The organism is Plantactinospora sp. DSM 117369 (assembly GCF_053764795.1).
Map to the genome: position 1 here is coordinate 5890869 of NZ_CM132446.1, position 115343 is coordinate 6006211.

A 115343-nucleotide genomic window follows, 5' to 3' on the forward strand; every position below is an offset into this window, starting at 1 on the left:
GTGCCGAGACACCGGCGAGCAGGGTGGCGTGGTCGTGGCCGACGACGGCGCCGCGCCGGGCGAACCGGGCACGGCCAACCGCCAGCGTGTACCCCACGTCGCGCAGGGACACGGCCGGATTCTCCATCAGGTGGTCGCGCAGCCGCGCCGCCTGTGCGCGCAGGACGCCCTCGTCGCGCCCGGAGACCGCCCAGATCGTCGCCGGCGGGCCCACCGTCGATGCGGCGTACGGCGGGACCGGCGCGGTCCACGGTGACAGGGTGATCGCGAACGGGCCGGTGGCCATTTCGATGTCCGAGCCGGCGCGGAGGGACCGAAGGGCGTCGACCGCCTCGTTCGCGCCACTGGCGGCGCTCGCGCGAGCCGGGTCGGGGTCCGCCGCGTCCGTGGTCGACGTGGCCGCGCGCAGCACACCGTCGATCACATCGTGGTTGGCGACCGCGTGGGCGAGCGGCTTGAGTACGACCACCGCGGCCTCGGCGCCGCGCTCCGGACCGGTCGATCGGTGCGCGGCGCAGGCGTCGGCGAAGTCGACGCCGCAGACCAGGGCGACATCGGCCGCACCCGCGTCCAGGGCGGCGAGTGCGGCGTGCATAGCCGCAAGAAACGGGTACGTCCGGACGTCGAGCGTGGCGGTCGGGCCGCCGAGGCCCAGTACGCCGGCCATCTCCTCGGCCAGCGACCAGGACAGGTCGACGTCGGCCGGAACGGGATCGTGCCCGGCCGGTCCGTTGTCGCCGTCCATCGGCCCGGTCAGGACAAAGAGCCCGATCCGTTCGTGACCGGGTGCGGACGGAACAACCCCGGCCTGCTCCAGGGCCGCCCAACACACCTCCAGGCCCACCTGACCACGTGGATCGGTCGTCACCCGGTCGGCGGCGTCGGTGCCGAGGAAGCCTGGATCGAAGGCGACCGGGCAGCCGCAGGTCGCCTCGCCCGCCGCATCGGCGGGCGGTACGGCGGCGACCAGCCGCCGTACCGACCCGACCACCGCAGCGGCGCCCCGGAGCCCGGGTGAGGTGGCGGATACCGACCCTGTCCCTGTCGTCATATCTCGTCACCGCTCTCTTCATGAACGGACAACCCGACATCGCCGTACGCCCGCGAGACGTGCCAGGCGGTGACCGTCAAGATGGCCGGGAGTTGACATCTGCGGGCCAGGCACTCGTAGGGACCGCCGAGGTGGCGCCGACAGTTGCCGCACGCCGAACGCCATGGACGGCGCCCGCCGAAACACAATGCCCGACCCGAACATTGCGCCCAAGCATGGAGGCATCCGGAGCAGCACCCAACCCCTAGCGGACCCCTGATCCGGCCGGCAATAGCGCGCCGCCCGGCGCCGCCCCGCGTCGTCGTCGGCCATCCGCGCCAACCGGGATCGGAATACCTCGGCTTCCCGTCCGCCACCCCTAGAGACCCCTATAGCCCCTAACAACATACGGCCGGAACGACTTTGACCCTTACATCTACGCCACAATCTTGCCCCGCCGCCGACGGCGCCATAGCCTCGCCAGGCGAAGCTTTCCATGTCAACGCCCGGCGTATTCCAATCTCGAGCCGCAGGAGTCCATGTTCATGAGCAGTGTCGAGTCCACCACGACAGAGCCGGCCGCCGCGCCGACGGAGCTGGTACTAGTCGAGCCACCGGTAGCGGAGCAAATGCGCGGCCTGGATTTCCTGCTGGGTACGTTCCAATGCGAATGGACCATCGTGATGGACACCCCGCCCAGGACCGGCACGGTCGTGTGGAGTGCCGAGCACCTTCTTGACGGTCACTATGTCCGGCAGGTGCAGCACATGGAGGGCCCACCTCGGCTGAACGCCCACTGGGTGTTCGGGTGGAACCAGGTGCTGGGCAACTTCGCCGCCTACTACTACGACGACTGGGGCAACCAGGGATACACCACGTCCCCCGGATGGGAAGAGGACGGAAAACTCAAGTTCACCGGGCAGTACAGCGCATTCGGAAAGCCGCACCTCTGCCGGGAGGAATTCGAGGTGGTCGACGAGAACCACTTCACGAAGCGGGGGTACGTCCACCTGGAGGGCGAATGGGTGCACGCCGACGTCATCGAGTGCCGCCGCGTCTGAATCGTCGGCGCGCCCGAGTCGTCGATGCTCCCACCGGCAGCCGGCCGGCGAGCGGCTCACCCTCCCGACCAGGACCTCGATGCCCAACCGGGGCCGCATGTCGCCCACCGTCCCTAGGAGTACCGCAGTGAACAGCACCGAGCAGCAGGTGCGGGACTACCCGTTCAGCACGCCGACCGCCCTCGACCTCGACCCCATCTACGCCCACCTCACCGAGCACGAGCCGGTGAGCCGGGTACACATGCCCTACGGCGGTGACGCCTGGCTGGCGACCGGTTACCACGAGGTCAAGAGCGTGCTCACCGACCCTCGGTTCAGTCGCCAGGCTGTCATCGGCGCGGACTTTCCGCGGACCATGCCGATCCGCATCGAGGACGCGATGCTCGGCATCATGGATCCCCCCGACCACACTCGAATTCGACGGCTGGTAGCCACGGCGTTCACCGCGCGTCACATCGAACGGGTCCGTCCGTACGTGCAGAACACCGTGGACGAGCTGCTGGACCGGATGGTCAAGGAGGGGCAGCCTGGCGACCTGGTCCGCACCGTCGCCGAGGACCTGCCGATGACGGTGACGTGTGAGCTGCTCGGCATCCCGCCGGAGGATCGCAACGACCAGTTCCGGGTCTGGCGCGACGCCATCCTCAGCATCGACGCGGTGCCGCCGGAGGAGGTCGGCGCGGCGATGCAGTCGCTCATGATGTCGATCATCGGCATGATCGGTTCCCGCCGCGAGCAGCCGACGGACGACCTGGTGAGCGCGTTGGTACGGGCGCACGACGACAACGACCGGCTGTCCGAACCTGAGCTGATCAATATCATCGCGACTCTGCTGATCGGCGGCATGGGCTCCACGTTCAGCCAGATCGCCAACTTCGCGTACACCCTGCTGAGCCGGCCAGAGCTGGTCGATCGGCTCCGGACCCGTCCGGAGATCCTGCCCCGCGCCCTGGAGGAACTCCAGCGGTACACGCCGCTGGGTGCCTCGGTGGGGTTCCCGCACATCGCCAAGGAGGATCTCGAACTGGGCGGCGTGCTGATACGCGCCGGCGAAGGCGTACTCCTGGAGGTCGCCGCCGCCAACCGCGACCCCCGCGTCTTCGACCGCCCGCAGGACCTCGACTTCACCCGCGAGCCCAACCCCCATCTGGCGTTCGGATTCGGCATGCACCACTGCGTGGGCGCGCAACTCGCGCGGATCGAGCTCCAGGTCACCTTCGAGACCCTGCTGCGACGCTTCCCGGGGCTGCGGCTGGCCGTCCCCGCGCAGGACGTCGCCTGGCGGTCCGGCGGCCTGACCCGGTGCCCGCAGAGCCTGCCCGTCGCGTGGTGAGGGCGCCGCGATGAAGGAGCCCGAATGGCACGTCTCGGTTGACCGGGACAGCTGCCGCGGCTCGGGGGTGTGCGTGTACGAGGCGGCGGATCGGTTCCGGCTCGACGACGGTGTCTCCTCGCCCACGTCGGAGCTGATCGGAACGGACCCGAGGGTCCATCGCGCCGCCGACTTCTGCCCCACCTCAGCGATCCTGGTACGGGATGCGAGGACGGGTGCAGTCGTCGCGCCGACCGAAGGCGCCCCGACCGGCACCGTCACCCACTGAACCTTTTCAACCTGAACCACGCGGCGCTCGCGCACCGCGTCTGACCTTGCGGTCCACCGCACCGCAAGGGGAGGTTGAAAAAGGTTCACTGGTAGCGGTTCCTTCGTCTCGAACAGCAGTACCGGCCGTGCCCGGGCTCGCCAGGTGGGCGAGCCCGGGTACGGCATTTCGGCGTCCCGGACTGATCAGTTGACGGTGTGTACGGTCACCGGCCGGTGCCGGGTCGGCCGCCGGGCCAGGAAACGCCAGCGCGGAGGCCAGGAGACGCCGGGCGGAAGGCATGAAACACCGGTGGCCGGGGCAGAGCCAAACAGCTCTGCCCCGGCCACCGGCTCAGGCACCCGCTCTCAGCCCAGCGACCTGATCCACTTGTCGACGGCTCCCGCCGTCGCGTCGCCGTGCTCCTCCATCATGGACCAGTGGTCGCCGACGACGTCCAGCGCCTGGTGCCGCAGGGGCCAGGTCGGCTGCCAGGGCCCCTCCGGTGGCGCGTCCATGCCGGCCGCGGTCAACGGCGCGGACGCCCGTACGAGCAGCGTCTCCGCCGTGGTGTCCTGCGGCGCCCACGCGCCGAAGAGGCTCAGGTACCCGGCCATCGCGGTGAGCCGGACATCGGTGACCCGGTTGAACTCGACGAGTTCGAACGTCGCGTCGGCCAGCGCGGCCATCAGCCGACCGACCTCCTCGGTGCCGGACAGGAAGGAGTCGAGCAGTACGACCCCGCGCGGTCCCGCTCCCACCGCCTCCAAATGGCCGGCGACCGACTGCGCGACCAGACCTCCGGAGGAGCGTCCGGCGAGTACCACCTCCGCGTCGGCGGCACACCGCCGGATCGCGTCAGCGTGGAACTCCGCCAGGGCCGCCACGCTCGCCGCGAGCTTCTCGCCGGCCACGAACCCGGGTGAGGGGATCACCCAGACGTCACGCACGCCCTGGAAAGCCGCCGCGAACCGCGCGTACTCGTGCACACCAGACATAGCCGACAGGGACGGGATACAGATCAGCACCGGCCCGTCCCCACCCCGGCTCAACCTGACCGGATCCGGCCGGGAGTCGAGTTCGGGCAACGTGCCGAATTGGTCCCGCAGCGCGGCGGCGGTGCGCAGCAACTCCCAGCCCTGTGCGAACCGGCCGGTCGAGTGCGCGTGCCGGAACAGATCCGCGATGGCCGTGGACGGGGTCGGGCCGGTAGGGGCAGCCAGCCGCCCGGCCCCCGACGCCGGAGCGGTACCGCCGTGTTGGGCCACGAGCCGGCCGGCTATCTCCGCCGCGAGGGACCGTACGGTGGGATGGTCGAAGACCACTGTCGCGGCGAGGTGGAGTCCGGTCGCGGCGTTGAGCCGGTTCCTCAGCTCCACCGAGGTGAGCGAGTCGAAGCCGAGCTCACTGAACGCGTGTCGCCCCTCCACGTCGTCGGCGTCGGTGTGGCCGAGGACCACGGCGGCCTCGCCGCGGACCAGTGCCAGCACGGCGCGGTCCCGCTCGTCGGCGCCGAGCGTGGCCAGGTGGGAGAGGCGGTCCACCGACTCCGTCGCGGCGGCCGAGCGGGCGGCCCGCCGGACAGGCCGGACCAGCGCCCGCAGCAGAGCCGGTACCTGCTGGTCGGGCAGCGACGAGGAATCACCGAGGGTCCACCGCATCGGCAGCAACACCGGCCGGTCGGTGGCGGTGGCGGTGTCGAAGAGGGTCAACCCCTCGGCGGCGGACAGGGTGCTCGCCCCGCCGCGTGCCATCCGGCCCCGTCCGACGGCGTCGAGTCCACCGGTCATACCGCCGGTCGCCACCCACGGCCCCCACGCCAACGACGTGGCGGGCAGGCCCCGGCTGCGCCGGTGGTGTGCCAACGCGTCGAGGAACGAGTTCGCCGCCGCGTAGTTGCCCTGGCCGGCGGGACCCAGCACGCCCGCCGCCGACGAGAACAGGACGAACGCGCGCAGGTCCAGGCTCTCGGTCGCCTCGTGCAGGTGCCAGGCCGCGTCCACCTTCGGCCGCATCACCCCGTCGATCCGGGCGGCCGTCAACGTGCCGGTCACCCCGTCGTCGATCGTGCCCGCGCAGTGCACGACGCCGCGCAGAGGCCACCGCTCGGGTACGGCCGCGACCAGTGCCCGTGCCGACGCGCGATCGGCCACGTCGCACGCGAGTACGGACACCGCCGCGCCCAGGTCGGTCAGCTCGGCCGCCAGCGCCGCGAGTTCGGGCGCGTCCAGCCCACGCCGGGACGCCAGGACCAGCGACGGCACCCCGTGCGCCACCACCAGGTGCCGGGCCACCAGGCCGCCGAGCATGCCGCTGGCGCCGGTAACCAGCACGGTGCCGGACAGATCCGTCCACGGCAGGGAGGTGTCCTCTCCCGCTGTCGACACCCGCGCCAGCCGTGGCACCAACGCCGTACCGCCACGCAGCGCCACCTGCGCCTCGTCCAGGGCCAGCGCGGCGAGGACTGCGGCGGCGAACGCCGCACCGGACCGGGGGTCGTCGTCGGTGTCCACGAGCAGGAACCGGCCGGGATCCTCGCTCTGCGCCGATCGCACCAGGCCGCTGGCCGCCGCGGCGGGTAGGCCGGGCACGTCCGCACCGGCCGCCGTGGCGACCGCGCCGGCCGTCACGAGTACCAGCCTGGCCCCTGCCAGCCGCTCGTCGGCGCTCCAGTGCCGCACCAGGTCGAGGACGTGACGGGTGAGTTGGTGCGCACGATCGACATGATTCCCGGTGGACGGGCCGGCGACGGGCAGCAGCGACACCACGACGATGTCGGGTACCGCCGCGCCGTGCGCGAGGGCCGTGCTGAGGCGTTCGAGGCTGGAGTGCGTGTGCAGCCCCGGTCCGATCGAGTCCAGACCCCCGATCATCGCGACGTCGTCGCCCATCACCATCGCCCACTCCAGCGCCCGTGGGTCCGGCACCTCCACCGCGGTGATCTCGGACCAGGTCAGTTCGAACAGCGAGTCGTCCGGCCGGGCGCCGACCGGCTGCGTCGGCGCGGCGCGGAAGGTCAGCGAGTCGATGGTGACGACCGGCTGGCCGGCGGTGTCGGTGACCGTCAGGGTGATGGCGTCCGGACCGGCCGGACGCATGCTGACCCGTACCGTCGACGCGCCGGTCGCGTGCAGGGCCACCCCGCGCCAGGCGAACGGGAGACCGGCGACGCTCTGGTCCCGGTCGCCACCGACCCCTAACAGCACGGGGTGCAGGGCGGCGTCCAGCAGCGCGGGATGGATGCCGAACCGGTCGGCGGTGGCGGTCTGCGACTCGGGCAGTGCCACCTCGGCGAGTACCTCGTCACCGCGCCGCCAGGCCGCCCGCAGCCCCTGGAACGCCGGGCCGTACGTGAACCCGCCGTCGGCGTCGCGGCCGTCGTAGAACCCGTCGACCGGCAGTGGCTCGCTGTCGGCCGGCGGCCAGACGGTGGCGACAGCGTGCGGAGGGGGTGGGCCGGCCGGGGCGAGGGTGCCGGTCGCGTGTCGCGACCAGTCGGCCGAGCCCGGGGCATCCTCGTGCCGGGAGAACACATTGAACGGTCGGCGGCCGTCCGCATCCGGGCCTCCGACGACGACGTGCAGCCGCACCGCGCCGCTGTCGGGCAGTACCAGCGGGGCGGCCAGGACGAGTTCCTCGACCAGACCGCAACCGGCCTGGTCACCGGCCCGGACGGCCAGCTCCATGAACCCGGTGCCGGGGAAGATCACGATGCCGGCCAGCGCGTGGTCACCGAGCCAGTCGTGCGAGCCCAGCGACAGACGGCCGGTGAGCAGGAAGCCGCCCGAGTCCGGAACTTCGACGGCGGCCCCGAGCAGGGGGTGCGCCGCCGCCACCAGTCCCGCCGACGCCACGTCGCCGACCACGCCCGGCTGGTAATCCAGCCAGTAGCGGCGCCGTTGGAACGCGTACGTCGGCAGGTCGACGGTGGCCACGTCACGGCCGGCGAAGAACGCGTCCCAGTCGACCGCCACACCACGGCTGTGCAGCCGGGCCAGCGCGTGCACGAGTTCCACACGGCTGTCACGGTGGCTGCTCATCGACGGTAGGAACGCCGCCGGCTCGGCCGACTCCGGCAGGCACTCCGCCCCGAGGCCACTGAGCGTGCCGTCCGGGCCTATCTCCAGGAACGTCGTCACCCCCTGCTCGTGCAGGACCAGCACCGCGTCGGCGAACCGCACCGGGGCGGCGATGTGCTGCACCCAGTACCCGGGCGAGCACAGCTCGGCTTCGGTGGCCAGCCGGCCGGTCACGGTGGACACGATCGGGATCGTCGGCGGGTGGTACGCGACCCCCTCGGCGATTCGCTGGAACTCAGCGAGTACCGGGCGCATCCGGGGTGAGTGGAACGCGTGGCGGACGGGCAGCCGCTTGGTCTGGCGGCCCTGGGCGGCGAGTGTGGCGGCGATCTCACCGACCGCCTCCTCGTCGCCGGAGAGAACCACCGCGCCGGGCGCGTTCACGGCGGCGATGCCGACCGAGTCGGACCGCCCGGCCAGCAGCGGTACGACCTCGGCCTCGCTCGCGCGGACCGCGATCATGGCGCCGCCGTGGGGCAGTTCCGCCATCAGCCGGCCACGCGCCGCCACCAGGGTGCACGCGTCGGCGAGTGAGAGCACCCCGGCGACGTGGGCGGCGGCCAGTTCGCCGACCGAGTGCCCGGCCAGGTACCGGGGGCGCACGCCCCAGTGCGTCAGCAGCCGGAAGAGTGCCAGCTCCACGGCGAACAGCGCCGGCTGCGCGTACCCGGTGTCGGCCAGCAGATTCGCCGCGTCGGTGCCCTCGGCCGCGAACACCACGTCGCGCAACGGGACGTCGAGCTGGGCGTCGAGGTGTGCGCACACCTCGTCGAACGCGTCCGCGAACGTCGGAAAGCTGTCGTACAGTGCCCGACCCATGCCGGGTCGTTGGCTCCCCTGACCGGCGAACAGCATCGCGGTCGCGCCGTCGGCGACGAACCCGCGTACCAGCCCGGGCACGTCCTGTCCGTCAGCCAGCGCGTCCAGCCCCGCGAGTAGGGCGTCCCGGGTACCGGCCACGACGACGGCGCGGTGTTCCATCCCGAGCCGGGTGGTCGCGAGCGAGTAGGCCAGGTCGAGCCGACCCAGCTCGGGTCGGTCGGCGACGTGTTCGTGCAGGCGGCGTGCCTGCCCGGCCAGCGCGGCCTCGGTCCGGCCGGTCACCGGGAACGGCAGGACCGGCAGCTCGGGCACGACCCACGGGTCCGCCTGGTCCGTCACGTCCGGCAACTCGGCCACATCCGGCAACTCGGCCACGTCCGACGGTTCGGGCAGGTCCGTCGGCGCCACCCGGGCGGCGCCGATCGCCGGCGCCGGTGCCTGCTCGACAATGACGTGGGCGTTCGTCCCGCTCACGCCGAACGAGGAGACACCGAAGCGCCGCCGCTCGGTGTCCGGCCAGTCGCGCGCCTCGGTCAGCAGTTCGACCGCACCGGCCGACCAGTCCACCTGCGGCGTCGGCGCGTCCACGTGCAGGGTCCTGGGCAGCACGCCGTGCCGCATCGCCATCACCATCTTGATCAGACCGATGACCCCCGACGCCGACTGGGTGTGTCCGATGTTCGACTTGATCGAGGCCAGCCAGAGCGGGTTGCCCGCCGGTCGGTCCTGCCCGTACGTGGCGAGCAGCGCCTGCGCCTCGATCGGGTCGCCCAGGGTGGTGCCGGTGCCGTGTGCCTCGACCGCGTCGACATCGGCGGCGGTCAGCCCGGCACTCGCCAGCGCCTGACGGATCACGCGCTGCTGCGCCGGGCCGTTCGGCGCGGTCAGCCCGTTCGACGCCCCGTCCTGGTTGATCGCCGAGCCACGCAGCAGCGCCAGTACCGGGTAGCCGTTGCGCTCGGCGTCGGACAGGCGCGCCAGCAGGAGCATCCCGACACCCTCACCCCAGGCCGTTCCGTCGGCGGCGGCAGCGAACGCCTTGCAGCGGCCGTCTGCGGCAAGCCCCCGCTGCCGGCTGAACTCGACGAACACCCCGGGTGTGGCCATCACGGCGACCCCGCCGGCCAGCGCCAGCGTGGCCTCGCCGGCACGCAGCGCCTGCGCGGCGAGGTGGATCGCCACCAGCGACGACGAGCACGCGGTGTCCACCGTGACCGCCGGCCCCTCCAGCCCGAAGGTGTAGGCGACCCGGCCGGAGAGCACGCTCGCCCCACCGCCGGTCACCACGTACCCCTCGGCCGCCGCGCCCTGGCCCAACAGCAGCGCGGCGTAGTCGGACGTGGCCCCGCCGACGAACACGCCGGTACGACTGCCGCGCAACCGGTCGGGGCGGATCTGTGCCCGTTCCAGCGCCTCCCACGAAACTTCCAGCAGCAGCCGCTGTTGCGGGTCCATGCCCTTCGCCTCACGGGGCGAGATGCCGAAGAATCCGGCGTCGAAGTCCGCTACGTCGTAGAGGAAGGCGCCCTCCCGCACGTACGAACTTCCCGGCCGGTCGCCGTCCGGGTCGTACAGCGCCGCGAGGTCCCAACTCCGGTCGGTCGGCATCCCCGAAACCGCGTCCACGCCCTCGCTGACCAACCGCCACAGGCCCTCCGGGTCTCGTACCCCGCCAGACGTCCGGCAACTCATCGCGACGATCGCGACGGGGTCGTCGTCGATGACCACGGCGGGCGGTACGGCGTCCACTTTCACCCCTGCGGCGCCGTTCCCGATCTCGGCCCGCAGGTGGTCCACCACGGCCGACACCGTCGGGTGATCGAAGACCAGCGTGGCCGGCAGCCGCAGCCCGGTGACCGCCGACAGGCGGTTGCGCAGCTCGACCGCAGTCAGCGAATCGAACCCCAGGTCCCGGAACGCCCGGTGGGGCTCCACCGCCTCCGCCGACCGGAAGCCCAGCACCGCGGCGGCCTCGCCCCGCACCAGGTCGAGCACGGCGGCGGCGTGCCGTGTCGGGTCCAGCTCGGCCAGCCGTTCCCGTAGGGCGGTACCCGCCTCGTCGGGAACCGGCGCGGACGCTTCGGCGACCGCCCGGGCCGCCTCGTCGATGTCCTGCAACAACGGACTGCGACGGGCGATGGTGAAGGTCGGAACGAACCGGTCCCAGTCGATGTCGGCGACGATCACCAGCGTCTCGCCGTGCTCGACGGCCTGGTGCAACGCGCCCACGGCCAGCTCGGGCGCCATCTGGCGCACGCCGCGGCGGTTCAGCATGTCCTCGGCGCGGTCGTCGACCATGCCACCCCGGGTCCAGCTTCCCCAGCCGATCGAGACAGCGGTCAGGCCCCGGGACGCGCGAGCCTGCGCCAGCCCGTCCAGGTAGCTGTTGGCCGCCGAGTACGCGGCGGTGCCGGCACTGCCCCAGGACGAGGCGCCGGACGAGAAGAGTACGAAGGCGTCCAGCTCCCGGTCGCCGAGCAGTTCGTCGAGATGCCGGGCGCCGGCCACCTTCGCCTCCATGACGTCGGCGAACTCGTCCATCGTGGCGTCGAGCAGCATCGACGAGCCACTGACGCCTGCGGCGTGGACCACGGCTGTCAACGGGTACCCGGCCGGCACGTCGGCCAGAAGCGCCGCCACGGCGTCCCGGTCAGCCATGTCACACGCTTCGATCGTCACTGCGGCACCCAGGGCGGTCAGTTCCTCGGCCAGCTCGGCGGCGCCCGCCGCGTCCCGCCCGCGCCGGCTCGTCAGCAGCAGGTGCTCGGCCCCGGCACCGGCGAGCCAGCGCGCGACGTGCGCCCCCAGCGTTCCGGTCCCGCCGGTCACCAGGACCGTGCCACGGGGCCGCCACGCCCGTACCGGCGGCTTGTCACCGAGCGGCGCGCGTACCAGCCGCCGACCCAGTACGCCGCTGTCGCGGATGGCCACCTGATCCTCGTCGCCCGCCGTGAGCACGCCGCTGAGCCGTGCCAGGGCCCGTGGCGTCAACATCCCACCGGGTAGGTCGACCAGGCCGCCCCAGCGCTGTGCGAACTCGAGCGCGGCCACCCGGCCCAGGCCCCAGACGGCGGACCCGACGGCCGAGGACACCCGGTCGGACCGACCGACGCCGACGGCGCCCCGGGTCACCGCCCAGAACGGCGCGGTGAGGTTCGCGTCCTCGGACGCCTGCAACGCGACGACCGTGGCGGACAGACCGGCGGGAACGCCGGCCCGGTCGTCCTCGTCCAGTGACAGCAGCGACAGCACGCCGGACGGGGCCTCGGCGTCGAGCACCTCGCGCAGCCGGTCGGCGAGGCCCGCGCGGTCGGCTCCGGCCGCCGCGACGACGACCGGCCGGGCCCCGGCCGAGGCCAGCGCCGTCCGGACCGCGTCGACCTCGGCCCGGTCCCCGGCAGGCGCCAGCACCAGCCAGACACCGGACATCGGCGTGACCGGCGCCGGTATCGGGCGCCACCGCACCCGGTACCGCCACGAGTCGACCGTGGAGGTGTCGCGTCGGCGGCGCCGCCAGGCCGACATCGCGGGCAGCAGTTCGCGCAGCGGCTGCTCGCCCACCTCCAGGGTGCGCGCCAGCGCCTCGACGTCCGCACGTTCGACCGCCTGCCAGAACCCGGCGTCCGCCGGGTCGGCGTGGGCCGAGGTGCCACCGGGACCAAGCATCGCCGGCATTTCGAGCCAGTACCGCTCGCGCTGGAACGAGTAGGTCGGCAGCGCCACCCGACGTGCACCGGATCCGGCGTACACCGCCGGCCAGTTGACGGTCACGCCGTGCGCGTACGCCTCCGACAGCGACAGCAGAAACCGTTCGATGCCGCCCTCGGAGCGACGCAGCGTACCGAGCACCGACGCCGGGCGGCTGCCGGCGTCGATGGTCTCCGCCACGCCGACGGTCAGTACGGGGTGCGGGCTCACCTCGACGAAGGCGTCGTACCCCAGCTCCAGCATCCCGCGCACGGCGCTCTCGAACTCCACCGTCTGGCGGAGGTTCCGGTACCAGTACCCGCCGTCGAGCTGCACCGTGTCCACCAGGCCGCCAGAGACGGTCGAGTAGAACGGTACCGTCGACGACCGCGGCTCGATGATGGCGAGTTCGGTGGCGAGCCGTTGCCGGATCGTCTCCACCTGCGCCGAGTGTGAAGCGTAGTCCACCGCGATCCGCCGCGTCCGCATCCCGTCCGCTTCGCACGCGGCCATCAGCGCGTCCAGCGCCTCCGGGTCCCCGGAGACCACCACCGACGCCGGGCCGTTGACGGCCGCCAGCGACAGCCGGTCGCCCCACCCAGCGAACAGCCGCAGTACCCTGTCCCGGGGTGCGGCCACCGACACCATGCCACCCAGTCCGGCGAGCTCCCTCAGGGCCCGGCTGCGTACGGCGACCGCGCAGGCGGCGTCCGCCAGCGACAGGGCGCCGGCGACGCACGCCGCCGCGAACTCGCCCTGCGAGTGTCCGACCACGGCGGCCGGCTCGACGCCGTACGAGCGCCACAGCTCGGCTAGCGACACCATCACGGCCCACAGCACCGGCTGCACCACGTCGACGCGTTCCCACGACGGGTCGCCCGTCCCGTCGCGCACCACGTCCTCCAGCGACCAGTCGACGTACGGCGCCAGCGCGGCGGCGCACTCCGACATGCGCCGCGCGAACACCGGCGACGTCTCCATCAGCTCGGTCGCCATGCCGGCCCACTGGGAGCCCTGGCCGGGAAACACGAACACCGGTCGGGCCGGACTCTCCGCCACCCCGCGTACCAGGCCGGCGTCGCCCCGTCCGTCGGCCAGCGCCGCCAGACCGGCCAGCAGGCCCTCCCGGTCGCCGGCCACGATCACCGCCCGCCGTTCCATCGGGGCCCGGGTCGTCGCCAGGGAGAAGCCCAGGTCGAGATCTGACATGCCGGTGCCGTTCCGGACGTGGATGTCCAGTTGCCGTGCCTGGTCGCGCAGGGCCGCCTCGGTCCGGCCGGACACCGGCCAGGCCAGGTGCGCGCCGACCAGCCCACTTCCGGTTCCGGGCCGCTCGTCGGAGTCGTCCGGCCCGGTGCCGGACGGTGCCTGCTCCAGGATCGTGTGGACGTTGGTGCCGCTGACCCCGAACGACGAGACCCCGGCCCGTCGGGGCCCGTCGGTCGCCGGCCAGTCCTGTCGCTCGGTCAGCAGGGCGACCGCGCCGGCCGACCAGTCGACCTGCGGAGTCGGTGCGTCCACGTGCAGCGTCTGGGGCAGTACGCCGTGCCGCAACGCCTGCACGGCCTTGATCACGCCGGCCACGCCCGAGGCGGCGGCTGAGTGGCCGATGTTGGACTTGACCGATCCCAGCCACAGCGGCCGGCCGGCCGGCCGGTCCTGTCCGTACGTGGCCAGCAGCGCCTGCGCCTCGATCGGGTCGCCCAGTGTCGTACCGGTGCCGTGCGCCTCGACCAGGTCGACGTCCGTCGCGGAGAGCCGCGCGTTCGCGAGGGCCTGCCGGATCACCCGCTGCTGTGCCAGGCCGTTCGGTGCGGCAAGCCCGTTCGAGGCGCCGTCCTGGTTCATCGCCGAACCGCGGATCACCGCGAGTACCGGGTGTCCGTTGCGCTCGGCGTCGGACAGGCGCTCCAGCAGCAGGATCCCCGACCCCTCGGCCCAACCGATGCCGTCGGCCGCCGCCGCGAACGCCTTGCACCGCCCGTTGGCCGCCAGCCCGCGTTGCCGGGAGAAGACCAGGAAGGGCGCCGGGGTCGCCAGCAGCGCCACTCCCCCGGCCAGCGCCAGGTCCGTCTCGCCGGTACGCAGTGCCTGCGCGGCGAGGTGGATCGCCACCAGGGAGGACGAGCAGGCGGTGTCCACCGTCACCGCGGGTCCCTCCAGCCCGAAGGTGTACGCGATCCGGCCGGACAGGACGCTGGCACTGCTGCCGGTCATCACCATGCCCTCGGACTCCTGCCCCGAGGCCAGCATCAGCAGCGCGGCGTGGTCCTGCGACGCGCCCCCGACGAACACGCCGGTGCGGCTGCCGCGCAGCGTGCCCGGGTCGATCCCGGCCCGCTCGAACACCTCCCACGAGTTCTCCAGCAGGAGCCGCTGCTGCGGGTCCATGCCCTTCGCCTCGCGCGGGGAGATGCCGAAGAAGCCCGGGTCGAAGTCCCCGGCGTCGTAGATGAATCCGCCCTCGCGTACATAGGACTTTCCGGACCGGTCGGGGTCCGGGTCGTACAAGTCGGCGAGGTCCCAGCCGCGGTCCGCGGGGAAGGCGGAGATCGCGTCCGTCCCGTCGTGGACCAGCCGCCACAGGTCCTCCGGCGAGCGCACCCCGCCGGGGTAGCGGCAGCTCATCGCGACGATCGCGACGGGCTCGTCGGCCCCGACCGCCGCCACCGCCGCCGGCGCGTCGGCGGTCCGGTCGGCCCCACCGAGTACGGCCGGCAGCAGGAACGCCGCCACTGCCTGCGCCGTCGGGTAGTCGAATGCCAGCGTGGCCGGCAGCCGCAGCCCGGTCACCGCCGACAGCCGGGTACGCAGCTCGACGGCGGTGACCGAGTCGAACCCGAGGTCCCGGAACGCCTTCTGCGCCCCGACCGCCTCCGCCGACGGGTACCCGAGCACGGCTGCCGCCTCGGCCCGGACGGTTTCCAGGATCACGGCGGACCGCCGGTCGGCGGGGAGCTCCGCGAGCCGCTCCCGCAACGCGGAGCCGGTGACGGCGGGCGCGGCGTCGTCGGCGCGCAAAGCGTCCGCCACCTCCGGGATGTCCTCGATGAGTCGGCTGCGGCGGGCGAGGGTGAAGGACGGCGCGAACCGGGCCCAGTCCAGGTCCGCGACGGTAATCAGAGACTCGCCGTGCTCGACCGCCTGGGCCAGCGCGGTGACGGCGAGCGGCGGCGGCATCTGTCGCAGCCCGCGCTTGGTCAGCATGTCCTCGGCACGGTCGTCGAACAGGCCGCCCTTGGTCCAGCTTCCCCAGGCGATCGAGGTGGCCGGCAGGCCGCGGGCCGTACGGTGCTGCGCCAACCCGTCCAGGTAGCTGTTCGCGGCGGCGTACGGTCCCGCGCTCGCGCTGCCCCACGCCGACGCCCCGGACGAGAACAGCACGAAGGCGTCCAGCTCCCGGTCGCCGAGGAGCTCGTGCAGGTGCCGTGCCCCGGCAACCTTCGCCGCAGCCTGGCTGGCCAGGTCGACGAGGCTCGTGTCGGCCAGCGCCACCGAGGCACCGACACCGGCGGCGTGTACCACGGCGGTCAGCGGACGGTCGGCGGGTACCGCGGCGAGCAGTGCGGACACCTGCTCCCGGTCGGTGACGTCACACTCGACGGCGTCCACGGTCGCGCCCAGCTCACGCAGCTCCGCGATCAGCTCGGAGGCACCGTCGGCAGCCGGCCCCCGGCGGCTGGCCAGCATCAGGTGCTCCGCGCCGTTGGCCGCGAGCCAGCGCGCCACGTGCCCGCCGAGCACGCCCGTACCGCCGGTCAGCAGCACCGTTCCACGGGGCTGCCAGGTGCGCTCCGGCCTGCGGTCCCCGAGTGGCGCCCGGACCAGCCGCCGGGCCAGGACGGCCGTGCCGCGCACGGCCAACTGGTCCTCGTCGTCGCCGGCCACGAGGATGGCCACCATCCGGTCCAGCAGGTGTGCGTCCAGCCGTTCGGGGAGGTCGACGAGACCGCCCCAGCGCTGCGGATACTCCAGCGCGGCCACCCGACCGAGGCCCCAGACCGAGGCCTGTTCCGGACTACCCGCCCGGTCCGCCCGTCCGATGCTGACCGCGCCACGGGTCAGACACCACAGCGGCGCGGCGATGTCGGCGTCGCCCAGGGCTTGGAGCAGCGTCAGGGTCGTCGCGAGGGCGTTCGGCACCCCGTCGAACGCCGACCACCCGCCGTCGAGCGCCACCAGCGACAGGACACCGGCCGGTGCCGGCCCGTCGGCCGGCAGCGCGGCGCGCAGCCGCTCGGCGACGTCGGCACGGTCCGGTGACCGCGTCTCGACCGTCACCACGTCGGCCCCGCGTCCGGCCAGGGCTGTCCCGCACCGCTCTGCCAGCCCGTCCGGTACGGCGTCGGCCGGGGTCACCAGCAGCCAGGTGCCGGACAGCGTCGTCGCGGCCGGTGTGGCGACCGGTTTCCAGGTCACCCGGTAGCGCCACGAGTCGACCGTCGAGCGGTCTCGGCGGCGCCGCCGCCAGGCCGCGAGTAGCGGCAGCACCGGTCGCAGAGCGGCCGGGCCGTCCAGCCCCAGTTCGGTCGCCAGGCCCTCCAGATCCTCGCGCTCCACGCCGTCCCAGAACCGGGCCTCCACCGGGTCCGTCGTCGGCCCGGTGTCGGTGGCGGCCCCAGCGGGCAGGTCCAGCCAGTACCGCTGGCGCTGGAAGGCGTACGTCGGCAGCGCCACGGTGGTCGCGCCGGTGCCGGCGAACACCGCCCGCCAGTCCACCCGGGTTCCGTTCGCCCACGCCTCGGCCACCGACGTGAGCAGCCGCTCCAGGCCGTCCTCACCTCGCCGCAACGTTCCCGACGCTGTCGCCGCCACACCGCAGTCGTCGATCGTCTCCTGTACCGCGGGCGTCAGCACCGGATGCGGGCTGACCTCGATGAACACGCTGTGGTTGTGGGACAGCAGGAGACGGGTCGCGGCCTCCATCTCGACGGTCTGCCGGAGGTTGCCGAACCAGTAGTCGCCGTCGAGTTCCGTCCCGGTCAGCGGCCGGGCGGTCACCGTCGAGTAGATCGGTACCCGCGCCCGTCGCGGGGTGACCGGGCCGATCATGTCCCGCAGGTCGTCGCGGATCGTGTCCACCTGCACCGAGTGCGAGGCGTAGTCCACCGCGATCCGGCGCATCCGTACGCCGTCCGCCTCACCGTCGACCATCAGGGCGTCCAGCGCCTCCGGACGGCCCGAGACCACCACCGACGCCGGGCCGTTGACCGCTGCCACCGACATCTGGTCGCCCCAGCCGGACAGCCGCTCGTCCACCTCCTGCCGGGAGGCCGCCACCGACACCATGCCGCCCTCTCCGGACAGCCGGCGCAGCAACCGGCTGCGCAATGCCACCACCCGGGCGCCGTCCTCCAGCGACAGGGCGCCGGCCACCACCGCCGCCGCGATCTCGCCCTGCGAATGCCCGATCACCGCCGACGGCTCCACGCCGTACGAGCGCCACAGCTCGGCCAGCGACACCATCACCGCCCAGAGCACCGGCTGTACCACGTCGACCAGGCCCAGTGGGGCGGCGCCCGGTTTCCCCCGTACGACGTCGGTCAGCGACCAGTCTACGAACGGCGCGAGCGCGGTCTCGCATTCCGACAGGCGTCGGGCGAATACCGGTGACGAGTCCACCAGTCGCGCGGCCATACCCGCCCACTGCGAGCCCTGCCCCGGGAAGACGAACACGACCCGGCCGTCGGTGCCGGCCGTTCCCCGTACCAGACCCGGCGCCCCCCGTCCCTCCGACAGCGCGGTCAGCCCCTCGACCAGGGCCGACCGGTCGGCGCCGACCAGTACGGCGCGGTGCTCCAGGTGTGCCCGCGAGGTCGCGAGCGAGTACGCCAGGTCCCGGTCGGCGTCGTACGGGTGGTCGGTCAGGTGGGCCAGCAGGCGCGCCGCCTGGTCCCGCAGTGCGCCCTGAGAATGGGCCGACACCGCGAACGGCAGTACCGGCAACGGCGGCGCGTCACTGTCCAGGCCCGCCTCCGCGTCGGGTCCGGAAGCGGGAGCGGGGGGCTGTTCCAGGAGCAGGTGGACGTTGGTTCCGCTCACTCCGAACGAGGAGACGCCGGCCCGTCGGGGCGCCCCGGTCGACGGCCACTCCCGTGCCTCGGTGAGCAGCTGCACCGCGCCCGACGCCCACTCCACCCCGGAGGTCGGCGCGTCGACGTGCAACGTGCGCGGCAGCATGCCGTACCGCATCGCCAGCACCATCTTGATCACGCCGCCGACGCCGGAGGCGGACTGAGTGTGGCCGATGTTGGACTTCAACGCGCCCAGCCACAGCGGACGGTCCGCCGGCCGCTCCGACCCGTACGTGTCCAGCAGGGCCTGCGCCTCGATCGGGTCGCCGAGCCGGGTACCCGTGCCGTGTGCCTCGACCACGTCGATTTCGGCAGCCGACAGCCGGGCGGTGGCCAGCGCCTCCCGGATCACCCGCTGCTGGGACGGGCCGTTGGGGGCGGTGAGCCCGTTCGACGCGCCGTCGGAGTTGACCGCCGAGCCGCGGATCACCGCGAGTACCGGGTGTCCGTTGCGTTCGGCGTCGGGCAGCCGCTCAAGCAGCACCATGCCGACGCCCTCGGACCACCCGGTACCGTCGGCCGCCTCAGCGAACGCCTTGCACCGGCCGTCCGTGGCCAGGCCACCCTGCCGGACGAACTCGACGAACGCTCCCGGGGTGGCCATGACGGTCACCCCGCCGGCCAGGGCCAGCGAGCATTCGCCGTTGCGCAGGGCCTGCGCCGCGAGGTGCAGCGCCACCAGCGACGACGAGCACGCGGTGTCCACCGTGACGGTGGGCCCCTCCAGCCCGAGGGCGTAGGCGACCCGGCCAGACAGTACGGAGCCCGCTCCGCCGGTCATCGAGTATCCGGCCTCCTGGCCGGCATTCATCAGCAGGACGGCGTGGTCCTGCGACGTGCCGCCGACAAACACGCCGGTACGGCTGCCGTGCAGTGCTGTCGGGTCGATCCCGGCCCGCTCGACCGCCTCCCAGGCGGTCTCCAGCAGCAGCCGCTGCTGCGGGTCCATGCCCTTCGCCTCGCGCGGCGAGATGCCGAAGAACTCTGCGTCGAACTCGGCGGCGTCGTAGAGGAAGCCGCCCTCGAAGGCCGACACCGCGTCGGACGTGTCACTGTCCAGCCCGTACGCGGCCAGGTCCCATCCACGGTCGGTCGGGAACCCGCCGACCGCGTCGACCCCGTCCGCCACCAGCCGCCACAGATCCTCCGGCGAGCGCACCCCGCCGGGGTAGCGGCAGCTCATCGCGACGATCGCGACCGGCTCGTGTGCCCCGCTACTCGCCTGGCGCAAGCGCTCCCGGGTCGCCTTCAGGTCGGCGGTGACGCGCTTGAGGTAGTCGCGGAGCTTGTCTTCGGTGTTCACGATCTTCCTCATTTCACGCGGGTCAGCGGAAGGGCGGGCGGCGGTCCGGTCAGTGCACGCCGAGGTCGTTGTCGATGAGGTCGAACATCTCGTCGTCGGTCGCCGACTCCAGCCGCATTCCGAACGCACCGTCGTCGGTGGTGGCACCGGCGACGGCGGTCAGCTTGGCCAGCAGTGTCTCCAGTCGCGCCACCACGCGGCCGTGCTCGTCGTCGCCTGGAGTGAGCGAGGACAACAGCCCGTCGAGGTTGTCGATGTCGCGCAGCGCCGCCCCGGGCCCGGTCGGCAGGTCCGCGACGAGTCGGGACCGCAGGTGTCCGGTGAGGGCGGCCGGCGTGGGGTAGTCGAAGACCAGCGCCGCGGGCAGGGACAGGCCGGTTGCCACGGTCATCCGGTTACGCAGTTCGACCGCCGTCAGCGAGTCGAAACCGAGATCCGTGAACGGGCGAGTTGCGGAGATCTCGGCGGCCGATCCGTGGCCCAGGACGGCCGCCACCTCCCCGTGTACCAGGTCGCGCAGGACGCTCTCCTGTTCCACCTCGGTCAGCTCGGCCAGCCGCTGCCGCAGCGTCGACTGTTCGGGCCGCGCCTCGACCGGGCCCGACCGCTCCAGCACCTGGCGTACCTCGGCCAGGTCGTCGATGAGCGGGCGCCGGCGGGCCAGCGTGTACCCGGGCACGAAACGCTCCCAGTCGATGTCGGCCACGGTGAGGACCGACTCGTCCCGGTCCAGCGCCTGTTGCAGAGCGCCGATCGCCAGCGCCGCCGGCATGAGGCGCATGCCATGCCGGGTCAGCAGCTTGGCGGCCTCGTCGGTGACCATCCCTCCGGTGTCCCAGCTTCCCCACGACACCGAGGTCGCCGCCAGGCCCTCGGCGCGACGCCGATGCGCCAGTCCGTCCAGGTACGCGTTGGCGGCGGCGTACGCGCCGGCGCCGGCACTCCCCCACACCCCGGCGCCCGAGGCGAAGAGCACGAACGCGTCCAGCGGCGTGTCACCGAGCAGTTCGTCGAGGTGGCGGGCGCCGTCCGCCTTGGCGGCCAGCACGTCCGCCACCGAGGCCAGGTCGGAACCGATCAGTTCCCCGTACCCGGGCACTCCGGCGGCGTGCACCACCGCCGTCGGTGCGTCCGCCGCCGGCAGCCCGGCCAGCAGTGCCGCGAGCTGTTCGCGGTCGGACACGTCGCACGCGGCGACCGTGACCCGGGTACCGGCGGACCGCAGTTCCGCCTCCAGATCGGCCACCCCGGGCGCGCGGTCACCCCGGCGGCTGGCGAGAACCAGGTGCTCGGCTCCCCTGGCGGCCAGCCAGCGGGCCACCTGCGCGCCCAACCCGCCGGTACCGCCGGTGACCAGCACCGTGCCGCGCGGCCGCCAGTCGCGTGCCGATCCGGGCTCGGCGGGTACGGCGCGGACCATCCGGCGGGCGAACACACCCGAGTCGCGTACCGCCACCTGGTCCTCGTCGCCGTCGGCGAGCACCCCGGCGAGCAGCGCCCCCGCGGGTCCGGACAGGACCGGCGGCAGGTCGACCAGCCCGCCCCAGGACCGGGGCCGCTCCAGGCCCAGCACCGTGCCGAGCCCCCAGATCTGGTACTGGACCGGGCTGACCGTCGGATCCTGGCGGACGACCTCGACCGCGCCCCGGGTCGCGAGCCACAGCGGCGCGGTCACCCGCTCGTCGGCCAACGCCTGGACCAGCAGGACGGTCAGCGCGAGCCCACGCGCCAGCGCCGGATGGGTGTCCAGCCGCTCCTCGTCGACGGCCAGCAGGGACAGGACGCCGGCCACCTCGACGCCGTCGGCGAGCGCTTGGCGCAGCCGTGCGGCCACGGTGGCCCGATCGACGCGGTCCTCGCCCAGCTTCACCGTCACGACGTCGGCACCGTGCCGCTCGAGGGCGTCCGCGTAGGAGCCCACCGGTGTGTGCGGCGGGGCGACCAGCAGCCAGGTGCCGGACAACGGCGTCTCCGTGGGTCGTACCGCCCGCCAGGTCAGCCGGTAGCGCCAGGAGTCGATCGTGGACCGGTCCCGACGGTCCCGACGCCAGGACGAGATCGCCGGCAGCACGGCGCTCAGCGGCTCGTCACCGACCACGCCGAGGGTGTCCGCGAGGGCCGTGAGGTCACCCTGCTCCACGGCCGCCCAGAACTCGTCGTCGACCGGGTCGGCGTCGGTGCTCGCCACGGGTTCCGCCGTCGCGGCGGCGACCGGCCAGAATCGTTGCCGCTGGAACGCGTACGTGGGCAGGGCGACCTGGCGCGCGCCGGTGCCGGCGAACACCCCGGCCAGGTCGACCGGGACGCCGTTGACGTACAGGTGCGCGACCGTGGTGAGCACGGCTTCGGGCTCCGGCCTGTCGGCGCGCAGGGTCGGTACGAACACCGGGCGGGCGCCGTCGACGCCGTCGAGACACTCCTGGCCCTGGGCGGTGAGACCGCCGTCCGGGCCCAGTTCGACGAAGGTGGTGACGCCTGCGGCGTGCAGGGTACGGATGCCGTCGTGGAAGCGCACCGTGTCCCGGGCGTGCCGGACCCAGTAGTCGGCCGAGCCCAACTGCTCCGGGTCGGCCAGCTCGCCGGTCAGGGTGGACACCACCGTGATCTGTGGCGGGTACGGGGTCAGGCCGGCCGCCACCCGTCGGTACTCGCCCAGCATCGGCTCGATCCGGCGGGAGTGGAAGGCGTGGCTGACGGTCAGCCGCTTGACCTTGCGCCCATGGTCCCGCCACCGTGCGGCGAGCGCCAGCACCTCGTCCTCGTCGCCGGAGAGCACGACCGATCGGGGGCCGTTGACCGCCGCGATGTCCACGCCGCATCCCGGCTCCGCGAGTGCCTCCCGCAGTTCCTCCTCGGCTGCCTGGACGGCGACCATCGCGCCGCCCTCGGGCAGTGCCTGCATCAGCCGGCCACGCGCGGCGACCAGCGCGCACGCGTCCTCCAACGACCACACTCCGGCGACGTGTGCGGCGGCCAGTTCCCCGATCGAGTGCCCGACGAGTACGTCGGGCCGGACGCCCCAGCTCTCCAGCAGCCGGAACAGCGCGACCTCCACGGTGAACAGCCCGGCTTGGGCGAACACCGTCCGGTCCAGATCCGTGGCCCCGGCGGGATCGAGGACGACATCCCGCAGCGGCCGGTCGAGGTGCCGGTCGAACTGCGCGCAGGCGGCGTCGAAGGCGTCGGCGAAGACCGGAAACGCGTCGTACGCGAGCAGGCCCATGCCCGCCCGTTGCGCGCCCTGGCCGGCGAAGACGTACCCGAGACGGCCGGTCGTGACGGTGCCGGTCACCAGACCGGGAGAGGGGCGGCCGTCGCCGAGCGCGGCCAGCCCGTCGAGAAGCGCTTCGCGGTCCGCGCCGAGCACGACGGCACGCTTCTGCATCGCCGCTCGGGCGTTGGCGAGCGAGTACCCGACGTCGACCGGGCGGGCGTCCGGTGTGTTGCCGACGTGCTGATGCAGACGCCGCGCCTGCTCCCGCAGCGCGGTGCCGGTCGCGCCGGAGAGCACCCACGGCACCGGCGGAGGGGCCGCCATGGCGTCACCCGCCAACGGATCCGGCGCGGGCGGCCCCGCCTCGGGGACGACGTGCGCGGGCGGTCCCGCCTCGAGGATGACGTGTGCGTTCGTGCCGCTGATGCCGAACGACGACACACCCGCGCGCAGCGGCTGATCCGCCGGCCACGCGCGCCCCTCGGTCAGCAGCTCGACGGCGCCGGCCGTCCAATCCACGTGCGGCGACGGCTCGGTCACGTGCAGCGTCGGCGGGAGTACCCGGTGGTGCATCGCCAGCACCATCTTGATGATCCCGGCGACACCTGCGGCAGCCCCGGTGTGACCGAGGTTGGACTTGATCGAGCCGAGCCAGAGCGGCGCCGCCGCCGGACGGTCCCGGCCGTACGTCGCCAGCAGGGCCTGCGCCTCGATCGGGTCGCCCAGCGTGGTACCCGTACCGTGTGCCTCCACCACGCTCACCTCGGCCGGACGCACTCCGGCGGCGGCCAGTGCCTGCCGGATCACGCGCTGCTGCGCCCGGCCGTTCGGTGCGGTGAGCCCGTTCGACGCCCCGTCGGAGTTGACCGCCGAACCTCGGACGACCGCCAGCACCGGGTGCCCGTTGCGCCGGGCGTCCGACAGCCGCTCCACCAGCAGCATGCCCACGCCCTCCGACCAGGCCGTACCGTCGGCCGAACCGGAGAACGACTTGCAGCGCCCGTCCGGGGCCAGCCCGCGTTGCCGGGAGAACTCGACGAACGCGCCCGGCGTAGCGATGACCGTGACACCGCCGGCCAGGGCCAGTGCGCACTCGCCGTTACGCAGCGCCTGGACCGCCAGATGCAGGGCGACCAGCGACGACGAGCACGCGGTGTCGACGGTCACGGCCGGGCCCTCCAGCCCGAACGCGTAGGCGACACGTCCGGACAGCACGCTCGCCACGTTGCCGGTCAGCGCGTAGCCCTCGCTCGCGGCCGACGCCAGCATGCCGTAGTCCTGGGCGCCGGCACCGACGAACACCCCGGTCTGGCTGCCGCGCAGGCGGTCCGGGCCGATACCGGCCCGCTCCAGCGCCTCCCACGAGGTTTCCAGCAGCAACCTCTGCTGGGGGTCCATCGCCACGGCCTCACGGGGGGAGATGCCGAACAGGCCGGCGTCGAAGTCACCGACGTCGTACAGGAAGCCGCCGTCGCGTACGTAGGAGGTGCCGGGCCGGTCCGGGTCACTGTCGTACAGCCGGTCCAGGTCCCATCCCCGATCCGTGGGGAACGGTCCGATCGCGTCGACGCCTCCGGCCACCAGGCTCCACAGCGCTTCCGGGTCGCGCACACCACCCGGGTACCGGCAACTCATCGCGACGATCGCAATGGGTTCGGCTGCGGTGGGGACGGGTGACGGTGTGGGCGTACCCGGGTCACTGGCCGTCCCCTCGATCTCGCCGCGCAGGTACCCGGCGAGCTCGACCGGGGTGGGGTGATCGAAGACCAGTGCGGCCGGCAGCCGCAGGCCGGTCGCGGCGCCGATCCGGTTGCGCAGTTCCACGGCGGTCAGTGAGTCGAACCCGAGTTCACGGAACGGCCTGGTCGTCCCGATCGTCTCGGGGGACGGATGTCCGAGTACCACGCCCGCCTCGACGCGGACCAGGTCCAGCAGGGCGGCCGCGCGATCCGCCGGTGGCTGGTCGAGCAGGTTCCGCCGGAAGGTCGACAGTGTGGCCGGCTCGGACACCTGGTCGCCGCTGGTCCGGATCCGTACGACCTCGGAGACGTCACCCAACAGCGGAGCCGTACCCAGGGCCGGGTGGTCGGCCAGCAGCTGTTCCCACTCGACGTCGGCGATGACGAGCGAGGTCTCACCGCGTGCCACCGCCCGCGACACCATGGCCATCACCAGCTCCGTCGGCATCGGCCGCAGGGCTCGCGCGGGCGGCGCGTCCCCGGTCGAGGCGACGTCGGCCAGGTTGCCCAGCCAGAGCCGGGTCGCCGCGAGGCCGCGCGACCGGCGACGTTGTACCAACGCCTCCAGGTAGGCCTCCGCCGGTGGTCGGCCCTCCGGCCGGGCCAGATCGTCCACCGAGCGCCCGGCCCGGGCACCGAACATCCCGGCACCGGTCGAGATCGTCACGACGGTGTCCAACATCTCGCCTGCCAGCAGTTCGTCCAGGTGCCCCGCAGCGGTCGCCGTCGCGGCCCGCCGCTCGGCACCGTGACCGGCGTCGAGGATCTGGACGAGCGCGGTCAGCGGGCGCTCCGCCGGGACGGCCGCGAGCAGTGCCGCAACCCCGTCGCGGTCGGTCAGCTCGGCGGCTCCCACGTTCACCGTCGCGCCGGCGGCGGTGAGCCGGGCCGCCAACGCCGTTGCCGCCTCCTGGTCGCCGTGGCCGGCCAGGACCAGGTCCACACCGGTACCGGCGAGCCACCGCACCACCTCCGCCCCGGCGCCCGTCGCGTCGCCGACGACGAGCACGGTGCCGCGTGGCGTCCACTCGTCACCACCCCGGGTGTCCGCCGGGCGGGCGTCCCCGTCCCGGGTGTCCACCTCTGGCGCTGGAACCAGGCGCCGGACGTGGATCGCCGAGTCGCGCAGCGCGACCTGGTCCTCGCCTCCGGCCAGCACGCCGGCCAGCCGGGTCGCGGCGCGCTCGGTGAGCACCGCGGGGGTGTCCACCAGGCCACCCCACCGCTGCGGCGGCCGCGACGTGGACGTCACCGCCAGCCCCCAGACGGCTGCCTGCTCCACGTCGACCGGCTGGTCGGACCGACCGACGCTCACCGCGTGCCTGGTCGCCACCCACAGTGGCGCCGCCACACCGGCCTCGTCGAGGGCCCCGGCGAGAGCCTCGGTCCGGGCGAACACCGCCGCCGACGGCGTCGGTTCCTTACCCGGTCCGGCCCAGGCCAGCAACGACAGCACCCCGGCCGGCTCCGGTACGTCGGCGAGCAGCGCGCGCAGTCGCTCGACCGTATCGTCCCGGTCCGTGCCCGTCACTTCCAGCCGGATCACCTCCGCTCCGGCGGCCCGCAGCGCCCGTTCACACGTCTGCACGGTCTCCCGGGTCGTGGTTCCGGTACCGGCAGCCGCCGGCTGGCCGTCCCCGGCTGTCTCCGGCGGCGTCACCAGGAGCCAGGTCCCGGACAGCCCGTTGCCGGGCGGCGCGTGCACCGGCTTCCAGGTCATCCGGTACCGCCACGAGTCAGTCGTCGCCCGGGTACGCCGGCGGCGGCGCCACGACGACAGCGCCGGCAGGACCGGCGCCAACTCCGCCGCGTCCGCCAGCTCCAACGTCTGGGCGACCTCTGCCAGGTCGGCGCGCTCGACTGCCGCCCAGAACCCGCCGTCGCCATCGTCCCGCGCGCCGTCCGCACCGGGGCGGGTGGCGCCGGATCCTATTTCCAACCAGTACCGTCGCCGTTGGAACGCGTACGTGGGCAGTTCGACCCGCCGCGCGGCGGTGAACCGGGACGCCCAGTCCACCGCTACCCCGTGGGCCCACGCCTCGGCGAGCGAGGTGAGGAACCGGGTCGTACCGCCCTCGCCACGACGGAGGGTACCGACCGCGACCGCGCCCAGCCCGGTCGCCTCGATCGTGTCCTGCATGACAACTGTCAGCACCGGATGCGGACTGACCTCGATGTACGCGTCGTAGCCGGCGGCCAGCATGCCCCGCACCGCATGGTGAAACTCCACGGTTTGGCGGAGGTTGCGGAACCAGTACTCGGCGTCCAGGGCCGCGGTGTCGACCGGGCCACCGGTCACGGTCGAGTGGAACGGCACCGACGACGACCGGGGGGACAGCCCGGACAGCGCCGCGAACAGATCATCGCGGACCCCGTCCACCTGGGCCGAGTGTGACGCGTAGTCCACCGCGATCCGGCGTGCCCGCACCCCTTCGTTGACGTACCCGGCGAGCAGCGTGTCCAACGCCTCGGGATCGCCCGACACCACCACCGACGACGGGCCGTTCACCGCCGCCAGCGACAGCCGCTCGCCCCATGGTCGGATCCGCTCCGCCACCGCGTCGTGCGGTACCGCCACCGAACCCATGCCGCCGTGCCCCGAGAGGCTGCACAGCAGGCGACTACGTAGCGCCACCACGCGCGCGCCATCCGTCAACGACAACCCGCCGGCCACCACCACCGCCGCGATCTCACCCTGGGAGTGCCCGACGACGGCCGCCGGCTCCACGCCGCAGGACCGCCACAATTCCGCCAGCGACACCATCACCGCCCACAGCGCCGGCTGTACCACGTCGACCCGGTCCAGCGACGCGGCTCCGGGCAGCGCCCGTAGCACGTCCTCCAACGACCAGTCCACCAGCGGCGCCAGGGCGTCCGCGCACTCCCGGAGCCTCGCGGCGAACACCGGCTCGGTGTCGAGCAGCTCGGCGGCCATCCCCACCCACTGCGAACCCTGCCCTGGGAACACGAAGGCGGGGCGTCCCGTTCCCTCGGCGACTCCCCTAACCAGTCCGGTGGCGCTCCGGTCGGCCGCGGCGGCCCCCAGTCCGGCCAGCAGGTCCGCCCGGTCGGCGGCCGTCACGACCGCGCGGTGCTCGAACCGCGCCCGCGAGGCGGCCAGCGAGTACGCCACGTCGTGGTCGGACAGCCCGGGATTGGCCTCCAGGTGCGACAGCAGCCGACGGGCCTGCCCGGCGAGTGCCGCCGGTGACCGGCCGGAGAGGACCCAGGCGATCGGTCCGGACCCCTGGGCGTCATCCTCTGTGAGGACCTCGGGTCGGTCGTCTTCGCCGATCGGCACCTCTTCGAGGATCACGTGGGCGTTCGTCCCGCTGACGCCGAACGACGAGACGCCGGCCCGGCGGGGCCGGTCGGGTACGGTCCACGGTCGCGCCTCGGTCAGCAGCTCGACCGCACCGTCGGACCAATCCACCTGTGCCGTCGGCAGGTCGACGTGCAGGGTGCGAGGCAGGATCCGGTGCCGCATCGCCTGCACCATCTTGATCACGCCGGCCATGCCTGACGCCCCTTGAGTGTGCCCGATGTTCGACTTCACCGAGCCGAGCCACAGCGGCCGGTCGACCGGCCGGTCCTGCCCGTACGCGGCGATCAGGGCCTGTGCCTCGATCGGGTCGCCCAGCGTGGTACCCGTGCCGTGCGCCTCCACCACGTCGACGTCGGCCGGTGCCAGTCGTGCCGACGCCAGCGCCCGACGGATCACCCGCTGCTGCGCGGGGCCGTTCGGCGCGGTCAGCCCGTTCGACGCGCCGTCCTGGTTGACCGCCGATCCACGGATCACCGCCAGCACCGGATGCCCGTTGCGCCGGGCGTCCGACAGCCGCTCGACGAGGAGCACGCCCACGCCCTCGGACAGCCCGATGCCGTCGGCCGACGCCGCGAACGGCTTGCACCGGCCGTCCGGTGCGAGCCCCCGTTGCCGGGCGAAGTCGACGAACATCGTCGGCGTCGCCATCACCGTCACGCCGGAGGCCAACGCGAGTGAGCAGTCCCCGTTGCGCAGTGCCTGTCCCGCCAGGTGCAGCGCCACCAGCGACGAGGAGCAGGCCGTGTCGACCGTCACCGCCGGACCTTCCAGCCCCAGCGTGTACGCGACCCGGCCGGACACGACGCTGCCGGCGACTCCGGTACCGAGGTAGCCGTCGGTCTGGCTCGCCGAACTGGCGAACAACGTGCCGTAGTCCTGGTAGAGCACGCCGGTGAAGACACCCGTATCGGTGCCCCGCAGCGTCGTCGGATCGATCCCGGCGCGCTCGACGACCTCCCACGAGGCCTCCAGCAGCAGCCGCTGCTGCGGATCCGTGGCAACCGCCTCACGCGGCGACAGACCGAAGAACGCCGCGTCGAAGTCACCCACCGTGTCGAGGAACCCACCCTCGCGGGCATAGGTCGTACCCGGGCGGTCGGGGTCCGGGTCGTACAGCGTGTCGACGTCCCAGCCCCGGTCCACCGGCAACCCTGAGATCACGTCGGCCTCGTCGGCCACCAGCCGCCACAGATCCTCGGGCGAGTCGACGCCACCGGGGTACCGGCAGCTCATCGCGATGATCGCGATCGGCTCGTCGGGGTGCCCCGCCGGCCGGGAGGCAACCGGCACCGGGGCGTCCAGCGCCGCCGCCCTGCCCACCAGTTCGTCGCGCAGGAACCGGGCCAGCACCAGCGGGTTCGGGTAGTCGAAGACCAGAGTGGCCGGTAGCCGCAGGCCGGTGGCGTTCTTCAGCGCGTTACGCAACTCCACCGCAGTGAGCGAGTCGAATCCGAGTTCCCTGAACGCCCTGCTGACCACGAGCCCGCCCGGCGACGGGTACCCGAGGACCGCGGCTGCCTCGGCCCGTACCAGTTCCAGCAGCAGGTTGTGCTGGTCCGGCTCAGTCATGCCGGCGAGCCGGCGCAACAGGTCCGACCCGTCGCCGGAGCTGGCGGCGGCGCGCCGCCGCGCCGGGCCCCGGACGAGGCCCCGCAGCAGCACGGGTACCTGGCCCCGGGCCGTGTCGGCGGCGACGGCCGGGTGCCACAGCATGGACAGCAGCAGCGGCTCGTCTGCCACGAGCGCGGCGTCGAACAGGGCCGCGCCGTCACGGGCGGACAGCCCGGTGACACCGTTCTGCGCCATCCGCGCCCGACCCACCTCGTCGAGTTGGGTGAGCGTCCCCGCGGCGCCGGACCAGGGCCCCCACGCCATCGAGGTCGCGGTCAGTCCCCGGCTGCGACGGTGCTGGGCCAGCGCGTCGAGGAAGGCGTTCGCGGCCGCGTAGTTGGCCTGCCCGCCCCGGCCGAGGATGCCCGACGCCGACGAGAACAGTACGAACGCCGACAGTTGCCGGTCACGGGTCAGCTCGTGCAGGTGCCACGCCGCGTCGACCTTCGGTGCCAGTACGGTGTCGATCCGCTCCGGGGTGAGCGCCTCGAGCACACCGTCGTCCAGGACGACCGCGCCGTGGATGATCCCGGTCAGCGGATGCGCGTCGGGAACGGCGTCGAGCAGAGCCGCGAGTGCGTCCCGGTCGCTGACGTCGCAGGCGGCCACCGTCACCTCGGCGCCCAGTTCCACCAGCCGCGCGCGCAGGGCGGCAGCGCCCGCCGTGGCGGCGCCGCGCCGGCTGGCCAGCAGCAGGTGCCGCACCCGGTGCTCGACCACCAGGTGTTCGGCGATCACCGCTCCGACCGTCCCGGTGGCGCCGGTGATCAGCACGGTGCCGTCGGAATTCCAGACCGGTCTGGTGGTGGCCGAATCACCGGTGACCGGCCGACGGGCGAGCCGGGGTACGAGCACCACACCGTCGCGTACGACGAGCTGCGACTCGCCGGCGGCGACGGCGTCGGCGACCGACGACGGGATGGCACCGTCGGTGTCCAGGAGCAGGAATCGGTCCGGATGCTCGTTCTGCGCCGTGCGCACCAATCCCCAGACAGCCGATACCGCCAGGTCGGTGACGTCCCCGCCGTCCCCGGTCGGTACCGCACCCCGCGTGACGACCATCAGTTTCGCCGCCCCGAACCGCTCGTCGGCGATCCACGCCCGCACCAACTCCAGCGCGCGCCCGGTCATGGTCCGCACCCGTGCCGGCAGCTCGCCATCGCCGGCCCCACTGTCGATGACGGGGTCGGCGGTCAGCGGTACCATGATCACGTCCGGCACCGGGGTCCCGGCGTCCCTCGCCGCCAACGCCGCGAGGTCCGCAAACGTCTCGACGGCCGGCACCGGACCGGACAGGTCCGGCGGCCCGGCGAGCCAGCCCCACCGGGCCGGCGGCGGTTCGGCCGGCGGCGCGCTGGTCAGCGGTGTCCAACAGACCCGGAAGAGACTGTTGCCAATCGTGGCCACCGAGCCGGCGGCCCCCTGCGCACCGACCGGCCGGAACGCCAGCGACTCGACCGTGACGACGGGAAGACCGGCCCCGTCCACCGCGACGAGCGACACGGCGTCCGCCCCCGCGGGCCGCAGCGCGACGCGCAACCGGGTGGCCTGCGCGGCGTGGAGCGTCACGCCGCGCCATTCGAACGGCAGCCGAACCGCTCCGGTGTCGGCGAAGAAGGAGCCGAGGCCGGTGGCGTGCAACGCGGCGTCCAGCAGGGCGGGATGGACGCCGAAGGCGGCGCCGGCGGCGCTCTCCGGAAGCGCGACCTCGGCGAACACCTCGTCGCCGCGTCGCCAGGCCGCCCGGAGTCCCTGGAAGGTGGAACCGTAGACCAGGCCGGCGTCGGCCGCACGCGCGTAGAAGTCGTCCAGAGCCACCGGTTCGCTGCCGGCCGGCGGCCACACCTCAAGGTCGACCGGTTCCGATGCCGGGTCGGCGACGAGCGTACCGACCGCGTGTCGGGTCCACGGCAGACCGTCGTCGGCTCCGTCCGGCAGCGAGTACACGCTGACCGGACGGAGACCCGCGTCGTCGGGTACGCCGACCAGCACCTGGATTCGGACCGCCTGCCCGGAAGACAGCAGCAGCGGGGCCTCCAGGACCAGCTCCTCAACGTGCCCGCAACCGACCTCGTCACCGGCCCGCAGCGCCAGCTCCACGAAGCCCGCGCCGGCGAACAGCACCTGGTCGCCGAGGGCGTGGTCGGCGAGCCAGCCGTGTGAAGCCGTCGAGAACCGCCCGGACAGCAGCACGCCGCCGGACCCGGGAAGCTCGACCGCGGCGGCCAGCAGCGGGTGCCCTGCGGCCACCAGCCCCGCCGACGACACGTCGCCGACCCGGCCCGCCGTGTCGAGCCAGTACCGGCGCCGTTGGAAGGCGTACGTCGGCAGGTCCACAGTGACCGCCCGCGAGCCGGCGAAGACGCGGTCCCAGTCCACGTCGACCCCGTGCGTGTACGCCTCTGCGAGCGAGCTGACGAAACGCTGCGGGCCGCCCTCGTCCCGCCGCAGCGTGCCGATGGCCACCGGTGCGGCGCCGGCCTCGTCCGGGTTGTCGTCGAACGTCTCCTGTAACGACGACGCGAGCAGCGGATGCGGGCTGACCTCGACGAAGCACCGGTGGCCGTCGACGAGCAGGGCGCGGGTGGCGGACTCGAACTCCACGGTGTCGCGCATGTTGCGGTACCAGTAGTCCGCGTCCAACGTCGTGGTGTCGATCACCGCACCGGTGACCGTGGAGTAGAACGGGACCGTCGCGGCCCGCGGAGACACCGGTGCGAGGTCGGCCAGCAGCCGGTCCCGCAGCATCTCGACCTGCGGCGAGTGCCCGGCGGTGTCCACGCCCGGGATCTGCCGGGCCCGTAGCCCGTCCGCCGTGCACTCGGCGAGGAACTCGGCGCAGGCCGCCGCCTCTCCGGACACCGCACACGAGCCCGGCCCGTTGACCGCCGCCACGGCCAGCCTGTCACGCCAGGGTTCGAGCTTCTCCCGTACCCGGTCCGCCCGCGTCTGTACGGACACCATCGCGCCGCGGCCGGTCAGCTCGAGCCACGCCTGGCTGCGCCGCGCGATGATCCGGGCGGCGTCGTCCAGGGACAGGGCACCGGCCACGTACCCGGCCGCCACCTCGCCCTGCGAGTGGCCGACCACGGCCGCCGGCTGGACGCCGTGGGCGTGCCACAGCGCCGCCAGCGACACCATCATCGTGAACAGCACCGGCTGCTTCACGTCGACCCGATCCAGATCCGCAGCCCCGGGCAGCCCACGCACGACCGGCTCCACCGCCCAGTCCAGGTACGGCTCCAGGGCCTCCGCGCACGCCCGCACGCTGTCCCGGAACACCGCCGAGGAGTCCATGAGCTCGCGGCCCATCTCCGGCCACTGCGAACCCTGTCCGGGGAACACGAACACGACCTTGCCGTCGGCGCCGCCGACACCTCGGAACAGGCCGGTCGACGGCTGCCCGGCGGCGAGCGCGTCGAGGCTGGCCAGGAGCTCGTCGCGGGTCGTACCCAGTAACGCCGCCCGGTGCGGCCGGGCGGCCCGGGTCGTGGCGAGCGAGAACCCCACGTCGACGGGCGACAGTTCGGGACGGTCGGCAAGGTACCCGCGCAGCCGGGTGGCCTGGGCGCGCAGCGCCTCGTCGGAGTCTGCCGAAACCACCCACGGTGCCGTCCCCGCGACCAGGTCGTCGCCGTCGTCCAGGGCGCGCCTGCGCGGGGCCGGGTCCGGAGGTGCCTGTTCCAGGACGACGTGCGCGTTCGTCCCGCTGATCCCGAAGCCGGACACGCCGGCCCGGCGCGGTCGGGCGAGGTCCGGCCACGGCCGGGGCTCGGTCAGCAGTCGGACGTTCCCACTCGACCACGCCACGTGCGGCGTCGGCTCGTCGACGTGCAGGGTTTGCGGCAGGACACCGTGACGCAGGGCCTGCACGACCTTGATGAAGCCGGAAACCCCCGCCGCGCCCTGGGTGTGTCCGATGTTGGACTTCAGCGAGCCCAGCCACAGCGGCTGGTCGGCCGGTCGCTCCTGACCGTACGTGGCGAGCACGGCCTGCGCCTCGATCGGGTCGCCCAGGGTGGTGGCGGTGCCGTGCGCCTCGACGAGGTCCACGTCGCTCGTCACCAGCCCCGCGTTGGCCAGCGCCTGCCGGATCACCCGCTGCTGGGCCGGGCCGCTCGGGGCGGCCAGCCCGTTTGACGCGCCGTCCTGGTTGATCGCTGAACCACGGATGACGGCGAGCACCGGATGGCCGTTGCGTCGGGCGTCGGAGAGCCGCTCCAGGAGGACCATGCCGACGCCCTCGGCGAAGCCGGTTCCGTCCGCCGCCGACGCGAAGGCCCGGCACCGGCCGCTCGGCGACAGCCCACGCTGCTTCGACGTCTCGATGAACGGTCCGGGCGTCGACATGACGGTGACACCGCCGGCCAGCGCGAGCGAGCAGTTCTGAAGCTTGAGCGCCTGGGCGGCCAGGTGCACCGCGACCAGCGACGACGAGCACGCGGTGTCCAGCGTGACCGCCGGGCCCTCCAGGCCCAGGGTGTAGGCAATCCGGCCGGACAGCACGCTGGCGGAACTGCCGGTGAGCACGAAGCCCTCGGACTCCTCGCCGGCGGCCGCCATCAGCAGTTGGAGGTAGTCCTGGCCGGTGGTGCCGACGTACACGCCGACGCGCCGGCCGCGCAGTGCCGCCGGGTTGATGCTGGCCCGCTCGATGGCCTCCCACGACGTCTCCAGCAGCAGCCGCTGCTGCGGGTCCATCGACAGTGCCTCGCGTGGCGAGATCCCGAAGAACTCCGCGTCGAAGTCGCCCGCGTCCTGCAAAAAACCACCGACCTGTACATAGGAGGTGTTCGGGCGGCTGCGGTCGGGGTCGTAGGTGGCCGCCAGATCCCAGCCGCGCTCGGTCGGGAACGGACCGATCGCGTCGACGCCGTCGGCAACCAGGTGCCACAGGTCCTCCGGCGAGGTGACCCCGCCGGGCAGCCGGCACGCCATTCCGACGACGGCGACCGGCTCGGTGGCCACCTCGGTGAGCCGCTCGTTCTTCTGCCGGAGGCGTTCGTTCTCCAGCAGCGACGCCCGCAGGGCCGTAACAAGCTGTTCCGAAGATGTCTCCACCATCAACTCCCCGACTCGCGTGCCGGCGGCGCGTCGCTGTCGACCATCGCCATCCTGATCAGGTCCTGTACGTCCATCGCCTGGATCGCGCCGCTGCGGTCGGCGACCGGCTGCTCCGGTGCCGTCGGCGTGGCACCGGTCAGCTTCAGCAGCTCGTCCATCAACCCCGACGCGCGCAGCCGTTCGAGTGGGATCGACGCCAGCGCACGCCGGACCGGCTCCTCCTCGGCGTCGTAGGTCATCGCCGGTTCACCAGCGGTCAGCAGTTCGGTCCGCAGGTACGCCGCGACCGCGGCCGGCGTGGGATGGTCGAACGCCAGCGTCGCCGGTAACCGCAGCCCGGTGGCGTCGTTGAGGCGGTTGCGCAGCTCGACCGCCGTCAGCGACTCGAACCCGATGTCCTTGAACGGCTTCACCCGCCCGACTCGGTCCGTGTCGGGATGGCCGAGGACGGCGGCGACGTTCTGGCGTACCAGCTCCAGCAGCATGCTGTCCTGTTCGACGGAGGTCAGGCCAGCCAGCCGCCGCTGGAGCGCGGGCTGTTCCCCGTCGGTGCCGGACCGTTCCGTACCCGGGTCCTGCAGGGCCCGAACGACGGCCGGGATGTCCCCGATCAGCGGGCTGGGCCGGGCGATCGTGAACGCCGGGGCGAACCGCTCCCAGTCCATGTCCGTGACGGTGACCGTGGTCTCGTCGTGCTCCACTGCACAGCGCAGTGCGCGTACGGCGAGCGCGGGGTCCATCAGCCGGACGCCGCCTCGGCGGAACGTCTCCTCGGTGGCCCGGTCGAGCATCCCCCCGCCGCCCCAGTTGCCCCAGGCGACGGAGGTGGCGGTACGACCACGGGCGCGTCGCGCCTCGGCCAACGCGTCGAGGAACGTGTTCGCCACGGCGTAGGGGCCCTGCCGGGCGCTGCCCCAACTGGCGGCACCGGACGAGAACAGCACGAACGCGTCCAGTTCGACGCTGTCGAGCAGGGCGTCGAGGTGTCGGGCGCCCTCGACCTTGGCCTCCATCACGGCGGCGAACTCGTCGAGGCCGGTGTCGGCCAGCTCGGCCTGCCAGCCCAGGCCGGCGGCGTGCACCACCGCGGTCAGCGGGAGGTCCGCCGGTACCGTGGCCAGCAGGTCGGCGAGGGCGCCGCGGTCGGCGACGTCGCACGCGGCGATGGTGACCCTGGCGCCGATCTCGGTCAGCTCGGCGGCCAGTTCGGCGGCCCCGGCAGCCGCGTCGCCACGCCTGCTGGTGAGCACCAGGTGTTCCGCGCCGGCCCGGGCGAGCCAACGTGCCACGTGCCCGCCGACCGCACCGGTGCCACCGGTGACCAGCACCGTGCCGCGTGGTCGCCAGGTGCCCACGGGCCGTGCGCCGGCCAACGGTGCGGGCAGCAGCCGGCGCCCGTACAGGCCGGCGTCGCGTATCGCGACCTGGTCCTCGCCGCCGGTGCCGGCGAGCAGGGCCACGAACCGGGCGATCGCGCGGTCGTCGTGGTCGCGGGGCAGGTCGACGAGCCCGCCCCAGCGTTTCGGGAACTCCAGCGCGGCGACCCGGCCGAGGCCCCAGATCATCGAACCGTTCGGGTCGGCCAGCGGGTCGACCGGGCCGAGGCTGACCGCAGCCCGGGTCGCGACCCAGACCGGTGCCTCCACCGTCGACCCGACCAGCGCCTGTACCAGGGTCACGGTCAGCGCGAGCGCACGGGAGAGGGTCGGCCGGTCGACCGACGGCGATTCGTCGAACCCCAACATGGACAGCACGCCCGCGACCGGAGTCCCGTCCGGTGCCGCGTACCGCAGCCACTCCCGGATCGCCGTGTGGTCGGCGCCGGCCTCGGACAGCTCCAGCACCTCCACCTCGGCACCCCGGCGGCGCAGTCCGTCGAGGTACGGCTCGGCCTCCTGCCGTCCGTTCCCGTCGGGCACCACCACCAGCCAGGTGCCCGGCGACACCGCCGGGGACGGCTCCGGCAGGGGCTTCCACTCCACCCGGTACCGCCAGGAGTCCACCGTGGACATGTCCCGGCGACTCCGCCGCCACGTTGCGAGCATCGGCATCACCGGCTTCAGCAGGTCCGCCGCCGGTACGGCGCCGTCGGGTGCCAACGTCCCCGCCACCTCGACCGGGTCACCGCGCTCGACAGCGGCCCAGAATCGCGCCTCGACCGGGTCCTCAGCAATGGTCGGTTCCCCGGTCGGCCGGTCCAGCCAGTAGCGCTGGCGCTGGAACGCGTACGTCGGCAGGTCGACTCGGCGATCGGTCGGGCCGTACGCCCGCCGCCAGTCCACCGGTACGCCGCGAACCCATGCCTCGGCCAGCGACGTCGTCACGCGCGTCGGGCCGCCCTCGTCGCGGCGCAGGGTGCCCACCGAGGTGCCCCCCGCATCGGTGTCGTCGAAGATCTGCTGAAGGGACGCAGTGAGCACCGGATGCGGGTTGACCTCGATGAACACTCCGGCTGTGGTGGCCAGGACGGCACGGGTCGCCGGCTCGAACGCCACCGTCTCGCGCATGTTCCGGTACCAGTAGTCGGCGTCCAGGCCGGCGGTGTCGAACAGTGCGCCGGTCACCGTCGAGTAGAACGGGACCCGGGACGGGCGTGGCGTCACAGGTGCCAACTCGTCGAGCAGGCGCTCACGGAAGACGTCCACCTGTGGCGTGTGTCCGGCCGTGTCGACACCCGGGATACGCCGGACCTGGACCCCCTCGGCGACGCAGGCCTCGACGAACTCGTCGCAGGCGGCCGGGTCGCCGGCCACCGCGCAGGAGGCGGGTCCGTTGACGGCCGCGACGGAGAGCACGTCACGCCACGGTTCCAACCACTGCCGCACCCGCCCGACCGGCGACTGCACGGCCACCATTGCGCCCCGACCGGCCAGTTCTCTCCAGGCCCGGCTGCGGGTCGCCACGATCCGGGCGGCGTCGTCGAGCGACAGCGCGCCGGCCACGTAGGCGGCGGCGATCTCGCCCTGGCTGTGCCCGATGACCGCGGCCGGCTCCACTCCGTACGACTGCCAGACGGCGGCCAGCGACACCATGGTCGAGAACAGTGCCGGCTGCTTGACGTCCACCCGGTCCAGCGGTGCCGCCCCGGCCGTGCCTCGCACCACGTCCGCCACGGACCAGTCGACGTGGGCGGCGAACGCCTCGTCACAGGCGACGAGCTGGTCGCGGAACGGTGCCGACGTGTGCCACAGCTCATCGCCCATGCCTGGCCACTCGGAGCCCTGACCGGGAAAGACGAACACCGGCCTGGCGGTACCACCGGCCACGCCGCGTACCACGTGCGCGACCGGTGCCGCCGTGGCGATCGCATCCAGCCCGGTCCGGAACGTCTCCCGGTCGGCGGCGACGACGACCGCCCGGTGGTCGAGTGACGCCCTGGTGGTCGCGAGCGAGTACCCGACGTCACCGTCCTGCGCGTCGGGATGCGCGCCCAGGTGCTCCGCCAGCCGGGCGGCCTGTGCGCGTAGGCCGTCCTCACCGCCTGCCGACAGCGCCCAGGCGAGGGTGGGACCGCCAGCTGCCTGCCCGGCGGAACCGGTCGACGACTGAGCTGTCCACTCGGCCGCGCGCGCCGACGGCTCGGGAACCTGTTCGAGAATCAGGTGGGCGTTGGTGCCGCTGATGCCGAACGACGAGACGGCCGCCCGGCGCGGCCGGCCACGGGTCGGCCACGGCACCGCCTCGGTGAGCAGGCGCACGCCTCCGCCGGACCAGTCGACGTGCGGCGACGGCTCGTCCACGTGGAGCGTCGGCGGCAGATCGCTGTGCCGCATCGCCATCACCATCTTGATCACACCGGCGACGCCCGCCGCGGCCTGCGTGTGCCCCAGGTTGGACTTCACCGACCCCAGCCAGAGCGGATTGCCGGCGGGCCGATCCGCCCCGTAGGTGGCCATCAGCGCCTGCGCCTCGATGGGGTCCCCGAGGGCGGTACCGGTGCCGTGCGCCTCGACGGCGTCGACATCGGCCGGCGACAGCCGGGCGTCGGCGAGCGCCTGCCGGATCACCCGCTGCTGCGACGGTCCGTGCGGCGCCGTCAGTCCGTTGCTCGCGCCGTCCTGGTTGACCGCCGACCCGCGGATGAGCGCGAGCACCGTCCGCCCGTTGCGCTCGGCGTCGGACAGCCGTTCCAGCAGTACCACGCCGGCGCCCTCGGCGAAGCCGGTGCCGTCGGCGCCCGCGGCGAACGCCTTGCACCGGCCGTCCGGCGACAGCGCCCGTTGACGGGACAGCGCGACGAATGCCGCCGGGGTCGCCATCACGGTCACCCCACCGGCCAGGGCCAGCCCACAGGTCCCCTCGCGCAGCGCCCGTACGGCGAGGTCGATGGCGACCAGCGACGACGAGCAGGCAGTGTCGAGCGACAGGGCCGGACCCTCCAGGCCCAGCGCGTACGCGACCCGCCCGGAGGCGATGCTGCCCGACGTGCCAGTGGTCAGGTAGCCCTCCAGGTCGCCCGGCAACCCGTCGGCCCAGGACGCGTAGTCGTGGTACATGACGCCGGCGAAGACGCCGGTGCGGGTACCCCGTACCGACAGCGGGTCGATGCCGGCCCGCTCCAGCGCCTCCCAGCTCGTCTCCAGCAACAGCCGCTGCTGGGGGTCCATCGCCAGCGCCTCACGCGGTGAGATGCCGAACAGCGCCGCGTCGAACAGCGCCGCGTCGTGCAGGAAGCCGCCCTGGGCGGTGTAGCTGGCGCCGTGCCTCTCGGGATCCGGGTCGTACAGCGTCCGCAGGTCCCAACCCCGGTCCGTGGGGAACCCGGAGATGGCGTCAATCCCGCTCGTCACGAGCTGCCACAGCCCCTCCGGACTGTCCACCCCGCCCGGGAACCGGCAGCCGATGCCGACGATCGCGATCGGCTCGTGGGAGGCGGACGTCGGTGCGGCCGGTGCGGCCGGTACGTCGGCACGGCCCGCCAACTCCGCGTACAGCAGGTCGGCGAGGGCCTGCGGAGTCGGGTGGTCGAAGGTGACCGTGGCGGCCAAGCGCAGCCCGGTCGCGGCCCGCAGCCGGTTGCGCAACTCGACTCCGGCAAGCGAGTCGAAGCCGAGATCCTTGAACGCCCGGGTCGCGCCGACCGCTGCGGCGGACGGCTGGCCGAGGACCTCGGCCACCTCCTGGCGTACCAGTGCGAGCAGCAGGTCGGCGCCCTCGGGCGCGGAGAGGACGGCCAGTCGCCGGGTGAGGTCTGAGCCGGGCGTGGTGGCGGCGGGCAGGCGGCGCGGGGCGGGTACGAGATTCTGGAGCACCGCCGGCAGGAGGCCGGCACGCGCCTGGGCCCGGAGTACTGCGGTGTCCAGCCGGGCCGCGACCACCAGTGGCTCGGCGGCCGATCGGGCCCGGTCGAACAGCCGCAGTCCCTGTTCCGGACGTATCGGCAGGACACCGGCACGGGCCATGCGGCGCCGGTCGGTGGCGCCGAGACTGCCGGCCATCCCGCCCTCGCCGTCCCACAGGCCCCAGGCCAGCGATTGCGCCGGCCGACCGGTGGCCTGTCGGTGCCGGGCCAGTGCGTCCAGGAACGCGTTGGCCGCTGCGTAGTTGGCCTGCCCGGCTCCGCCGAGCACTCCGACGAAGGAGGAGAACAGTACGAACGTGCGCAGGTCCAGACCTTCGGTCAGCTCGTGCAGGTGCCAGGCGGCGTCCACCTTCGGCCGCAGCACCCGGTCGAGTCGGGCCGGGGTCAACGCGGCGATGAGCCCGTCGTCGAGCACCCCGGCCGTGTGCACCACGCCGGTCAGCGGGTGCTCGGCCGGTACGGACGCCAGCAGCTCCGCCAGTGCGTCGCGGTCGGCGACGTCGCACGCCGCCGTCGCCACGACCGCACCGGCCGCGCGCAACTCCGCCCCGAGTTCGGCAAGACCGGCGGCGGCCTGGCCCCGGCGGCTGACCAGCAGCAGGTGGCGGACGCCACACTCGACCACCAGATGCCTGGCCAGCAGCCCGCCGAGCATCCCGCTCGCGCCGGTCACCAGCACGGTGCCCGTCGGATCGAGGTCGGTGACAACCGGTTGCCCGTCCGGGATCATCCGGGCCAGCCGGGGCACCATGACGACGCCCGCGCGGACCGCCAGTTGTGGCTCGTCGCCGCTGGCCGCCGCACTGATCGCTTCGGGCAGGCCGGGACCGGGTCCGTCCGTGTCCGCCCCGGTACCAGGCCGGTCGAGGTCGAGCAGGACGAACCGGCCCGGGTGCTCGGCCTGCGCCGACCGCACGAGACCCGCCACGGCCGCAGCCGCCAGATCAGTTCCAGCCGCCGGATCGGTCGCGTCGGCGGCGGTGGCACTCGCCGCTCCCCGGCTCGCCAGGACGAGTCGCGCACCGGCGTACCGTTCGTCCGCCAGCCAGTCCTGCACCAGAGTGAGCGCGGCGGCGACGGCTCGCCGCGCCTCGCCGGCCATCCCACCGTCACCCGCGTCGCAAGGCGGGAGGCTCGCCACCACGAGTTCCGGTACCGGGCGGTCCGCCGGGGCACCGAGACCGCCGTACGAGGCGACCTCCACACCGGCCGACCGGAGTGCCGGACCGATGCCGAGGTGGTCGTCGTCGAGCACGGCCACCGCCGGTACCGGCCGACTCGTGAGCGGTTGCGGCGCCGCGACCCAGCGCAGCAGGTACAGCGGATCGCGGTCCGCACCGCCGAAGCGGCCGACCTGCTCGGCGGGGACGGGGCGGAAGTCGAGTGCGCGTACGGCCACGACCGGTCGACCGGCGGCGTCGGCCAGCAGCACCGTCACCGCGTCCGCCGATTCGGCCGGCTTGAGCAGTACCCGGACGTCGGCGCCGCCGGCGGCGTGCAACGCCACACCGTTCCACGCGAACGGCAGGCCACGCCCATCGGCGTCGGAACCGGTCAAGCCGAGCGCGTGCAGCGCCGCGTCCAGCAGCGCCGGGTGTACCCGGTACCGGGCTGCGTCGGCGTGCAACTCGTCGGGGAGCCGGACCTCGGCGAGGATCTCGTCGCCCCGGCGCCACGCCGCCCGCAGTCCCTGGAACGTCGGACCGTAGCCGAGCCCGGCGTCGGCGAGCGTCTCGTAGGCGTCGTTTAGGTCTACGGCGAGCGCCCCGGCCGGAGGCCATTCACCGAGGTCGAAGTCCGACTGGAGCGCGGCCGGAGAGAGCACACCTGTCGCGTGGCGCCGCCACTGCCCGTCCTCGTCGCCGGCGTCCCGGGCGTACACCGTCGCCGACCGCCGGCCGGACCCGTCCGGCGCACCGACGCCGACCTGCACCCGCACCCGACCCTCACCGGACAGCGGAAGCGGCTCGTGCACGGTCAGCTCGTCCACTACCGGGCAGCCGACCTGCTCCCCGGCGGTCAGCGCGAGGTCGACGAACGCCGAGCCGGGCAGCAGCACGACGCCGAGTACGGCGTGGTCGGCCAGCCACGGGTGGGTGTCCAGCGAGATCCGGCCGGTGAACAGGTGGCCGCCCGATTCCGGCAGCTCCGTGACGGCAGCCAGGACCGGGTGGTCGATACCGCCGAGACCGAGGGTTCCGGCGTCACGCCGGTCGGGTGGCGTCTCCGCCCAGTAGCGTTCCCGCTCGAACGCGTACGTGGGCAGCGGCACTCGGCGGGCACCGGAGCCGGCGAAGGTCCCCTCCCAGTCGACCGGTATGCCCCGCACGTGCAGGTTCGCCAGCGCGGTCACGAGGGTGTCGGGCTCGGGGTGGCCCGCCCGTAGCGCCGGGACGAAGACGGTGGCCGGTTCGCTGTCCACCGCGTCGGACAGGCAGTCCTCGCCCATCGTGGTCAGGACGGCGTCGGGGCCGATCTCCAGGAACGTCGTCACGTCGTCGGCCGCCAGCTCGCGGACGCCGTCGCAGAACAGCACCGCCTCCCGTACGTGCCGCACCCAGTACCCGGAACCGCACAGCTCGTCGGCGGTCGCCAGCCGACCGGTCAGGTTGGACACCACCGGAATGCGCGGCGGGTGGTAGGTCACCGAGTCGCAGACCCGGCCGAACTCCTCGGCGATCTCGTCCATCCGGCTCGAGTGGAAGGCGTGGTTGACCGAGAGGCGTTTCGTCTCGCGCCCCCACCCCGCGATCTCGGCGGCGACCGCCAGTACGGCCTCCTCGTCGCCGGAGAGGACGACCGAGTCGGGTCCGTTGACCGCCGCCACGCCCACCACACCGGATGCGACGCCCATCGCACCGGACGCCATGCTCGCCGCACCGGACGTGACGCCCACCGCATCGGACGCGGCGGTGAGCAGCGGCGCGATCTCCGCCTCGGTGGCCCGGACGGCGACCATCGCGCCGCCGGTCGGCAACGCCTGCATCAGTGCGCCGCGTGCCGCCACCAGCCGGCACGCGTCCCCCAGTGACCAGACCCCGGCGACGTACGCTGCGGTCAGTTCGCCGAGCGAGTGGCCCATGACCACGTCCGGCCGTACGCCCCACCGTTCCAGCAGCCGGCACAGCGCTACCTCGAGGGCGAACAGCGCGACCTGGGTGTAGCCGGTGCGGTTCAGCCGTCCGTCCGGGTCGGGCCCGAACACCACGTGCTCCAGCGGTACGTCGAGGTGCGGGGCGAACGCGGCGGCCACCTCGTCGAACGCGTCCGCGAAGACCGGGTAGCGCTCGTACAGCTCGTGGCCCATCCTCGGGCGCTGCGATCCCTGACCGGTGAACAGGAACGCGAGCCGGCCGGACGTCACCTCGCCGCGTACCACCGATCGGGCGGGCTCGCCGGCCGTGGTCGCGGCCAGCCCGGCGAGCAGTTCGTCGCGGTCGTGCGCCACGACGACCGCCCGTTGGCGCAGCGCGGCCCGGGTGGTGGCAGCGGAATAGCCGGCGTCCACGGCGCCGACCGCCGGGAGCTGCGACAGGTGGGCACGCAGCCGGTCGGCCTGCGCGCGCAGCGCGGCCCCGGACGCGGCCGAGATCGGCACCGGTACGGGCGCCAGCGGTGACGCGGCCGGCACGGTCGGGGCGAGGTTGTCCGGGGCGACTCCGTTCGGCGCCTCCTCGATGATCATGTGGGCGTTCGTGCCGCTGAACCCGAACGACGAGATCCCGGCCCGCCGGGGCCGCCCGTTCGCGGGCCACGGCCGGGCCTCGGTGAGCAGGCTCACCGCGCCCTGGTCCCAGTCGACGTGCGGCGACGGCGCGTCCAGGTGCAGCGTCCGTGGCAGTTCCCCGTGCCGCAGGGCCAGCACCATCTTGATCACTCCGGCCGCACCGGCCGCCGCCTGGGTGTGACCGATGTTCGACTTGACCGAGCCGAGCCACAGCGGGCGGTCCGCCGGCCGGTCCTGGCCGTACGTCGCGAGGATCGCCTGCGCCTCGATCGGGTCGCCCAGCGTGGTGCCGGTACCGTGCGCCTCGACCACGTCGACGTCGGCCGCGGTCAGTCCCGCGGTGTCCAGCGCCGCCCGGATGACCCGCTGTTGGGCTGGCCCGTTCGGTGCGGTCAGCCCGTTCGACGCTCCGTCGGAATTGACCGCGCTGCCCCGGATGACGGCGAGTACGCTGTGGCCGTTGCGCCGCGCGTCGGACAGCCGCTCCACCAACAGCATGCCCACGCCCTCGGCCCAGCCGGTGCCGTCCGCACCGGCGGCGAAGGACTTGCAGCGGCCGTCGGCGGAGAGTCCGCGCTGGCGGCTGAAGTCGACAAATGTTCCCGGTGTCGACATCACCGTCACGCCGCCGGCCAGCGCCAGGTCGCACTCCCCCTGGCGGAGCGCCTGGGCCGCCCAGTGCAGGGCGACGAGCGACGACGAGCAGGCCGTGTCGACCGTGATCGCCGGCCCCTCCAACCCGAACGTGTAGGCGACCCGGCCGGACATGAGGCTGCCCGCACTGCCGATGCCGAGATGGGCGGCGACGCTCTCGGGCGCGTCCCGCAGCCGGACGGTGTGGTCGTGGTACATCACACCCGTGAACACGCCGCACCGGCTGCCGCGTACCGTGGTCGGGTCGATGCCGGCCAGCTCGAAGGTCTCCCACGACGTCTCCAGCAGCAGCCGTTGCTGCGGGTCCATCGCCTGGGCCTCGCGCGGCGAGATACCGAAGAAGTCCGGGTCGAACCGGGCGGCGTCGTGCAGGAAGCCACCCTCGCGGGTGTAGCTGGTGCCTGGGTTGTCCGGATCCGGGTGGTAGAGCGTTTCGACGTTCCAGCCTCGGTCGGTGGGAAACGGCGAGATGCTGTCGCGACCCTCGGCGAGGGCGCGCCAGAACTCGTCGGGCGAGCTGATCCCACCCGGGTAGCGGCAGGCCACACCGACGATGGCGATCGGGTCGTCGGACCCGGCGAGGATCCGCCGCGCGCCCGTTGCCGGCGCCGTGTCGCCGCTGACCAGCAGGGAGAGCAGGTGGTCCGCGAGCGTGGCCGGCAGCGGGTAGTCGAAGACGAGGGTGGCCGGCAGCCGCAGACCGGTGCTGGCGCCGAGCCGGTTGCGCAGTTCGATGCCGGTCAGCGAGTCGAACCCGAGTTCCCGGAAGGCACGGTCGGCGTCGATCAGGTCCCCGGACGGGTGGCCGAGTGTCCGCGCCGCCTGCTCGCGTACCAACTCGAGCACGGTCCGGCGCTGCTCGGTGTCGGGCAGTCCGACGAGCCGCGCCGCGAGGGAGCCGCGCCCGCCGTCGGTGGCGGCGGTCCGGCGTACGGGGGTGCCGACCAGCCGGCGGAGGATCTCCGGTACACCGATGCTCGCGGCGATCTCGCGCAGCCGCACCAGATCCAGCCGCACCGGCACCGGTACCGGCACAGGAAGCGCCAGTACGGCGTCGAACCGCGCCAGTCCCTGCTCCGTGTCGAACGGGACGAGGCCGGCCCGCCCCATCCTCACCAGGTCGGCCGGGGAAACCTGGCCGAGCATCCCGCCGGTGGCCGTCCACGGTCCCCAGGCCACCGAGGTTCCCGTCAGACCGAGCCGTCGACGGTGCAGCGCCAGGGCGTCCAGGAACGCGTTGGCCGACGCGTAGTTGCCCTGGCCGGGGCTTCCGAGCGTGGCGGCGGCGGAGGAGAACAGCACGAACGCCGCGAGTTCGTGGTCCCGGGTCAGCTCGTGCAGGTGGATCGCGCCGTCCACCTTCGCGCCGAGGACAGCGTCGACGCGTTGGGGGGTGAGCGCCGACAGCACGCCGTCGTCGAGTACGCCGGCGGTGTGCACGACCATGGTCAGCGGGTGCGCCTGAGGAATCCGGTCCAGCAGACCGGCCACCGCGCTGCGATCGGAGACGTCGCAGGCGACCACACTCACGGTCGCGCCCTCGGCGGACAGCGCGGCCACGAGTTCGGCGGCGCCGTCGGCATCGGCTCCGCGTCGACTGGCCAGCAGCAGGTGGCGTACCCCGTGGTGGCTCACCAGTCGGCGGGCGACCAGGCCGCCCAGCATCCCGCTGGCGCCCGTGACCAGCACCGTGCCGTCCGGATCGGCAGTGGCCGGATCGAGAGTGGACGGATCGGGCGACGCGGTCACCCGTCGGAGCCGGGGCGTGTGGACGACACCGGCGCGGATCGCGAGCTGCGGCTCGCCGGTGGCGACCGCGGCCGTGATCGCCCGGTCGGACTCCGGCGTGCCGTCCACGTCAACGAGGATCACCCGGTCGGGGCTCTCCGCCTGGGCGGAGCGGGCCAGTCCCCACACCGCGGCGAGTGCCGGTGACGGCGGCCCGTCGTCCGCACCGGCGTACACCGCCGACCGGGTCACGATTACCAGCCGGGATCCGGCGAAACGCTCGTCGGCCAGCCAGCTCTGGATCAGCTCCAGCGCGTGGTGTGTCGCCGAGCGGACCCCGGCGCGGAGATCCGCGCCAGGGTCCGGCAGGACGGCCAGGACGTGGTCCGGCACGGCCCGCCCGGCATCGACCGCCGCGCCCAGTGCCGGCAGGTCGTGGTACGCCACGACGTCGCCGGACGGCTCCGTGTCCGGGTCCTCGCCCACCGGGCCGAGCGCCGCCCACCCGCCGTGCAGCGCGCCGGAGAGGGTTGCCAGTACCGGCCAGTCGACCTCGTAGATGCTGTCGACGCCGAGCGCCGCCGGCATCTGGTCGGCCGGGATCTCGCGCACGGTGAGGGATTCCACCGTCGCGACCGGTTGCCCGGCCGGGTCGGTCAGCGTCAGGGACAGCCCACCGGTACTGGGCGTGAGCCGTACCCGCAGCGCCGACGGCCCGTTGGCGTGCATCGATACGCCCCGCCACTCGAACGGCAGTCCGGTCGGCGCCGCGTCGCCGAGGAGAGCCGCCCCGTGCAGCGCCGCGTCGAGCAGTGCCGGATGCACGCCGTACCGGCTGGCGTTCTCCACCTGGTCGGCGGTGAGTGCCACCTCGGTGAACACCTCGTCGCCGCGCCGCCAGGCGGCTCGCAGGCACTGGAACGCCGGGCCGTACGCGAGACCGGAGCCGGCCGCCCGCTCGTAGAAGCCGGCGAGGTCGACTGGTCGCGCGTCGGCCGGTGGCCACACGGACGGCTCCGGGGACGTGGCCGTTTCCGGCGGGGCCAGGACGCCGGTGGCGTGGCAGGTCCATGGCTGGTCGGGTTCGGCATCCTCGGTCCGGGAGTGCACCGTCACCGGGCGCCGTCCGGTGTCGTCCGGCGCGTCCAGGGCAAGCTGCACCTGGACCGCCCGATCCTCGGGCAGCAGCAACGGGGCGCGCAGGGTCAGTTCCTCGACCCGGGTACCGCCGACGCGGTCGCCGGCGCGCATGACCAGTTCGACGATCGCCGCACCGGGCAGCACCGGGGTGTCCCGCAGCGCGTGGTCGGCCAGCCACGGGTGGCCGTCCAGGGCGAGGCGGCCGGTGAGCAGGTACCGGTCGGAGTCGGCAAGCGCGATCGCCGCGCCGAGCATCGGGTGGTCGGTCGGCGCCAGACCGGCGGCGGCCAGACCGGCCGGGGACCCGGGGTCGCGCAGCCAGTACCGCTGACGTTGGAAGGCGTACGTGGGCAGGTCCACCGGCACCGGATCGGCGCCGGCCAGGAGCACCTGCCAGTCCACCGCCACACCGCGTGCGTAGGCCCGGGCCAGTGCGTTGGTGAGAGCGCGCGGCTCGTCCTGGTCCGGTCGCATGAGGGGAATGAACCGCAGGTCGTCGGTCTGCGGTTCGCAGCAGTCCGACGCCAGGCCGGTCAACACGGCGTCCGGTCCCACCTCGACGAACGTGGTGACACCGGCATCCCGCAGCGCCCGTACCGCGTCGCGGAAGCGCACCGGCTCGCGGACGTGGCGTACCCAGTGCTCGGCCGAACCCGGCCCGCCCGCATCCGGCTCGGCCGAGTTTGGCGATGCCTCGGTGGCGATCGTGCCGGTCAGGGCGGAGGCGATCGGAATCGCCGGTGGCCGGAGGGTCAGAGCCTCGGCAACCAGGCGGAAGTCGTCGATCATGGGGTCCATCAGCGGCGAGTGGAACGCGTGGCTGACGCGCAGCCGCCGGACCCGGCGCCCCTGCCGCTCGAAGTGCCCGGCCAGGGCGAGCACCGCTTCCTGCGCGCCAGCGACGGTCACCGCGTCGGGTCCGTTGACGGCGGCGATGGACACCGCGCCGCCGTGGTCGGCCAGCTTCGGCTCGACCTCGGCCTCGGTCGCCTGGAGCGCAACCATCGCGCCGCCGGCCGGCAGTGCCTCCATCAGGCGGCCCCGGGCGGCGATCAGGCGCGCCGCGTCCGCCAGCGAGAGGACACCCGCGACGTGCGCGGCGACGATCTCCCCGAGTGAGTGTCCGGCCACCAGGTCCGGCCGCAGGCCGTGCTGCGCCAGTAGCCGGTACAGCGCGATCTCCAAGGCGAACAGCGCCGGCTGCGCGAACTCGGTACGGTCCAGCAGGGCTGCCTCGGCTGATCCCGGCGCGGCGAACACGACGTCCCGCAGCGGCCGGTCGAGATGCTGGTCGAGTTCGGCGCTGGCGGCGTCCCACGCGGCGGCGAATTCCGGGTACGCCCGGTAGAGGTGACCGCCCATGCCGGCCCGTTGGGCGCCCTGGCCGCTGAACAGGAACGCGACTCGGCCCTCGCCGACGTCGTCACGTACCGGCTCGGCGACGGGCTCGCCCGCTGCCAGCGCTTCCAGGCCCCGCAGCAGCTCCGGGCGGTCGGCGGCCACGACGACGGCCCGGCTGTCGAGGGCCGTACGGGTGAGCAGCGAGCCGGCGACATCCGGCCCGCCCAGCTCCGCGTGTTCGGTGAGATGTGTGTGCAGCCGCTCCGCCTGGGCCCGCAGTGCCGCCGGAGTGCGCGCGGACAGCACGTACGGCAGGACGGGCGGCACCATCGTGCCGACCGCGTCCGTCGGGTCGGCGGGGTCGGCGGGGTGGACCGGCGGTGCCTGCTCGATGATCACATGTGCGTTGGTGCCGCTGATGCCGAACGAGGACACCCCGGCCCGCCGGGGCCGGTCGGTCTCCGGCCACCGCCGGGACTCCATCAGCAGCGACACCGCGCCGGCCGACCAGTCGACCTGCGGGGTCGGCGCGTCGACGTGCAGGGTTGCGGGGAGCTCGCCATACCGGATGGCCTGCACCATTTTGATCACACCGGCGACCCCGGCAGCCGCCTGGGTGTGTCCCAGGTTCGACTTGACGGAGCCGAGCCACAGGGGGCGGTCGGCCGGGCGGTCCTGCCCGTACGTCGCGAGCAGCGCCTGGGCCTCGATCGGATCCCCCAGGGTGGTACCGGTGCCGTGGGCCTCGACCGCGTCGACGTCGGCGGCGGAAAGTTGGGCGTCGGTCAGTGCCTGCTGGATGACCCGCTGTTGGGACGGGCCGTTCGGGGCGGTGAGGCCGTTGGACGCGCCGTCGGAGTTGACCGCCGAACCGCGCATCACGGCCAGTACCGGGTGCCCGTTGCGCCGCGCCTCGGACAGCCGCTCGAGCACCAGTACACCCACGCCCTCGGCCCACCCGGTGCCGTCGGCCGCCGCGGCGAACGACTTGCAGCGGCCGTCGCGGGCGAGTCCGTTCAGCCGGGACGACTCGGCGAATGTGGTCGGCGTGGACATCACGGTCACACCGCCGACCAGGGCCAGTACGCATTCGCGCTGCCGCAGCGACCGGGCGGCCAGATGCATCGCGACCAGGGATGACGAGCAGGCGGTATCGATCGTGACCGCCGGTCCTTCGAGTCCCAGTGTGTAGGCGACCCGGCCGGACACCACGCTACCGGCGACGCCGGTGCTCAGGTACCCTTCGGCGACCGGCGGCAACGTGGTCAGACCGGAGCCGTAGTCGTGGTACATCACCCCGGCGAACACCCCGGTACGGCTGCCGCGCAAGGTCACCGGATCGATCCGGGCGCGCTCCAGCGCCTCCCACGACGTCTCCAGGAACAGGCGCTGCTGCGGGTCGGTCGCGAGGGCCTCCCGTGGCGACATGTCGAAGAACTCGGCGTCGAAGTCGCCCGCGTCGTGGATGAAGCCACCCTCGTGCGCGTACGACGTGCCGTAGCGCTGCGGATCGGGACCGCGCAGCGTCGCCAGGTCCCAGCCGCGGTCGGCCGGGAACGGCGACATGGCGTCGCCGCCGTCGGCGACCAGCCGCCAGAGGTCCTCCGGCGACCGTACGCCGCCCGGGTACCGGCAGCCCATGGCCACGATGGCGATCGGCTCGTGGTCCTCGGCCTCGACCTCACGCAGCCGGCGGTGGGCCTTACGCAGATCGGCGGTAAGCCGCTTGAGGTACTCGACGAGCTTCGCGTCCTCGGCCATCCGATGCTCTCTCCGTTGTCCGCGACCAAGCAGATTCGCCCAGCCTGTCCACCCCGACCCGCCCGGTTCATCCGTCCGGTACGGGCCCTGGCCGCCGGTGCGCACAATTCGCCAACAGACGTCCCATCACCCGCGTTCGGGCCGGGTCGCCGCGACGCGGGCAGATCCACGGCCCCCGATCGGGCACGTCGGACGCTACTGACCGCGTCTGACCCGGCCAACCCCTAACGCACCCCTAAGCAAGCCCGGGACCAGGGCCGCGACGAGCCACGACATGCCGCTATCCCGACCCGCCTACCGACGACGGGCGCCGCTATCCCGCCCGCGTACGCAGGATCAGGTCGGCGGCTGCGCTGACCCCGCCCGCGTCACGCAGCCGCCGCTGCCACTGTGCCGCGGATCTGGCGAAGGTGGCGTCGTCGGTCAGCCGGGACAGCTTGTCCACCAGTTCGTCGGCAGTCACCCCGCGCACGTCGTCGACCATCAACGTCGCGCCGCCCTCGACGAGCCGGACCGCGAGGTCCCGGGTCTCCCAGGAATGGGGCAGCACCAGCAGTGGCTTGCCGAAGTACAGGCCGTGGTGCGCCCCGTTGCCACCGTGTGTGAGGAACACCCGCACGTGCGGATGGGCCACGATCTCGGTCTGCGGCACCCACGACTCGATCCGCAGGTTGGGCGGCAATTCGGCCGGCAGCCGGTCCTGCTGGGACAGCGGCATGGTCCACAGCACGTGCCGGTCGGGACCGACCCGGGCGACCGCTTCGACGATTGCGTCGGTCTGCCGCCGCGAGGTACGCATCATCGTGCCGAGCCCGATGTACACGACCGACTCGTGGGCGTCCAGCCAGTCGAACAGGTCCTGGTAGGGCGCAGTGTCCTGACGCATCACCGGCACCATGGTGCCGAGCATGCTCAGGTGTTCCGGAACGTTCGGGAACTCGTACTCGATGCCGAACACCGAGTTGCCGATCACCGCGGCCGCGGCCTCGGCGTACACCGACGGGATGGCCATCGGGTTCTTGATGCCCTGGGCCTGGCGTCGGCGGAAGAACGCGATGTTCCTGGCCGCGTGGGACGGTTGGAGGAGCGCAGCCGCCTGGGCGAGCTTGAACAGCAGGTTGGCGGCGTGCTGACGGGGTGTCATCCGCAGCGGCAGCCCGGAGAGCGCGGCGGGGTAGCGCAGCGGCACCTTGCCCGGGAAAACGTAGCTGACCGGGGTCGCGATGTTCACCACGTACGGCACACCACGGGTCATGGCCGCGTCCAGCCCACCCTGGCTGTGTACGTCCACCACGATCAGCGCCGGCCGTATTTCGTCGATCGCGGCGAGGGTCTGCTCGTACCGCCCCTCGGAGTGGGTGCGTCGGACGGCCTCGTTCAGGAACGCGAGGAAGCTGCCGACACGCGACGGCGAGTTCACCCGTGCGTAGGTCTCGTCGTCCCAACTGGCCGGCGACAGCTCGGGCTCGGCGGGCCCGACGGAGACGAACCGCACTGGGCTCGCGCCAGGAATGGACTCGACGTCCGCCCGGCGGTCGTCGCTGCTGGCGAACCACAGCCCGGGGACCCCGCGACGGGCCAACTCCCCGGCGATCGTGAGCAACGGACTGATGAGCCCGGCGTGCGGCTCGCTCACGAAAAGGATTGGACCTACGCCTGACGCGTTCATCTCCACAGCTTCCCGTCCACGGTCATCCCTGGTAAGGCGTTCGGTGGTGTCGATCCGGTGCCGCGCTTGTCGACATCCGGGTGTCACGGTGACGACCGTCGTTCCCGGTCGCCGATGCGCCGGTCACGGGCGCGGGCCCACCGCATCGCTGGTGTACGGCAGCAGTCCGTCGGAGATCGCACCGATCACCCTCGACGCGACCTCGGTGAGATAGAAATGGCCGCCCGGAAACACCTGGACGGTGAACTCCCCGGTGGTGTGCTGGCGCCACGCGTCCGCCTCGTCCCTGGTGGTACGCGGATCGCTGGCGCCGACCAGCACGTACATCGGGCAGCTCAACTCCGGGCCCGGACGGTGCCGGTACCGCTCGATCGCCCGGTAGTCCGCGCGCACTGCGGGCAGAATCATCTGTCGCAGTTCCTCGTCATCGAGCAGCGCGGCGTTGGTCCCACTGAGCGCACGCAGTTCGGCGATGATGCTCGCTTCACCCCGCAGGTGCAGGGCTTCCTCACGGCTGCGTGAAGGCGCTCGCCGACCGGAGGCGAACAGCGCGGCCAGCGTGACACCGGCCTCGTGCTCGAGGCGCCGGGCGACCTCGTACGCGATCACCGCACCCATGCTGTGCCCGAAGAACGCCACCGGGGTGTCAATCTGCGGCCGCAGGGTACGCAGCACCTGGTCGGCCATGTCCTCGATCTTGTCGACGCACTGTTCCCTGCGCCGGTCCTGGCGGCCCGGGTACTGAATCGACAACACCTCGACGACCGGTGCGAGCGCCTCCGACATGGGGAAGTAGAAACTGGCCGAGCCACCCGCGTGCGGAAAACAAACGAGTTGCACCCGGCTGTCTGGCGCCTGATGGAACCGGCGGATCCACAGGTCACTGTCATCGGATGAGGTCGTCATGATTTCGTGTTGAGCCTTTCGTTCGGTCGTCGGACGAGAGGTCTGCGGTGGGTACGACGACGGGCACAGGGGACCGGCGCAGCGCCGGACCGGACGACGCCGACGCTCGACATGCACATTTGTGATTGCCAGAGACCGTCACACGTGCGCGTCTCCTCCGGCCACCCCTAACTGCCCCTAAGCTGGACCGTTCACGGCCTCGACGTGAGCTCCGGCCGCTGCACAATGGTCGCGCCTGCCCTGCCGAACCGAGCGGCCTGGCCGACCCGACCACCGCGCGGGACCGCCGGGTAAACGCGACTAGGGGTCGCGGTAGGGGTACGGCCACCGCCGTCTCCGGTTCGTGCCGGGCCCGGGATGAACGCGCTCCCTTCGATTAGGGGTAGGCGGCCCGATGAGCCGACAGTAGTGTCCCGATCGTCCACTGGAGAATCGGTCCGTGCACGTCACGCGTTGCGTACACGTCATCTCGCGGGAGGGGTTCATGGATCGCGGCGCACACGTCACCGAGTACACCGATGTCGAGCAGGGGTTCGCGCGTTCCGCGCTCACCTTCGACAGCCCACTGATGCCGATGGACCGGTTCTTTCAATGGTTCGCGCAACGCGCCGAAGCCATTCCGTTCAGCGTCTCGCAGATACCGTTCACCGAACTTTCCGGTTGGCGCTTCGCTACTGACACCGGCAATCTGGTACACGATACCGGACGCTTTTTCTCAATCGAGGGTCTACACGTCCGGACCGACCGGGAGTGGATCCGGAGCTGGACGCAACCGATCATCGTGCAGCCCGAGATCGGCGTGCTGGGCATCCTGGTCAAGGAGTTCGACGGGGTGCTGCACTGCCTGATGCAGGCGAAGATGGAGCCCGGCAACGTCAACACGGTGCAGCTGTCGCCCACGGTGCAGGCGACCCGCAGCAACTACCTGGGCATTCACCTCGGCGCCAGTATCAGGTACCTGGAGCACTTCACCGGCGCGCGCGACGGGCGGGTGATCGTCGATGTGCTCCAGTCCGAGCAGGGCTCCTGGTTCCTGCACAAACGCAACCGCAACATGGTGGTAGTGACCGACGACGACGTCTCCCCGCACGAGGACTACTGCTGGCTGACCGTGGGCCAGCTCCGCCGACTGCTGCGCTACGACCACGTGGTCAACATGGATACCAGGACAGTCATGTCGTGCATACCCATCGCTGTTCCCACGGCCGAGGCACTGCGCGGCGTACCGAGCGATGGGGACGCGTGGTTCGCCCGGTCGGTGCTTGACTCGTTCGACCCCACGGCAGGCTCCCGGCACACGACGAACGAGGTGCTGAGCTGGCTCACCGCGTTGCGTGCCCGTCAGGAGTTCGTGCAGCGGCGCGTTCCGCTGTACACGGTGGCGCAGGACGGCTGGCTGCGCGGCGAGGAAGAGATCTCACACCGGTCCGGCAAGCACTTCCGGGTGATTGCAACCGCCGTGCAGGCGGGCAACCGCGAGGTGACGTCGTGGACGCAGCCACTGGTGGCACCGATCCAACCCGGCCTGCTCGCCATCATCGCCCGGCGGATCGACGGCGTTCTGCACGTGCTCGTACAGGCCCGTGTGGACGCCGGGTCGCTGAACGGCGCCGAGATGGCCCCGACCGTGCACTGTCAGCCGGCCAACTATCACGGGGTCCCGGCCGAGCACCGGCCGCGCTACCTGGACCTGGTCCTGTCGGCCGACCCGTCCCGCATCCGATACGACGTCATGCAGTCCGAGGAGGGCGGCCGTTTCTTCCACGCGATGAACCGGTACATGGTCGTCGAGGTGGACGCGGAGTTCCCGCTCGACACCTCGGACGAGTACCGGTGGATGACGCTCGGGCAGCTGACCGGCCTCCTGGCGCACAGCAACTACCTGAACGTAGAACTGCGCAGCCTTATCGCCTGCATCCAGAGCATCTGGTGACCGCGCTCGCCGGGCCCCGCGCGGCCGGTCCCCTACGGTTCGGTGTGATCGGTTGCGCGGACATCGCATGGCGCCGGATGCTGCCTGCCATGGCCGCCGCGAGCCGGATCCGGGTGACGGCCATCGGCAGCCGCGACGTCACGCGGGCGACCAGGTTCACCCAGCGGTACGGCGGCGTGCCTGTGGCCGGCTACCAGGCCGTACTCGAACGCGACGACGTGGACGCGGTGTACATCCCGCTGCCGAGCATGCTGCACGCGGAGTGGATCGAACGGGCACTGCTGGCCCACAAGCACGTACTGGTCGAGAAGCCGTTGACCGCGCAGCCCGCCCGTACCGACGAGTTGGTGGATCTTGCCCGATCCCGAGAGCTCACGCTCGTGGAGAACTCCTCCTTCCTGCTCCACAGCCAGCACCGGCTGGTACGCCGGATGCTGGACGAGCAGGCGATCGGGACGCTTCGGGAGTTCTCCTGCGCGTTCACCATTCCGCCGCGACCGGACACCGACAACCGCTACCAGTTGGCAGTCGGCGGCGGCGCGCTGGTGGATCTCGGCGGGTACCCGGTCCGCGCCGCGTTGCACTTCCTGGGTCCGGAGCTGGAGGTCTGCGGGGCCGTCCTCCGACAGGAACGCCGACGCGGCGTGATCATCTCCGGTGCGGCCCTGATGACCACACCGGAGGGCGTCACCGCGAGGCTGACCTTCGGAATGGAACACTCGTACCGATCCGGGTACGAACTGGCGGGTTCGCTCGGTCGGCTGTCAGTGGACCGCGTGTTCACCCCGCCTCCGACCTATCAACCGGTGATCCGTATCGAGCGGCAGGACCATCGCGAGGAGTTCCTCCTTCCCGGCGACGACCAGACGGACAACATGTTGACCGCGTTTGCCTCGGCCGTACTCGACGGGACGGACCTCACCGACGCCGCAGAGGGTTCCCGCCGGCAGGCCGAGCTGGTGCAACAGCTACAGGCTCAGGCCAGGCTCGTGACGTTCTGAGCGCTGGTCGCTGCGGCCGGCCACACATCATCGAGGGGGTGGCGAGCGTGGAAATCACGCCGATGACGGTTCCGAACGCTTTCCGGATCAAGCCGGAGCAGCTGTCGGACAACAGGGGGTACTTTTATGAGGCATTCCGACAGAGCCTGTTGTCGGAGGCGATCGGCTATCCGTTCAGGATCCGCCAGGCCAACCACTCCGTTTCGGTCCGCAACACACTTCGCGGTATCCACACCACGGTCCTGCCACCGGGTCAGGCAAAGGTGGTCACCTGCGTACGGGGCGCCGTGCTCGACATCGTGGTCGACCTGCGGATCGGGTCTCCCACCTTCGGCACGTTCGACATCACCCGACAGGACGCCGAGTCCGGCCTCTCGGTCTACCTGGCCGACGGGATCGGGCACGCCTTCCTGGCGCTGACCGACGACGCCTGCATGAACTACCTCTGCTCGGAGGAGTACCTGCCGGGCACGATGGTCGACATCGACGCCCTCGACCCGGATCTGGCGCTGCCCTGGCCGCTCGACGAGCCGCCGATCAGGTCGAGCAAGGACGCGAAGGCGCCGTCCGTCGCCGAGGCGGCGAGGATGGGCCTCTTGTCCACGTACGACGAGTGCCTCGCCCACTACGCGATGCTGGCGGCATCGGTAGCCTGATCTGCTGGCCGTGGGACGTGGGCACCCCGTCAGCGCGGCCGGCCCGGGCCGGGCTGTCCGTCGATGAACGGTGGGCTACTGGATTCGGTACGCGCGTACGAGGGTCTGAATTGTTGTGTTGCCAGCGCTGTCAGTGGTGCTGGCCCGCAGTGAGACGTACCCGGGCCGGGTCGGGTGGATCAGCGTGGCGATCCCATTCCGGATGGTCGCTCTCTGCCAGGTCCGACCGTCGTCGTAGGAGGCATCGACGGTCAGTCGCCGCACGTCGGCGTGCGGGGCGCCGGGCTGGCGTTGGACGGTGACCGGGATGTCGAACGACCGGCCGGCCGGGGCTGAGTTGCCGGCGGCCAGGGTGGGGGCGAACCGGACTGCGGAGACCGGCAGGCGGGCGGGGGTGTCGCCATCGACGTGTCCGGACCGGAACGTCCACTCTGCGGTGACCTGGGTTGTCAGGTCGCCGACCGCCTGGGTGAGGTTGAGTTCCAGCCGGTAGTCGGCGCGTCCGGCCGGCACCTCGAACTGGCTGTAGTCGAAGGTGTCGTTCTCACCCACCAACGCGCCGTTGCGGTACAGCCTGGTACGGATCGGGTCAGGGACCGCGTAACCCGCGTGTCCGGCGCTGTCTCCGTAGAACGGTATGTCGACCAGGATCTGATCCCCCTGCCGGGTGACCCAGTGCGCGGGCCCCACGGGTTCAGGAAACACCAGTCCGTACGGTCCGGTGTTCCACCGGTCGCGGTACTCCCGCCCGGCTTGGTACGTCACGGGTGCCTGGAGGAAGAAGAGCCGCGGGCTAATCAGCCCGGTGTCGTCGGGGACGCCGATGGTGACCTCGGAGCTCCACCGCACCTGGTGGGTGCTGTAGAACTCGACGCGGCGCCCGGAACGGGGCAGCGGCACCTCCTCGGTCAGGGTGCCGGTGTTGTACTCGTACACGGGCGTGATGAGCCGTACGCCGGTGAGCCCCGGCCCCGGCGGGCCGAACTCCTGCTGTACGGTCGCGAACTCTCTGGCCTGGTAGTGGCGGGTGTAGCCGGTCGGGAACCGGCCGGGGAACGGCTCGGCGACTGCATAGAGGTACGGGCTGTCGGCGAACGTTCCGTCCGTGTCGGGGAGCGCCCACTGGCTGGCGACGACACCGACGAAGTCGGGCGCGGCCGGTGCCGGGCCGATCTGTCGGCTGCTCAGGACCTCGAAGCTGGCGGCCAGCAATGCGTCGAAGTGGGAACTGCCCCCGTGGTGCTGTGTGTACGACACCTCGATCAGCACCGGTCGAGCGGTCGGATCGGGCACCGTCGTCCGGATCGGTTCCGCGGTACGGGCGTCCAGCACGACCGTGGTGTCCCGGTCGACGGTTACGGTCGGCCGCACCAGGAAGGCGCTGTCGTGCTCGGGCTCGGTTGGACCGCGGGGGGTCCAGATGACCGCGTTGACGTGGTAGGTGCCCCGGGGGACCCGGATGGTGGCGGTACCGTCATCGTCCCCGGCCCACTCGTACACGCCCTGTTCGAGGTCGAACAGCTTCGGTGCGCTGAGACCGGTGGGGGTACCGGTCTTGTCGATCGTGGTGACGGTGACGTCGTAGCTCTCGACCTCCTTCTCGACCCACAGCGGAGTGATGACCACTGCCGAGCCGGCGGTGGCGAACAGGTAACCGGAATAGCGCCCGTCGGGGCCGTCGACGGTGGTGTCTGCGGTGACGGCGACCTCGGTATCGCCGCCTGCCGGCACGGTTACCGAGCGGCTGGCGGGCGTAAAGAGGCTGGCCGGGGCCGGCGTACCATCCGGGCCGGTGGCCTTGACGGTCAGGTCCAACGTCACTGCGTTGGTGCCCGAGTTGCGGTAGGTGACGGTCCGTACGATCGGCGCGTCGTCCTCGTGCGGCCACGCCGCGCGGCCGTAGCCGAGACTGACCGGGGTGCTGGTCACCGTGTGCGTGATCGCACCGGCCACATCGATGCGGCCGGCACCCTGCTGTTCCGGGGTGAGGTCGGGGTTGGTTCTCGCCGAGCCGGTGAGGGCCGCCTTGAGGCGTTCGGCGGTCCAGTCGGGATGGCGCTGAGCCAGGAGCGCCGCCGAACCAGCGACGTGTGGGGTGGCCATGGAGGTCCCGGACGCGGTGACGTACCGGTCGCCGACGGGGGCACCGAGCTCGGTGTCAGCGGCCCGGGCCGCGACGATGTCGACGCCGGGTGCGGTGAGGTCCGGTTTCACCGCGCCGTCGAGCCGAGGGCCGCGGCTGGAGAAGTCGGCGAGCTGGTCGGCCCGGTCGACGGCGCCGACGGTCAACGCCGCGTCGGCGCTGCCCGGCGAGCCGACCGCCCGGTCCGCGCCGCTGTTGCCCGCCGCGACCACAAAGAGGGTGCCGTACTCGGCGGTGAGCCGGTTGACCGCCTCTTCGAGTGGGTCGATCTCCGGCGTGTCGGGGCCGCCGAGACTGAGGTTTACCACTGCCGCCCGCTTGTCGACCGCGGCCCAGTGCATGCCGGCGAGGATCGCCGAATCGTCGCAGAACTCGTTCGGGCAGACCTTGCCGGACACCAGCGTCGCCTCGGGGGCGACACCCCGGTACCGGCCACCCGAAGCAGCTCCGCTGCCGGCGATGGTGGACGCCACGTGGGTGCCGTGACCGGTCAGGTCACCGCCGTCGGTGGCATCGGTGAAGTTAACCGAGTCCGCCACCCTGCCGGCCAGGTCGGGATGCCCAGCGTCGACACCGCCGTCGAGGACCGCGACGGTCACCCCACGGCCGGTGTATCCGGCCTGCCAGGCGACCGGTGCGCCGATCTGCGGCACGCTGGCGTCAAGCGAGATCCGCCGCGTGCCGTCCAGCCAGATCCGGTCGATGCCGCCGGCGGTCTCGCCGCGCTGTGCCCGGTTTCCAGCGGTCACCGCGTTCCAGAAGGCGGTGGCGTCGGACTTGTCGGCCCTCACCGCCGCACCGGAGATGGCGGGCAGGTCGCGGGTGACCCGGGCCCCCGCCGCGACGAGCGTATCGCCGCCCCTGCGGGCGGCACCGGGACGATAGGCGACGATCAGCGGCAACGTGCCCCGGGCGTCGTCGTGGTAGCCGGCCCGGACCAGTCCGGCGACGTCGAAGAGCCGCCGATCGATCTTGCCCGTCTGGACCAGGCGCTGGGCGTCGCTCGGGACGACGTACACATTGTCACGCTCGCGCCGGACCACGAACTGGATGTGGCTGCGGCCCTCAGCCGGCCGCACCGCGATCCTCTTCGCGTCGGCGGACGGGAGCGAAACCCGGTCCCCGGTCAGGAGGGTGACCGAGAATCGCGTGGCTCCGCGCTGCTCCCCCGTCGTCCGCTTGCCGGTCGCGAGCGGGTCGGGGGCGACCGGCGGCGCCAAGCCGAGCACCACGCCGAGCACCACGCCGACTCCAAGCACCCCGGTCAGGACGCTGCCCAGTCCCGCAGAGCCCTCCCGCGATCGGCACACCGTTGATGGTGCCCACGTCTCAGGCGACACCGGAGGCCTTCGCTCGTGCCGGCCCGAGGGCAGGGGCGAGCGCCCAGCGTCGGGCTAGGACAATCGCCTCGCCGAGTGCGGCGGCCACAATCGCGGCCTCGATGGCAACGGCTGGCAAGGCCGTGCTGTAATCGACCAGCGCGGCGAGGCCCATCACCACCGGCGTGGCCAACGCACCGGCCAACGGCACCAGCAGCGCCATCCGCGACACCGTCCGTCCGATCACCGCTGTTCCGCGCATCCCCCAGCGCACCGCGACCAGCGCACCGACCAAAACGAGCAGGGCGAACGCGAGGTACTGCGAAGTCAGCAGCCACAGATTCGGCTCCAGCGGCAGCGGTCTTTCCCAGAGGAGGATCCAGGCCAGGACCAACCCTGGGAGCGCGCCGGCGAACGCGGTCAAGAACAACCGCCTGAACTCGTACGACACGCGACGCACCCCGGCCCCGGCCGCGAGATCACGGACGAACCCGCGGATGTCGCCGCCCAGCAACTGACGCGGCGTCAGCCCCTCGGCCGCCGCCCCGGTCAACTCGCTCCGCAGGTCGTCGACAAGCCCCGCCCGGTCGGCCTCGATGACCCCCATGGCCCGCCAGTCCCGGTCAGCGAGGGCTATGACCTCCTCGACTGAGATGTCGACGCTGCCTTTGTCTACCTTGCCCATGTTCACCCCTCGGTACTCGACGTCGAAGGCGCCACGCCCGCGAGCGCGGCGTTGATCGTGTCCACGAAACCGGCCCACTGCCCGGCCCAGCCGTCCAACGCCTGGTGGCCCTGCGGCGTCAGCCGGTAGACCTTGCGAGCCGGTCCACTCGGGCTGTCCTGGAGTTCGTCTGCCACCAAGCCGAGCCGACGCATCCGGGTGAGTAGGGGATAGACGGTGCCGTACCCCACTGCCTCCAGGCCCGCGGCGTTGAGACGGCGGACCAGTTCGTAGCCGTGCGTCGGCGCCCCGGCCAGCAACGCGAGCATGCACATGTCGAGCACCCCACGAAGCAACTGGGTACGCCGATCCGCGGCGGTCACGTTCTCGGGAACTACCATGCCTCGCATAATAGTGAGCTATTATGTGTTGTCAAATAGCACCGAGCGCCTCCGGCAACTGGCGCCTCCCGACGCCGGTCAACCGGGCACCGCTGCTAGACCGGCGTGCACCCTGAGGGAACCGCAGGTGCCGGCCGAGGCGTCGTGCACGACAGCGATCTGCTCGGCCAGCTCGGTGTCGACCCGCTGGCCAGGCGACGGGCCGGCGCTGCGGTGCTGGCAGCCAGGGTCATTGCGTTGTCGGGTTGCCGCTGGCTACGGCGTGGATGAGGTCGTGTGGGCGGCGGTTGGCGCGTCGGGTCGCGCGTCAGCCTGAACGCTGCGAAGGTGTGGAGCGCGACGCTGCCGTCCCCGTGGCCAGTCAAGCCCATGCGCATGGCGTGCAGATGGTCTGCCGCGATGTTCGTGGGCTGCGTAACCGCATGACTTCATCTGGTGCGGGTTGGTCCGGCGGTCATCTCAGGCAAGGGCTCCTACTTCACAGCCATCGTCGACGACCCGCCTGGTGGCGCCGCAGCCGCGTGATGCTCTCGCCCGTCCCGGGGTTGCCAAGAGAACCGTTTCCATCGATACTGTTAACTGTTTCGAGCCGGGCACGGTCGGGTGGAGTGGCAGCCCATGACCGCATCGCTGAACGTCGCTGCGACGTCCCGGGCTCTGCGGGGTTGCCGCACGGCCACGAGGCAAGCTGCCATCTCTTGATCAGCCACTGACGGCATCCTGTCGCCGATCGATGGTTAACGCTCATTTTCTCGACCTCATCCCCCACCGAAAGGGTTCGAGATGCGCACTCACGTGTGTCTTCGCACTCGTTCAGCGGCCGTTTCACAGTGGCAGAGCGGGTTCGGCGCGGTCACCGTCAAGAACGCCGCCTACCGCGGCACCATCGCCGGCAACGCGTCCACCACCGTCGGATACACCGCCAGCGGCAACGGCTCGACCGCCCCCGCCGGCCTGCGGCGTACCAGCCCGTGACGACCGGTCGACCGCCGGCAGAACGCGCCCTTCCATCCCCATCTGAAAGGAGAACCTAGTGATCATTAGCTCGGGCCGCCCTAACATCCGTTCGATAATCATCGTGCTGGCGATCGCGGCACTCGCGATCACTGGAGCGGTAACGGTACTGGCGAGAACCACCACCGCGGCGGCCGCCGCGGCCGGTGTCGAAGACGAGGGTGCCGACTGCCCGGTGCCCGGCAACGTCTCGTTGACCTCCAACTCCCGGCTTCCGGATCCGTTCCGGAAGATTGACGGTAGCCGGATCACTACCAAGGCCGACTGGCGGTGCCGGCGGGCCGAGATCAAGGAGCTGGCTGAGCGGTACGTCTACGGCCAGAAGCCCGCGAAGCCGGCGACCGTCACGGGCACGGTCTCGAACTCCAGCATCACGGTGAACGTGTCGGACCAGGGCCGAAGCACCAGCTTCTCGGCGAGCGTTCAACTGCCGACCAACGGTGGCAGCGGCCCGTTCCCGGCCGTCGTCGTGCTGGGCGGGTTCGGCGCGGACACGGCCACCATCCGATCCTCCGGTGCCGCCGTCATCAACTACGACCCCTACGCGGTGGGCCGCGAGGGTACCCCCCGGAACAACAAGCAGGGCGCGTTCTACAGCATCTACGGCGCGACGAGCAGCACCGGCCTGCTGGCCGCATGGTCCTGGGGGGTAAGCCGGATCATCGACGTCATCGAGCAGTCCGGCGGCAACGTCCTGCGCCCGGACATCGGGGTCACGGGATGCTCGCGGTTCGGCAAGGGCGCCTTCACGGTCGGTGTCTTCGACCAGCGCATCGCGTTGACCATGCCGATCGAGTCGGGCAGCGCCGGCGTGCCCATCTTCCGCGGCATCCCCGGGGAGGGCGCGCAGAGCCTGAGCAGCGCCTACGGCGAGCAGCCGTGGCTGGGCGACGCGTTCGGCTCGTTCACCAGCAACCCGAACACGCTGCCGGTCGACCAGCACTCGGCGGTCGCCATGATCGCGCCGCGCGGCCTGTTCATCATGGACAACCCGCACATCACCAACCTGGGTCCCAGGTCGGCGAGCGTGGCCGCCCTGGGCGGCGCGGAGGTCTACAAGGCACTCGGCGCCGGCGCCAACATCACCTACTGGTCCGACGTGGCGGACGGCAGCCACTGTGCCAACCGGGCCGAGTGGCGGACGCCCCTGCAGCAGAACATCCAGAAGTTCCTGCTCAAGACGGGCAACGCCGCTGGCGTGATGCGGATTTCCAGCCGGGCTGCGGGCAACCTGGCTGACTGGCGGGACTGGACCACGCCGACGCTGACCGACGGCCCGAACACTCCGCCACCCACCACCCCGCCGACCACCCCGCCCACGACTCCCCCGACCTCGACTCCGCCGACGACCACCCCGCCGGTCGGTGCCTGCGCCGCGACGTACCGCACGGTCAACGCGTGGTCCGGCGGGCACCAGGGTGAGATCACCGTCCGAGCCGGCAATTCGGCGATCAACAGCTGGCGGGTGTCCTGGACCCTCGCCAGCGGCCAAACCATCACCCAGGTCTGGAACGGCACGTCGAGCACCAGCGGATCCACGGTCACGGTCCGCAACACCTCGTACAACGGTCCGCTCGCCGCGAACGCCTCCACCACGTTCGGCTTCCTCGCCAATGGCGCCCCGACGACGCCGTCGCCGACCTGCGCCAGCCCGTAATCCGCCTGTGCGCCTCGGTGGGCGGCCAGGCAACCCGGCCGCTCACCGAGCGCCGCCCAGCTCGACGGTGCCGCTGAGCAGCCGATGGGTCAATGCGCGCCCGCCGGATACCGCAAAGCCTCACCATATTGATCGATGTTTGCCGATATTCGGGAACCCGGCTGGGCACTGGGCAGCCTCTGCCGGAAGTCGTTCCCGGCCATTCGTCCCTTAGGAGGATTGCCCATGCGTACTCATCGTTACCGGTCCATGGTGGCGGCCATGGTCGCCGCCACCGTGGTTACCGGGGCCGGGACCGTCACCGCGATCACGGCGCAGCCGGCGGCCGCAGCCGCCGGCTGTGGAGTCACCTACACGGTCGCGTCGCAGTGGAACAACGGCTTCACCGCGAACGTGAGCATAACGAACCTCGGTGATCCGCTGACCGCGTGGACGCTCACCTGGAGTTATACCGGTGGGCAGCAGGTCACCCAGGTGTGGAACGCCACCGTATCGCAGAGCGGTAGCCAGGTTACCGTCCGCAACGCCAGCTACAACGGCAATCTCGCCACCAACGGGACCGCGTCGTTCGGCTTCAACGGCTCCTGGAGCGGCAGCAATCCGGCGCCGGCGAGCTTCGCGCTCAATGGCACCACCTGTACCGGCGCCCCGTCCACCGGCACCCCCACCACCACCCCGACCGGCGGCGGCCCCACGACACCGCCGCCCAACAACGCCGGCTGGGGCCGGGCGCTGCCACCGGCCGGCGCGGCGCACAGCATGGCGTACCACATCGTCGCGGCCGCCGACGGCACCGGCTACGTACCGCGGGCGAACGAGTGCTCGCGCGAGGTCCACGCGCGCTACTGGGCGTACGGGCCGGACGGCAAGGTGTACCCGACCTGGCACCCGGCGCGCGATCCGAGCGGTTGCTCGTTCGGGCACGAGCACGGCGACGATCCGCGCACCTCGGACCTGTACAGCACCGTCGGCTGGCCCGCCTTCGGTTACACCAGCGAGGTGATGCTGGACAACATGCCGGAGAACAGCCACCGGCACGAGGACCACGTCGGGCACAAGGTGCTCTCGGTCAACAACACCAACGTGATCCAGGGTGACAACGGCACCAGCTTCTTCCCGCCGCAGGGCACCACGATCGCCGTCTGCGACACCCTGCTCAAGTTCCACCAGGGCACCCACTCGCCGGACGCGTTCAGCAACAACGTCCACGAACTGCTCTTCAACCAGCGCTGCACCGCGAGCAACGGCGGCCAGGTCACCGAGGCCCGGTACAACGCGATGATCCCGCTCGGCCGGGCCGGCGGCTTCAGCCCGAGCGAATGCCCAGGCTTCGGCGGCCAGTTCATCAACGTCAAGCCGGCGGTGCCGGCGGACTCGCCGTCGGACACCCGCTCGCTGGGCCGGCTGATCACCGAGCCGGGCTGCGTGCAGGCGATCCGGGAAGGCCGCACCCACCAGGACCCGCTCTACCCCAACCCGGTGCCGTTCACCGTCTCCGACATGGACGACTTCTGGTTCTCCGACGTCCAGGTGACAGGTTCCGGACTGAACTTCCGGATCGCGCCGCTGTTCTACGTGGTCAACCCGTCGCGCTACTACGACCCGAGCAAGCCGAACAACAACGGCCGGATAGTGGACCTGTGCTACACGGACCTCAGGGGTGGTAGCTACTGCGACCAGGTCAAGCAGATCACCCAGCAGACCGGGCAGCAGGTCGCCTGGGACGACCCGCGCTCGCCGTTCAAGGGCACCCTGCGGGAGTTCCGGCCGGGCACCTTCCAGGTGCAGAACAGCGGCCCGACCGCCGTCTACACCGACGTGTACGGCCGCAACGCCTCCAGCACGCCGTTCGCCGGCTCGATCCGGCAGTACTTCTCCGGCAACAACAGCACCGCACTGTACGTCCGCGGCTCCACCAAGGACTACGGCAGCAACTCGGCGGACGCGATCCACGCACCAAACTGATCAACTGAAGAGCATGGGGTCCGCGGCGGTTGACCTGCCGCGGGCCCCCGTCAGCTGAACCAACGCATGCAGGCCAAAGAGCTGAGCCGCCCATCGGTTGTCGATTGTTGTCACTGGATTCGCGTGTACAGCTGGCTGGCCGAGCCTTGCGAGTTGAGCAGCGCCGTTGGACGCCCCCTTCGGCCGCGACCGAGCTGCTCACCATCGAGGCCGGCCTGGTGTCGTGGCCGGCGTCCGTACCTGGCGAGGACATCGCCACCCACCCCGGCACACAGATGATCCTTCGTGCCTGCCGAGGCAACGAGGTGTACCGAACGGCGCCGAGACTCGGGGCCGCCTCTCGTCCGCTCAGCCACTTCCGTCCCCAGTACGTCATGGATCGCGTCTGTCACCGCCCGTCTAGTCAATACCTGAGCGCGCCGCCGATGAGAGCCTGGAGCTGGACGGCGATCCGGTCCAAGGGCTCGGTGCTGCGCTTGGCCCGGCACATGGCCACGGTGCCCTCCACCGCCGCGACGATGAGCGTCGCGATCTGCGCGGCCTGCTCGGGGTCCGCGCCGTGCTCGCGCAGAGATGCGGCCAGCAGGTCCTCCCAGGCGTCGAAGACCTCGGCGGCGGCGGCCAGGGCGGGGGGAATCTCGCCGGGCGGGGGCTCCTCGATGGCGACGGCGAGGACGGGGCAGCCGGCCTGGAAGTCGGTGTCGACAACAATCTTGCGCCACAGGGCGAGGAAGGCGCGTAGTCCGGCCGCGGGTCCTGCTCGCAGCTCCTTGCGCAGGCTCCGCGCGACCAGGTCGCCGGTGTAGCGGACGGCTTCGGTGGCCAGCTGCTGCTTGCCGTCAGGAAAGTAGTGATAGGTGGAGCCCAGCGGGGCCCGGGCGTGCTTGGCCATCTCGCGGATGCTCGTGGCGCTCAGACCGCGGCGGCTGATCATGTCGGCTGCACCGGCGACGATCCGGTCGCGCGCTTGCGGGCTGCTGGTGGTCATGCCTGAAGTCTCCTGCCACCCCTGGCTATAACGGTCGTCATAGCCTAGCGTGAGGCCATCTATAACGACTGTCATAGTGCGTCGTCAGGAAAGTGAGGTAGCTGAGATGCCGATGATCCGGCTCACGGTTCCAGCCGGTTGCCTGACCGAGGACGGCCGCGCGAGTGTGCAGCGCGAGCTGGCCGCGGTCGTGCTGCGCTGGGAGGGAGCGCCCGACGCCGCGTTCTTCCGCGCCCAGGCGTGGAGCTACCTGGTCGAGCTGCCGCAGGGAGCCCAGACCACCGCCGAGGACGACGCGCCGCGCCTGCTCGTGGACGTCACCGTGCCGCAGGGCGCCCTGTCAGAGCGCCGCAAGGCGGGTCTGGTCGAGGAGGTGACGCACACCGTACTCAAGGCCGCCGGGCTGGCACCTGACGACGCCTCTCACGTCTGGGTGCTGGTACACGAGCAGCCCGAGGGCACCTGGGGTGCCGGTGGCTCGATCGTCCGCTACGCCGACCTCATGGCCATGGCGAAGGCGCGGCGCGCCGATGCGTGAGCTGACCTCCGTCGCGCGGCGCACCGTCGAATGGCGCGACGTCCCCCGACCCGAGGGTGCGGTCCGACCGGTGACCCATGCGTGAACTGCACTTCGTCCGCAGCGGCCGGCTCGCGTGGCGAGCACAGACCCCGCCCGGACCTGTCGATCCGGACGGCGCTATCGTCCGGCCGTTCCTCGCCGCACGCTGCGACGGCGACACCCTGCCGATCCACCGTCCGGTCTCCCGAGCGCTGCAGGCCGGGATCGCCGTCGGCCTCGTCGACCCCGTCGTCGCCGCGATCTGCGGCCGGGTCCCCTTCCGAGGCCCGTTCTGCATCGGCCATGAATGCGTCGCCGAGGTCACCGCCGTGGGCGCCAACGTCCAGACCGTCCGCGCCGGGCAGACGGTGATCGTGCCCTGGGCGGTCTCCTGCGGTACCTGCCGATCCTGCCGCCGCGGCCTCACCTCCAAATGCGACACGGCGACCCGCGGGCGGACGCTCGCCGCGTACGGATTCGGTCCCTCCAGCGGTGACTACGGCGGCATGATCACCGACGCGCTGACCGTGCCCTACGCGGACCACATGCTTGTCCCGGTGCCGGCGGGTGTCCCTCCGCTGCGGGTGGCCGCCGCCAGCGACAATCTCGCCGACGCCTGGCGAGCGGTGGTGCCCCCGCTGACCGACCGCGGCGGTGGCCGGGTGGTGATCCTCGGGGGCGGCGCCAAGAGCATCGGCCTCTACGCGGCGGGTCTGGCCATCGCCCACGGTGCCGCAGCCGTCGACTACCTCGACGACGACGCCGCACGCCGGCGGATCGCCGAGGGGTTCGGCGCGCGGACCGGCCCGCTGTCGCGGACCGACCGCCTGCGCGGATACGACGTCGCCGTCGAGGCGACCTCGCGTCCCGCCGGCCTTCGCGCCGCCCTGCGGGCGCTCGCTCCGGGTGGCATCTGTACGGCGGTGGGTTACTACCTCGCATCAGGTACGCGGCTGCCGCTCATGCAGATGTACGCCACCGACGTGACCCTGCACCTGGGTGTGTCACACCCACGCGCAGACCTGCCCGAGCTGCTGGCGTTCGTCGACCGCACCGGCTTCCCCGCCGAGGACGTGACCACGATCGTCGCCGACTGGGACGACGCTCCTCGCGCCTACCCGGCGCGGACCACGAAACTCGTCCTACAACGCGAGCGGCTGCCGGACCGGGTCGGTCCAACTCGGGCATGATCGGCCGGGTTCTGACTAGTCAGAACCCGGTTGACTGCCTTCCCGTCCGCTATGACAGTCGTTATAGTCGAGGTGACCTATAACGCCTGTCATAGACGTGGGGGACGCCATGACTGTGATCACCGTGACGACCCCGACCGGGCGGCTGAACCTGGAGCAACGGCGTACGTCGGCCCGTACCTTGACCGATGCGGTGCTCGTCCCCGAGATCGGCCGGTCCGAGCCGGCGGCTCGGGTGGGTTCCAGGTGCACTTCGCGGCGGCACCCGCTGGCCGAGGCTCGGGTCCAGGCAGATACCGGTGGCAAGCCCGCGGCTTGGTCAAAGCGGTCAGGATCGGGCCGGCGGCGCTGTGCTGTCGCGGACGACGAGCGTGGTGGCCAGCTCGGTCCGTGGCTGACTCAAGGCCTCGCCGGCCGCGAGGGCGACGACCATCCGGGCGGCTGTCACGCCCATCTCGGTGAACGGCTGCCGCACCGTGGTCATCGGTGGCCAGCACCAGTTGGTGGTGTCGATGTCGTCGAAGCCGACAACACTCAGCTGCTGTGGGATGCGTATGCCGAGCTCGGCGGCGGCCGCGTACACGCCGAGGGCCTGCAGGTCGTTGCCGCACAGCACGGCGGTCGGCAGGTCGGGCAGGCGCAACAGCTCGCGGCCGAACTCGCGGCCGGCCCCGAAGCTGAAGGGTCCGGTGCGCACCAGCCGAGGATCCAGCGGGATGCCGGCGGCGTCCAGCGCCGCTCGGCAGCCCTCCAGCCGGGCTCGCGCGCCGAGGTATTCGGCCGGTCCGCTGATCACGGCGACCCGGCGGTGGCCGAGGTCGAGCACGTGCCGGGCGGCGGCGATCGCGCCGCTCCAGTTGGTCGCACCGACCGAGGGGGTCGGGTGCACCGGCTCTCCGGTCGGGTCAAGGGTTACCAGTGGGATCGCGCTGGCGGCCAGTTGCGCATGCTGCGCTGGGGTGGTGTTCGGGTACACGGCGATCACCCCGATCGGGCGTCGCGCCAGGACCCATTCGGTCCAGGGCCGGCCCTGTGAGGCGCCTTCGTCGTTCACCTCGGTGAAGCCGAGGGCAAGCTCGTGCTGGCGGACCACCCGCTCGACGCCACGCATGATCTTGATCGCCTGGTTGCTCTCCAGCCCGTGGAACACCACTTCGACGGTGGCCGCGGGAGGCACCGCGTCGGGCCGCCGGTAACCGTGCTCGCGCAGGAGCGCCTGGACCCGCTGCCGGGTCTCCACCGCGACGCCAGTCCTGCCGTTGAGCACCTTGGACACGGTCGGCTTCGACACGCCGGCCAGGCGCGCGATCGTCGCGATGGTCAACTCTCCGCGCCGACGGCCCCGCCGCTGGCCTTCCACAATCCGTTCCGCCACAGCGGCAGTGTATGAGGCCGCCCCGATCAGATCGATGACGATCACGGCACATCCGACAGCTCCGCGATGCCTCGCGGGTGTCGGGGTTGCCAACCGAACCGTTTCCATTGATACTGCTAACTGTTTCGAGCCGGACGCGGTCGGACGGAGTGGCAGTCCACGACCGCATCGCTGGGCATCGCCGCGATGCCCCGGCGCACCGGTACCGCATGCTCACGCAGCGGGCCGACCTCGATCGACCAGTAACGGCGTCCTTCGGCGCTCGATGTCGACGCTCACTTTCTCGACCTCATCCCCCGACCGAAAGGGTTCGAGATGCGCAATACCATGCGACTTCGCACTCGTCTGGCGACCGTCACGGTCGCGGGCCTGGCCGTAGCCGGGACGGCTGTCGCCATCTCCGGTCAGGCCTCCGCGGCCACCGGTTGTCAGGTCAACTACTCGGTCAGCTCCCAGTGGCAGAGCGGGTTCGGCGCCAACGTCACCATCACCAACCTCGGCGACCCCATCAACGGGTGGACGCTGACCTGGTCGTACTCGGCGGGACAGCAGATCACGCAGGCGTGGAACGCGACGGTGACCCAGTCCGGCGGCCAGGTCGTCGCCCGCAACATGAGCTACAACGCGGCCATCGCCACCAACGCCGGCGTCGCGTTCGGGTTCAACGGCTCCTGGAGCGGCAGCAACCCCGCCCCGACCAGCTTCACGTTGAACGGCACCGTGTGCACCGGCGGCGTGAACTCGACCACCGGACCGCCGACCAGCAGCCCGCCGACCAGCGCCCCGCCCACCAGCGCGCCGCCCACGTCGCCGCCGCCGTCGGGCAGCCTGCCGAACAGCTTCCGGTGGCGGTCGACCGGTCCGCTGATCGCGCCGAAGTCGGACGCCAGCCACAACATCCTCGCGGTGAAGGACCCGTCGGTGGTGTACCACAACGGCCGGTACCACGTCTTCGCCAGCACCGCGAACAGCAACGGCAACTACAGCATGGTGTACATGAACTTCACCGACTGGTCGCAGGCCGGCTCGGCGCAGCACCACTACCTGGACCAGACCCCGGTCGGCGGCGGGTACAAGGCCGCGCCGCACGTGTTCTTCTTCGCCCCGCAGAACCGCTGGTACCTGGTCTTCCAGACCGGTGACAACGCCGCGTACTCGACCACCAGCGACATCAGCAACCCGCAGTCGTGGACCGCGCCGCAGCGCTTCTACCCGGGCGGCATGCCGCAGATCATCCGGGACAACATCGGCAACGGCTACTGGGTCGACATGTGGGTCATCTGCGACACCGCGAAGTGCTACCTGTTCTCCGATGACGACAACGGTCACCTGTACCGGTCCGAAACGACGGTCGGCCAGTTCCCGAACGGCATGACCAACACCGTCATCGCGATGCAGGACACCCGGAACCGGCTCTTCGAGGCGCCGAACATCTACAAGATCGTCGGGTCCGACACGTACCTGATGATCCACGAGGCGATCGGCTCGGACGGCAAGCGCTGGTTCCGGTCCTGGACCGCGCCGGCCATCACCGGCCCCTGGACGGGCCTGGCCGACACCGAGGCGAACCCGTTCGCGCGGGCCAACAACGTCACCTTCGACGGCACGGCGTGGACCCGGGACATCAGCCACGGCGAAGCGATCCGCGCCGGCAACGACCAGACCCAACCGCTCAGCCCCTGCAACATCCGCTACCTGTACCAGGGCCTGGACCCGAACGCCGGCGGCGACTACAACCGGCTGCCCTGGCGGCTCGGCCTGCTCACCCAGACCAACTCCACCTGCTGACCGGGAGGCAATCGTGACCAGCATTTCTCGCCTGCGGCGGGGGTTTGTCCTCGGCGTGGCCGGCCTACTCGTGGCGGCCGGTGCCGTCGCCGCCGGGTCCGACACCGCGGGTGCCGCTGCGTGCTCCGCACTACCGGGCTCGCTGCCCGCCGCCGGCTCGTTGCCGGCGGTCAGCGAGCTGCCGGACCCGTTCAAGTTCTGGGACGGCACCCGGATGACCAGCTCGTCGGAGTGGGCCTGTCGGCGCGACCAGTTGCGGGAGCTGTTGCAGTACTACGAGTACGGGCACCTGCCGCCGGCGCCGACCAGCGTCACCGGCACCCGCAACGGCAATACGCTGACCGTCACCGTCCAGGCGAACGGGCGGACCGCGTCGTTCAACGCGAGTATCAGCCTGCCCGCCGGCGGCGGCCCACATCCGGCCATCATCATGCTGAATCCGCTCGCGGCGAGCGCGACGAGCCGCGGGTACGGCGAGGTCACCATCAACCCGAACAGCATCGCCGCGGACAGCACCAGCAAGACTGGCGCGTTCTGGACGCTGTACCCCGACTCCGACGCCGGCGTGTTGATGGCCTGGGCGTGGGGCGTGCACCGCACGCTCGACGCGCTGCGCGCGATACCCCAGATCGACACCAGCAAGGTGGGCGTCTCCGGCTACTCCCGGTACGGCAAGGCCGCCACCGTCGCGGGCGCGTTCGACGACCGGATCGCTCTGACCGTGCCGGGTTCCGCGGGTACGGCCGGGATGGGCAACTACCGCTTCTTCTCCTCCACGGGCAGCAACAACGAGACCCTCGACGACATCCTCGGCGCCGCGTACTGGTTCACCCCCCGCTTCGCCACCTTCCGGGGGCAGGCCACCCGGCTACCGGTCGACCAGCATGAGCTGGGCGCTCTCATCGCGCCCCGGCTGTTGCTGATCACCAACGGCACCGAGGGCTCCGACATCCGCACCAACCCGATCGGCACCAGCTACAGCTACCGGGCGGCGCGGATGGTGTACGAGTACCTCGGCGTCCCGGACCGGATCGGCATCGCCTACCGTCCGGGCGGCCACCAGATCGACATCGCCGACTACAACGCGATCATGGACTTCGCCGACAAGTACCTGCGCGGCCTGAACGTGACGCGGACGTTCAACAACGTGCCGTACCCGCCGAGCACCGCCGCCATCCCGTGGACCATTCCCACCGGCGGCGGCCCCACCACTCCGCCGGCGACCACGCCGCCCACGACCCCACCGACAACCCCGCCCACAACTCCCCCGACCACGCCACCCACGTCGCAGCCGGTCGGGGCCTGCTCCGCCAGCTACCGCACGGTGAACTCGTGGCAGGGCGGCTACCAGGGCGAGGTGACCGTACGGGCCGGCGCCAGCGCGATCAACGGCTGGACCGTGCGGTGGTCCACCGCCCCGTCGATCACCCAGGTCTGGGGCGGAACGCTCAGCGGCAGCAGCGTGCGGAACGCGTCCTGGAACGGCTCGCTCGCCCCGAACGCCACCGCCACGTTCGGGTTCCTCGCCAGCGGCAACCCGGCGACGCCCGCACTCACCTGCACGAGCCCCTAACCGAGTCGGGTCGGGAACTGGAGGAGTAATGATTCCTGACGGTAGAGCCGAGGGTCTGCATTCCGCCGGCATTCGGTTTCTCCCGCCAAGGTGTGGAAGCCCTGGGTGCGACAACGGTTCCAACGCTGATCAGGCCGCACTGGTTGGGCGAGCGATTGGCGACCACGTTGAGGCCGAAGCGTCGGCGGCGTTTGTGCCGCTTCCCGATGAAGATCGCCAACCGGCGCTTCGCGTACTCCCTGAACCGCCAGCCCGCTACCGGGCCGCCTGGCTGCCAGCCGGACCTGACTTCCACCGGCAAGCGACGACGAGCTTACGAAACAAGCCGTCCACCACTCACATGATCAACCACCCATCCCTACTGGACGCACAGGAGGACCCACCATGCGAAGGATGAGCGGCCTGCTCGCCGCAGCGTCGGCCGCCGCGATCGCCGTCGCCGGAACACTGCTGGCCATCGGCCCCGCCAGCGCCGAGTCGAACGGCGGCGTGCGCGTCATGCCACTTGGCGACTCGATCACCGACGGCCTCAACGTGCCCGGCGGCTACCGGATCGAACTGTGGCAGAAGTTCGTCGCCGGCGGATACAGAATTGACTTCGTCGGCTCCCAGTTCAACGGACCACCCAGCCTCGGCGACCACGACCACCAGGGCCACTCCGGCTGGACCATCGCGCAGATCGACGCCAACGTGGTGAACTGGCTACGCGCCACCACCCCGCGCACCGTACTGCTGCACATCGGCACCAACGACATGTTCAGCCAGTCCGCCGGCGCGCCACAACGACTCTCCACCTTGATCGACAAGATCACCAACACCGCGCCGGAGGCCGAGGTCTTCGTGGCCTCGATCATCCGGTTGAACGGCGCCGATTCCCAGGTACGCACCTACAACGCGGCGATACCCGGAATCGTGCAGAGCAAGGTCAACGCCGGCAAGCGGGTGCACTTCGTGGACATGTACCCCGCGCTCGGCGCTGGCGACCTGGCCGACGGCGTGCACCCCAACGCGGGCGGCTACGCCAAGATGGCCACCGTCTGGTTCAACGCGCTGCGCGCGGTGCCGCGCAGCATCACCGACGGCACCCCCACATCGCCGCCACCGACCACACCGCCCACGAGCGCGCCACCCACGAGCGCGCCACCGACCACGCCGCCGACCGGTGCCTGTGCCGCCACGTACCGGACGGTCAACTCGTGGGGCGGCGGGTTCCAGGGCGAGGTGACGGTGCGCGCCGGCACCGGGGCCATCACCGGCTGGACCGTCCGGATGACCCTCGCCAGTGGACAGAGCATCACCAACTTGTGGAACGGCGTCAACACCGGCACGAGCGGTGCGGTCAGCGTGCGGAACGCGCCGTACAACGGGAGCCTCGCCGCCAGCGGCACGACCACCTTCGGCTACGTCGCCAACGGCAACGGCGCCACCGCTCCCACGGGCGTCGCCTGCACCAGCCCCTGATTGGAGACCAGTGAAGACCAAACTGTTGTGCGCATTGGCGGCGGCCGCGCTGGCCGCCACCGCGGCGGTGATCTTGGCGGCGCCGGCCTCGGCCGCGACGCTGACCGAGGTGACCAGCTTCGGCACCAACCCCAGCAACATCCGGATGCACCTGTACGTGCCGGACCGGGTCGCGACCCGCCCAGCCGTCGTGGTCGCCGTCCACTACTGCGGCGGCTCCGGGCCCGGCTTCCACTCCCAGACCGGGTACGCGTCGCTGGCCGACCGGTACGGCTTCATCGTGATCTACCCGTCGGTGACCCGCAGCAGCGGCTGCTGGGACGTCTCGTCGCCGTCGGCGCTACGCCGCGGTGGCGGCAGCGACCCGGTCGGGATCGCCTCCATGGTCAGCTACACCCAGCAGCGGTACAACGCCGACCCGGACCGCATCTTCGTCACCGGCAGCTCGTCCGGGGCGATGATGACCAACGTGCTGCTGGCCGACTACCCGGACGTGTTCAAGGCCGGCGCCTCGTTCGCCGGTGTGCCCTTCGCCTGTTTCGCCACCACCAACGGCTCCGAGTGGAACAGCACCTGCTCCAGCGGCCAGCTTGTCAAGACTCCACAGGAGTGGGGCGACCTGGTCCGCAACGCCTACCCCGGCTACACCGGGCCGAGGCCCAGGATGCAGATCTGGCACGGCACCAACGACGACACCCTGCGCTACCCCAACTTCGGCGAGCAGATCAAGCAGTGGACCAACGTGCACGGGCTGCCCCAGACGCCGTCGTTCACGGACACGCCGCAGTCCGGGTACACCCGCACCCGGTACGGCGGCACGGGTGGCATGGCGCCGGTGGAGGCGATCAGCATGCAGGGCGTGACGCACAACCTGCCGATCGACGCCGCCCAGGTGATCCGCTTCTTCGGCCTCGACAGCACCACTCCCACGACCGCGCCGACCAGCCCACTACCCACCACGACGCCGCCGCCGACCACGACGCCGCCGCCGACCACGGCGCCGCCCGGTGGGTGCCGGGTGACGTACGCGGTCAACGCCTGGAACACCGGCCTGACCACGGCCATCACCCTCACCAACACCGGCGGTGCGGCTATCAACGGCTGGAGCCTGGCCTTCACGCTCCCCGGCGGACAGACCATCACCAACGGCTGGAACGCCTCCTACTCCCCGAACAGCGGCGTGGTGACCGCCCGCAACGTCTCCTACAACGGGACCATCGCCCCGAACGCGTCGGTCGGGATCGGCTTCCAGGCCACACACACCGGCAACACCGCCCGGCCACCGTCCTTCACCTTGAACGGATCCGCCTGTACCACGAGCTGACCGACCACCGCGAGACGTGAGGCCATCGCCGCGCCCTGGGCGGCGGTGGCCTCGCCCGCGAGGAAGCTGGTCCAGCCGATTCCCGCCGCGTCCGCGCGGGTCCGCGGTCCGCAAACGCGCTGCGTCCAGAGTGGTCGATAGGCTGCCAGCATCGTGGGAGGCCCGGAATCCGGCCGTGTACCGCAGCGTTCGGGTCAGTTCCCCGACGTCCGGGCAGGCACGGAGCAGCCAACGGAACCCCACCCTGGTGCCTAGAACCGGCCGAGCCCTGGGGTGCCGCGGCGGCCGGGCACGGCCACGTTGTCGGGGCCGATGGATAGCATCTCCTTCGTCGCCGCGCCGGCTGTGCGCCGCCGGTCGACGCTTCACCCTGCCCGACGCTCGCCGTAACCCCCCATTCCCTTCGGAGGCCCGCCATGTCCCAGGAGACGACGTACCTCGAACTGTCCGAATCGGCCGGCGGAGCGCACAAGTTCTACGAGGTGACCGTGGACGGACCGCAGCTGACCATGCGCTACGGCCGGATCGGGGACCACGGCCAGGTCAAAACGACGTCGTACGCCGACAACGCGCAGGCCCGGCGGGAAGCGGCCAAGAAGATCGGCGAAAAGGTACGCAAGGGCTACGCACCGGCTGTCCCGGGGGGACGCCAGAAGCGCGCCGTATCCCGGCGGATCATCAGCAGCTACTCCCCCGTCCCGCACCCCGCCTCCGGGACGCATCACTCCTCAACTACCCGCGCGGCCCGGGCCCGGTCCGTCCCCCCGGTCACGCAGACCGCCCCGGTGCTGTGGCGCTACGACAGCGGCTCTCCCGCCTACGGAATCTTTGTCGACGGCGACCGGGCCATGGTGGGCAACGAGAACGGCGTCATCACCACGCTCACCCACGACGCCCAGGTGATCCAGCAGTTCCGGCTACCGGACGGGGTGAAGTGCATCGTTGCGGACGACGACTGGCTCTACGCGGGCTGCGACGACGGCAACGTCTACGACCTCTCCGGCAAGGTTCCCCGGGTGGCCTACCAGATCGCTCCGGACATCGACATCTACTGGCTGGACATCCATGACGGCGTGCTCGGCGTTTCCGACTCGGGTGGAGGCATCGCCGCGATCGACCACGAGGACGAATTCCTGTGGCGCCGGCACGGGCGGGGCTCGTCCGGCTGGATGGTGCGCTGCGACCAGCACGCCGTACACCACGGCCACTCCCGCGGGGTGACCAGCTACGACTGGGGTACCGGACAGGAACTCTGGCACCGGTCCACCGGTGCGGTGCTGTTCGGGTGGCAGGAGCCCGACGCGCTCTACGCGGGCACCGCCACCCTCCAGGTGGTACGGGTCGCCAAGGATGGCCAGTCAGAGCAGGTCTACCGCTGCGACGCGCCGGTCTACTCCTGCGCCACCGCCGAGGGGGGCGAGTACGTCTTCGCCGGCGACAACCGCTCCTCCATCTACTGCTTCGACGCGGCCGGCAACCGGCTCTGGAAGCTCGGTACCGGCTGCGGCTCCGCCTACTCGATGCAGTACCGCGACGAGCGCCTCTACGTGGTTACCACGGCCGGCACACTCGCCTGCATCGACGCCAGCGAGGCGGCGATCCGCGCGGCCCAGCAGGGCAACGTGCCGGAGGTGGTGGACGTGAAGGCGCCGCCCCGGATGCCGGCGGTCGCCCCCACCGCCACGCTGGAGGTAACCAACGACGTTGGCTCGGGAATCGTGGTCGAATGCGTCGAGGAGAACGGGCGGCTGCGGGTGCGGGTCGCCTCGCCCGGCTACCGGCCGGACTGGCTGGTGCAGTTCCCGAAGGGCATCCGCGAGCCACACGCCCGCTATCTGGTCACCGAGCTGCGCGAGGCGAGCCGGGGCGGCTTCTACCGGGCCTATGGCGACGTCCGCCGCCTACGCTGACGGGTCTCCCGCTCACGCAGAACCGCGGGCCGGAGGTATGAGCCCGCGGGCCCACCAGAATCACCCCTGGGCCGGACGGCCGCGGTAGCCGATGGGGCCCTCCCCGACCCGCTGGTAGGTTCCCAGGAACCCGCCGTCGCCGAAGGCGACTGTGCCGTTGTTGCCGCGGCCGTCGCGCCAGGTCAGCCTGGTGACCGGGCGGCCGGGCACACCCACCGCGAGGAGCAGGTCAGCACAGCGGTGCCATCCACCGCCCCAGCCCTCCTCGGCGGAGAAGCGCCGAGCCTCCTTGGCGACGGAGCCGCGCTCGATCAGCCGGCCGCGGAACTCCCTCGGCCGCTTACCCGGCTGCCGGCTCCAGCCGTAGAAGGCGGCCTGCTGCTTCTCGAACGTGATCGCATACTCGGCGCCGGACGCGTCCGCCCAGGCCACTTGGTCGAGGACGGCCTGCTCGCCGCGGTCGATGAAGATGGTGACCTCGCCGGCGTCGGTCGCGTACCGTAGCACCGGCTCGGCGATCGCCTGCCGGTCGAGCGCCAGCCCCGCCTGATCGTGCGCGTGCATCGGGTCGATCGTCACCCGGTACAACCACAGCATGCTCCGGGCGTCGTCACCGCTTTCGATCCGCAACATGTTCCGGCCGGCCACCAACTCCTCGGCCGGGACCGCGAAGACCAGCCGTTGCGGGAGTCCACCGCCGTTCGGGATCCGCAGCCGGTCGGCCAGCGGTCTGCCGTTGAGGCGAACGGTGAGCGGGGCGTATCCGGGCGCCTGGTAGAGCATCGACGCGAGCGCCACGAGGGCGACGGAGGCCTCGCGGACGACGGCCGGGTCGGGCACGTCGAACTCCAGCTCGACCGACCCGCCGGCGCCGATGGCCAGGTGGTCGCCCGCAGCCGAGGACCGGTCGACGCCGGTGATCGTGACGTTCCCGATGCGTGGCGGCTCGGTGCCGAAGTCGGCGTAGGTGGGTTCCATCTGGATCCCGGCACGCTGCGGGGCCACCGGCGGAGGAGACGACGACGGGTGCAGCAGTACCTCGTACGAAAGAACGGCGTGCTCGTCGTTGCCGTATCCGATGTTGGCGGCGCCGAAGGCCGGCCGCACCTTGCCGATGTGCAGGGTGCCAGGCGCGACCGCCGCGCGGGCGACGTAGAGCGGTTCGCCGTCGCCCTCCCGGCCCGCCGGCAGCGCGTCCGCGGGCACCGCGCCGCCGGACGCTATGCCCCAGACGCCGCGATCCATCAGCACCTCGTACTCGTCGACGCCGACCTCTTCACCGTCCCAGGTGGCCTGGGCCGCGCCGAAGGCCGGGCGGACCTTGCCCGGGTGCACGCCGCCGTACATCCGGACGCGGCACACCCACAGTGGCTCGCCGTCCGCCTCGTAGCCGTGCGGTACCGCGCCGGGTGGGATCCGACCGCCGCAGGCGGCCTCCCAGCGATATCCAGCGGCAGAAACATTCATTCCGTGGAGGCTAGATCAACAGGTTCAGGACTCGCGGACCCACCGGCCGCTAACGAGCGGCCGTGCCGGCGACACCTGAACCTGCCAAAGAACGGGCTCCTCGACCAGGTCGTTGCCGGCCGGGTCCGGTTCCTAGCCTGGCCGCGCTTGCCGAGCTTTGCGGCGGCTCCGGGCGGCCGGCCATGAGGGAAACAACACACGCGTGGCCCGGTCCATCCGGGATTCATGTCGCTCGACGGCGTGCTGGCGTCCCAGGTCAGCCCTTCACCGCCCCCGCGGTGAGCCCCTCGGTAAGGAAGCGCTGTCCAAAGGCGTACATGATCACCACGGGGATGCTGACGAGCAGCGACGCCGCGGCGAGCTGCCCCTGCGGCACGACGTCCCCGGCGATCATCGACTGCATCCCCACGGGGAGCGTCTTGTACTCGTCCTTCGTGATGAACACGAAGGCGAAGAGGAACTCGTTCCAGGCATTGGTCAGGGTGAACAGCGCGACCGCCAGTAGTCCCGGCTTGGCGAGGGGCAGCACCACCCGGCCGAACGCCTGGAGGCGGGTGCAGCCGTCGACCAGCGCGGCCTCCTCCAGCTCGACAGGGATCGACGAGAAGTACCCCGCCAGCAGCCAGGTGGCGAACGGAAGCGTGAAGGTCGGGTACGTCACCACCAGAGACCACAGCGAGTCGGTGAGCCGCACCCCGATGAGCAGCTGGTACAGCGGGATGAACAGCAGCGCGCCCGGCATCACGTAGGTGATCAGCACCGTGACGGTGAAACCCTGAGCCCCGCGGAACCGCAGCCGGGCCAGCGCGTAGCCCGCGAGGGCGGCGCAGACCAGTGCCACCGCGGTGGACGCCGCGGAGACCAGCAGGGTGTTGAGGTACCAGCGGCCGAAGGGCTTGGTGGCGAAGAGGTCGGTGAACTGCTGCAGGGTCCACGGCGTCGGCCACAGGTCGTGTTCGCGCATGACGATCTGACCCTCGGACTTGAAGGCCGTGACGGCGATCCAGTACAGCGGGGCCAGGACGAAGAAGAGCAACACGGCCAGCGCGACTCCGGACGCCAGCTTCGACACCAGGGACGACGTCCGGCGATGTCCCCAGTTCTGGAACGCCGAGACCACCCGACCGACCGCCGCCGCGACCAGCAGGATCACCCCGAGGACCACCGCCGACTTCCAGAGGATGTGTGGCGACACCCAGGCCAGCAGACCGACGATCGCCGCGGTGACGACCCACGGCATCGCCTTCCGCGCCTTCCGCGCCTTCTCCGCCGTGCCCACATTCCGCGTCTTCCGCGCCTTCCGGGCACGTCGGGGCAGCTCGGTGCCGGCGTCCCGGCGCAGCAACCGGACCAGGACGAACACCAGCCCGCCGATGACCGGCAGCATCACGAGCGTGACCGCCGCCCCCGCGCCGTACTGCAGTTGCAGGATCGCCTTCGAGTAGGCGACCAGCACATATGGCGCGGTCGCGTTGCCCGGGCCGCCTTGCGTCAGCAACCAGATGAGGTCGAAGTTGTTGAACGTCCAGATCGACGACAGGGTCACCGTTACGGTGATCACGTGGCGCAGTCCGGGCAGCGTCACGTGGACGAACCGCTGCCACGACGAGGCGCCGTCGACGGTCGCCGCCTCGTACAGGTCTGCCGGGATGGCCTTCAACCCCGCGAGGAACGCGACGGTGAAGAACGGCACCCCCTTCCACACGTTGACGAGGATCACCGACGGCATGGCCAGCGACGCCTCGGACAGCCAGCCCGCGGGCCAGCTGTCGACCAGGTGCGCCTTGGCCAGCAGCGGCCCGATCCCCGACTCGGTGAGCAGCATGTTGACGCTGCCGAAGATCGGATCGAGCAGCGAGCGCCAACTGAACGCCGTGACCACCGTCGGCACCACCCACGGCAACAGGAGCAGCCCGGCCAACACCGCCCGCCCACGGCGCCGGTAATGCAGCAGCAAGGCCGCGGACAGCCCCAGCACCACCTTGAACACCTCGGCGTACGCGGTGAAGACGAACGAGTTCACCACGCCCGTGCGGAACTGCTCGTCCCCGGCCAGGGCGATGTAGTTGGCCAGGCCGACGAAGACGCTCTGCTGCCCGTGCCGTTCCATCGTGCTGGTGACGACCGACCAGGCGATCGGCACGAGCACGAGCCCGCCGACCAGTACGGCGGTGGGCGCCAGGAACAGTGCCGCCAGCCGCCAGTCACGACCCAGCCGCCGCTGGGTCGTGGTGAAGCCACCGTGCCCCGGCGGCGAGGATGCCCCCTTCGCCGGGGCCGGCGCTGGACGGACCGATCTCACTGCGGCAGCCCCTGCTGGGTGAAGATTTGCACCATCTTCGCGTGGGCGGCCTGCACGGCCTGCGCGGGCGTCGTTCCCTGGAGAACCTGCTGCATCATGTCGGTGAGGACGTAGGCTCCGACGGCGGCCTGCTGGCCCGCGCTGGCCTTCTGCGGGAAGTTCAAGCCGTTCTTCGTGGTCAGCGGCAGCGGCAGCTCGGTGATCTTGCGCATGATGGGGAACGCCGGGTCGCCGCCGGTGAAGAACGGGTCGGCGTCCCAGACCTTCTGCCAGGCGGGCAGGGCCAGGCCGGGCGCCTCCTTCGCCACCCCGAGTAGCGCGGGCGCACTGACCAGGTACTGCGCCAGGAGCTTGGCGAGCGCGGCGTTCTTGGCGCCCTTGAAGATGACGAAGGCCTGGGACTGGCCGAGCAGCAGGGGATTGTCGGTGGCCGGCCCGATGCAGTCGGCGAAGACGTGGGTGTTGTCGTAGACGGGGTACTTCTTGGTCTTGGAGTCCGCGTAGACGCTGAGCTGGTTGCGGGTGTAGCCGAGGATCCCGGCGAGCCAGTTCTCGTTGTTGCTGGAGTCGGTCCAGGCGGCCACCCCCGGCGGCAGCATCGGCTTGTACTTGGAGTTGGTGTAGATGTCCCCGAGGAAGGTCACCGCCTGTACCGTCTCGGGCGAGTCGAACGTGACCTTCCTGCCGTCGTTGGAGGCGATCGCCCCGCCGTAGGAGTTGATCAGTGCCTCGATCATGCCGTTGGCGTCACCGGACCGGTTCACGGTCATGCCCCAGCCGAACCGGCGCTTGGACGGATCGGAGATGGCCAGGCACAGGTCTCGCAGCTCCTCCCAGGTGTAGATGTCCTTGGGAGTGATGCCCTTGTCCTGCATCCAGTCCTTGCGCAGGAACGACCCGATCCCGATGAAGTGGTAGGGAATGGCGAACCACTTGCCGTCGAAGACGCAGAAGTTCTTGGACTCCGCCGTGGGCTCGCCGTACTTCGCCGTCAGCGCCTGGACGACGTCCGTCACGTCCTCCAGGTCGCCGAGCGCCTGGAACTGCGCGACGAACCGCGAGTCGGTCATGAACGCAAGGTCACGCGCGACGCCACCCTTGACCTCGGCGTCGATCTTGGCCACCACGTCACCGGCGTCGGCCTGGACCAGACTGTTCCCGATCTTCGTACCGGTGGTGTCGGCGAACTTCTTGATCGAGCTGTCGAGCGCCGCGTTCGCCGCCTCCGAGTACAGCTTCTGCGACAGCATCCCCATCGACGAGCCCTTCAACGACGCCGCGGCGTCGATCAGCTCCTTCGGGACCTCGGCCTGCACCCGGGGGGTCGACGGCGAACTGCCTCCGCACCCGGCCAGACCGGCCGCGCCAAGCAACCCCACCCCCATTCCCAGAAAGCCGCGCCGGGACCGCAACGGGTTGTCCTCCATGGCCATTCGCCTCCTCCGTCTCGCCCACCGCTACACGCCGAAGGGGGCCGGGAGGCCTGCCGCCTCCCCTGTAGACACCTGCGAACCGCACACGAGGACGATCGCCCGATCGGGTGGTCGCAGCCCGCCTCTGCCGCGCAGTCTTCGGAAAGTTGCCCCGGAACGCGGCGGGCCTTCCCCCGACTTGCCCCGAGACACGCGCGCCGCCGGCCCGGAACGTCGGCCTGTCCGGCGGTGCGCTCACCTTACACATTTCGGAAAGTCGCGCCTAGGGGTGGAGCGAAATATGGGGAACGGCGCCATTTGTCGCCATCAATGGCCGCAATCGAGGTCGCAGCACGGTCTCCGGCTCGCGGCATTGAGGACGGTCGCGCTCTTCGTTGTGGTGGCGAAGTCTTCCGAGGTGGATGCGTCCGTCGCCCTGCTGACAGCGTGGTCCTCGTGCTCCATGACGTGCCGGCGACGGCGGCCAGCGACACAGATCCGGCCGGCCGTGCCGATGTGGTTTGCGCTGCTGCTCGGCGGGTCGGCCGTCATCGGCGTCTTCGGGTTCGGTCCCGGACTATTGCTGGGACAGTTGGGCGCGCACCTGCCCGGCCAACTCGACACGTTCCAGTTGCGGGGAGAACCGGTCTACGACTGAGCGCACTGGGGTGCCGACGGCCTGGGCTGGCGCCCCATTCCGCCTTCCACCGTGGTCGATCTCGTTGGCGGTCGCACTCACCGCTACTACCACCGTTACGCTCCGTCCGACGAAGAGGTGCCTAGCGGCAATAGTCGATCATGAGGCCGGCATCTGGATACGGCTCGGACACGTTAACCCCACACAGGTCCGTCACGTTTCAGTGCGGGCGGGTGGTGAGGGTTCGTCGTTGATCGTGGCCGTGGGATAGGCATGGGTTTCGCCTGCGCCAGGGTTCCCGGATTTCCAGGTCGCGCCGGTCGGCTCCGCAGACGGGTGGCACATCTACCGAGGACGGCAGCCCTTGGCCGGGCCTGGGCCAGAGCTGCCGTCTCCGGCACCCGTCTCAGCGTGGTAGCCCGCACCAGACCCGGAGCTCATTCGCCGGCCTGGTCCAGGCGTTGACCCAGGTGCCGTACGGTGTGATCGGGTGGTCTGGTCCACGCTCTCGCCAGCGCCACCCGGCCGGCCCTCCGGCTCCCCGAAATCGGGTGGACCTCCCTACCTTGGCTTCCGCCCGGCGGACCGAGTGCCGCCGGTGCTACGGTAGATCGCGAATGATCTGAACCTGGATGATCAGACAAACATGGGAGACGAGACATGGTGGGTGACGACGACATCTCCGGGTGAGACCGGACATGTGATCGGCCACCGGCCCGCGCCTATGAGCGCCGTTGCCGTGGTCGTGCCGTCGTTGCTTCGAGACCATGTCCCCTGTCGGGCGGCTGGGGTCCGCCTGCCCTCACATCCGAGGTTGTTTCCCGATGTCCGATTCTTTCATCGTCTGCTCGAACCTGACCTTCTCCTGGCCGGATGACAACCCGGTCTTCCAGAACCTTTCCTTCACGATCGGTGGGGGCCGTACCGGGCTGGTCGCGCCGAACGGTTCCGGTAAGAGCACTCTGCTCAAGCTGATCGCCGGCGAGTACCGGCCCACCGCCGGGTCCGTCTCGGTCCAGGGGGTGCTCGGCTACCTCCCGCAGAGCCTGCCGCTGGTCGGCGACCTGACCGTGGCCGAGGTTCTGGAGATCGCTCCGCTGCTCGGGGCACTACATGCCATCGAGTCCGGAGACGCCAGCGAGGAGCACTTCACCACGATCGGCAACGACTGGGACATCGAGGAGCGGACCCGCGCCCAGTTGGACCGGCTGGGCCTCGGCGACCTCGCCTTCGACCGGCGCCTGGACACCCTCAGCGGCGGCCAGGTCGTCTCCCTCGGCCTGGCGGCGCAGCTGTTGAAGCGGCCTGACGTGCTACTGCTGGACGAGCCGACCAACAATCTCGACCTCGAGGCCCGGCACAAGCTCTACGACGTGCTGGAGCAGTGGAACGGCTGCCTGCTACTGGTCAGCCACGACCGGGCACTGCTTGACCGGATGGACCGCATCGCCGAACTCGACCGCGGCGAGCTGCGGTTCTACGGCGGGAACTTCACCGAGTACGAGGTGGCCGTGCGCGCCGCGCAGGAGGTGGCGGAGAAGAACGTCCGCAACGCCGAGCAGGAGCTCAAGCGGGAGAAGCGGGAACTGCAGGAGGCCCGCGAGCGGGCGGCACGCCGGGCCAGCAACGCCTCCCGCAACCTCAAGAACGCCGGCCTGCCGAAGATCTTCGCCGGTACCATGAAGCGGGACGCTCAGGAGTCCGCGGGCAAGGCGAACGAGATGCACTCCTCGCGGGTCAACGAGGCCAAAGCCCGGCTCGACGAGGCAGGGCGCGCGCTGCGCAACGAGCAGAAGATTTCGCTGGTGCTGCCCGGCACCAACGTACCGGCCGGACGCACACTCCTCACCGGTGAACGGATGCAGGTCCGGTACGGCGAGCGGTCCCTGTTCGCCGCCGACGGCGTCGACCTGGCGATCCGGGGGCCGGAACGGATCGCCCTGCTCGGCCCCAACGGCGCCGGCAAGTCCACCCTGCTGCGCCTGATCAACGGCGACCTGGAGCCCGAGGGTGGCCAGATCAAGCGGGCCGACGGCCGCATCGCGTACCTGTCCCAGCGGCTGGACCTGTTGGACCCGGACCGTACGGTGGCGGAGAACCTGGCCGCGTTCGCGCCGCAGACCCCGGAGGCGCAGCGGATGAACCTGCTCGCCCGCTTCCTGTTCCGCGGCCCCCGGGCCCACCTGCCGGTCGGGGTGCTCTCCGGCGGCGAACGGCTGCGCGCCACCCTGGCCTGCGTCCTGGGCGCCGAGCCGGCGCCGCAACTACTTCTGCTCGACGAGCCGACCAACAACCTCGACCTGGTCAGCGTCGGTCAGTTGGAGAGCGCGCTCAACGCCTACGAGGGAGCGCTGCTGGTGGTCAGCCACGACGAGCGGTTCCTCGCGGAGATCAACGTCAACCGTTGGCTGCGGCTCACCGAGGGACGCCTGTTGGAGACCGGCCCCCCGGACGTCGACTGACTCACCCCGGGCCGCCCCGGTTCGCGGACCGTCCCGCCCGCAGCCGGACCGGCGCCGGTGATCCCCTGACCCTCCCTCACGCCCGAACGGCGGCACTGGCCGGCGGGGCGAAGACGATTCCGATGATGGTGTGTGTGTCGCATGTCCAACTTTGCCCTGCTCGCCCACGATCTGGTCCGCACGCTCGGTACCCGCCGGGTGCTCGACGGCGTCTCCCTCACCGCCGCGCCCGGCCAGCGGATCGGGCTGATCGGCGAGAACGGCACCGGCAAGTCCACTCTGCTGCGGCTGCTCGCCGGGGCGGACGAGCCCGACGCCGGTACCGTCGTCCGCCCACCGGAACTGGGTTTCCTGCGCCAGGAGATGCCCTTCGACCCGGCCTCCACGATCGCCGCCGTGCTCGACGACGCGCTGCGCGAGGCCCGTGAGGATCTCGCCGAGCTGGACCGGCTCAGCGGCGCGCTGGCCGACACCCCGCAGGACGCGCCGGAGTACGCCGACCTGCTCGCCGCGTACGGCGATCGGCTCGACCGCGCGCAGACCAGCGACGCCTGGGACGCCGACCGGCGCGCCGAGATGATGCTGGCCGGTCTCGGCCTCCGGGCGCTGCCACGCGAGCGGACGCTCGCGTCTCTGTCCGGCGGGCAACGCGGGCGGGTCGCGTTGGCCGCGCTCCTGGTACGGCGGCCCACGGCGCTACTGCTCGACGAGCCCACCAACCACCTCGACGACGACGCCGCGGCCTTCGTCGAGGAGCAACTGCGTGGCCTGCCCGGGGTCGTGGTGGTGGCGAGCCACGACCGGGCGTTCCTCGACGCGGTCTGCACGGATCTGATCGACCTCGATCCGGCCCTGGACGGCCCGACCCGCTACGGCGGCAACTACACCGACTACCAGGCCGCCAAGCGGGCGGAGCGAGAGCGCTGGCAGCGCCGCTTCACCGAGGAACAGGCGGAACTCGCCGAACTGCGCCGCTCCGTCGAGGTCACCGCGCACGAGGTCGCACCGGGGCGCGCCCGGCGCGACAACGAGAAGATGGGCTACGGACACACGGCCGGGCGGGTACAGAACCAGATCTCGCGGCGGGTGCGCACCGCCGCCCGCCGCCTCGACGAGCTGAAACGTGAGCAGGTCGACCAGCCGCCGGACCCGCTCCGGTTCCGGGTCACCACGCTGGCCAGCACCGCCACAGATGGGATCCTGGTGTCCTTGCGGGACATTCGCGTACCCGGCCGGCTCGCGCTCGACCGGCTGGACGTCTCGGCCACCGACCGGCTACTGATCACCGGGCCCAACGGGGCGGGGAAGTCGACACTGCTCGCGGTGCTGGCCGGCCGACTGGAGGCCACCGGTGAGCTACGCCGGCAGCATGAGCCGCGGGTCGGCCTGCTCGCCCAGGACACCGTCTTCGACCGGCCGGGCCGCACCGCGCGGGAGACCTACGAGCTGGCGCTCGGTGCCGAGCGCGCCGAGTCCGTACCGCTGCTCTCGCTCGGGCTGCTCGGCTCCGCGGACCTGGACCGGCCGGTCGGCCAGCTCTCGGTCGGCCAGCGGCGCCGGCTCGCCCTGGCGCTGCTGGTGGCCGACCCGCCCCAGCTGCTGCTGCTCGACGAGCCGACCAACCACCTCTCGCCGCGGCTCTGCGACGAGCTGGAGGAGGCTCTGGCCACCGGACCCGGTGCGATCGTGGTCGCCAGCCACGACCGCTGGCTGCGTTCCCGCTGGCCGGGGCGCGAGCTGCGGCTGTCACCTCAGCGCGGCTGACCGGTGGGCGACAGGTGACCGCCAAGCCCCTCGGCGTATCCCGCGACGGCAGGTTGGCGCAGGTGGCTGGACGGTGTAGGAGGGCGTCCTGTGGGAGGCCCTGCCCGATGCGCGCACAGGGGAGCTATGTACAGGCCCGAGCCCGGCATCAGCCGGGCGCCGTCTTCGTGGCCCTGCGCACCCCGAGTAGGGCGACCAGAGCGAGGAGGATGACCGCGACGGAGTACTCGTCGGCGGTCCGGGGCAGGCCGCCGGCGTAGACCACGAGGAAGCCGGCGATGACGGTGGGTAGGCCGAAGCCGACGTAGCAGACGACGTACAGCAGGGAGAGCACGCCGGCGCGTTCGTGCACCTCGACCAGCGGCATGACGGTCTTGAGACTGCCCTGGAAACCGCCGCCGAAGCCGATGCCCCCGAGCGCGAGGCCGGCGAAGAAGCCGGGGATGGAGGAGGCCATGACGGACACCAGCGTGACGATCATGCCCAGGATGAGAGCGGCGATCCCGATGAGGATCACGGTCCGCGCGGCGGTGTTCCGCATCAGCAGGACGGCGACCGACCCGAAGAGGGCGAAGACGAAGAGGACCAGGCCGGCAACCACGATCGAGGTGTCCATGAGGGCGCGTACCAGCGCCGGGCCGAGCGCCCCGTAGAAGCCTGCCAGCGCCCAGACGGCGAAGAGCACCGGAACGACGACCAGTACCGGCCCGCGCACGGCACGGGGCAGCTTGATCTCCGGACGCAGGCTCCGTCGCGCTCCCGCCGTCGGCGTGACCGTCTCCGGCATCAGGGCGAGCGCGGCGGCCTGGACCAGCAGGATGACGAGCAGGACGATGTACACCAGTCGCGTCGGTGCGGGCAGGAACCGGATGAGCAGTGCCGAGAGTAGGGCACCGCTACCGGTTCCGATACCGGGGGCGATGGAGTTCGCGAGCGTGCCGCGGGCACGGTTGATGTCGAGCATGGCGGCGCCTACGGCGCCGGTGGCGGCGCCGGCCGCGAGCCCCTGCACGAGGCGGGCGGCCAGGAGCGTGGGTACCCCGTTGGCGAAGACGAAGATGAGCAGAGCGACCATCTGTACCGCGATCGCGACGGCCAGGACCGGACGCCGGCCGACATGGTCGGACAACCTGCCGAACGTGAGCAGCGACGCCAGTACCGCGACCGCGTAGACGGCGAACACCACCGTGGTGGTGATCGGCGAGAAGTGCCAGCGCTCCTGGTAGGTCCCGTACAGCGGGGTCGGGGCCGCCGACGCGGCCAGGAACGACACGAGAATCGACGCGAGCAGCACCAGGGAGACGGTCGGTGAGAGTCGCGTCCGCCCGGCGATACTCATGTCGGCTCCTCGGCTGCGCTGGAAGAGGACGCCCTACTCGCTGTAGGGCTGTAGCGGGGTACCCGGTCTCCTCCGTCGCACCCAACGTGGTCGGCACGGGCGACCGGCCGCATCATCCGCCCGGCGATCGGCGCTGCCCGGCCCCGGTCCCTGCTGCGTCTGCCGCCGTCCGTTTGCCACCCTGATGAGCTGTTCGGCTTAACCCGCAGCATCACGATGAAAAGGGCTCAACGCACCCCCGCGCTGCGTACTCTGCGAGATAGCAGCGGAAGGAAGATGCCAGACGTGGTCAGGGGTCTTCGCCGGCCAGAGACTGGCTGTGCGCTGTGGTGGCGATGCCACAGGTATGGGATATCGAGGTCGCCGCCCCATAAGGCCGCTGTACAGTTCGCGAGCCTAGAGGAGTTCCGTGGGAACGCTCGACGGGAAGGTGGTGCTCGTCACGGGCACCGGTGGGGGCATGGGCCGCACCGCGGCGCTGGTCTTTGCGCGGGAGGGCGCGAAGGTCGTCGGTTGCGACATCCAGGCTGCTGGCAACGACGAGACGGTCGAACTCGTACGTCGCGGCGGTGGTGAGATGACGGGCATCGCGCCGGTCGATCTCACCGAACCGGAGCAGACGCGGCAGTTCGTCGAGAACGCCGCGGCAGCCTACGGCGGACTCGACGTGGTCTACAACAACGCGGCGTCGTTACGCTTCGGTCCGATGCCCGACTTCTCGGTCGAAGACTGGCGGGCGACGATAACCGGCGAACTCGACATTCCCTTCTTCGTGTCGAAGTTCGCGTGGCCCCACCTGGTCCGGCGGGGTGGTGGCGTCATCATCAACGTCGCGTCAATGGCTGGAATGATCGCTGGCGAGGTCCCGCCGATGGTCGGGCACTGTGCGGCGAACGCCGGCATCATCGGCATGACCCGGCAGCTCGCGCTCGAAGGCGCACCCCATGGCATCCGTGTGCTGGCCATCAGTCCTGGACCCGTCCTGACTCCGGCCAGTGACCGCGACCTCGGCGACAACCAGGCAGCGCGGGACGCGATAACCAGCAAGACGCTCCTCAAGCGTTTTGCCCAACCCGAGGAGGTCGTCGAACTGGCGGCCTTCCTTGCAACCGATCGGGCGTCGTACCTGACCGGTTCCAACTTTCCGGTCGAGGGTGGCGCGACCGCCTGGTAGCTTGCGGCGGCTTTCCCCGACACCGGCGAGGCCAGGCCGCCCCTCTCTGCGGTCCGTCGCCGAACGCCGGGCTCGCGGGCCCGCCCTTCGCGTCGGCCCGCACCCGCGCCGCTGTCGGACCGGCTGAGCTGTGGACTACCTGGTGTCGCGGGAACCCCTATGCCTCCCCGAGGCTCCCAGCTCGGGCGTGGGCGACGGCTTTGCCGCGCTCCGATTGCCAGAAACGGTCGAGCATGGCGCGGACCTTTTCGGCGTCCACGTCGGCGCCGAAGAGTTCGGTGCCCGGTCCGAACCGCATCCCTTCGGCCAGCGGGCCCGCGACGACCGGATCGAAGCCGAGCGCGTCAACGAGGGTGGCGACGGCGGCAACATCATCGGGATCGTCGCCGGCGATCGCGATGGCCTTGCGGCCGGCCGCCCCGCCGGGGCGAGCCTCGTCCTCGAGGTCGTGGTAGCCGAGGTGGTTGAACGCCTTGACGACGCGGGAACCGGGAAGGAACGCCTGGACGATCTCGCTCGACGAGGTGCGTGGGTCGGTGAGGTCGTCGCGGATTCCGTCAACTTCCCACCAGTAGTTCATCGCGTCGATGACGAGCTTGCCGCGCAGCGCCTCGGCGGGGATGGTGCGGTACTTGCCGAGCGGGAGGGCGAGGATGACGAGATCGGCGTTGGTGGCGGCGTCAACGGCGGTGGTGGCGACCGCCCCCGGGGTGAGCACTTCGACGGTGAGGGCGATCCTCGCCGGGTCGCCGGAGCCGGCGATGAGTACCCGGTAGCCGGCGGCCAGGGCGAGCCGAGCGAGCACGGTGCCCACCTTGCCGGCGCCGAGGATGCCGAGGGTTCGCGGTTCGGTCCGGGCGCTGTCGTCCATGTCTTCCTTCCGGATGTCGGTGTGGCGGCGGCCCTGCCGGTCAGCCAGCGAGGATGTCACGGACCAGGGGGATAACCTTGGCGCCGTAGAGTTCCACCGCGCGCATCCGGGCGCTGGCCGGTTGTGATCCCGCCGTGTAGATGAGGTCGAACCGGCCGACGCCGAGGCTGGTGATCGCGCGGGCCATGCGGCGGGCGACGGTCTCCGGCGAGCCGATGTAGAGGGAGCCGCGTTCGACCTCGGCGTCGAACTCCTCCCGGCGGATCGGCGGCCAGCCGCGTAGCGCGCCGATCCGGTCCCGGATGACCCGGTAGCGGGGCCAGAACACCTCGATCGCCTCCTCGTCCGTGTCGGCGACGAAGCCCGGCGAGTGCATCCCGACCGGGTGCGCGGGCGTGCCGAACTGCGCTGCCGCCCGCCGGTACAGGTCGATGTAGGGGGCGAAGCGTTCGGGCGTACCGCCGATGACGGCGAGCATGAGCGGCAGGCCGTAGCGCGCGGTGCGTACGACCGACTGTGGCGAGCCACCGACGCCCACCCACGTGGTCAGGCGCCCCGATTCGGTCTTCGGGAATACGTCGGCGCGCTCGAGCGGGGCGCGGGTGGTGCCGCTCCAGGTCACCGGCTTCTCGTCGAGCAGCTTCACGAACAGCTCGATCTTCTCCTCGAACAGCACGTCGTAGTCGGCCAGGTCGTAACCGAACAGCGGGAAGGACTCAGTGAACGAGCCGCGTCCGAGGATGACCTCGGCGCGGCCGTGGGAGAGCGCGTCCACCGTGGCGAAGCGTTGGAACACCCGGACCGGGTCGTCCGAGCTGAGCACGGTCACGCCGGAGGCGAGCCGGATCCGCGAGGTACGGGTGGCGATGCCGGCGAGCACGGTCTCCGGTGTCGAGACCGCGTACTCCGGTCGGTGGTGTTCGCCGAGGGCGATGACGTCGACGCCGAGTTCGTCCGCCAGCACCGCCTCGTCGACGACCTGTCGGATGGCGGCGGCGTAGGAGACGGGCTTACCGGAGTCGTCCTCCGGCACGTCCCCGAAGGTGTCGAGGCCGAACACGAGATCAGACATGGGCGGGCTCCTTGGCGAGCAGTTCCTTGACCCGGGGGGCGACTTCGCGGCCGAGCAGCTCGATCGTCCGGGCGCGGGCCTCGCGGGGCAGGTGCATAATGTCGTACTTCAGATCGAAGCGGCTCAGTCGCAGGTCGCGGGCCACGGTGGCGATCTTCTGCGCGACCGTCTCGGGCGACCCGACGAACAGCGCCCCGCGGTCGAGTTCAGCCGCATAGCGTGCACGGTCCGGTTTGTAGAACCCGCGTTCCCGGGCGAGTTGGGTCACGACCGGGTGCCAGTATCGCCACCAGGTCTGCACCGCCTCCTCGTCGGTGTCGGCGACGAGGCCGAGCGAGTGCTGTCCGACCGGCTGCACCGGATGCCCGAACTGTTCGAGCGCCTGGAGATAGAGGTTGACGTGGCCGGCGAAGCGCTGCGGGCGCCCCCCGATGATCGCGAGCATGAGCGGGAGTCCGTGGCGGGCCGCGCGGACCACCGAGTTCGGGCTACCGCCCACGCCGATCCAGGTCGGGATGCCGCCCGCCCGCATCCGCGGGTGCAGCCGCTGCGCCACAAGAGGGCTGCGTACGGTGCCCGACCAGGTGACCTGTTCTTCCCGCTGAAGGCGTACGAAGAGATCGAGCTTCTCCTCGAACAGCCGCTCGTAGTCCGCCAGGTCGTAGCCGAACAGCGGGAACGACTCGGTCGCCGAGGCGCGTCCGAGGACGACCTGTGCACGGCCGTTGGACACCGCGTCCAGCGTCGAGAACTCGTGATAGAGCCGGACGGGATCGTTCGTGCTGAGTACCGTGACCGAGGTGCCGAGCCGGATCCGCTCGGTCGCCGTCGCGATCGCCGCGAGCAGCACGGGCGTCGCCGAGTCGTTGTGGCCCTCCCGGTAGTGCTCACCGACGCTGAACACGTCGAGCTCGACCGACTCGGCGAGCCGGGCCTCCGCCACGAGCAACCGTACGGTCTCGGCGTCACTCAGGATGCGATCGCCGTCGGTAGCCACCTCCCCGAACGAATCGAGTCCCAGCTCGAAAGCTTGGGCTGTCATGGCTTCCTCCTGCTCCGGTCCCGGCGTGCTCCCTGCGCCGCCGGAGACGCCCAGTTAATTGACACGTCAATCATGGTAACGTGTAATTGACATGTCAACCAGGAGGTGTGATGACGGAAACCACACCCCGGCGGCGCGGACGCCAGTTGCCCACCGCCGAGGAGCTGCGGATCTGGCGCGACTTCATCGAAACAGCGGAAAGGTTGAGATCCGAACTAGCGTCACGCCTGCAGAGCGAGTCCTCGCTGTCGCCGGGCGACTACGCCGTACTGCTCGCCCTCAGCGAGGCGCCAGAGTCGCGGATGCGCTCCTCGGAACTCGCCGCACACATCGGCTGGGAGCGCAGCCGCCTCTCCCATCACCTCGGCCGGATGGAGCGGCGCGGACTCATCCGCCGCGAGGAGTGCGCCACGGACAACCGGGGGGCGGAGATCCTGCTCGCCCCCTCCGGCGCTGAGGCGTTCGCGCGGTCCACCGTTCCGCACCTGCGCGCCGTCCGCGAACTCTTCGTGGACGCGCTCACGCCGGAGCGACTCGTCACAGCGGGCGAGATCGCCGCGGCACTTCGTGCGCGCCTCGACGGTTACGGCAAGGAGTGAGGGCCGGGGATTCACATCCGTTCACCAGCCTCCGGGGCGGAGAGCCCTTCGCGGTCCGGGATCTGTTCGGTCAGGTGGGAGCGGGTGCGACGCCGGTGCGGCGTACGGTGCCGGTACATGTTGATCGCAACCAGCCGCGACAGCGGCCGTGAACCGCGCGGTGGCGGCACGGAACGGATCGAGGGCGATCCGGCCTGCTGAGCATTGACCTGATCTCGCAGAAGTACCTCGGCGAACCCTACTCGCCCCGGGCGTACGAAATTTCTCCAAGAAATCTCGGCGGTGCGTGTCGGATCGAGGCTGTGGCGTTCGTAGTTGGGGTGAGAGGCCGCCCGAGGGGGCGGCGGCCCCCGAGAAGGGAACCACGATCGTGAAGCTCACTACCACCACGATGATCACCGTCGACGGCGTGATGCAGGGACTCGGCGGGCCGGACGAGGACCGCAGGGGCGGATTCGAGCGCGGCGGATGGCAGGCGCCGGTATGGGACAACGAGGCCGGGACGTTCCTGAACCAGGTCTACCAGCGCGCCGACGCGTTCCTGTTCGGCCGGCGGACCTACGAAATCTTCGCCGGCTCCTGGGGCACCTGGGCAGACCCGGGCGACAACCCCATCTGGACGGCGTTGAACACCCGGCCGAAGTACGTCGCGTCGACCACACTCACCGATCCGCGGTGGGCGGACACGACCGTCCTCTCCGGTGACCTCGCGGTCGCCGTCGGCGAGCTGAGAGCCCGGCCGGGAGGTGAGCTTCAGGTGCACGGCAGCGGCGCCCTGATCCGCTGGCTGCTCGACAACCAGCTTGTCGACGAGATCACCCTGCTCGTCAGCCCCGTGATCGTCGGCCAGGGCACACGGCTGTTCCCCGACACCGGCCCGGACGCAGCGCTCGACCTGGTGCAATCGCGGTCCACCCCGAAGGGGACAACGATCCAGGTCTACCGGCCCATCGGCCGCCCGCGGTATGCGACGGCCACTGCCTGACCCGGACAGGTGACCCAGGTACCGCAGCCTCCCCGTCCTACCGAGCACCGCACCGGGGGCAGTGCCCAAACATGTTGATGTGGTCAGCAACCCGACGTGTGGCCAGGCTGTCTCAGCACACCCGATCAACCGTTACTCAAGGAGAGCACCGTGACCGCCACGTACACCTTCGACGTCTTCTCCAGCCTCGATGGCTTCGGCGCCGCCAGCGGCGACTGGACCGGCTACTGGGGCAAGCAGGGCCCCGAGCTGCTCGACCACCGCCTCGCCGTGTACAGCGAGGCGCAGCGGATGGTCTTCGGGGCCAACACGTACCGGGCGTTCGCGCGGATGCTGGCATCGAGCACCGAGGAGTCCGAGGTGCGTGACCCATGGGTCACCCGGATGAGGAACCTGCCGGCGACGGTGGTGTCGAGCACGCTGGACGGATCCCTCGACTGGCCGGACGCGACAGTGGTCCGCGGGGACGCCATCGACGTCGTCGCTCGGCTTAAGGAGGAGTCCGAGGTGCCGTTGCGCTCGCACGGCAGCCTGTCGTTGAACCGGGCCCTGATGGCCGCCGGTCTGGTCGACCGCGTCCAGGTGACGCTCTTCCCCGTGATCACCGGTCAGACCGGGGTGGACCCGATCTTCCAGGGTGCGGCCGACTTCGACCTCGAACTGATCGAGAGCCGGACGCTCGACGGTCACATCCAAGAGCTCATCTACCGGCCCACCCTGCATGTCTGACCCGCCAAAGCCGGGCGGAATCCGCGAGAACTACTCTTCGGTACGGGAGTGCTACCGCCCCGCGACGAACTTCTGGCCCGGCTGGAACGCTGGCTGCACGCCACCAGCAACGCCATCCCGGACCCGGCGCAGCGGCACCTCGGGCAGCAATACCCGGTACGGCATTTGCTCAGACGACTCCGCCGGCGCGTCGCCGGTACCCAGGCCAACCCGAATCAGTGCGGCGCGATGCGGGACCGGACCCGCGCCGCCGACGGCGAGACAGTCCTCGCCGCGGGCGAGGAGTCCGGAGATGGTGACTAGCATCTGGCGAACAAGCACCCGGCCAGGAGGAGCCCTTCGTGATGCACTCGGCGACGTTCCTGCTGGAGTGCCTGCTCCGGGCCGGGATGCGCGATGTCGTCACAGTGCAGCCGGCGACGGGTGGGGTCGCGGCGCTCGCGGGCGTAGCCACGCGCCGGGACGCGCCTTCGGTCTTCGTCAAGGCCTTCGCCGACACGCCTGCCGACGACGTCTTCGTCGCGGAGGCCGAAGGGCTGGCCGCGCTACGCGAGCTCGGCGGCCTGGCGACCCCCGAGGTGATCCTGGCGGACCGAGAACTGCTTGTGTTGTCGGTGCTGCGGCCGAGGCCGCGCAGTGAGACCTTCTGGGAGCAGTTCGCGCACGCGCTCGCTCGCCTGCACATGAGCACGACCCATCCTCGCTTCGGATGGCACCGCGACAACTGGCTGGGCCGCCGCCGGCAGATCAACACTTGGGATGACGACGGTTTTGCGTTCTTCGCACAGCATCGGCTGCTTCGGTGGCTCGGGCAGCCCCGCGTCGAGGCGGCACTCGACCCCGCAGACCGGGCGGCGCTGGAGCGGCTGTGTCACCGGCTGCCCGACCTGCTGCCGGACCGGCCGGCATGCCTGACGCACGGCGACCTGTGGGCACAGAACGTCCTGGCCACCCCGGACGGGCAGCCCGCGCTGATCGACCCGGCGGTGTCCTACCTGTGGGCCGAGGTCGACCTCGCCCATGTGTGGTCCACCTCGCCCCCGCCCGAGGCGCAACGGTTCTTCGAGGTCTACGCGGAGCTGACCTCCCTCGACCGGGACTGGCGGTCCCGCATGCCAATTGTCCAGCTGCGACAACACCTCGCCGTGCTGGCCCAGTTCGACGACGACTGGGGCGCGGCCGACCAGATCCGTGCCACCCTTGCCCCGTTCCGGACGCGCACCTGACCAGAGGTCCGACCGTCGATCGCGGAAGGCCATGACGCCTTCGGGGCCGCGGACGTAGCAGAGCCTTTCCACCACTGCGCGGGCCCTAGGTTGACCGGACAGTACCACCGGGCGGCCCGACACGAGCCGCAAAGCCCAGGTCAGGACCGTCGAACGAGGTTCGGCACGACACGAAGAACATATATAGACGTATTTCTATGGATGAAGTCGCGTCAGTTGCCGGATGTCCGCTGCCGGCCGGCCGGGAACGCTACGGATATGGCGATGGACGTCAACCGCAACGCCCCGGTGATCGTCGAACTGGAGCCCTTCACCCACGCCGCGCTCAGCATGGTGCGGGACCTGCACACCACCGTCGACCGTCGGTCGGACCGGAACCCGTACACCGAGCGGGCGAACCTGCGCGGAGCGACCTTCGACTGGCTCGCCGCGGGTTTGGAGATCACGTCCACGATCGGTGAGCTCGTGCCACAGCGGCGCATCGCCCGGGACCGCCGGACGCACGGTATCGACGGCCTGCACCTGCGCCTGGGTACGTTCACGCCGCGGCCGGAGGGCGTCCTTGACCGGACCGAGGAGTCCTGGGATGGCGAGCCCGTACGGGCCGACCCGACCAACCTGCGCACCGCGCCCGAGTCCCCGCTGCGGGACTGGCTGAGCGCGCTGAAGAAGACCGCCGAGACCACCAACCTGCCCCAAGGAGGATCCGCATGACCTCCTCGGGTCGGCAGGGATCCGCGTCCTCGCTCCTGCTGTTCTCGGGCTTCGGGGCGTCCGGTCCCGGCCTGGTCCGTCAGCTACAGAACCTCTATCGGCGCCCCGGTGACCGGCAGCTCCTTGAGGTCGCCGCGGAGGCCGTCGACCGGGCGGTCCACCGCTTCGGCGCGGACGGCGCCCGGCACCTGACGCCGGACGGGATCCCGCTACGCGGTTGGTTTCGTGGTCAGGCGCCGATCACCCCGGCGGCGCTGCGGTCCTCGGTGGTCGAAGGGCTGCTCACCCACCTCATGCACCTGTGCCTGCTCCGGCCGGATGCCCGGGCAGCCTGGTCCGGCCCGGTGATCGGCCTCGGCCATAGCCTCGGCCTGATCTCCGCGGTGATCGCAACGCTGCGGCCCGACGGCGGCCAGCAGCAGTTCCTCCGGGACGCTCACGAGTCGATGGCGATGACGACGCTGACCCTGCTGCGCTGCCAGCAGGCGGCCGGTGACCCGCACGGCGAACCGGGACTCGTACGCCGGTACGCCCAGCTCAGCGGCGCCAAGGGGCGTCCCGGGCCGATGGTCGCCGTGTCCGGGCTGGCGGTGGACCGGCTCCGCGACCTGCTGGCCGAGCACCTGGCGGAAGGCGGGCGCCCAGTCGAACTGGGCCTGGTGAACGGCCCCTGCGACGCCGTCCTCTGCGGCAGCACCAGCGGACTGCTCGAGCTGTGGTTGCGGCACCGGGCGGCATTCGCCGGGGCGGGCGCCGGCTACGCCTTCCTGCGCAGCACGGTCCCGTTCCACAACAGCCGGTTGGCGCCGGTGCTCGACCACCTGGGCGCGGACCGGGCCTGGGCCGGCACGTCGATCACCAGCGCCCGGCTCGCCGCGCCGGTGTACGCCACCGATTTTCCGCGGAACCTGCAGCGGGCCGGGGACCTCTACGCCGACTGCCTGTCGCAGGTTATCTGCCGGCCACTGGACTGGTCGGCCACGGTGCGATCGGTGATGGCCGAGCACCGCCCGTCGCGGGCGTTCGACTTCGGCCCGGGAATCGCGGTGCGGATGTTCACCCGCAAATGCCTGGAACCGCAGGGCGACGTCCTGGAGTACATCCCGGTGCGGCCGGCCACCGCGGCTTGAACCGGGCCGCTGGTGACCGACCTGGAAGAGAACATCGAGAAGGGCACACGTATGTACGGACTGGTATTCCCCGGACAGGGCACTCAACGTCCGCGTATGGGCGCCGAGCTGTTCCGGCGCTATCCCGAGATCGTCGCCGCCGCCGAGGACGTCCTGGGCTGGTCGCCGCGCGAGATGTCCGAGCGGGGCGACGTCGCCCAGTTGACCGACACCCGGTACGCCCAGCCGACCATCTTCCTGGTGAACGCTCTTCGGGCGCTCGCCCACGCCGAGGACGACGGCCCCCGCGAGTACGCCGTCTTCGCCGGTCACAGCCTCGGCGAGTTCAACGCGCTGGTGGCCGCCGGAATCCTGGACCTGATGAGCGGGCTGCGCCTGGTACGGGAACGCGCCCTCGCGATGGCGGAGGTCCGCGACGGCGGCATGGTGGCGGTACTCGGGCTGCCGGCCGACGAGGTCGACCGGGTGATCCGCCGCAGCAACCTGAACCAGGTGTTCCTCGCCAACCGGAACAGCGACCGTCACGTGACCCTCGGCGGGCAGACCGCCCAGCTCGGGCTGGTGTCGCGGCTGCTGCGGTCCGCCGGGGCGAACAACGTGCTACCGCTGCGGGTCAGCGGGCCCTTCCACACCCCGCTGATGGCTCCGGCCCGGGTCCGCTTCGCCCGGGCCCTGCGGGAGGCGTCGTTCGGCCCCGGGCACACCCTGGTCGTCTCGAGCGTCACCGGTGCGGACTTCGACCCCGCGTCCGCGGCCGAGCTGCTGACCCGCCAGCTGGTCAGCCCGGTGGAGTGGGTGGCGGTGGTGCACCGGCTGCGCCGGCTCGGGGTGACCCAGGTGGACGAGTTGGAGGGCAGCACCCTCACCGCGATGATCGGAGCGGTCCGTTGAGGGCGGCCGCAGGCGCGGCGGTGTCCGCCGCGACCGAGGTGGTGGCGACCCCGGTCGGCCCGGTCCGCCAGTTGAGTGCCACCGATCGCCTGGTCAACGCCGACCCCACCATGTACCTGGAGTGCCGGCAACGGCAGGCCCTGTCCTACCTGCGGGCAGTGACGCCAATGGCTGACCTGCTCACCTACGGCGCGCTCGGCAGGACCACCGACTACTACCGGCACTGCGCGATCCAGCAGCAGCCACGCTGGACGATGCGGCAGGACCTGTGCGACATCGAGGACCTCGCGGCCCTGGGCTACGAGGTGCAGTGGATGGGACACGCCGACCTCGACCTGCTGCCGCGGCTACCCGGCCTCGTGGCGGCTGGCCAGCCGGTGACCTTCTACGCGCCGGCCGCGGACGTCGGCTACTGGGCCGACCTGATGCGCCGCCGTGGGCGCCCCGACGGCGGCGGGCGCGGCGCGCACGGCGTGATGGTCTGCGGGGTGTCCGAGGACGGCGAGTGGCTGGTGACCCCGGACACCACCGACGAGGGACCCGAGTTCCGCCCCGAGTACCTCGCCGTTGCCGAGGTGACGGCCGCCGCCACCGCCGACCCGGAGCACTGGTTCGTGGACTGTCTGAGCCTGCGCAGGACCGGGGCACCGCAACCGGAGATGTTCGCCGAGCGTTACCGGCAGAGCATCACCGGGCTGCAGGACGGATTCGAGGCGTACGAGGCCCTGCCCCAGCTGCTGCTCACCGACCGGGCCTGCCGCCCCGACCTGGACCAGCAGGTGGCCAGCGCCGACCTGCTGCGGATGCTCGCCGGTTCCCGGAACCTGTTCTACCGGTTCCTCCGGTACACCTCGCACAGCCCGGAGGTGGTGACCACGTACCGCCGGCTGGCGGCGCTGCTGTCCCAGTTGCTCGGCCGGGCCATGGGGTACCTGGGCGGCCAGGGCCCGGGCGACCTCGGCCCGTGGCGCCGTGAGCTGCAGACCCTCCGGACGGCCGAGGTGACCTGCCTGCGCCAGCTCAAGGCCGAGCTGGCCGCCGGAGCCGTGACGATCACCCTTCCCGGTTGAGCGGCACCGGCCGCTCCACCACCACTGAAGTCGAAGGTGCCGAGCATGGACATCGCAATCATCGGCCAGGCCGTCGAGATCCCGGGAGCCTCCGATCCGCAAGGCTTGTGGGAGCTGGTGGCGGCCGGTCGCAGCCTCACCCGACCGTTTCCGGCCCGGCGCCGGCGCGACGTCGAGGAGTTCGTCCGTCACCGGGACCGGACCGCCCTCGGCCAGCGGCCGGATCTGGCCGGTCCCGAGTACCACCGGGCCAGCTACCTGGACCGGATCGACCTGTTCGACCACGAGTTCTTCGGGATGACCCAGGCCCAGGCGGCGCTCACCGACCCGCACCAGCGGCTCATGCTACGGACGACCTACCGCGCCCTCGAGGACGCCGGCTATGTGGGCGAGCGGGTTCGGGGAAGCCGGACCGGTGTGTACGTCGGCTTCGCCGCCAATCCCGGCGGTGACTACGCCGAGTACTGGTCGACGATCGACTCCTCGGTGAACCAGCTCGGCATCACCGGCAACATCCCGACGATGCTCGCCAACCGGCTGTCGTACCTGCTCGATCTGTGGGGTCCCAGCATGGTGGTGGACAGCGCCTGCTCGGCGTCGCTGGTCGCGGTACACCTGGCCCGGACGGCTCTGCTCGCCGACGACTGCGACATGGCCGTGGTGGCTGGCTCCCGGGTGATGCTGCTGCCGGTCAAGCGCGCTTCCCACCGGATCGGGATCGAGTCGTCCGACGGCACGACCCGGACGTTCGACGACTCCGCCGACGGCACCGGGATGGGCGAGGGGGCCGGTGCCCTGGTGCTCAAGCGCCTGGACCGGGCACTCGCCGACCGCGACCAGGTCCTCGCGGTGATCAAGGGCAGCGCGGTGAACCACGACGGCAATTCCGAGTCGATGACCGGGCCGGACGCGCAGTCGCAGGCCCGGCTGCTGGCCTCGGCCTGGCAGCGGGCCGGGATCGACCCGCGCACCCTGGGCTATCTGGAGGTGCACGGGACGGCGACCCGGATCGGCGACCCGGTGGAGATCGACGGCTTGACCCGGGCGTTCCGCAGGGTGACCGACGAGCGCGGCTTCTGCGCGGTCGGCACGGTCAAGACCACCGTCGGGCACCTCTTCGAGGGGTCCGGAGTCCTCGGGATGATCAAGGCGGTGCAGGGTTTGCGGAACCGGCAGATCGCCCCGCTGTCCTACCTGCGGCAGCCCAACCCCGACATCGACTTCGCCGCCTCCCCGGTGCGGTTGCCGACCGAACTCGAACCGTGGCCGGAGCGCGACGGGGTCCGCCGGTGCGGGGTGAGCGCTTTCGGTCTCGGCGGCACGAACGCGCACGTGGTCCTCGAGGAGTACGTCGATCCGACGGCCGAGGCGCCGGTGTCCGAGCCCGACGCCCGGCTCGGATACCTCTGCACGCTCAGCGCCCGGACCGACCGCTCGCTGCGGCTGATCCTGCACGCGCTGCGGGACCGGCTGGCCCGCGGCGACCTCGACCGGCGGCTCGCGGACGTCTGCTACACCGCGAACGTCTCGCGCAGCCACCACGAGCGCCGGGTCGGTCTGGTGGTCCGGGACATCGGCGAACTGCGGGACGGGCTGACCGCGATCCTTGCCGGTGACCCGCCCTCGGCGCGTACCGACGCCGGTGACCCGCGCCCGGAGCCAGCCGGCCGGGACGAGCGCGACCGCCTGCTGGAGAGGCTGCGGGTGGGCTGGCAGCAGGGCGACGACGTCGACCTACTGCAGCAGTTCGCCGACGGGCATCCGGGCCCGGCTCCGCGGACGGTCAGCCTCGTGCCGTACCTGTTCGACGAGACCCGCGCCTGGGTACCGTTCCCGGACGACTGGGAGTCACGCCTGCTCGGGGACAGCCGGCCGGTCGGGCAATCCGGCGCCTACCAGGTAACCTTCGTCCCGGTCGACGGCGCGGCGAAAGCCACCACCCCGGTGTCGGCGGTCGCACTCGTCGACCGGGACGCGCCGGACACCGGGCCCCGGCTGACCGCAGCGCTGCCCGGCGTACGGCTGGTCAGCCCGCCGCCGCCGGACCCGGACGCGCCGGACCGATTCTCCGCGACCACCGACCGGCTCCTCGCCGACGAGCCGACCCACCTCGTGTTCGCCCTGGGCTTCGAACCGCGACCGGCCGCCGATCTGGCGGAGTTCGACCGGCGGGTCGAGAAGAACGTGGTCGGGCTCTTCCTGTTGGCCAAGGAGCTGATGCAGCGGGCGGCCCAGCTGACGTTGGTGGTGCTGACCCGCAACGCCCTGGCGGTCGAACCGGGCGTCGGGGCGGTCGCCGAGAACGCCGCCCTGGCCGGACTGGCCAAGACGCTGATCCAGGAGTACCCGACACTGAACGTCCGCCTGGTGGACACCGACGACGCCACCGCCGATGAGGTGCTGGGCCGGGAACTGCTCGCCGACTCCCCCGGCGTCTACGCGCTGCGCGACGGTGTGCCACACGCCGAACTGTTCAGCGAGATCCCCGAGCTGACACCCCGGGCCGATCTCGACACCGAGCCGCTCCGGCCCGGGGGCGCCTACCTGATCAGCGGCGGTACCGGCGGCCTCGGCCTGGCCATCGGGCACCGCTTCGCGCAGCAGGCGCCCGGCGTCCGCCTGTACCTGACCGGCCGGACTGCGCTGCCGCCCCGCGCGGAGTGGGAGCGGCTGGCACACACCCCGGACGGCGGCCCGCTGGCCGACCGGGCGCGCGCCCTGCTGGACCTCGTCGAACTCGGGGCCGACGTCCGGGTGGAGGCCGGCGACGCCGGGGACGAGGAGCACCTCACCGACCTGGTGTCTCGGATCCGGCGCGAGCACGGGCGCCTCGACGGCGTGGTGCACGCGGCGGGCATCCCGGGCGAGAACCTGATCATGTTCCGGACGGCCGAGGACTTCCGGCGAGTACTCCGGCCGAAGATGCGCGGCGGCTACCTGCTGGATGCCCTGACCCGGCACGATCCACCGGACTTCGTCGTGCACATGGCCTCGGCCGCGGCGGTGTTCCCGTCGCTGGGCCAAGCCGACTACGCGGCGGCGAACTACTACCTGGACACGGTGGCCGTGGCGGCGTCCACGGTCGGCGACGCCTGCGGAGCCGACCCCAGCCAGAGGTCCACGGTCGGCGACGCCTGCGGAGCCGACCCCAGCCAGAGGTCCACGGTCGGCGACGCCTGCGGAGCCGGCCCCAGCCAGAGGTCCACCACCGCCCGCCGGGTGCTGGCGATCGACTGGGTGGCCTGGCGGGACACCGGCATGGCGGTGACCACGGGCGCGAACGAGGACGGCGTGTTCCGGGCCCTGCGTACCGAGGAAGGGCTGGACCTGCTGATGGCCGGGCTGCGCTCGGATCACCGGCGCTTCCTGGCCGGCCGGATCGACTACACCAGCGAGCTGGTCGCGATGCTGCCGGCGCAGCGGATGGCGCTGTCGGACGAGATCGCCGAGCGGGTTGACGCGGCGGCGGTCGCCGCGGCGGACCGGCTGGAGCAGCTGGCCGAACGGAACCGGGCCGCGATCCAGGCGGTCGCCGTCGATCTGGTGGGCCGGCCCGACGGGGAGTACTCCGCCGTGGAGCTGACCGTGGCCAGGTGTCTCGCGCACGCGACCGGCGCCCGTACCGTGCCGATCGACGCGGACCTGCGGACGCTGGGTGTCGACTCCCTCGGCGTGGTGGCCGTGACGAGCAACCTGAGCAGCGCCCTGGGGCTGAGCATCGACCCGGTCGACCTGCTCGGAGCCGCCTCGGTGCAGGCCATCGCCGAGACGATCGAGTCCGGCTACGGAACCGAGTGGGCGGACAGCTACGAATGAACGTTTCTCCACCTGGACCGCGCGGTGCCGGTGCACCGACTTCCATCGGCGGTCACGAGGGACCGCAAGGGGAGATGGAAAAAGGTTCACTGGTGCCCGGAGCGGTACGGCTGCGGCCCGGCCCCGGCACGTCCGCCGTGCCCATGGCCGGCCTGGCAGTGCGGCGCCCGGAACTGGTGGTCGCCGCCGGGTTGTTCGGGCTGCTGATGGCGACCGCCGGACGGTACGGCTGGTTCATCGACGAGCTGTACTTCATCCGGGCCGGCGCGGAACCGGCCTGGGGGTATCCGGACCAGCCGGTCTTCAACCCGGTCGCGGTGCACGCCCTCTTCGCGCTCGGCGACGGGCGGCTGGAGGTGGTCCGGGCGGTGGCGGCGCTGGCCAGTTGCGGGGCCGTCGTCGTCGCCGGATCCCTGGCCGGCCTGCTCGGCGGCGGCCCGGTCGCTCGGCTGCTCGCGGCGGGGCTGTGGGCCGCCTCGGGCACCGCGCTGACCACCGGGCACCTCTTCGTCACCGGGACGTTCGACGTGCTGGCCACCGCCGTGCTGTGCTGGTGCCTGGTCCGGGCCGGCACCTCCGCCGACCCGCGCTGGATGGTCCCGGCGGGGCTGGCCCTGGGGCTGGGGCTGACCAACAAGGTGCTCGTCGGCGTCGCCGCCGGCTGCCTCGCCGTCGCCGTGCTGCTGGTCGGTCCCCGCTGGCTGCTGCGCTCGTGGTGGACCGCGCTCGGGGCGGTGCCGGCCGTGCTGGCCGCCGCGCCGTACGTCTACTGGCAGGCGACGCATGGCTGGCCGCAGGCCGAGGTGGCCGACTCGATCGCGGCGCTGGCGGAGAGCCGACCACTGGGCCAGTTGTGGGGCCAGGCAACCATGCTGGCGGCCCCGGCCCTGCCGCTGTTTCTCGGTGGACTGTGGTACGTCTTCCGCTCCGAGCGGCTGCGCCCGGCGCGCGCACTCGGCCTGGGTTACCTGCTGATGCTGGTCCTGGTGATGGCCATGCGCGGCCGGGGCTACTACACCTGCGGCATGGGCCCGGCGCTGGCCGCGCTGGGTGGTCTGGCCGGGGAACGGTGGCTGGCTCGCGGCCGCCGGGCCACCGCCGCGATCCGGCCCGGCTCCGGCACCACGGCGGCCGGCGGGGGCGACCGGCGACCGCTCCCGTGGCGTCCGGCGGCGCTGGCCACCATGCTGGCGGTGGCGTTCGTCGTCGACGTGCTGTGCTGCCTGCCGGTGATCCCGGTCCGGCACCTGCAGGCGAGCGGGGTGGGTCGGCTGAACCCGATGATCGTCGAGGAGGTCGGCTGGCCCGAGCTGGCGCGTACCGTCTCGCGGGTCTGGCAGCAGATCCCGCCGTCCGACCGGGACCAGGCGGTGATCTTCACGACCAACTACTCCAACGCCGGGGCCCTGGACGTGTACGGAGCCGCGCTGGGGCTGCCGCGCGCCTTCAGCGGGCACACCGGCTACGCCCAGTGGGGACCGCCCGCCGGCACCGGGCCGGTCGTACTGGTGGGGTTCGAGAGTCCGGCCGTGGTCTCCGCGGCCTTCCGGGACTGCCGCCAGGCAGCGGTGGTCGACAACGGCGTCGGGCTGTCGAACAACGCGCAGGGCCAGCCGGTGCTGCTCTGCGCCGGCACCACCCGGCCCTGGCCGGAGTTGTGGCCGGCGCTGATCCACTACGACCTCGGGTACGGGCGGACGCTACCGGGCGTCCGGGGCCGGTGACCGCCGAGCGGGCCGGGCCGGCGGCGCCGCACCGGCCCGGGACGGCCACCGACGAACGGGACCCGGCCGACCGCACCGACCTGACCCGCGGCCCGGTGCTGCGCCGGACGGTGTCCTACGCGCTGCCGGTTGCCGGGTCGAGCCTGCTGCAGCAGTCGTACCTGCTGGTGGACGGCGCGGTCGTGGGGCACTTCCTGGGCAGCCCGGGCCTGGCTGCGGTGGGCGCCGCCCAGGGGCTGGTGTACCTGTTGTCGACCGGGTCGTACGGGCTCGCCGGGGCCTTCTCGATCCGGATCGGACAGCTCACGGGCGCCGGGCAGGATCCCCGTGCCGCCCAGCGCGCCTTGGCCACCGGCACGGTGCTCTGGTCGCTGGTCGGCGTCGGCCTCACGCTGGCGCTCGCCGGACCGGCCTTCGCCGCCATGGGCGTCGGCGCGCAGGTGGCGCAGGACGCCCGGCTGTTCCTCACGACGTACTCTGCCGGGCTGCTCCCCGTCTTCGGGCTCACCGCGATCGCCGCGGTCTACGGCGGCCGCGGTGACTCCCGCGCCTCGATGCTGCTGCTCGGCCTGGGCAACCTGCTCAACGCCGGGCTGGTGTGGTGGTTCGTCGGGCCGCTGGAGCTGGGACTGGCCGGGGCGGCCTGTGCGACGGTCGGCGCGAGCGCGCTCGCCGCCGGTGTGGGCCTGTCCGGGCTGGCCCGGCAGCGCGGCGGCAGGTCCGGGAGAGCGCCGACGGCGTCGGCCGTGCGCCGCGAGTTGCGTACCGGGATCCGGATCGGCCTGCCGATCACGGCGCAGCACCTGGTGATCGGGCTCGGCGCCACCGTGCTGCTCGGGATCGTCGCGGGCCTGGGGACGGCGGTCCTCGCCGGGATCACCGTCATCGTCCGGTTGGAACTGTTCGCCTCGTTGGTCTTCCTTGCCCTGGCGTCCGCGCTGTCGGTGACGGTCGCCCAGAACACCGGGGCCGGTCACCCCGACCGGATCCGGACGGCGCTCGCCGGGTGCGTATGGCTGACCGTCGCGTTGAGTGTGCCGGTGTCGGTCGGCCTGGTCACCTCCCGTGACCTGGTCGCCGGACTGTTCGTGTCCGATCCCGTGGTGACCGGGATGATCGGACGATACATCGCCATCACGTACCCGTTCTTCGTCTGTTACGCGCTGATGGTCGTCATCCACGGCTACGTCACCGGCCTCGGCCGTACGACGATCCCGCTGGTCTGCACCCTGCTCTCCTTCGCGGCCGTCCGTCTGCCGCTGTCGGCGCTGCTCGGCGACCGGTTCGGCGTGGACGGGCTGATCTGGGCGGTCGTCGTCGGCTGGGTTGTCGGCCTGGGCTACACGGTGCTCGCGGTGACCGGCGGCCGCCGGGTCGGCGTCACCCCGGCGAGGTGGCCATGACCAGTACCCGGCGCACCGCTCACCTCCGGGCCGCACTGCCGCTGGCGGCCTGCCTGTCCGTCGTGGCCGTCCTCTACGGGACCAACCTCGGTGGCTACCCGGAGTTCGGCAACGACGACGAGGGCACCTACTACGCCCAGGCCTGGGCCGTGGTCACCGAGGGGCGGCTCGCGCACTACACCTACTGGTACGACCATCCGCCGCTGGGCTGGATCCAGTTGGCCGCGTTGCTGCGCCCGGCGCAGTGGCTGTCCGGCGGTCAGCCGGCCCTGGTCGGCGGGCGAGCCGTGCTGGCGATGGTCATGGTGGTCTCCGCCGCCCTGCTCTACCGCGTCGCCCGCAACCTCGGCATGCCCCGGAGCGGGGCGTCGGCGGTCATCGGGATCTGGTGCCTGTCGCCGCTGGTGCTCTGCTACGGCCGGCAGATCCTGCTCGACAACATCGCGCTGATGTGGCTGCTGGCCTCGCTCGCGACGGCGACCGGCTCGCCGCGCTGGCGCCGCCCGGTGCTGTCCGGGGTGTGCTTCGGCGTCGCGATCCTCAGCAAGGAGACCGCCGCCCTGGCTGGGCTGGGCATCCTGGTCGCGCTGCTCACGTCGGGCGAGGGCCGGCCCCGCTCGTCCGGCGCCGGCCGCTGGCTCGCCGCGGCCGGTCTGGTCGTGGGCGGCTGGGTGGTGTGCGTCGCGATCGCCAACGACATCTTGCCGTTGCTCGGGGCGATCGAGTGGCAACTGCACGGTCGCGGCGGCTCCGGGTCCCTCCTCGATCCCGGCTCCACGGCCCGTCGGATCGTCGCGTCGTGGTGGTCGCTCGACCCGTACCTGCTCTCGCTCGGGGTGGCCGCCGCCCCGCTGGGCCTCGCCCGGCGGGCCACCCGCGGTGTCGCGTTGATCCCGGTCGTGCTCGCCCTGGCCGGGTCGCGGCCCGGCGGCTACCTGCCGGCCATGCACGTGATCACGATGCTGCCGTTCCTGGCGCTGCTGATCGGGTACGCGGTGTGGCAGGGCTGGTGCGCGGCGACCCGCCTGCCCGGCCGCCGGTCGGCCGGGGCCCGCGTCGCGGTGGCGGTGCTGGCCGCTGCGGCCGTCCTGGCCGCGGCCCCGTCGTGGGTGGCGGGCACCCGGACGGCCCTGACCGTGGACGCGAACGCCCCGTACCGGCAGGCGCTGTCGTTCGTCGCCGCCAGCCTGCCCCGGGACACGGTGGTGCTCACCGACGACGACACCTGGAACGATCTGGTCCGCCTCGGGTGGAGTGGGAATGGGTGGGACGGCGCCGTCTGGCACTACAAACTGGACCGCGATCCCGAGGCTGTCACCGAACTGCCGAACGGGTGGCGCGACGTCGACTACCTCCTGGCCGGCCGGGCGATGGAGTCGCTGCTCGGCACGCCGGCGATCAGTTGGGAGCAGGCGCCCGAGGTGGTGAGCGCCTGGCGGAACAGTTCGGTGGTCGCTTCCTGGGGACCGCCGGACTCGCCGGTCGTACTGCGCCGGGTCGACCCGGCCGGCAGTCTGGGCTGCCGGCGGCGGGACTGCCCGGCGCGGGAGCCCGGCTGGACGACCGGCGAAACCGGGCGGCGGTGACGCCGTCGTCCACATTCCGTTCCTCGCCGAGTGCGTCAGACTCCGGACACGCGTGAGCCCGCACCGTTTCGGCGCGGGCTCGTGCAGTGAACCTTTCAACCTCCTCCTGCGGTCCGGCGGACCGGGAGGTCGGAGGCGGCGCGTGAGCGCCGCGCGGTTCAGGTTGAAAGGTGCGATGTCAGCCGTCCTGGTCCCACGGCCAATCGTCGGTCGGGTCGTCGGGGTCGTCGGGGTCCTGGGTGACGACCGTGATGGCCGCCATCTGGACGAGACCGGAATCGGGCGCCTCGCCACTTCCCGCGGCGTGCGCGGAGGCGGCGACGGTGAGCGGCAGGAGGGCGCCTGTCACAAGTACCGGAACAAGCAGTCGGAGCCTGAGTCGCATGGGGTGATCCTCTCTTGAAGAGTCGCATTTCGGGCGTCGAAGGTTGCCTTCTGGCGCCCATCCCGGGTCTGCCAGCCGGCTCGGCGTTCGTAGCGGCATTCAGACGTCATTGACCGGCGTTCACCGGCCACCATGTCGCGTCAGGCCGGAGCAGCCGCTGCGGTGGCAGCGGAGGCGGCCACGCTGGCGGCCGCGCCGGCGAACAATTCGGCGGCGAGGACCAGGCGCAGCGCCTTGGTGAGCTGTGGCATGAGAGGTGACCCTTTCGGGAGATGTACCCGACGTGACTTGGACTTGACTTGAGTTAACTAGGTGATGACTACGGTATGCAAGACCGTCACGTCGAGGCAAGGCCCTGTCACGAACTTTCGCAACACCGGCACGCCGATCGGCCGCCGCAGATCGCTCTTCATCCGTATGGTTGACTGGAGTCAGGGAGCCGTTACAGTAGTAACGTAACTCCAGTTGATGAGGTGGGTGCGAGGGTGGATCGACGGGCGGAGTTCGGGCGGCGGCTGCGGACGCTGCGGGAGTCGAAGGGTCTCACGCAGCGCGAGCTGGCCGGCGACTTCGTCACGCCGAGCTACGTCTCACGGCTCGAGGCGGGACGGCGCCGAGCCACTCCGGACGTGCTCCGCAACCTGGCCGCCGCGCTCGACGTGAGCGTGAGCGATCTGCTCGGCGAACCGCCGGCCGACGCCGGAACTCCATCCCCGGACACGTCCCTTCTCGACGAGGTGCTGAGCCCACACCCGGAGGACGCCGAGGACTACGCGGCCGCCTCGGCGGCCCTCGCGGTCACCTGGCGAGCGGCCCGGGCGGCCGGCGACTTCCACCTCGCCGCCGCGTCCGGGATGCGCCGACAGCGCATCCTCGCCGCGCTGGACGACGGGACGGCCCGGATCGAGTTGCTGGACGAGCTGGCCGCCCTGCCGCAGATCGGCCGGCACCCGTGGCTGCACACCATGGTCGAGGCGGACCGGGCGGCCGAACTGCTCGCCCGCGGCGATCTCGGTCGCGCGCGCGAGCTGGCCACCGCCGCCGCGGAGCGGGTCGGCGGCACGCCGCTGGCGCACACCGCCACTCACGTCGAGGTGCTCGCCGTCCTCATCGCCATCCTCGTCGAACAGCTGGAGACCGAACCGGCGCGAACCGCGATCGACACGTTGCTGCGGGTCGCCCGAGCCACCGGCCGCTCCGCGGTGATCGGCCGGGCCCACGAGGCCGCCGCGCTGGCGCTCGCCCGGATGGGTTTCCCGGAGCAGGCCCGCGACCACCTGGACCGCGCCCACCGCACGCCGGTACTGCCCACGCTCCCGCTGCACGAGTGGATACGGCTGTGCCGGACCTCCACCTCGGTCCTGCTCGACACCGGCGGGGATCTCGCCGACATCGGCAACTGGCTGCAGAACGCCGAGACCGCCGCACGCCTGCTCGCACTGCCCGCCGAGCGGCGCCGGGTGCTCCTGCTGCGGGCCCGGTACGAACTGGCGGCCGGGCTCAGCGCGCGCTGCCTGCGCACCACCGAGCTCATCCTGACCGACCCTGGCGGACTGCCGCATCTGGACACGGTGCGCACCCGCGTCACCCGGGCCCGGGCGCTCGCCCTGGCCGGACAGCGCACCGAGGCCGTCCGGGACCTGCGCGAACTCGCGCTCCTCGCCGAGGACCTGCACTCCTACCGGATGGCGGTGCAGATCTGGCGGGACATCGATCACTTGCGCGCGCCGGACGAGCCGGCCCGCCGACCGGAGGGAGAACCCTGATGACCGTACGCACGATCAGCCATGTGGAGCTGATGACCGAGGACGCGGACGCCGCGCTCGGCTACTTCGTCTCGGCCTTCGGGTTCACCCCGGTGGCCCGGGCCGAGCGGCCGGACCGGACCTCGACCCTGCTGCGCGGCGGGGTGAACATCGTGGTCACGGCGCCGCGCGGCGCCGGTCCGGTCCGCGACTACCTGGACGGGCACGGTGACGGCATCGCCGATCTCGCGTTCACCTGTGACGACCCCGCCGAGATGATGCGGCGTGCGATCGCCGCCGGAGCGCGGGCGTTCCCGGCCGGGACGCTGGGCGCGCCGGCCGTCGAGGGCTTCGGCGCGGTCCGCCACACCCTGCTGCCCACCTCGGTCACCGATCCCGGCTGGCTGCCGGGCGCCGGATGGTACCGGCTCGGCCCGGTCCCGCCGGCCGGCGCCGACCTGGATCTGGACCACGTCGCCGTGTGCCTGACCGCCGGCACCCTGCGCGACACCGTCGAGCACTACGAGCGCGCGTTCGGGTTCGAGTGGTTCTCCGGCGAGTACATCGAGGTCGGCGCGCAGGCGATGGACTCGATCGTGGTCCGTACCGGTGACGGCGCGACGTTCACCATGATCGAGCCTGACCCCACCCACGAGCCCGGCCAGATCGACGACTTCCTGCGCGGCAACAACGGGCCGGGCGTGCAGCACCTCGCCTTCACGGTGTCGGACATCGTGGCGGCGGTGCGCGAGCTGTCGTCCCGCGGGGTGGGCTTCGCGCGGACGCCGGGCTCCTACTACGACACCCTGCAGGCCCGGGTCGGGCACCTCGACGAGCAGCTCGGCGACCTGCGCGAGACCAGCGTGCTGGCCGACCGCGACGAGTGGGGATACCTGCTGCAGATCTTCACCCGCCCGCCGCACTCGCGGCCGACGCTGTTCTACGAGCTGATCCAACGGCACGACGCCCGCGGCTTCGGCTCGAACAACATCCGAGCGCTGTACGAGGCAGTCGAGCGGCTGCGCGCCGAGTCGCTCACCGGATCGGGCCGGGCCTGACATGACGTACCTGGGAATGGCCGCCTTGGCCGCCCGGGCGCAGCCGCTGTTCGACCCGGCGGCCTGGGACTTCGTCGCCGGCGGATCGGGTGACGAGCGCACCCTGGCGGCGAACCGGACGGCGTTCGAGGCGATCCGGCTGCGTCCCCGGATGCTGCGCGGGATCGCCGCCGCCGACCCCGCGGTCCTGGTGTTCGGCCGGCGCTGGTCCGCGCCGGTCGGGGTCGCACCGATGGCCTACCACGGTCTGGCTCATCCGGGCGGCGAGCCGGCGACGGTGGCCGGGGCCGGCGCGGCCGGGCTGCCGGTGATCGCCCCGATGCTCTCCGGTCACCCGCTCGAGGACCTGGCCGCAGCGGCCCGGAGTCCACTGTGGCTGCAGCTCTATCCGCTGCGGGACCGGTCCGTCACCGCCGACCTGCTGGCGCGCGCGGAAGCGGCCGGCGTCGAGGCGATCGTGCTCACCGTGGACGCGCCGCGGCTGGGCGACCGCCGCCGGGACAGGCGGTCCGGCTTCCGGCTGCCGCCCGGCCTGGCCCCGGCCAACCTGGCGCCGTACGGGGTGGCGGCCGACCCGTCCGATCCGGCGGCGCACACCGCGGCAGCCTTCGAGCCGGCGATCGGCCCGGAGTACGTGGCCTGGCTGGTGTCGCGTACCCGGCTGCCGGTGGTGGTGAAGGGCGTGCTGCGCGGCGACGACGCGGCTCGGGCGGTGGAGTCCGGCGCGGCCGGTGTGCTGGTGTCCAACCACGGTGGGCGGCAGCTGGACGGGGCGATCGCGGCGGTGGACGCTGTCGCCGACGTCGCGGCGGCGGTGGACGTACCCGTCTTCGTCGACGGCGGCGTCCGCGGCGGCGCCGACGTCCTGGCCGCGCTGGCCCGGGGCGCGACCGCGACCTTCGTCGGTCGGCCGGTCCTGCACGCGCTCGCCGTCGGCGGCGCGTCCGGGGTGCAGCAGGCACTGGCCGGGCTCACCGAGGAGTACGCCGACGCCCTGCTGCTCGCCGGGTGCCGGGACAGCGACGATGTCGACCAGTCCCTGCTCGCCGACGGCTCCGGCGTCGCCCGCCACCGCAGCGGCCCGGGCGACCTGGACGCCGGCGACCTGGACGCCGGCCTTCTGCACGGCAGCGTCACCGACCCGCTGCTCGACACGATGACCTTCCTCAACGAGGTGACCGAACGGTTCCCGGACGCGATCTCGTTCGCGCCCGGACGGCCGTACGACGCCGACTTCTCCCTCGACGACGTACTGGCCGACATCCGCGCGTACGTCGCGCACCGGTCCGCCGGCGACGACCCGGGTGCGGTGCAGCGGAGCCTGCTGCAGTACGGCCCGACCAGCGGCCTCGTCGGCGATCTGATCGCCCGGCTGCTGGCGTCGTCCGAGGACGTCCACGTGCCGCCGGAGTCCATCGTGGTCAGCGTCGGCGCGCAGGAGGCGCTGCTGCTCGCGCTCCGGACGCTGTTCGCCGCGCGGGACGACGTGCTGGTGGTGCCAGCGTCCTGCTACGTCGGCGTCTCCGGGGCGGCGCGGCTGCTCGACCTGACCGTCCGGCCGGTTCGCGAGACCGCGGACGGGATCGACCTCGGCGAACTCGACCGCGTGGTCCGGGCCGAGCGGACGGCCGGACGCCGGGTACGGGCCTGCTACGTCGTCCCGGACACGGCCAACCCGTCCGGCGCCACGCTGAGCCGGGCGGACCGGGTCGCCCTGCTGTCCGTGGCCCGGCGGCACGACTTCCTGATCCTCGAGGACAGCCCCTACCGGGTGTTCGCCGGGCCGGACCCGATGCCGTCGCTGAAGTCGCTCGACACCGGCCGGCGCGTGGTGCAGATCGGCTCGTTCGCCAAGACCGCCTATCCCGGACTGCGGGTCGGTTACCTGGTCGCCGACCAGACCGTGCGCCACCCGGACGGGCGCCGCACGATGCTCGCCGACGAGATCGCCAAGGTCCGCAGCATGGTCACCTGCAACGCCCCCGGCCTGACCCAGGCGGCGCTCGGCGGGTTCCTGCTGCGGCACGACTTCCGCCTCGACAAGGCCACCGCGACCGCCGCCGCGCACTACCGGCAGACCCTGGACGAGGTGCTCCGGACGCTGGACGAGTGCTTCCCGGCCGGCGAGCGCGAGCGGCTCGGCGTCGGGTGGAACGTCCCCGACGGGGGCTTCTTCCTGCGGCTGCGGGTCCCGTTCCGGGCGGACGAGGCGGCGCTGCGGCGCAGTGCCACGGAGTACGGGGTGATCTGGACCCCGATGGCGTTCTTCACCCTGGACGGCGGCGGTCGCGACGAGATCCGACTGTCGTGCTCCGCGCTGGACCCGGCCCGAGCCCGCGACGGGATCCGGCGGCTCGCCCGGATGATCCGGGACCATCACCAGAGCTGACGCGTCCGCCGCCGCCCGGGGTCCCTTTCCGGGGCGGCGGCAGACCACGGCGTCAGGATTTGACCATACCCGCCGCGCGCTCCGGGTCGGTCTCGCCGACGCCGTACGACGGGCACAGCGCGGCGAGCGGGCAGGCGCCGCAGGCGGGCTTGCGGGAATGGCAGATCCGCCGGCCGTGCGCGGTTGCCCGGTCGGCCAGCGGCGCCCAGTCCCGGCGCGGGAACAGCGCGGTGACCTCCGCCTCCACGTCGGCCGGATCCCAGGCGTCGGTCCATCCCCAGCGCGCGGACAGCCGGCCCACGTGGGTGTCCACGGTGAGCGCGGGTCGCCCGTACGCGTTGGCCAGGACCATGTTCGCCGTCTTGCGGCCGACCCACGGGATGGCGACCAGGGCGTCCAGGGTCCGGGGCACCCGGCCCAGGTGCTCCGACACCAGCCGCCGGGCGACCTTCTGCACGGCTTCGGTCTTGAGCCGGTAGTAGCCGACCGGGCGCAGCATCTCCTCCAGGTCGGCCGGGTCGGCTCCGGCTAGTGCGGCCGCGTCCGGGTACGCCGCGAACAGTTCCGGCGTCACCGAGTTGACCCGTTCGTCGGTGGTCTGCGCGGCCAGCAC

Annotated in this window: 53 protein-coding genes and 4 pseudogenes (2 of these 57 cut by a window edge); 37 read left to right on the forward strand and 20 right to left on the reverse strand. The window is 71.8% G+C overall.

Annotation, left to right across the window (positions count from 1 at the left end; translation table 11 throughout):
- Positions 1–943, reverse strand: a pseudogene (locus tag ACSMXO_RS25535) (type I polyketide synthase) (its annotated part extends 12602 nt beyond the left edge of the window); the annotation flags it as partial.
- A 632-nt stretch (positions 944–1575) separates the two neighbouring features.
- Between ACSMXO_RS25535 and ACSMXO_RS25540 the strand changes: the two are divergent.
- From ACSMXO_RS25540 to ACSMXO_RS25550, 3 genes are all read left to right on the forward strand, one after another.
- Positions 1576–2091 carry a DUF1579 family protein gene (locus ACSMXO_RS25540; RefSeq protein ID WP_455414087.1) on the forward strand — a complete coding sequence of 172 codons (516 nt, stop codon included), beginning with the start codon at positions 1576–1578 and terminating at the stop codon, positions 2089–2091.
- A 127-nt stretch (positions 2092–2218) separates the two neighbouring features.
- Positions 2219–3424 carry a cytochrome P450 gene (locus ACSMXO_RS25545; protein ID WP_455414088.1) on the forward strand — a complete coding sequence of 402 codons (1206 nt, stop codon included), beginning with the start codon at positions 2219–2221 and terminating at the stop codon, positions 3422–3424.
- 10 nt (positions 3425–3434) lie between these two features.
- On the forward strand, positions 3435–3692 hold the full coding sequence (locus ACSMXO_RS25550) for a ferredoxin (RefSeq protein ID WP_455414089.1): 258 nt from the start codon (positions 3435–3437) through the stop codon (positions 3690–3692).
- A gap of 377 nt (positions 3693–4069) precedes the next feature.
- On the opposite strand, the pseudogene ACSMXO_RS25555 reads toward ACSMXO_RS25550, so the two are convergent.
- From ACSMXO_RS25555 to ACSMXO_RS25575, 5 genes and pseudogenes are all read right to left on the reverse strand, one after another.
- Positions 4070–19636, reverse strand: a pseudogene (locus ACSMXO_RS25555) (type I polyketide synthase); the annotation flags it as partial.
- A 49-nt stretch (positions 19637–19685) separates the two neighbouring features.
- Positions 19686–34589 carry a type I polyketide synthase gene (locus tag ACSMXO_RS25560; protein WP_455414090.1) on the reverse strand — a complete coding sequence of 4968 codons (14904 nt, stop codon included), beginning with the start codon at positions 34587–34589 and terminating at the stop codon, positions 19686–19688.
- On the reverse strand, positions 34589–50242 hold the full coding sequence (locus ACSMXO_RS25565; protein ID WP_455414091.1) for a type I polyketide synthase: 15654 nt from the start codon (positions 50240–50242) through the stop codon (positions 34589–34591). Before ACSMXO_RS25565 ends, ACSMXO_RS25560 begins: the two co-directional genes overlap by 1 nt.
- 313 nt (positions 50243–50555) lie before the next feature.
- Positions 50556–51878 (reverse strand): glycosyltransferase, encoded by a 1323-nt coding sequence (locus ACSMXO_RS25570; protein ID WP_455414092.1) that lies wholly within the window; start codon positions 51876–51878, stop codon positions 50556–50558.
- Positions 51879–52034: 156 nt separating this feature from the next.
- Positions 52035–52817, reverse strand: a complete 783-nt coding sequence (locus ACSMXO_RS25575; RefSeq protein WP_455414093.1) for a thioesterase II family protein — start codon at positions 52815–52817, stop codon at positions 52035–52037.
- Between the two features lie 484 nt (positions 52818–53301).
- Between ACSMXO_RS25575 and ACSMXO_RS25580 the strand changes: the two genes are divergently transcribed.
- Genes ACSMXO_RS25580 through ACSMXO_RS25590 form a run of 3 tightly spaced genes read left to right on the forward strand, consistent with a single transcriptional unit; the run spans position 53302 to position 56407 of the window.
- Positions 53302–54750 (forward strand): NDP-hexose 2,3-dehydratase family protein, encoded by a 1449-nt coding sequence (locus ACSMXO_RS25580; protein WP_455419309.1) that lies wholly within the window; start codon positions 53302–53304, stop codon positions 54748–54750.
- Positions 54751–54794: 44 nt separating this feature from the next.
- Positions 54795–55751 carry a Gfo/Idh/MocA family protein gene (locus ACSMXO_RS25585; RefSeq protein ID WP_455414094.1) on the forward strand — a complete coding sequence of 319 codons (957 nt, stop codon included), beginning with the start codon at positions 54795–54797 and terminating at the stop codon, positions 55749–55751.
- Positions 55752–55789: 38 nt separating this feature from the next.
- Positions 55790–56407 (forward strand): dTDP-4-dehydrorhamnose 3,5-epimerase family protein, encoded by a 618-nt coding sequence (locus ACSMXO_RS25590; RefSeq protein WP_346262423.1) that lies wholly within the window; start codon positions 55790–55792, stop codon positions 56405–56407.
- Positions 56408–56482: 75 nt separating this feature from the next.
- Here the strand turns inward: ACSMXO_RS25590 and ACSMXO_RS25595 are convergent, their stop codons facing one another.
- From ACSMXO_RS25595 to ACSMXO_RS25605, 3 genes are all read right to left on the reverse strand, one after another.
- On the reverse strand, positions 56483–59809 hold the full coding sequence (locus tag ACSMXO_RS25595; protein WP_455414095.1) for a S8 family serine peptidase: 3327 nt from the start codon (positions 59807–59809) through the stop codon (positions 56483–56485).
- Positions 59810–59879: 70 nt separating this feature from the next.
- Positions 59880–60554, reverse strand: coding sequence for a hypothetical protein (locus ACSMXO_RS25600; protein WP_455414096.1), 675 nt, complete (start codon positions 60552–60554; stop codon positions 59880–59882).
- A 2-nt stretch (positions 60555–60556) separates the two neighbouring features.
- Positions 60557–60934: a PadR family transcriptional regulator gene (locus ACSMXO_RS25605; protein ID WP_455414097.1), complete on the reverse strand. Its 378-nt coding sequence runs from the start codon at positions 60932–60934 to the stop codon at positions 60557–60559.
- Between the two features lie 783 nt (positions 60935–61717).
- On the opposite strand from ACSMXO_RS25605, the gene ACSMXO_RS25610 reads away from it, so the two are divergent.
- The 3 genes from ACSMXO_RS25610 to ACSMXO_RS25620 all read left to right on the forward strand — a co-directional run bounded on the left by ACSMXO_RS25610 (position 61718) and on the right by ACSMXO_RS25620 (position 65570).
- Positions 61718–61909 (forward strand): hypothetical protein, encoded by a 192-nt coding sequence (locus ACSMXO_RS25610; RefSeq protein WP_455414098.1) that lies wholly within the window; start codon positions 61718–61720, stop codon positions 61907–61909.
- Between the two features lie 58 nt (positions 61910–61967).
- Positions 61968–63605 (forward strand): glucuronyl esterase domain-containing protein, encoded by a 1638-nt coding sequence (locus ACSMXO_RS25615; RefSeq protein ID WP_346262419.1) that lies wholly within the window; start codon positions 61968–61970, stop codon positions 63603–63605.
- A 225-nt stretch (positions 63606–63830) separates the two neighbouring features.
- Positions 63831–65570 carry a cellulose-binding domain-containing protein gene (locus tag ACSMXO_RS25620; protein ID WP_455414099.1) on the forward strand — a complete coding sequence of 580 codons (1740 nt, stop codon included), beginning with the start codon at positions 63831–63833 and terminating at the stop codon, positions 65568–65570.
- Between the two features lie 403 nt (positions 65571–65973).
- On the opposite strand, the gene ACSMXO_RS25625 is transcribed toward ACSMXO_RS25620, so the two are convergent.
- Positions 65974–66558 (reverse strand): TetR/AcrR family transcriptional regulator, encoded by a 585-nt coding sequence (locus tag ACSMXO_RS25625; RefSeq protein ID WP_346256859.1) that lies wholly within the window; start codon positions 66556–66558, stop codon positions 65974–65976.
- A gap of 106 nt (positions 66559–66664) precedes the next feature.
- Between ACSMXO_RS25625 and ACSMXO_RS25630 the strand changes: the two genes are divergently transcribed.
- Both ACSMXO_RS25630 and ACSMXO_RS25635 read left to right on the forward strand, forming a co-directional pair.
- On the forward strand, positions 66665–67096 hold the full coding sequence (locus ACSMXO_RS25630; RefSeq protein WP_455414100.1) for a tautomerase family protein: 432 nt from the start codon (positions 66665–66667) through the stop codon (positions 67094–67096).
- A 77-nt stretch (positions 67097–67173) separates the two neighbouring features.
- Positions 67174–68307 carry a zinc-dependent alcohol dehydrogenase gene (locus ACSMXO_RS25635; RefSeq protein ID WP_455414101.1) on the forward strand — a complete coding sequence of 378 codons (1134 nt, stop codon included), beginning with the start codon at positions 67174–67176 and terminating at the stop codon, positions 68305–68307.
- 328 nt (positions 68308–68635) lie between these two features.
- On the opposite strand, the gene ACSMXO_RS25640 is transcribed toward ACSMXO_RS25635, so the two are convergent.
- Positions 68636–69682 (reverse strand): LacI family DNA-binding transcriptional regulator, encoded by a 1047-nt coding sequence (locus ACSMXO_RS25640; RefSeq protein WP_455414102.1) that lies wholly within the window; start codon positions 69680–69682, stop codon positions 68636–68638.
- Between the two features lie 327 nt (positions 69683–70009).
- On the opposite strand from ACSMXO_RS25640, the gene ACSMXO_RS25645 reads away from it, so the two are divergent.
- The 5 genes from ACSMXO_RS25645 to ACSMXO_RS25665 all read left to right on the forward strand — a co-directional run bounded on the left by ACSMXO_RS25645 (position 70010) and on the right by ACSMXO_RS25665 (position 77738).
- Complete coding sequence (locus ACSMXO_RS25645) at positions 70010–71470, forward strand: non-reducing end alpha-L-arabinofuranosidase family hydrolase (RefSeq protein ID WP_455414103.1); 1461 nt, start codon at positions 70010–70012, stop codon at positions 71468–71470.
- Positions 71471–71483: 13 nt separating this feature from the next.
- Positions 71484–73043, forward strand: a complete 1560-nt coding sequence (locus ACSMXO_RS25650; protein ID WP_455414104.1) for a glucuronyl esterase domain-containing protein — start codon at positions 71484–71486, stop codon at positions 73041–73043.
- A gap of 384 nt (positions 73044–73427) precedes the next feature.
- Positions 73428–74504 (forward strand): cellulose binding domain-containing protein, encoded by a 1077-nt coding sequence (locus ACSMXO_RS25655; RefSeq protein ID WP_455414105.1) that lies wholly within the window; start codon positions 73428–73430, stop codon positions 74502–74504.
- A gap of 10 nt (positions 74505–74514) precedes the next feature.
- Positions 74515–75828, forward strand: coding sequence for an extracellular catalytic domain type 1 short-chain-length polyhydroxyalkanoate depolymerase (locus ACSMXO_RS25660; RefSeq protein WP_455414106.1), 1314 nt, complete (start codon positions 74515–74517; stop codon positions 75826–75828).
- A 416-nt stretch (positions 75829–76244) separates the two neighbouring features.
- Positions 76245–77738 carry a WGR domain-containing protein gene (locus tag ACSMXO_RS25665; protein WP_455414107.1) on the forward strand — a complete coding sequence of 498 codons (1494 nt, stop codon included), beginning with the start codon at positions 76245–76247 and terminating at the stop codon, positions 77736–77738.
- Positions 77739–77798: 60 nt separating this feature from the next.
- Here ACSMXO_RS25665 and ACSMXO_RS25670 read toward each other — a convergent pair whose 3' ends face one another.
- The 3 genes from ACSMXO_RS25670 to ACSMXO_RS25680 all read right to left on the reverse strand — a co-directional run bounded on the left by ACSMXO_RS25670 (position 77799) and on the right by ACSMXO_RS25680 (position 82940).
- A complete protein-coding gene (locus ACSMXO_RS25670; protein WP_455414108.1) occupies positions 77799–79205 on the reverse strand; it encodes a DM9 repeat-containing protein in 1407 nt (468 codons plus the stop codon).
- Positions 79206–79461: 256 nt separating this feature from the next.
- Positions 79462–81507 carry an ABC transporter permease gene (locus tag ACSMXO_RS25675; RefSeq protein WP_455414109.1) on the reverse strand — a complete coding sequence of 682 codons (2046 nt, stop codon included), beginning with the start codon at positions 81505–81507 and terminating at the stop codon, positions 79462–79464.
- The gene (locus ACSMXO_RS25680) at positions 81504–82940 is read right to left on the reverse strand and encodes an extracellular solute-binding protein (RefSeq protein WP_455414110.1); all 1437 of its coding nucleotides are present in this window, start codon (positions 82938–82940) and stop codon (positions 81504–81506) included. Before ACSMXO_RS25680 ends, ACSMXO_RS25675 begins: the two co-directional genes overlap by 4 nt.
- 487 nt (positions 82941–83427) lie before the next feature.
- Between ACSMXO_RS25680 and ACSMXO_RS25685 the strand changes: the two genes are divergently transcribed.
- The 3 genes from ACSMXO_RS25685 (at position 83428) to ACSMXO_RS25695 (ending at position 87782) form a co-directional block, all read left to right on the forward strand.
- The gene (locus ACSMXO_RS25685; RefSeq protein ID WP_455414111.1) at positions 83428–83577 is read left to right on the forward strand and encodes a hypothetical protein; all 150 of its coding nucleotides are present in this window, start codon (positions 83428–83430) and stop codon (positions 83575–83577) included.
- Positions 83578–84380: 803 nt separating this feature from the next.
- On the forward strand, positions 84381–86018 hold the full coding sequence (abc-f, locus tag ACSMXO_RS25690; RefSeq protein WP_455414112.1) for a ribosomal protection-like ABC-F family protein: 1638 nt from the start codon (positions 84381–84383) through the stop codon (positions 86016–86018).
- Positions 86019–86159: 141 nt separating this feature from the next.
- Complete coding sequence (locus ACSMXO_RS25695; RefSeq protein ID WP_455414113.1) at positions 86160–87782, forward strand: ABC-F family ATP-binding cassette domain-containing protein; 1623 nt, start codon at positions 86160–86162, stop codon at positions 87780–87782.
- Between the two features lie 148 nt (positions 87783–87930).
- Here the strand turns inward: ACSMXO_RS25695 and ACSMXO_RS25700 are convergent, their stop codons facing one another.
- Positions 87931–89121, reverse strand: coding sequence for an MFS transporter (locus tag ACSMXO_RS25700; protein WP_455414114.1), 1191 nt, complete (start codon positions 89119–89121; stop codon positions 87931–87933).
- A gap of 409 nt (positions 89122–89530) precedes the next feature.
- Between ACSMXO_RS25700 and ACSMXO_RS25705 the strand changes: the two genes are divergently transcribed.
- The gene (locus tag ACSMXO_RS25705; RefSeq protein ID WP_455414115.1) at positions 89531–90295 is read left to right on the forward strand and encodes an SDR family NAD(P)-dependent oxidoreductase; all 765 of its coding nucleotides are present in this window, start codon (positions 89531–89533) and stop codon (positions 90293–90295) included.
- A gap of 157 nt (positions 90296–90452) precedes the next feature.
- Here ACSMXO_RS25705 and ACSMXO_RS25710 read toward each other — a convergent pair whose 3' ends face one another.
- Genes ACSMXO_RS25710 through ACSMXO_RS25720 form a run of 3 tightly spaced genes read right to left on the reverse strand, consistent with a single transcriptional unit; the run spans position 90453 to position 93280 of the window.
- Positions 90453–91226 carry an NAD(P)-binding domain-containing protein gene (locus tag ACSMXO_RS25710; protein WP_455414116.1) on the reverse strand — a complete coding sequence of 258 codons (774 nt, stop codon included), beginning with the start codon at positions 91224–91226 and terminating at the stop codon, positions 90453–90455.
- Positions 91207–92238, reverse strand: coding sequence for an LLM class flavin-dependent oxidoreductase (locus tag ACSMXO_RS25715; RefSeq protein WP_455414117.1), 1032 nt, complete (start codon positions 92236–92238; stop codon positions 91207–91209). The genes ACSMXO_RS25710 and ACSMXO_RS25715 overlap by 20 nt, the downstream gene beginning before the upstream one ends.
- Complete coding sequence (locus ACSMXO_RS25720; RefSeq protein WP_455414118.1) at positions 92231–93280, reverse strand: LLM class flavin-dependent oxidoreductase; 1050 nt, start codon at positions 93278–93280, stop codon at positions 92231–92233. Before ACSMXO_RS25720 ends, ACSMXO_RS25715 begins: the two co-directional genes overlap by 8 nt.
- 110 nt (positions 93281–93390) lie before the next feature.
- On the opposite strand from ACSMXO_RS25720, the gene ACSMXO_RS25725 reads away from it, so the two are divergent.
- From ACSMXO_RS25725 to ACSMXO_RS25785, 13 genes are all read left to right on the forward strand, one after another.
- Positions 93391–93879 (forward strand): MarR family winged helix-turn-helix transcriptional regulator, encoded by a 489-nt coding sequence (locus ACSMXO_RS25725; RefSeq protein ID WP_455414119.1) that lies wholly within the window; start codon positions 93391–93393, stop codon positions 93877–93879.
- Between the two features lie 370 nt (positions 93880–94249).
- Positions 94250–94864 carry a dihydrofolate reductase family protein gene (locus ACSMXO_RS25730; protein ID WP_455414120.1) on the forward strand — a complete coding sequence of 205 codons (615 nt, stop codon included), beginning with the start codon at positions 94250–94252 and terminating at the stop codon, positions 94862–94864.
- 150 nt (positions 94865–95014) lie between these two features.
- Positions 95015–95593 (forward strand): dihydrofolate reductase family protein, encoded by a 579-nt coding sequence (locus ACSMXO_RS25735; RefSeq protein ID WP_455414121.1) that lies wholly within the window; start codon positions 95015–95017, stop codon positions 95591–95593.
- 48 nt (positions 95594–95641) lie between these two features.
- A complete protein-coding gene (locus ACSMXO_RS25740; protein ID WP_455414122.1) occupies positions 95642–95896 on the forward strand; it encodes a hypothetical protein in 255 nt (84 codons plus the stop codon).
- A gap of 41 nt (positions 95897–95937) precedes the next feature.
- Positions 95938–96819, forward strand: coding sequence for a fructosamine kinase family protein (locus tag ACSMXO_RS25745; RefSeq protein WP_455419310.1), 882 nt, complete (start codon positions 95938–95940; stop codon positions 96817–96819).
- 264 nt (positions 96820–97083) lie between these two features.
- Positions 97084–97533 (forward strand): SRPBCC family protein, encoded by a 450-nt coding sequence (locus tag ACSMXO_RS25750; protein WP_455414123.1) that lies wholly within the window; start codon positions 97084–97086, stop codon positions 97531–97533.
- Entirely contained in the window at positions 97530–98663 is a 1134-nt protein-coding gene (locus ACSMXO_RS25755) for a hypothetical protein (RefSeq protein ID WP_455414124.1), read from the forward strand. Before ACSMXO_RS25750 ends, ACSMXO_RS25755 begins: the two co-directional genes overlap by 4 nt.
- A 51-nt stretch (positions 98664–98714) precedes the next feature.
- A complete protein-coding gene (locus tag ACSMXO_RS25760) occupies positions 98715–99554 on the forward strand; it encodes an ACP S-malonyltransferase (protein WP_455419311.1) in 840 nt (279 codons plus the stop codon).
- A 20-nt stretch (positions 99555–99574) separates the two neighbouring features.
- Positions 99575–100624 (forward strand): hypothetical protein, encoded by a 1050-nt coding sequence (locus tag ACSMXO_RS25765; RefSeq protein ID WP_455414125.1) that lies wholly within the window; start codon positions 99575–99577, stop codon positions 100622–100624.
- A gap of 45 nt (positions 100625–100669) precedes the next feature.
- Positions 100670–104440, forward strand: coding sequence for a beta-ketoacyl synthase N-terminal-like domain-containing protein (locus ACSMXO_RS25770; RefSeq protein WP_455414126.1), 3771 nt, complete (start codon positions 100670–100672; stop codon positions 104438–104440).
- A 74-nt stretch (positions 104441–104514) separates the two neighbouring features.
- Positions 104515–106164: an ArnT family glycosyltransferase gene (locus tag ACSMXO_RS25775; RefSeq protein WP_455414127.1), complete on the forward strand. Its 1650-nt coding sequence runs from the start codon at positions 104515–104517 to the stop codon at positions 106162–106164.
- On the forward strand, positions 106161–107567 hold the full coding sequence (locus tag ACSMXO_RS25780; RefSeq protein ID WP_455414128.1) for an MATE family efflux transporter: 1407 nt from the start codon (positions 106161–106163) through the stop codon (positions 107565–107567). Before ACSMXO_RS25775 ends, ACSMXO_RS25780 begins: the two co-directional genes overlap by 4 nt.
- Entirely contained in the window at positions 107564–109153 is a 1590-nt protein-coding gene (locus ACSMXO_RS25785) for an ArnT family glycosyltransferase (RefSeq protein WP_455414129.1), read from the forward strand. Before ACSMXO_RS25780 ends, ACSMXO_RS25785 begins: the two co-directional genes overlap by 4 nt.
- A gap of 178 nt (positions 109154–109331) precedes the next feature.
- On the opposite strand, the gene ACSMXO_RS25790 is transcribed toward ACSMXO_RS25785, so the two are convergent.
- Positions 109332–109538: a hypothetical protein gene (locus tag ACSMXO_RS25790; RefSeq protein ID WP_346256888.1), complete on the reverse strand. Its 207-nt coding sequence runs from the start codon at positions 109536–109538 to the stop codon at positions 109332–109334.
- A 485-nt stretch (positions 109539–110023) separates the two neighbouring features.
- Between ACSMXO_RS25790 and ACSMXO_RS25795 the strand changes: the two genes are divergently transcribed.
- From ACSMXO_RS25795 to ACSMXO_RS25810, 4 genes and pseudogenes are all read left to right on the forward strand, one after another.
- Positions 110024–111304 (forward strand): helix-turn-helix domain-containing protein, encoded by a 1281-nt coding sequence (locus ACSMXO_RS25795; RefSeq protein WP_455414130.1) that lies wholly within the window; start codon positions 110024–110026, stop codon positions 111302–111304.
- On the forward strand, positions 111304–112341 hold the full coding sequence (gene hppD, locus ACSMXO_RS25800; protein ID WP_346256890.1) for a 4-hydroxyphenylpyruvate dioxygenase: 1038 nt from the start codon (positions 111304–111306) through the stop codon (positions 112339–112341). The genes ACSMXO_RS25795 and hppD overlap by 1 nt, the downstream gene beginning before the upstream one ends.
- Before the next feature lies 1 nt (position 112342).
- A pseudogene (locus tag ACSMXO_RS25805) lies at positions 112343–113377 on the forward strand (alpha-hydroxy acid oxidase); the annotation flags it as partial.
- Positions 113378–113665: 288 nt separating this feature from the next.
- Positions 113666–114730 (forward strand): annotated as a pseudogene (locus ACSMXO_RS25810) (aminotransferase-like domain-containing protein); the annotation flags it as partial.
- 52 nt (positions 114731–114782) lie between these two features.
- Here ACSMXO_RS25810 and nth read toward each other — a convergent pair.
- Positions 114783–115343, reverse strand: partial view of an endonuclease III gene (gene nth / locus ACSMXO_RS25815; RefSeq protein WP_346256892.1) — the 3' portion only. The gene runs 192 nt beyond the window's last position; the window shows 561 of its 753 coding nt (coding positions 193–753); its start codon lies off the right edge, out of view; the stop codon is at positions 114783–114785.

Bases quoted from the DNA above. Each gene is read 5' to 3' on its own strand.
- ACSMXO_RS25540 (WP_455414087.1), top strand. From the start codon at position 1,576: ATGAGCAGTGTCGAGTCCACCACGACAGAGCCGGCCGCCGCGCCGACG.
- ACSMXO_RS25550 (WP_455414089.1), top strand. From the start codon at position 3,435: ATGAAGGAGCCCGAATGGCACGTCTCGGTTGACCGGGACAGCTGCCGC.
- ACSMXO_RS25560 (WP_455414090.1), bottom strand. From the start codon at position 34,589: ATGGTGGAGACATCTTCGGAACAGCTTGTTACGGCCCTGCGGGCGTCG.
- ACSMXO_RS25565 (WP_455414091.1), bottom strand. From the start codon at position 50,242: ATGGCCGAGGACGCGAAGCTCGTCGAGTACCTCAAGCGGCTTACCGCC.
- ACSMXO_RS25575 (WP_455414093.1), bottom strand. From the start codon at position 52,817: ATGACGACCTCATCCGATGACAGTGACCTGTGGATCCGCCGGTTCCAT.
- ACSMXO_RS25580 (WP_455419309.1), top strand. From the start codon at position 53,302: ATGGATCGCGGCGCACACGTCACCGAGTACACCGATGTCGAGCAGGGG.
- ACSMXO_RS25600 (WP_455414096.1), bottom strand. From the start codon at position 60,554: ATGGGCAAGGTAGACAAAGGCAGCGTCGACATCTCAGTCGAGGAGGTC.
- ACSMXO_RS25605 (WP_455414097.1), bottom strand. From the start codon at position 60,934: ATGGTAGTTCCCGAGAACGTGACCGCCGCGGATCGGCGTACCCAGTTG.
- ACSMXO_RS25610 (WP_455414098.1), top strand. From the start codon at position 61,718: ATGCGCACTCACGTGTGTCTTCGCACTCGTTCAGCGGCCGTTTCACAG.
- ACSMXO_RS25620 (WP_455414099.1), top strand. From the start codon at position 63,831: ATGCGTACTCATCGTTACCGGTCCATGGTGGCGGCCATGGTCGCCGCC.
- ACSMXO_RS25625 (WP_346256859.1), bottom strand. From the start codon at position 66,558: ATGACCACCAGCAGCCCGCAAGCGCGCGACCGGATCGTCGCCGGTGCA.
- ACSMXO_RS25630 (WP_455414100.1), top strand. From the start codon at position 66,665: ATGCCGATGATCCGGCTCACGGTTCCAGCCGGTTGCCTGACCGAGGAC.
- ACSMXO_RS25635 (WP_455414101.1), top strand. From the start codon at position 67,174: ATGCGTGAACTGCACTTCGTCCGCAGCGGCCGGCTCGCGTGGCGAGCA.
- ACSMXO_RS25645 (WP_455414103.1), top strand. From the start codon at position 70,010: ATGCGACTTCGCACTCGTCTGGCGACCGTCACGGTCGCGGGCCTGGCC.
- ACSMXO_RS25655 (WP_455414105.1), top strand. From the start codon at position 73,428: ATGCGAAGGATGAGCGGCCTGCTCGCCGCAGCGTCGGCCGCCGCGATC.
- ACSMXO_RS25665 (WP_455414107.1), top strand. From the start codon at position 76,245: ATGTCCCAGGAGACGACGTACCTCGAACTGTCCGAATCGGCCGGCGGA.
- ACSMXO_RS25670 (WP_455414108.1), bottom strand. From the start codon at position 79,205: ATGAATGTTTCTGCCGCTGGATATCGCTGGGAGGCCGCCTGCGGCGGT.
- ACSMXO_RS25680 (WP_455414110.1), bottom strand. From the start codon at position 82,940: ATGGCCATGGAGGACAACCCGTTGCGGTCCCGGCGCGGCTTTCTGGGA.
- abc-f (WP_455414112.1), top strand. From the start codon at position 84,381: ATGTCCGATTCTTTCATCGTCTGCTCGAACCTGACCTTCTCCTGGCCG.
- ACSMXO_RS25695 (WP_455414113.1), top strand. From the start codon at position 86,160: ATGTCCAACTTTGCCCTGCTCGCCCACGATCTGGTCCGCACGCTCGGT.
- ACSMXO_RS25700 (WP_455414114.1), bottom strand. From the start codon at position 89,121: ATGAGTATCGCCGGGCGGACGCGACTCTCACCGACCGTCTCCCTGGTG.
- ACSMXO_RS25715 (WP_455414117.1), bottom strand. From the start codon at position 92,238: ATGTCTGATCTCGTGTTCGGCCTCGACACCTTCGGGGACGTGCCGGAG.
- ACSMXO_RS25720 (WP_455414118.1), bottom strand. From the start codon at position 93,280: ATGACAGCCCAAGCTTTCGAGCTGGGACTCGATTCGTTCGGGGAGGTG.
- ACSMXO_RS25725 (WP_455414119.1), top strand. From the start codon at position 93,391: ATGACGGAAACCACACCCCGGCGGCGCGGACGCCAGTTGCCCACCGCC.
- ACSMXO_RS25745 (WP_455419310.1), top strand. From the start codon at position 95,938: ATGCACTCGGCGACGTTCCTGCTGGAGTGCCTGCTCCGGGCCGGGATG.
- ACSMXO_RS25750 (WP_455414123.1), top strand. From the start codon at position 97,084: ATGGACGTCAACCGCAACGCCCCGGTGATCGTCGAACTGGAGCCCTTC.
- ACSMXO_RS25755 (WP_455414124.1), top strand. From the start codon at position 97,530: ATGACCTCCTCGGGTCGGCAGGGATCCGCGTCCTCGCTCCTGCTGTTC.
- ACSMXO_RS25760 (WP_455419311.1), top strand. From the start codon at position 98,715: ATGTACGGACTGGTATTCCCCGGACAGGGCACTCAACGTCCGCGTATG.
- ACSMXO_RS25770 (WP_455414126.1), top strand. From the start codon at position 100,670: ATGGACATCGCAATCATCGGCCAGGCCGTCGAGATCCCGGGAGCCTCC.
- ACSMXO_RS25775 (WP_455414127.1), top strand. From the start codon at position 104,515: ATGGAAAAAGGTTCACTGGTGCCCGGAGCGGTACGGCTGCGGCCCGGC.
- ACSMXO_RS25785 (WP_455414129.1), top strand. From the start codon at position 107,564: ATGACCAGTACCCGGCGCACCGCTCACCTCCGGGCCGCACTGCCGCTG.
- ACSMXO_RS25790 (WP_346256888.1), bottom strand. From the start codon at position 109,538: ATGCGACTCAGGCTCCGACTGCTTGTTCCGGTACTTGTGACAGGCGCC.
- hppD (WP_346256890.1), top strand. From the start codon at position 111,304: ATGACCGTACGCACGATCAGCCATGTGGAGCTGATGACCGAGGACGCG.